The sequence below is a fragment of the Streptomyces thermoalcalitolerans genome (assembly GCF_039525155.1).
Classification (GTDB): Bacteria; Actinomycetota; Actinomycetes; order Streptomycetales; family Streptomycetaceae; genus Streptomyces; species Streptomyces thermovulgaris.
Genome location: NZ_BAAAHG010000015.1, coordinates 1 through 113,270, shown reverse-complemented (window position 1 = coordinate 113,270; position 113,270 = coordinate 1). Strand labels below are relative to the sequence as shown.

The window sequence follows — 113,270 nt, the reverse complement described above, 5'->3', positions numbered from 1 at the left end:
TCCCGTGCGACGGCGGTGAAGGCCTTCGCGCTGCATCCGCTCGTCGACTCGGTGACCATTGCCCGTCGCCTCGTCGACGGCTACATCGCCGTCCATCCCGGCCTTGCGTATCTGACGTAGGCGCAGGGCGCAGGGGGCGTGCGTAGAGGGTGTGCAGGGGTGTACGCGGGCCGGTCGGTCGCTCCCCCGTTCGGCGACCGACCGGCCCGGTTCCCCCGTGGTCCCCCCCTGGTTCCCCCGTATTGGCTCCCCCGTGGCCCCCACACTTGAGAACCACTGTTCCGGGTCCTGATACACCCTGGACGAAAAAATCTTGGAAAGAGGCCGGGACCTTCACCATGACGCCATCTCACCCGGGCCCTCACCGGGCGCCAACCACCCTGCTGAACAGGCGTGTTGATCTCACGCGGCGGCATCCGGCACGGGCCGCCCGCCATGCCCGCCCCGGCGGTCGCCGATCCTCTGCCGCGGGAGCCCGTCGCCGCGAACTCGTCGGCTGCCGACCCCCGCGGAGCCGACCCCCGCCGGACCCGGACGCCGACGGCGGAAGACGGCCCGGAACCGCCCTCCGGCCACCCGGGACTGCCCTCTTCCTTCGAGCCGGTGAAGCCCCGGACAGACCCCCGGACGAGAGCCGTAGGAAAGTTACGGACAGCGGCACAAAGGTGACACGGAGAAGAGCGGTGATCATGCGCATACTCGTCACGGGCGGGGCCGGGTTCATCGGGTCGCAGTTCGTCCGGGGACTGCTGACCCGGGGCACCGACCAGGTGACGGTGCTGGACGCACTGACCTACGCGGGCAACCCGGCCAACCTCGCGCCGGTCGCCGACCGCCCCGGCTACACCTTCGTGCACGGCGACATCCGGGACGCCGGCACCGTCGACGAGGTGATGCCGGGACACGACGCCGTGGTCCACTTCGCCGCCGAGTCGCACGTCGACCGGTCGATCACGGGCGCCGCGCCCTTCGTCTCCACCAATGTGCTCGGCACCCAGGTGCTGCTGGACGCGGCCCACCGGCACGGCGTGGCACGCTTCGTGCACATCTCGACCGACGAGGTGTACGGCTCGATCGACGAGGGCGCCTGGACGGAGTCCCAGCCGCTCGCGCCCTCCTCGCCCTACTCCGCGTCCAAGGCCGGCGCCGACCTGCTGGCCCTGGCCTACCACCGGACCCACGGCATGGACGTCGTGATCACCCGCTGCTCCAACAACTACGGCCCGTACCAGTACCCGGAGAAGCTGATCCCGCTGTTCGTCACCCGCCTCCTCGACGGCGGACGTGTCCCGCTGTACGGCGACGGCGGCCACATACGCGAGTGGCTGCACGTCGAGGACCACTGCCGGGGGGTGGAACTGGTCCTGCACAAGGGACGGCCCGGCGAGATCTACCACATCGGCGGTGGAACGGAGTTGACCAACCGCGAGCTGGTGGACCGGCTGCTCGCCGCCTGCGGGGCCGACTGGAGCAGGGTCGACCACGTCGCCGACCGCAAGGGGCACGACCGCCGGTACGCCCTGTGCAGCGACAAGATCCGGGACGAGCTGGGATTCGTACCGCAGGTCGACTTCGAGACGGGGCTGGCACAGACGGTGGCCTGGTACGCGGAGCACCGGGAGTGGTGGTCACGGCACGCCGACCGGTGACGGGGCGGGTGCACCGCTCCCTGTCCGGCACCAAGTCCCTCCGCACGCGTCGACCACCCCGGACCGCGGCCGGCACGGGTCGCCCTTGTCCTGCCGCCGCCCGATGTGCTCTTGTGGTGCCCGTCGTACGGGCGACCAAGGCGACCAGGACGGCCGGGGCGACCAAGGCGGCCGGAGGCGAGAGATGACGGGGCGAAAGGTGACGAAGTGACGGGGGAGGCCGGAGTCCGGTGATCGAGGAGCTGCTCCCGGACTCGGTGGTGGCCGTGGAGACGTACGGCGACGAGGAGACCGACCGTGCCCCGCTGTACCCCGAGGAGCGGGCACTGGTGGCGCGGGCGGTCGACAAACGCCGACGCGAGTTCACCGGCGTGCGCGCCTGCGCCCGCCGCGCCATGGAGAAGCTCGGCGTGCCGCCGCAGCCCGTCCTGCCCGGTGAGCGAGGGGCTCCGCGCTGGCCGGACGGGCTGACCGGCAGCATGACCCACTGCGACGGCTATCGTGCCGCCGCCCTGGCCCGCACCACCGACCTGGCCTCCCTCGGCATCGACGCCGAACCCCACGCCCCGCTGCCGGAGGACGTGCTGCCCACCGTCGCCCTCCCCGCCGAGCAGCGGCGTCTGGCCGACCTGGCCGTGCTGCACCCGGACGTGCACTGGGACCGGCTGCTCTTCAGCGCGAAGGAGTCCGTCTACAAGGCGTGGTTCCCGCTCACCGGCGCGTGGCTGGACTTCATGGAGGCGGACATCGAGATCCGCACCGCCGCGGGCACCGGCCGGCACGGCGGCTTCCGGGCGCGGCTCCTGGTGCCGGGCCCGCTGGTCGGCGACCGACGCCTCGACTGCTTCGAGGGACGCTGGACCGTCGGGCGGGGCCTGGTGGCCACCGCGGTGACGGCCCCGCACCCCTGACCGGGTGACGGTCCCGCACCTCCGAGCGGTTCACGCGCACGGACACCAGGGTGCCGCTCCGCACCCGCGAGGACGGAAGAGGCCGACCGGTTCACGCACGCGGGCACCAGTGGTGCAGCAGACGGAAGAAGTCCTCCTCGTTGCCCGCCAGGCCCGCGCGGGCCAGGGCCTGTTCCGCCTCGGCGAGCACGGCGGGCGGCACCACCCTGGGCCGGACGCCGTCCGGGACACCGTCGAACGCGGCGCGCACGGTGCGCAGAAGCCGTGCATACGCCTGGACGGCGGCACGTTCGTGGTCGGTCGGTACGGCGGTGGACATGCGTCGCTCTCCCCGGTCTCGGCACCACACGGTCGCGCCCCCGGTCCCCGGACGACGCATGTGCCCCCGTACGACGACGCCCTTGTGACGACGCCTTCGTACGACGGCGGCACGCACCCCAGCGTGCCACCTCCCACCGACAACCCCGCACCCGGCACCACATCCCCGCTCGGCGCAGCTGGACCCGGCGGTACTTCCGCTCCCCGGGTGCCGGCACCTTGGATGGGCGGGTGCGTCAGGGGAACCCATGCGCTTGCGCCAGGGCCCCATGCGCTCGGACTCCGGATACCGCCCGACGGCACACCCGCCCCGGCGGTCCCCGCCTACGAACGCCCCCGGCCCGGACCCTCTCCTTCCACGCGTCGCCCCAGATAGCCCAGCGACGCCTCGATCCGGCCGGCCAGATGGTTGCGCTGCACCGGGCCGCGCAGGGACGAACCCGCCAGCCACGTACGGCACTTGCTGGCGAGCAGAAGGCCGAAGCGCTCGGCTTCCTCCTCCTCGGCCAGGTCGAAGTGACTGCGTGCGGCGGCCCTGTGCACGACCGCCTGAAGGTCCGCGCCCTCCTCGAGCAGACGGGCGGCGACGCCGACACCGTCGACGTCGTGGCTGCTGTGGCCGGCCTGCATGTGCCACAGCTCATGGCCGAGGATCACCAGCTGGTGGTCGGGGGCGGTGCGCTCCTCGACCAGGATCAGGTCCTGGTCGCGCATGTCGAGCCACAGCCCGCTGGCGGTCCCTGGCGGGAAGGCGGCCGTACGGAAGCGGACGGGCCGTCCGCGGCGCCTGCTCATCGCGTCGCACAGCGCGGTGCACAGGTCGGCGGGCTGGGCCGGCGCCGGCAGCGTCAGCTCGTCGAGCAGCTCGGCGCACAGCCGGCGCATGTTCCTGCCGATGCCCATGCCTCTCCCCAGCATCACGACTCGGGCCGCTTGACGCTCTCCAGAAGCATGTCCAGCCACTCGGCGACCTTGTGCCGGTGCTGGTCGGTGGGCAGCTGCGCGGCCCGCCACGCGATCCCGCGCACTCCGTGGTTCTGCAGCAGCCGCTCCAGCGGGTCGTCGGGTTCCGTCTTCTCCGCCTCCCGCTCGCGGTCGGCGAGCCGCTGGAGCAGTTCCTGCTCGATGCGCTGCAGAGCACCCGCCAGCGCCTCGGGGTCCTCGGCCGTGAGGAACCCGGCGTGCACCCGGAAGAAGCGCTGAATGGCGTCGCAGTGCTCCATCGTCGGACGCCGGTCGCCGTTGATCAGCGCGCCCGCCTGCTGCCGCGACATGCCCGCGCCGTCGGCGATCTCCTGCTGGGTGTAGCGGCGTCCGTTGGGCTTGAGCCGGGTGCGGCGCAGCAGGTCCAGCCGCTGCAGGAACCGGGCCTGCACATCCGGCTCACCCGCGGGCCGGCCGCTCAGCAGTGCCTTGATCACCGGCTCCGGCACGCCGCAGGACACGGAGAGGCGGCCGACGTCGAAGACCTCCTCCCGGGGTACACCGAGCCGGTCGGCAAGTGCGGTGACGCGTGCGACGACGGCCGACAGCATGGCCGGCGCCGTGGCGTCCGGACCTTCGATGCCATCCGTCACCGACAGATCTCCTACGTCTCTCACGGGCTTCTCACGGATTTCCCACAAAGACGGTGTGCCGTGAACTTGACGGAGACTAGCGGTAGTTCGAACTCACATCCAGGTCTCGCCACAACTGTGGCCAATTTCAGCCGTCAAGCGGCATGAAATGCCACGATAGTTGACATGACCGCGGGTGAACACCAGGATCAAGGCGCCGCGTGAAGGCCGCAGAGGCATAAGGGGTGACCTCCCGATGGCACATCAGGCAGGAGGGCAGCGGTCGGCGCCGCGGCCCGTCCCCGTCCGTCCCGAGGCGCAGGAGTACCTGCGGGACTACGCCAGGTTCCTGGAGGCCGTCTCCTTTCCTTCTCTCGTCGTCGACCACCGCTGGGACGTGGTGCTGACCAACAGCGCCTTCACCTCGCTCTTCCGCGGCATCGGCCCGCACCCGACGGCCATGCCGGACGACAACTTCCTGCGCTTCGTCCTCTTCCACCCGGACGCGTGCACGGTCCTCGGCGAGCACGAGTCGCGCTGGTGCCTGCCGATGCTGGCCCACTTCGCCGAGGCCGTGGAACGGTACGGCCACGACCACGAACTGCAGGCCATCCGCCGGGACATCGCCGAGGACCCCATCATGGAGGCCGCCTACCGGCAGGGGCTGCCGCACTGGATCCGCGCGGTCGGCGAGACCGCCGCGGCGTCCGACGGCGCGATCCGTCCCCTGCTGCACCCCGATCCGCGCTGGGGCGCCACCGAGTGCCGCATCATCGAGGAGACCCCGGCCACCCTGCGCGACCTCGGCTACACCCGTCTCACCCTGGTGCTGCGCGAGACCCGCCGCCCCCGCCGCACCGCCGCGGCCCCGCGCAGGCCCCGCCGCTCCCGGCGCGGCTCCGGCCACCTCACCGTGGTCCCCACTCCGGAGTCCTGACCCTCACCGGTCGTCGCCGGTCATCGTTACGCAAACAGCTTGCATTTCTTGCGCTATTCTTGCGCTCATGGCGCGGCGACTTGCGGAAGTGGCGAAGAAGGTCGGGGTCAGCGAGGCCACGGTCAGCCGGGTGCTCAACGGCAGACCCGGGGTCTCCGAGGCCACCCGGCAGGCGGTGCTCTCCGCACTGGACGTCCTCGGCTACGAGCGCCCCACCCAGCTGCGCGGTGAGCGCGCCCGGCTGGTCGGGCTGGTGCTGCCCGAGCTGCAGAACCCGATCTTCCCGGCCTTCGCGGAGGTCATCGGCGGGGCCCTGGCCCAGCTCGGTCTCACCCCCGTGCTGTGCACCCAGACCAAGGGCGGCGTGTCCGAGGCGGACTACGTCAGGCTGCTGCTGCAGCAGCAGGTCTCCGGAGTCGTCTTCGCCGGGGGACTGTACGCGCAGGCGGACGCCCCGCACGACCACTACCGGCTGCTGGCCGACCGCAACATCCCGGTGGTGCTGATCAACGCGGGCATAGAAGACCTCGGTTTTCCGAGCGTGTCCTGCGACGACGCGGTCGCGGTGGAGCAGGCCTGGCGGCATCTTGCCTCCCTCGGGCACGAGCGGATCGGCCTCGTCCTCGGCCCGGAGGACCATGTGCCCTCCGCGCGCAAACTGGCCGCGGCGCGCACGGTCGCCGGCGGGCTGCCGGAGGAGTTCGTCGCGCGCGCCATCTTCTCCATCGAGGGCGGCCACGCGGCCGGCGCCCAGCTCATCGACCGGGGAGTCACCGGCTTCATCTGCGCCAGCGACCCGCTCGCCCTCGGCGTGGTCCGGGCCGCCCGCCGCCGCGGACTCGGCGTCCCCTCGCACATCTCGGTCGTGGGCTACGACGACTCCGCGCTGATGAACTGCACCGAACCGCCGCTGACCACCGTGCGGCAGCCCATCGAGTCGATGGGCAAGGCCGCGGTGGAGCTGCTCAACGCCCAGATCAGCGGAAGCGCCGTACCGGCCGACGAGCTGCTGTTCGAGCCGGAGCTGGTGGTGCGCGGATCGACCGCGCAAGCTCCCCGCCCTGAGATGCTCTGAAGATTCGATCTGCTGTCAAAAAATTTCAATCTCTGCGCGATATCTTGCGCAGAGCCGTCGTCGGTGCTTGAGTGTGCGGCGCTCACCGCTCCTGTCCCTGCCCAAAGGGGGCCACCGATGAGAAGCACCGGGTTCCGCCATGCCGTCGCCGCGATCGGCCTCTGCTCCCTGCTGTTAACCCTGACGTCCTGCGGGGCGGACGACGACACCTCCGCCGACGGCAGGACCCGAATCACGGTCAACTGCCGGCCGCCCCAGAGCGCCAAGGTCGACCGCAAGTTCTTCGACGAGGACGTCGCCGCCTTCGAGAAGCAGAATCCCGACATCGACGTCGTCGCGCACGACGCCTTCCCCTGCCAGGACCCCAAGACGTTCGACGCCAAGCTCGCCGGCGGCCAGATGGAGGACGTCTTCTACACCTACTTCACCGACGTCAAGCACGTCGTCGACACCGGCCAGGCGGCCGACATCACCCCCTACGTCAAGGAGCTGAAGAGCTACCGCACCATCCAGAAGCAGCTGCGCGACATCTACACCGTCGACGGCAGGATCTACGGCGTCCCGCGCACCAGCTACTCGATGGGCCTGATCTACAACAAGAAGCTCTTCGCCAAGGCCGGACTCGACCCCGACAAGCCGCCCCGGACCTGGGCGGAGGTCCGCACCGCCGCCAAGAGGATCGCCGCGCTGGGAGGCGGCGTCGTCGGCTACGCCGACTACAGCGCCCAGAACCAGGGCGGCTGGCACTTCACCGCCGAGCTGTACTCCCAGGGCGGCGACGTCGTCAGCCCCGACGGCAAGAAGGCCACCATCGACACCCCCGAGGGCCGCGCCGTCCTGCGGAACCTGCACGACATGCGCTGGACCGACAACTCCATGGGCAGCAAGCAGCTGCTGGTCATCAACGACGTGCAGCAGATGATGGGCTCGGGCAGGCTCGGCATGTACCTCGCCGCCCCCGACAACATCCCGATCCTGGTCAAGGAGAAGGGCGGCGACTACAAGGACCTCGCCCTGGCCCCCATGCCCGGCGGCAAGGCCACCCTCGTCGGCGGCGACGGCTACATGTTCCACAAGAAGAGCACCCCCGCCCAGATCCGCGCCGGCCTGAAGTGGCTCGACCACATGTTCCTCACCCCCGGCAAGGGCTTCCTCGGCGACTACGCCCGCGCCAAGGCGCACGACGCCCCCGTCGGCCTGCCCGAACCACGCCTGTTCACCGGCGCCGCCGACGCCGAGGACCAGCGGGTCAAGAAGGCCAACGCCAACGTTCCCGTGGAGAACTACCAGGCCTTCCTCGACGGCAACCGGACCCTCCGGATGAAGATCGAGCCGCCCCACGCCCAGCAGATCTACTCCGTGCTCGACGGAGTCGTCTCCGCCGTCCTCACCAAGAAGGACGCCGACATCGACCGGCTCCTCAAGGACGCCTCCGACAAGATCGACGGCATTCTGGCCCGGGGCTGACCGATGACGACGAAGACGGCCGAGCGGCGGCCCGCCCCGGCGACCGCCGCCCACCCGGTGCAGGCGCCGCCCCCGTCAAGGGAGCGCAGGCGGCGCCGCCTCGCCGAACAGGCCCACGCCTACGCCTTCCTCCTGGGCGGCCTGATCTGCTTCGCCCTGTTCTCCTGGTACCCGGCGATCCGCGCGGTCGTGATCGCCTTCCAGAAGTACACCCCCGGCCAGGCACCCCAGTGGGTCGGCACCGCCAACTTCACCCGCGTCCTGCACGACCCCGAGTTCGGCGCCGCCTGGCGCAACACCCTCGTCTTCACCCTGCTCGCCCTGCTGATCGGCTTCGCGATCCCGTTCGTCCTGGCCCTCGTCCTCAACGAGCTCCGCCACGCCAAGGCCTTCTTCCGGGTCGTCGTCTACCTGCCCGTGATGATCCCGCCCGTGGTCAGCGCCCTGCTGTGGAAATGGTTCTACGACCCCGGAGCCGGCCTCGCCAACGAGGTCCTGCGCGCCCTGCACCTGCCCACCTCGAACTGGACCAACGGCGCCGACACCGCCCTGGTCTCCCTGGTCGTCGTCGCCACCTGGGCCACCATGGGCGGCACCGTGCTGATCTACCTGGCCGCTCTGCAGGCCGTCCCCGGCGAGCTGTACGAGGCCGCCGAACTCGACGGCGCGAACCTGCTGCAGCGCATCCGGCACGTGACCGTTCCGCAGACCCGTTTCGTGATCCTGATGCTGATGCTCCTTCAGATCATCGCGACCATGCAGGTGTTCACCGAACCCTTCGTCATCACCGGCGGCGGCCCGGAGAACGCCACGGTCACCGTGCTCTACCTCATCTACAAGTACGCCTTCCTCTACAACGACTTCGGCGGCGCCTGCGCCCTCAGCGTCATGCTGCTCGCCCTGCTCGGACTCTTCTCGGCCGTCTATCTGCGGCTGACCCGCTCCGCTTCCGGTGAGGAGGCCGCATGAGCACCCGTACCCTCGTCTCCCCGGCCGTCCTGGCCCGCCCGCGCGGAAAGGCCGTCTACTGGACCGTCTTCACCGCGGTCGTCCTGCTCTTCGCGCTGGCCTTCCTCTTCCCCGTCTACTGGATGGTGACCGGCGCGATGAAGTCGCCCGACGAGGTGGCCCGGACACCGCCCACGCTCCTTCCGGAGCACTGGCACCTCGGCGCCTACGCCGACGCCTGGGAGCTGATGCGGCTCCCGCAGCACCTGGGGAACACGGTCGTCCAGGCCGCCGGCGCCTGGGCGTTCCAGCTGGTGTTCTGCACGGCCGCCGCCTACGCCCTGTCCAGGCTGAGACCGGTCTTCGGCAAGGTGATCCTCGGCGGCATCCTCGCCACCCTGATGGTCCCGGCGCAGGCCCTGGTCGTACCGAAGTACCTGACCGTCGCCGACCTGCCGCTGATCCACGTCAGCCTGCTCAACGACCCCCTCGCCGTCTGGCTGCCGGCCGTCGCCAACGCCTTCAACCTCTATCTGCTCAAGCGGTTCTTCGACCAGTTGCCGAGGGACGTGCTGGAGGCCGCGCAGATCGACGGCGCCGGCAAGCTGCGCATCCTGACATCGATCGTGCTGCCGATGTCACGGCCGGTGCTCGGCGTGGTGTCGATCTTCGCGCTGGTCGGCGTCTGGCAGGACTTCCTGTGGCCGCTGATGGTGTTCCCCGACACCGCCAAGCAGCCCATCAGCGTGGCCCTCGTCCAGCTGTCGCAGAACATCCAGCTGACCGTGCTCATCGCCGCCATGGTGATCGCCAGCATTCCGATGGTCGCGCTCTTCCTCGTCTTCCAGCGGCACATCATCGCCGGGATCAGCGCGGGCGGCATCAAGGGCTGACACCATCCGTCCCTTTCCCCGTCCCTTGCTCCTCACCCTCACCGCGACAGACCACCGTGACAGAAAGGCAGGCACCGTGGGACAGCCCACCCACGCCCGAAACGGCCGGGACGACACCGACTGGTGGCGCTCCGCCGTCATCTACCAGGTGTACGTGCGCAGCTTCGCCGACGGCGACGGGGACGGCACCGGCGACCTCGCGGGCGTCCGCTCCCGGCTGCCGTACCTCGCCGGACTCGGCGTGGACGCCCTGTGGTTCACCCCCTGGTACCTCTCCCCGATGAAGGACGGCGGCTACGACGTCGCCGACTACCGCACCATCCATTCCGCCTTCGGCACCCTGGCCGAGGCGGAGAAACTCATCGCCGAGGCACGGGAGCTGGGCATCCGCACGATCGTCGACATCGTGCCCAACCATGTCTCCGACCAGCACCCCTGGTTCCGCGCCGCCCTCGCCGGCGGCCCCGAGCGCGAACTGTTCCACTTCCGCCCCGGACGCGGGGCGCACGGCGAACTCCCGCCCAACGACTGGACGTCGCAGTTCGGCGGCCCGGCCTGGACCCGGGTGCCCGACGGCACCTGGTACCTGCACCTGTTCGCCCCCGAGCAGCCCGACCTCAACTGGGCCCACCCGGCCGTCCGCCAGGAGCACGAGGACGTCCTGCGGTTCTGGTTCGAACGCGGTGTCGCGGGCTTCCGCATCGACTCGGCCGCCCTGCCGGCCAAGGACCCCCGCCTGCCCGACTTCGTCGAGGGCCGCGACCCGCACCCGTACGTCGACCGCGACGAACTCCACGACATCTACCGCTCCTGGCGCCGGGTCGCCGACGAGTACGGCGGTGTCTTCGTCGGCGAGGTGTGGCTGCCCGACAGCGAGCGCTTCGCCCGCTACCTGCGCCCCGACGAACTGCACACCGCCTTCAACTTCTCCTTCCTGTCCTGCCCGTGGGACGCCGCCCGGCTGCGCACGTGCATCGACGACACCCTCGCCGAGCACGCTCCCGTGGGCGCCCCCGCCACCTGGGTGCTGTGCAACCACGACATCACGCGCACCGTCACCCGCTACGGCCGCGCCGACACCGGCTTCGACTTCGCCACCAAGGCCTTCGGCACCCCCACCGACCTCGCCCTCGGCACCCGCCGGGCCCGCGCCGCCGCCCTGCTCTCGCTCGCCCTGCCCGGCGTGGTCTACCTCTACCAGGGCGAGGAACTCGGCCTCCCCGAGGCGGACATCCCCCTCGACCGCATCGAGGACCCGATGCACTTCCGCTCCGGCGGCACCGACCCCGGCCGCGACGGCTGCCGGGTCCCGCTGCCCTGGGCGGCCGGGGAACCGTACGCCGGTTTCGGCTCCCGGCAGGAACCCTGGCTGCCGCAGCCCGCCGACTGGCCCGGCTACGCCGTCGACCGGCAGCTGTCCGACCCGTCCTCCATGCTCCGCCTCTACCGTGAGGCGATCCGTCTGCGGCCGGTCTTCGGCACCGCCCCCCTGACCTGGCTGCCCGCCCCCGACGGGGTCCTCGCCTTCACCCGGGCCGACGGCACGGCCTGCGTCGTCAACCTCTCCGCCGCCCCCGTCGACCTGCCCGGACACACACGCCTCCTGCTGAGCAGCGGCCCCCTGGACGACCAGGGCCGCCTTCCGCAGGACACGGCGGTCTGGCTGCACACCTGAAGCCCACGCAGCCGGGCCGCCGGACCGCACCGCGCTATCCCCGTACCCCACACGAAGGGATCAGCACATGCACGGCACCCGCAACGCCAGACCACTCAGGCGCATACCGGCCCTCGGCGCGACTGTCGCCCTCGCGGCCGGCATGCTCGTCGCCCTCGGAGCACCCACCGCCCACGCGGCGGCCGGGGCCACTCTCCCCTTCACCTCGGTCGAGGCCGAGTCCGCCGTCACCAACGGCACCAGGATCGGACCCGACTACACCCAGGGCACCCTCGCCTCCGAGGCCTCCGGACGCCAGGCCGTCCGGCTGAACCCGGGACAGCGCGTGGAGTTCACCGTGCCCCGCGCCGCCAACGCCCTGAACGTCTCCACCAGCGTCCCCGACGGCCAGTCCGGCACGCTCGACGTGTACGTCAACGGCACCAGGCTGTCCAGGACCCTCGCGGTCACCTCCAAGTACTCCTACGTCGACACCCCCTGGATCCCGGGCGCGAAGACCCACCACTTCTACGCCAACAGCAGACTGCTGCTCGACCGGAACCTCCAGCCGGGCGACAAGGTCGCCCTCCAGGCCACGAACGTCCAGGTCACCGTCGACGTGGCCGACTTCGAACAGGTCCCGCAGGCCGCCGGCCAGCCCGCCGGATCGGTCTCCGTCACCTCCAAGGGCGCCGACCCCACCGGCCGGAACGACTCCACCCAGGCCTTCCGGGACGCCATCGCCGCCGCCCAGGGCGGGGTGGTGTGGATCCCGCCGGGCGAGTACCGGCTGACCTCCTCCCTGAACGGCGTCCAGAACGTCACCCTCCAGGGAGCGGGCAGCTGGCACTCCGTCGTCCGCACCTCCCGCTTCATCGACCAGCAGCAGTCCTTAGGAGGCGTCCACATCAAGGACTTCGCGGTCATCGGCGAGGTCACCGAGCGCGTCGACTCCAGCCCCGACAACTTCGTCAACGGCTCCCTGGGGCCGAACTCCTCCGTCTCCGGCATGTGGCTCCAGCACCTCAAGGTCGGGCTGTGGCTGACCGGCAACAACGACAACCTCGTCGTCGAGAACAACCGCATCCTCGACACCACCGCCGACGGCCTCAACCTCAACGGCACCGCCAGGGGAGTGAAGGTCCGCAACAACTTCCTGCGCAACCAGGGCGACGACTCCCTGGCCATGTGGTCGCTGTACAGCCCCAACACCAACAGCAGCTTCGAGAACAACACCATCTCCCAGCCCAACCTCGCCAACGGCATCGCCATCTACGGCGGCACCGACCTCACGGTGAGGAACAACCTGATCCTCGACACCAACGCCCTGGGCAGCGGCATCGCGATCTCCAACCAGAAGTTCCTCGACCCGTTCTTCCCGCTGGCCGGCACGATCAGGGTCGACGGCAACACCCTGGTGCGCACCGGCGCGATGAACCCCAACTGGAACCACCCCATGGGCGCGCTGCGCGTGGACTCCTACGACAGCGCCCTCAACGCCACCGTCATCATCACCAACACCACGATCACCGACAGCCCGTACAGCGCCTTCGAGTTCGTCTCGGGCAGCGGCCAGGGACACCCGGTCAGAGGCGTCACCGTGGACGGCGCGACCGTGCGCAACACCGGTACGGTCGTGGTGCAGGCCGAGACACAGGGCACGGCCACCTTCCGGAACGTCACCGCCACCGGCGTGGGCGCGGCGGGCGTGTACAACTGCCCCTACCCGCCCGGCTCCGGCACCTTCACGCTGACCGACGGCGGCGGCAACGCGGGCTGGGACAGCCTCTGGTCGGACTGCTCGACCTGGCCGCAGCCCGGCCAGGGCAACCCCGACCCCGACCCGGACCGCAACCTCGCCCAGGGCCGCCCCGCCACCGCCACCGGCTCCCAGGACGTCTACACGCCCGGCAAGGCGGTCGACGGCGACGCCTACACCTACTGGGAGTCCACCAACCACGCCTTCCCGCAGTCCTGGACGGTCGACCTCGGCTCCCGGCAGGACGTACGCCGGCTGGTGCTGAAGCTGCCGCCGCTGCCGGTCTGGGGCGCGCGCACCCAGACCATCACCGTGCAGGGCAGCACCGACGGCTCGGCGTACTCGACCGTGGTCGGCTCCCGGGACTACCGCTTCGACCCGGCGACCGGCAACACGGTCACCGTGTCCCTGCCGAGCGGCACCAGCCTGCGCTGGCTGCGGCTGACGGTCCACGCCAACACCGGCTGGCCCGCCGGACAGTTCAGTGAGGTGGAGGTGTACCGGACTCCGTGACCGCCGGCGCCGCAGGTGCCCCGCGCTTCGCCGCCTGGATCTGCTCGTACACCCGGGTCCGCAGCTCGGCGAAGCGCGGGGCCACCCGTGTGCGCACCTGGTCCCGCTCGTCGGGCAGGTCGACCTTAAGCTGCTCCTGGACGACGGTGGGGGAGGCGGACAGGACGATCACCCGCTGGCCGAGGTAGACGGCTTCGTCGATGTCATGGGTGACGAACAGGACCGTGATGCCCCGCTCCCGCCACAGCCCCCGCACCAGGTCCTCCAGATCGGCCCGGGTCTGGGCGTCGACGGCTGCGAACGGCTCGTCCATCAGCAGCACCTCCGGCTCGTACGCCAGCGCCCGCGCGATCGCCACCCGCTGCTGCATCCCGCCCGACAGCTGCCACGGATAGGCCCCGGCCGCATCCGCGAGCCCGACCGCGGCGAGCGCGTCCGCGACCAGCTCCCTCCGCCGGGACCTGCTCAGACCCTTGTACTTGAGGGGGAGTTCGACATTGGCGCCGACCCGCATCCAGGGAAAGAGGCTGCGGCCGTACTCCTGGAAGACGAACGCCATGCCGGGCGGCGGCCCGGTCACCCGCCGCCCCGCGAGGACGACCTCGCCCGCCGTGGGCGCGAGCAGCCCGCCCACGCACTTCAGCAGGGTGGTCTTGCCGCAGCCGGACGGGCCGACCAGACAGACCAGCTCCCCGGCGCCGACGCCGAAGGTCAGCTCGCGTATCGCCTCCACCCGCCGGCCGGACCCCTCGTAGACCTTCCGCAGACCGGACACTTCGACAAGCGCGTGCGCGGACCGCATGGACCGCCCTTTCGACCGCATGGACCGCCCTTTCGGATGCGTCACGGGGACCGCCGGGAGGAGGCGCGCAGACCGTGGTACCAGCCGAGCACCCGCCGTTCGACCGCCTGGAACAGAAGCGAGAGCACAAAACCCAGCAGACCGAGGACGAGGATCCCGGTCCACATGTCCGGAAGCGCGAACCCGCGCTGGAACTGCACGATCGTGAACCCGAGCCCGCTGCTCGCGGCGAACATCTCGCTGATGACCATCAGGATGATGCCGAGGGACAGCGCCTGCCGCAGCCCGGTGAGGATCTGCGGGCTCGCCGAGGGCAGCACCACGTGCCGGAGCCGGGGCATGCCCGTGATGCCGTACGACCGGGCCGTCTCCGCCGTCACCGGGTCCACGGCCCGCACGCCCTCGGCCGTGTTGAGCAGCACGGGCCACACACAGCCGCTCGCGATGACCACGACCTTCATGGTGTCGCCGATCCCGGCGAACAGCATGACGACCGGGACGAGAACCGGCGGCGGAACGGCCCGCAGGAACTCCAGGACCGGCTCGCACACCGCCCGCACCCGCCGGTGCGTCCCGACGACCGTGCCCAGCACGACCCCCACGACGGCCGCGGCCGCGTAGCCGGCGGCCAGCCGCAGCACACTGGGCAGCAGATCGGTGCGCAGCCGCTCGCCGGTCCACACCTCGGGGAAGGTCCGCAGAATCGTCCGCAGCGGCGGCCAGTACACGTTCGTGCTGCCCTCGGAGGTCACCCACCACACGGTGACCAGGACGGCGGGCAGGGCGAGCACGAGCAGCAGCCGCGCCAGCGCCCTTCTCACCCTCCTTGCCCTCCTCACACCACCACCTCCCCGCGCACCGACTGGTGCCAGGCCAGCGCCCGCCGCTCCACCGACCGGGCGCCCGCATTGATCAGCAGCCCCAGCAGCCCGGTCACCACGATCAGCGCATACATCTCGGGCACCGCCTGCGAGGTCTGCGCCACGGCGATGCGCGCGCCCAGCCCGGGGGCCCCGATGACGAGTTCGGCGGTCACGGAGAGGATCAGCGCCACGGCCGCCGCCAGCCGCACCCCGGTCATGACGTACGGCAGCGCGGTGGGCCACAGCACATGCCGGATCCGCGCCCAGGTGCCCAGGCCGAACGAGCGGGCGGTGTCCTCCGCGACCGGGTCGACGTCCTGGACGCCGTGGATCACCTGGATGAGCACCTGCCAGAAGGCGGCGTACACGACCAGCAGCAGCACGGACCGCAGCTCCGTGCCGTACAGCAGCACGGCGAGCGGAATCAGGGCGACTGAGGGGATGGGACGCAGGAACTCGATGGTCGACGCCGTGGCCTGGCGCAGGTACGGGACGACGGAGACGACCACCCCGGCCACGACCCCAGCGCCGACCGCGAGCACCAGTCCCAGCGCCCAGCCGGTGAGCGTGTCGCCGAGCGCCGACCAGAAGGCGCCGTCGCCGAGTTCACCGGCGAGCGCGACCGCGATGCGGCTGGTGGGCGGGAAGTGCTCCTCCCTGACCAGGCCGAGCCGCGGCACCGCCTCGCCCAGGCCGAGGAAGACCGCGAGCCCGGCGGCGCCGAGAGCGGCGTTCGCACCCCTCACGGCAGCAGTGCGTCGAGGTCGGGTGCCTTCTTGAACAGGCCGTCCCGCTCGCCGAGTTCCGCCAGTTTCTCGATCGAGGCACGGTTCGGCTCGGCCGGCCACTTCGGGAAGGTCGTCCGCTCCAGCACATCCCGGGGGATCTTGGTGTACGTGGTGACGATCTGCCGGACCTCGTCGGGGTGGTCGTCCGCGTAGGCGAGGGACTGCGCGGTGGCCTTCCGGAACTTCTCGACCACGTCCGGGTGCTGCTTCTGGTACTGCGTGGAGGTGAAGTACATGGCCACGGTGAGGTCGTCGGCGACGTCCACGAGGGAGGAGGCGATCTCACGGCCGCCCTGGGCGGCGATCACGGCGCGGGCGGGCTCGACGACCATCGCGGCGTCGATCCGGCCCTGTTCGAGAGCGGCCGGCATCTGGTCGAAGGCGAGCTCGACCATCCGCACCTTGTCCGGGTCCCCGCCCGCCTTGAGCACCGACTCGCGTACGGCCGTCTCGTTGATGTTCTTCAGCGTGTTGAGGGCGACCTTCTTGCCCTCCAGCTCCTTCGCCGACCTGATCGGGCTGTCCTTCCTCACCATGAGGGCGCCGAAGTCCTTGCCCGCCACACCGGTGGAACTGGCGCCGTTGACGACCGCCTTGACCGGGACGTCATTGCTCTGGGCGATCATCAGCGAGGTCATGTTGGAGAAGCCGAACTGGAACTGTCCGCTGACCACACCGGGCACGATGGCCGCGCCGCCCTGCGCGGTGGTCATGGTCAGCTTCAGACCGTGCTGCTCGTAGAAACCCTTCTTCTGCCCCAGATAGAGAGGGGCCACATCGAGGATGGGGATGACGCCCACCTTGACCGTGGTGACTCCGTCGGACGACCCGTTCGCGTTCGAGGTGTCCAAGTCGCCGGACGAGCCACAGGCCGTCGCGGCGAGAAGGAGGACGCCGGCCGCGAGGCCGGACAGCAGACGACGCATGGCTCTCCCTGTGCAGACAGTGGTGGTGTTGCGACAGGCAGTGTGCTCAGCGGGACGGTAGAACCCGGTGAGGTACGGGGTCAATGGCCGGGCGACAAGGTTGTTGACGATGAGACAATCGGGAGTCCGGGACGTCCGGGACGGGAATCCGAAGGTCGGATCTAAAGGTCCAGGACGAGTCTTCGCCCCCGGCACCGGGACACACAGATCATCATCGTCTCACCGGCCTCCCGCTCCTCCTGTGTGAGGACCGAGTCGCGGTGGTCCGGGACGCCTTCGAGGACATCGGTCTCACAGGTGCCGCAGGTCCCCTCGGTGCAGGAGTAGAGCACCTCGACACCGGCGGCGCGCACGGCGTCGAGCACGGAGACCCCCGCGGGGACGGTGAGCGTACGCCCGCTCCGCGCGAGCACCACCTCGAACGCACCGTCACCACCGGAGGAGGCCTCACCACCGGAGAGACCGTCACTGCCGGAGAGACCGTCGTTGCCGGAGGGCGGGGCGGACGCCTGGAACCGCTCCAGACGCAGCACCCCGGCCGGGCACCGCCCCCGCACCGCGTCGAGCAGCGGCCCCGGCCCGCAGCAGTAGACGAGCGTGTCGCGGGGCAGGCCGTCGAGCACGGAACCGAGGTTGAGCAGCCCGGTCTCGTCCTGCGGGGCGAGGGTCACCCGGTCCCCGTACCGCCTCACCTCCTCGGTGAACGCCATGGAGGCGCGGGTCCGCCCGCCGTACAGCAGGGTCCACTCGGCGCTCGCCGCCTCGGCCGCGGCCAGCATCGGCAGGATGGGGGTGATGCCGATGCCGCCCGCGATGAACCGGTAGCGGGGAGAGGGCTCCAGTGGGAAACGGTTGCGCGGCCCGCGCACCCGCACCTTGTCGCCCCGCCGCAGATGCTCGTGCACATGGGCGGAACCTCCGCGTCCGTCCGGCTCGCGCAGCACCGCGATCCGCCAGGCACCGCGGTCCGCCGGGTCGCCGCAGAGCGAGTACTGCCGCTCCAGGCCGGGGCCGAGAACGAGATCGATGTGGGCGCCCGGCTCCCAGACCGGCAGCGGTTCGCCGAGCGGATGGCGCAGGGTGAGGGCGAGCACGCCGTCGGCCACGTACTCCCTGCGGTCGACGACGAGCTCGGCCTCGTACGACCTCATGGTGCGTTTCCCCGCCGCCGCTGTTCCCGCTCCCGGTGCCCTTCGGGGTGGCCGAGCATCCAGTCCCACATCTCGACCGGGTCCTGCGCGGTGTGCTCGGCGCCGCAGTGGCAGGTGCCGTGCAGAAGATCGGTGCCGGGCAGCCAGCCGATGCGGTAGACCTCCCCCGTGCGTCCGCTCACCGGACCTTCTCCTCGGGCTTCTCCCCGGGCTTCTCGCCCTCCTCGACCAGCCGGGCGAGGATACGGCGGGCGGCCAGACCGCCGGTGTCGATGTTGATGCTCAGCTCCTGGTAGCCGGCGGGCTCGGTGGACAGCGCCTTCTGCAGCAGATTGAGCGCGTCGACGTCCTGCATGACGACCGTGTGGTTGCTCTTCCGCAGGAACTCGGTGACCTCGGTGTCGTCCGTCGCCCAGTCCCGGGAGACCGCCCAGAAGTCGTACACCTTCCCGGGCGCCGACGGAGTGATGGCGTAGGTGATCTCGGTGTGGAAGCCGTGCGGATCGCTGCCGTCCGCCTCGGGCAGCACACCGACCGGGGCGACCCGGCTGTGCAGCAGGTACAGGCAGGGCGCGTGGTACTCGATGTCCTGCCACCGTGTGATGCGCCCCTGGATGCCGGTGGACTTGGCGTAGAACGGCGGGCACTCCGCGTCGTCCATGTGCCGGCTGACCCGGACGATCCCGGCCGCCTCGTCGACCTCCGTGGTGATCGGCGTCGCGGCGACCTCCGGGGTGCCGATGTAACCGCCGTGCAGATACGTCTCGTGGGACAGATCGAGGAGATTGTCGACCAGCAGCCCGTAGTCGGCGTCGATCGGCTCCATGCCCCGCACGGTGACCCAGCCGGGGGAGTCGAGGTGCCGCGCCCGCGGAATCGTCTGCGGATCGGCGAGCTCCGGGTCCCCGATCCACACCCACACCAGCGAGTCCTGCTCGACGACCGGGTAGGAGGGGACGCGCGCGGTACGCGGAATCCGCTTCTGCCCCGGCACGGACACACAGCGTCCGGTCGTGTCGTAGGTGAACCCGTGGTACCCGCAGACGATCCGGTCCCCGTCCAGCCGGCTCGCGGACAACGGGTAGCGGCGGTGCACACACCGGTCGTGCAAGGCGACCGGCGTCCCCTCCTTCTCGGTGCGGTACAGGACGAGCGGCTCCCCGAGAACGGTCCGGCCGAGTAACTCCTCCCGCCCGACCTCGTGGCTGTAGGCGACGACGTACCACTGGTTTCTGGCAAACGCGGTCATGTGCGGCATGGTTGTGTCCCCGTCATGCTCGACGTCGCATCACCACCACCATGACGACGCCGCCCATACCCGGCAATACCGCTTCCGCGACTCGGCGAACTCTCGCACGGTGCGGAACACCGGGCGAGAGCCCGTGACCGTCAGGTACTGGGCAGGCTCACACATCCGTATCGGGTAGTAAGTGAGGTTTTCTCAACGCTTTTCTTTCCATGCGTTGTTGAGGACGAGGGCGGCCTGAGCGATGGCTCCGATGCGGCTGGGGCTGAGCGTGACATGGTGGAGGGCACGCCAGCGTTGCTTGAGTTCGGCGGCGGCGCGTTCGCCCAGGGCTCGGATGCCGCGCAGGAGCCGGTTGTGGGTGCGGGTGTTTGCCGCCAGGGGTGAGGCGATGTCGGGGTGCGGGCGGAACGGGGTGTGAATGCCCGCTGGCGCCGGTGCAGCCGACATCGGCCGGCGTCGGCAGCCCGGCGCGGGCTGCGGCGTACAGGGCGGGCAGCGATGTCGCGTTCTGGCTGTGCGAGGGTGTTCCCGACGGCTGGCGGGTGGCTGTCTTCCGGCGGCAGACCCCGTACGGGAGGAATCACTGAGCCTTTTCCAACCTGCCTGGCTGCAGGGTGGGTTGCCATGAGGGCCGTCCGCAGGAAGAGGTGAAGCTCCTGGTAGATGGGTTGTCGACCAAGAGCAACCTGTCCGCCCGGAGCTTCGTGTGCTTGTCTACCCATCGGGGATCGATCTGTCCAGCCAGACCCTTCGGTTCCTGTCGGGCCTGCTGACCGCCCGGCGCCGGGAGCGCGGCACGCGCTGGCGTCGGCTTACCGCTGACCGGCAGGCGCTTTTGGTGCTGGCGTACCTGCGGTGCGGGCACACCTACGCCCAGCTCGCGGCCGGGTGCGGCGTCAAAATCGCCACGGTTTACCGGTACATCCGCGAAGGCGTCGAGGTCCTGGCGGCCCTGGCCCCGGATGTGTTTGACGCCGTCCGGCCGGCAGCGCGGAAGGCGTTCGTCATCCTCGACGGCACGCTCCTGCCGATCGACCGGATCGCCGCCGACCGGCCGTACTACTCCGGCAAGCACAAAAAGCACGGGATGAATGTGCAGGTCATCGCCGACCCGTTCGGGCGGCTGGTGCGGGCCTCGCCCGCGCTGCCCGGTGCGGTCCACGACCCCAAGGCGGCCCGCACCCACAAGATCATCAGGCTCTCGCCGAGGCCGGCCTGCCTTGCTGGGCCGACAAGGGCTACCAGGGCGCCGGCGGCACCGTCCGCGTCCCCTACCGCGGCCGCTGGGAGAACCTGTCGGCAGGCCAGCAGGCCGTCAACGCCTCCCACGCCAAGATCCGCGCACGTGGTGAACAAGCCATGGCCACCCTCAAGACCTGGCGGCTCCTGCGGAAGCTGAGGTGCAGCACCACTCGCATCACCGGCCTCGTCCAAGCCATCCTCGCCCTGCACCTCAGCACCTCAAACTGAGGTTGGAAAAGGCTCAGTGCAGCCGTGACGATCGCTGACACTGTTGACCCGTGGTACTTCGAAGCGCTGTAGCCGCTGGGCATTCGGTCGGTCCGTGTCCGAGGCTCCGGGGCGACGAACGAAGGGAGGCGCGGGCGTCATGGAGGTCGAGGCGTCGTTCCCCGCGGACAGCCGGGCGCTGAAATGGTGGATTGGGGCAAAGGTCTGCTTGACGACGTAGCGGGGTTTGCTCAGGCCCTCGATAGGGGGGACTGTCTTTGCGGGAGATCACCGACAGGATGTGGCGCCCGCGCAGCTTGCGGCGGTCGGGGTTGCCGTCGTAACTCTTGTCGTCGAGCAGAGTGTCGGACCGGCGGCATGGTCGTTTGAGCTTGCCGGTCACCGGTGGGATGCCGTCGACCAGGGCCAGGGCCTGGGGCGACATCGTTCAACAGCGGTGCCGGCTGATGTCGTTGCAGAACACGTACAGGATGTCCTGCAGGCTCAGCCGGCCGTTCGCCGGTTTCGGGCCGGGAGCCTTCTGCGGCCAGGGCGGCAGCAACGGCCCGATCGGCGCCCACATTCGTCGTCCACGATCCACGGACGATTCCCCACACCTCACGAACGGCGGAATCGTCCCACTGATCACGCCCGGCCGGCACACTTCGACAAGATCGCACCACGGACATTGGAGGTGCAGCAAGAGTCTTGCGGTCGGACCCTCAAACGTCGATATGGACCTGCTCTGGCATCTCCTTATGCGCTTCAGTTGCTCCAGCTGTGGATCGTGGTCTCACGTGGTGTCGCCGGGGGTCTGGCCGATGCAGGCCGGTGCTCGACTTCGGCACGGCTGAGGTTGGGATCGACGTGTCGCCTGGCAGGCTCTACTCGTTGTCGTCGTGCTCGAACGGCCAGCCGATGACGTCTTCCGCTCGGATGTCGCGCAGGATCGCTCCCTCGAACCGGGCCCTGGTGACGTCGGTCAGCCCGTGCGGGGGCGTACCGGTGTTTACCCATCCGAAGCTGGCGCCGGTCAGATCGGTGTCGCGCAGGTCGGCACCCCGCAGATCGCAGCCGGCCAGGCTGACTCCGCGCAGTGAGGCCCCGCGCAGGTCTGCGCCGCTGAGGTCGCAGAGCTTGAACGAGCACCTGTCCAGGGTGGCGTGGCGCAGATCCGCCCCGGTGAACAGGCAACGGGTGAACCACAGCTGTGAGGTGCGCACGGAAGCAAGGTCCTGGCCGGTGAAGTCCTCACGGTTCACCGACGCATAGCGGTGAAGCGCGGCAAGTCGTTGTCTCGCGGTCGGTGACGTGGGCATACGTGCCAGGATGTCAGCTGGGTCGGTAACCGTCTCCTGAATTTCCGACGGCTCGCCGCCCGCCAGTCGATCACACAGGTCCAGAACGTCCTCGTCGCAATTGACGAAACCTGTCCCGAATTCGGTTTCGTCCTGACCTTGTTGCCGGACGTGCCGTTCAGCGGGCAGGAGCTGGAGGCCCACCCGTACGAGCGGCGTACTGGAACCCGTCGGTTGCTCGATGGCAACCTCGCCCGCCACCCTGTCTGCGCGGGGCGGGAGCGTCGGATCGCCGGGCGGCCTGACCGACACCGACATCGCACACCGAGTGCACCCCGGGTGGAGGTTGTCCCGGTCTCGGAGTCGAAGTGATCGATTGCGTGACGGAAAACATCACCGAGTTCATGAAGGGGCGAAGTTGCGGCCCTGCAATAAATCCCTCGCCGTTGTATCACGGCCGTGATAACTTCCCCGGCGTGGGGTATGTCGACGTCAACTCTGTCACCTACAACCTGCCCGACGGCCGGGTGCTGCTGGACAAGGTCTCGTTCCGGGTCGGCGAGGGCGTCAAGACCGCGCTGATCGGGGCCAATGGGTCCGGCAAGACCACCTTGCTGCGGATGATCGCCGGTGACCTGGCCCCCCACGGCGGAGCGGTGACCCTGAACGGAAGCCTTGGCGTCATGCGGCAGTTCGTCGCCCGCAAGGGGGAGCGGGTACGGGATCTGCTCCTGTCGGTGGCGGATCCGCGCGTGCGGCGTGCCGCGAAGAAGCTGGACGCCGCGGAAGCGGCCATGCAGGCCAGTGGTGACACCGCGGCGCAGATGGCGTACGCGGACGCGCTGGCCGACTGGGGCGACGCCGGGGGCTACGACGCCGAGGTGCTGTGGGACGTGTGCTGCACGGAGGCCCTCGGCATCTCCTTCGACCAGGCCCGGGACCGTGAGGTGGACACACTGTCGGGCGGCGAGCAGAAGCGGCTGGTGCTCGAGGCGTTGCTGCGAGGCCCGGACCAGGTGCTCCTGCTCGACGAGCCGGACAACTTCCTGGACGTTCCCGGCAAGCGGTGGCTGGAGAGCCGTCTGGCCGAGACGCCGAAGACCGTCCTGTACGTCAGCCACGACCGGGAACTGCTCGCGCGCACGGCGCAGAGCATCGTCACCATCGAACTCGGTGCCGCCGGAAACACCGCCTGGGTGCACCCCGGCGGATTCGACACCTACCACCGGGCCCGCACCGAGCGGTTCGAACGCTTCGACGAGCTGCGCACCCGCTGGGACGAGGAGCGCGCCAGGCTGAAGGCGCTCGTCCAGATGTACAAGCAGAAGGCCTCCTACAACTCGGACATGGCCTCGCGGTACCGCGCCGCACAGACACGGCTCGAACGGTTCGAGAAGGCCGGGCCGCCCCCCGCGCAACCACGCGAGCAGCACCTGTCGATGCGGCTGCGCGGCGGACGCACCGGCAAGCGGGCCGTGGTCTGCGAAGGGCTGGAGCTCACCGGCCTGATGAAGCCGTTCGACCTCGAGGTGTGGTTCAACGACCGGGTCGCCGTGCTCGGTTCGAACGGCTCGGGCAAGTCGCACTTCCTGCGGCTGCTCGCCGCCGGCGGCAGCGCCCCCGAGCCCGAGCACGAGCCGGTGGGCGACCTGCCGGTCGAGTCCGTGCCGCACACGGGGGTGGCGCGCCTGGGCGCCCGGGTACGCCCGGGGTGGTTCGCGCAGACACATGGGCGGCCCGACCTCGTCGGCCGCACCTTGCTCTCCATCCTGCACCGCGGTGACGAGCGGCGACAGGGGATGCCGCGCGAGGAGGCCTCGAGGGCGCTGGCCCGGTACGAACTGGCGGGTGCGGCGGAGCAGACCTTCGACTCGCTGTCCGGAGGGCAGCAGGCGCGCTTCCAGATCCTGCTGCTCGAACTCGGCGGCACCACCCTGCTGCTGCTCGACGAACCCACCGACAACCTCGATCTCGTCTCCGCCGAGGCACTGCAGTACGCGCTGCGCGGCTTCGAGGGGACCGTGATCGCGGTCACGCACGACCGGTGGTTCGCCCGCGATTTCGACCGGTTCCTGATCTTCGGGGCCGACGGCACCGTCTACGAGTCCCCCGAGCCGGTGTGGGACGAGAAGCGCGTGGCCCGGCGCCGAGGATGAGCGCTGAGTCCCGCGTCGGTGGGAGGGCCGGGGCGGGGGAGGCCGCTCCTGTGGAGTACGACGCCGTCTGCCCGCCCCTCATTTATCACACCTGCGATACTGTGTGGCGATGCCCGCTCGGATCGACCTCGAACAACGTCGCAAGGATGTTGTCGAGGCAGCTTTTCGCCTCCTGGTCGCGGAGGGCTTCAGCGGCTTGTCGCTGCGGAAGGTCGCCGCCGAGTCCGGATTGAACATCGGCTCGGTGCGCCACTACTTCGACGACCACCGCCACCTTCTCATGGCGGTCGCGACCGAGGTCGGCCGTCGCATGGAGAAAAGGCTCACCCGGTATCCGGCCGATACACTGGCCGGACTCACCGGTGAATCCGCCGTCGACGCTCTGCAGGAGCGGCTGGAGGAGCTGCTTCCGCTCGACGAGGAACGCCGTGCCGAGGCGATCGTTCTGATCGAGTTCATCGTCGCCGCCCGGGTGAATCCGATCTTCCGCCCGGTGACCGAGCAGATGGCCGCCGACATGCGGCAGGTCATCACAGACGCCCTGCGCGTTCTCGACGTGCACGATCCGGCCGAGGAAGCCGAACGGCTCACCGCGCTGCTGGTCGGTCTGACGCTGGACGCGGTGACGCCGCACGGATCACTCGGCAGCGAGCGGCTGCGTACGACGCTGCGGGCGCACCTGCGCTCGATCCTGCCGGCCGGTTCCGGTGGTACGGAGGCCTGACCGGTCGGCGCCCGACCCGGAATCCGGACCCAGGGCCGCTCCGCAGGACCGGCAGTAGTCCGGGGCGTCGTCCCGACGTGCAGGGTGAAGCGGCGCCGCGAAGTGGCCGCCGTACCAAGCAGCCCATCTGATCGCCGCGTCGGGTACGGCCTCGAAGTACCACAGGCTGCCCTCCTCGTCAGCGTGGCGGAAGTAGTGCCGCTGGGTGGCGTTCTCGGCGGGTGCTCGGAAGTACGCCACGGTTTCTGCTCTGATGCGCTCCAGGTCACCCACGGAATCATCGTGCGGGCAAGCGCGCGCGGGTTGCTCCGTTCTGACAGCCACGAGTGACAGCAACGACGCCGGACGCCAGTGGCCCTGGGCGGCTCGACACGGTCGGCCCTCGGCGGCGTCGGCTTGTGAGCCATGAGCCGGGAGAGGACAAGAGGTGTGTTCGTCGTCGGCGAAGACAGGCGTGAGGTACGGCTGCTGCGGCCAGGGTGTCCTCATGAAGACGACACCGGACGGACGGCCGATTCCTCCCGCGCACGCCGACGAGCGGAGCATGCTGGAAGCTTGGTTGGACTTCCATCGTGCGACTCTCGCCCTGAAGTGTTCGGGCCTGAGAGACGACCAATTACGGCTTGCCGCGGCGTCACCCTCGCCGATGACGCTGCTCGGGCTCGTGCAGCACATGGCCGAGGTGGAACGCAACTGGTTCCAGCGTGTTTTCGCAGGTCAGAACGTGCCGCTGGTCTTCGGGGAGAGCAACCTCCACGGCTTTGCCCTTCAGCCTGAACGAGGGTTCGACGAGGTGGTGGCCGCGTGGCAGGCGGAGATCGCTCGCGGTCGTGAGCTGATCGCTGACGCGTCGCTGGACGACTCCGGCCGCCTGCCCGAACAGGAAGCGGGTCACGTCGGCGACCAGGAAGTCTCCCTGCGCTGGATCATGGTGCACATGATCGAGGAATACGCACGTCACAACGGTCATGCCGACCTCATCCGCGAGCAGATCGACGGCACCACCGGCGTATGAGGCGGGCTTGTGCGGTCAGAAGGTGACCAGGAATCTCTGGCCGACTCCGGGGCCATCAGGGGGAGTCGGTCGCTGACTGTGAGGATGCCGGTGGTGCCGCCCGGGACGGTCCGACCCGCCGATTGACCGACGCACAGGCTGCCATCGTTGATGGCATGTCGGCCGCTCCGGCCGCCCGGGACTGCCCCAGGGACACCCGCGCTCGCATTCCGCCGGGCCGCACGGAGCGGAGGGGGCATCTCACGACGGTCCCCGAGAACTCAGCCGTCTCACGAGCCGGCTTGTGCAGCGGTGGGGCCGCTTCTCGGGAGTGCCGGTTCGTCCGCCGGGGAGCGGTGGTCGAAGGCGGTCAGCGGATCGCCGGTCAGCGGGTGGTCCACCACGGCCGTACGGCCGTCGTAGGCGACATGCGGGTCCTCGGCGTCGATTCTCACCTTCCGCTCTCCCGGATCCTCAACCGCCGTTTCCCAGCCGCCGGTCCAGCAGATACAGCAGCGCCGGAGCGTCGATCAGCGAGGTGACGACCCCGGTCGGCAGTTCCTGCCGGCCGGGTACACGCACGTGTCCGTGTGCCCATGTATTGCAAGGCGGCACGCCGACGGACCGCCGTCCGCCGCCGATTGTTGCCGTGTCACGGCTGTGTCATGGCCGCGCCCTGAAGGGAAGACAGGCGCAACGCACGGGCTTTGGGCCTCCTCATAGTCAGCACAGAGCGGGAACCGGCGGAGAAGGCCGCCGGCTTTCCACCTCCCAGCCCAGGCTCTCAGTCCCGGAAGGAATCTCCTGTGATGAACCACCGCCTGCGCACGACCGTTGTCGCCGCTGCCGTGCTCGCCACCGGACTCCTGCTGACGGCGTGTCAGAACGGCACCGAAGACAACTCGTCCGGCAGGAGCGGAACGGAGGCGGCAGCGGTCGCGAAGAAGACGCCGGGCTCCGGGACCTCGAAAGGTGTCAGCGGTTCGTTCAAGAACGGCAAGGTCACCTATCTCGCCCCGGGCACGTACATCGTGTCCGTGCCGGGCAAGGGCGACCAGCAGTTCCTGGTCGCCGACGACACCGGGGTCTACGGCGCCGGCACGATCTGCGGCGAGGCGGGGGCCAAGGTGGACGCGCCCTGCACGCTGGACCAGTTGGAGGCGGCCGCCAAGAAGGGCGCCGTGAACGCCGACGTGGAGATGAAGGACGGTGTCGCGACCTTGGTGACCGAGCGGCGTGCCGCCCAGCAGGGTTCCGGCTCCGGGACGGGTTCCGGATCCTCCGGTCCGGGTGCGGGCTCCGGTGCGTCGTCCGGCTCGGGCTCCGGCTCCGGCTCCGGCTCGGGCTCCGGTTCCGGTGAGACCGTCGTCGAGGGCATCAACAAGGGCAAGGGTGTCAACGGAACCTGGTTCGGCAACGTCTCCTACCTGGCGCCGGGCACGTACACGGTCTCCGACCTGAAGGGCGTCGAGCAGCAGTTCTTCCTCTCCGAGGACACCAGGATCTGGGGCTACGGCGACATCTGCGGTGACGCGGACACGGGTGAGGGCGGCCAGGGCGGTACCGAGTGCACCGAGGCCGAGCTGGAGGCGGCGGCCAAGAAGGGCGTCAGCGCCGAGGTCGTGATCCGCAACGGCATCGCGACCACCATCCGGGAGGACCACTGAGCCGTCCCGCGACGAGTCGCCGAAGCCCGTGGGCGGAGGGAGCCTCCGCATGGCTTCTCAGGACGTGACGTCGACGGCGACCCGGCCCAGCTCGCCGAGGTCGGCGACCAGGCGGTCGCCGGCACCGATCGCCGTCGGGGCGCACAACGTACCGCTCAGGACGATGTCCCCGGCCTCCAGCCGCATTCCCCTGCGCCACAGGTGACCTGCCAGCCATGCGACTGCTGCGGCCGGATCGCCCATGACGGCGGTCGCACTGCCCGGCACCGTCCGGGAGCCGGTCCGCAGCGTGGCCGTGATCCTCGACAGGTCCGCCGGCGGCGTCACCCGGGGCCCCAGCACGGCGCGCGCCGCGTTGGTGTTGTCGGCGACCAGCATGGGGAGCGTCCGTGCGCCGCCCCGCCATCTGCTGTCGACGATCTCGAGGGCCGGGGCGACCGCGGCGGTGGCGCGGTGGACGTCCTGGACGGTCACGTCCGTGCCGGACAGGGCCTCGCCCAGGACGAAGGCGATCTCCACCTCCGCCATCGGTGCGAACAGACCGGCGGTGGTGAGCGGCCGGCCGTCCTCGAGCAGCCTGCCGGCGAGCAGGTGGCCGGCGGCAGGCCGGTCGGCGCCGAAGGCGTCCCGCGCGGGCTGCGAGGTGAGGCCGATCTTGTAGCCGATCACCCGGTCACCGGCCGCGAGCGCCAGGTCCCGGGTGGCGCTCTCGACCGCGTAGGCCAGGTCGAGGCCGTCGAGCCGGTCGGCCGCCGCGGGGTCGACCGGTGGGCCGCCCTGCGCGGCCTGCCACAAGTGCCGGGCCAGGTCCTGGACCGTCTGCCGGGCCTGGTCCTGGATCATCGTTTTCTCCACGTGTCTCTCCTCATGACAGGATGTCCGATACTTTGGACAGCGTCCAATACGGCGTCCAATACCAAGGCTGGGAGGAACGCATGGCGCGCCTGACCGCTCCGGCTCTTCGCCGGGGCCTGGACATCCTCGAACTGCTCGTCGACGAGGACCAGGGGCTGCGGGTCCCCGAGATCACACGACGGCTCGGCCTGCCGCGCGCCACCACGCACGAACTCGTCAACACGCTGATCGACCGCGGCTACCTCGACCAGTCGGAGGAGACCGGGCGCGTCACCCTGGGCGTCAAGGTCCTGCGGCTCGGGGCGGCGTACGAGCGCGGTCTCGACCTCGCCGCGGTGGGCCGGGAGTGCGCGGCCGAGGTGGCGAACGCCTGCGGCGAGACGGTCCAGGTCGTCGTGCGCGACGCCGGGTTCGCCGTGTTCATCGTGCGTGTCGACAGCACCCATCCGGTCCGTCTCGTGTCGCAGGTGGGCAGCCGGCTGCCGGCGTCCTGCACCGCGGGCGGGAAGGCTCTGCTGAGCACCCTGCCGGAAGCCGAGCTCGACGCGTTGTTCCCCGACGACGCCGCGTTGCAGAAGATGACGCCGAACAGCATCAGCACCCGCAAGCGGCTGCTGGCCGACCTGGAAGCGGCGCGCGAGCGCGGCTGGGCCGAGGAGAACTGCGAGTCCAACGACCATGTGGCCTGCGTCGCCGCTCCGGTGTACGACCGCCTCGGCAAGTGCGTGGCGGCCATGAGCATCTCGGTGCCCGTCCTGCGGTGGGACGACGCCCAGAAGCAGCGCTGTGTCGAGCTCATCCTGGGCGGGGCCAGGAAGATGTCGCAGCTCCTGGGGGCGCCGGCCGCCTCGTGAAGCGGTGTCCTCTCACCGCTTCTTGTGGGGGACGACCACCGCGCGGCCGGTGGCTCCCCGTGACAGCGCGGCGTACGCCTCGTTGATCGCCGGGAGTTCGTACGGCTCGCCGAGCAGCCTGTCGAGCGGCAGGCGCCCGGCCTTGAACAGGTCGAGCAGCCTCGCGATGTCGACCGGTGTGTTGGCCGAGCCGTAGAGGCTGCCGATCAACCGTTTCTCCTGCTGCACGAGGGGGTTGATCGGCACGGGGACGGTGGCGCCCGCCTTGCCGAGGCCGACGGCCACCGCGGTCCCGCCGGTGCCCACGACCTCGATCGCCTGGGCGAGGGTCTGCGGCGTCCCGACGGCGTCCATCGCCCAGGCCATCGCCTTCGGCGAGATCCTGGCGAGCTCCTCGGCTAGGTCGTGCGTGCGCGCGTTGACCGCATGGGTGGCGCCGAGTTCGAGTGCCTTGTCCAGCCTGGCGTCCACCGTGTCGACCGCGACGATCGGATCGGCGCCCACGAGCCGCAGCCCCATGACCGCGCTCAGTCCGACGCCGCCGGCGCCGATGACCACGACACCCTTCCCGGTGGCGTCCTTCATGACGTTCAGCGCCGTGCCGGCCCCGGTCACCACGGCGCATCCGGTGATCGCCGCGATCTCCGGCGGGACGTCCGGATCGATCACCACCACCGACCGCTCCGAGACGACGCAACGCTCGGCGAAGCAGGAGACCCCCATGAGGTGGTGGATCTTCTCGCCGTTCAGGGTCAGCCGCGACGTCCCGTCGAGCAGGCCGCCGGAGGCCGCCTGGACGCGGCCCAGTGCGCACAGCGCGGGGCGGCCGGTTGTGCAGAACGCGCAGTCGCCGCACCGCGGGCGCCACAACATGACGACGGTGTCGCCGGGGCGGACCCGGGTCACGCCCTCCCCGACCTGCTCGACGACGCCGGCCCCTTCGTGCCCGAGCACCGCGGGCAGACGGGCCGTGAGATCGCCGTTCATGTAGTGCAGGTCGCTGTGGCACACCCCGGCAGCGAGCACGCGGAGTGTCACCTCGCCCGGCCCGGGGGCGTCGAGATCGACGTCCTCGACGGTCAACGGCGCACCAGGCCGGTGCAGTACTGCTGCCTTCATGGAGTCACACCCCAGTATGTTCGAAACTTCAGACGTTGTCTTACCAGTCGAGTATGGGAACTCGTCTCGACCGCCGTCAAGGACGTTGACGAAGGGGGCGACGCATGCGACGGTGTCTTGAGATGAAGACTGCGTCTTAAATTTAAGACATTTGAAGAGGTGTGCTGGATGACCGATGCCTGGATGACCGATGCGACGACCCCGCAGGAGCTGGAGCACACACTCGACGCCGCCACAGGCGCGTTCGAGCAGTGGAGCCGCCGCCGGCCGGCCGACCGTGCCCCGGTCCTCCGGGCCGTTGCCTCCGCGCTCGAGGCCGCCGCGCCGAAGCTCGTGGTGATCGCGGACGAGGAGACCTCCCTCGGACAGGACCGGCTGCGCGGCGAGATGGTGCGCACCGTGTTCCAACTGCGGCTGTTCGCCCAGGTGGTGACGGAGGGGGAGTACCTCAGGGCGACCATCGACCCCGCGGACCCGTCGTGGCCGATGGGCCCGCGGCCCGACCTGCGCCGGATGCTCGAGCCTCTCGGCCCCGTCGTCGTCTTCGCCGCGAGCAACTTCCCGTTCGCGTTCAGCGTGGCCGGCGGGGACACCGCCTCGGCGCTCGCGGCGGGCTGCCCGGTCGTGGTCAAGGCCCACTCCGGTCACCCCCGGCTCTCGGCCGCCACGGCGGAGGTGGTGCACGGCGCCCTGCGGTCCGCCGGTGCGCCCGAGGGGCTCTTCGACGTCGTTTTCGGGACCGAGGCCGGCCGGGCCGCCCTGACGGACCCACGGGTGAAGGCAGGTGCGTTCACCGGTTCGACAGAGGCGGGCCGGGCCCTTTTCGACCTCGCCGCAAGCCGTCCGGAGCCCATACCGTTCTTCGGTGAACTCGGCAGCGTCAACCCGGTCTTCGTGACGAAGGCCGCCGCCGAGCGGCGCGGACCCGCGATCGTCTCGGAGTTCGTCGGCTCGTTCACGCTCGGCGCCGGGCAGTTCTGCACCAAGCCCGGCATCCTGCTGGTCCCGGCGTCGGCCGGGCTCGTGGACCTGCTTCCCGAGGCCGTCCCGAGCACACCGTTCACCCTGCTCAACGAGCGCATCCGCGCCTCCTACGCCGGTGCTGTGCGGGAGTTGCGGGACACGGCCGGGGTGCGCGTCCTGGTGAGCGGGACCCCCACCGCCGCCGATCCGTCGCCGACGGTGCTGCGCACGACCTCGGCGGAGCTGCTTCGGGATCCGGAGGCGCTCGTCCGGGAGGTGTTCGGACCGGCCACGCTGGTCGTCGAGTACGCGGAGGAGAGCGAACTGCTCGAGGTGGCGAGGGTCATCGACGGTCAGCTGACCGCCACCGTCCAGGGTGAGGACGACGACACCATTGCGGCGGAGCTGATCAGGCTTCTGGCCGCCAAGGCCGGACGTGTGCTGTGGAACCAGTGGCCCACCGGTGTCTCGGTCACCCACGCGCAGCAGCACGGCGGCCCCTACCCGGCCACCACGGCGCCGGCCACGACCTCGGTGGGGACCGAGGCCATCTCCCGGTTCCTGCGGCCGGTCGCGTATCAGAACGTGCCGCAGCACCTGCTGCCCCCGGCCCTGCGCGACGAGAACCCGCTGGGAATTCCCCAGCGCGTCTCCTGAGAGCGGTCCGCGCCCGGGAAAACGGGCCCGCCTCCCGTCCGGGAGGCGGGCCCGTTTCCGTCTGCGGGTCGTTCACGGCGTGCGTACGTGGTGCCGCGCGATCGCGGCGCTCGACTTCAGGCCCAGCAGCTGCAGGCTGCGTGCGTACTCCTCGCGCAGGATCGTCACGGCGCGTTCCACGCCCCGCTCGCCGCCGGCCATCAGGCCGTAGAGGTAGGCGCGGCCGATCATGACCGCGTCCGCTCCGAGTGCCACCGCGATGAGGATGTCCTGGCCGTGCCTAACGCCGCTGTCGAGGATCACCGTGGCGTCGGGGCCGAGTTCGTCGCGGATCTCGGGCAGCATCGCAAGGGTGGCCGGCGTGCGGTCGAGCTGCCGTCCGCCGTGGTTGGACACGATCACGCCGTCCGCGCCCGCCTTGACGACGCGGCGGGCGTCACGCGGGCTGAGGATTCCCTTGACCAGCAGCCGGTGCGGCCAGTTGGCGCGCAGCCGCGCCAGATGCTCGTAGTTCAGCGTCGGTTCGAACACGACGTCGGCGACCCGCACGGCGTCGATCGCGCCGTTGGTCATGCTGCTCAGCGACGCGAACGTGATCGGGGCCGTGGTCAGCTTGTTCAGCACCCAGGACGGGTAGCGGGCCATGCCGAGCAGCGTCCGGAGGGTGAGCGACGGCGGGATCGTGAGGCCGTTGCGGATGTCCTTGAGGTGCCGGGCCGCCACGGGGGTGTCGACGGTGAGGACCACGGTGGTGAACCCGGCCGCCTGCGCGCGGTCGAGCAGTTCCGCGTTGAGCCGCTCGTCGCGGGTCAGATAGAGCTGGAACCAGTGCTCGCCGCCGGGAGCCGCCGCGGCGACCTCCTCGACGGTCGACGTGCCCACCGTGGAAAGGGTGTAGGGCAGGCCGTGGCGGGCCGCCACGCGTGCGACCGCCGCCTCGCCCTCGTGGTGCATCATCCGCGTGTAGCCGGTCGGCGCGAAGATCAGCGGCATCGAGATCTCCCGGCCGAACAGGCGGGTGGACAAATCCGGGTGGTCGACCGGCGACAGGTACTCCGGCACGAGTGCGACCGCCTCGAACGCCTCTCTGTTCCGCCGTGCGGTCACCTCCGCGTCGGCCGCGCCGTCGACGTAGTCGAACACCGCACGCGGAGTCGTGCGCATCGCCACCTCGCGCAGTTCGTCGATGCTCAGTGCGGCTTCGAGTCGCCGCTCGACCGGGTTGAGGGTCGGCCGGCGCATCTGCAGGAGTTCCCGGAGCTCTGCCCACCGGGGACACCGGCGTGCGACGCGAGGCCGCTTGGGGGCTGCGGGTGCCGCTGGGGACTGGGTGACGGTCACTGTCGTGCCTCTCGATGTGCGGGTACCGGTGGCCGTTCAACGAACGACGAGACGGATGAGATGGACGAGATATTGGACGGCGTCCGAGAAATCGGAGTCTCATCCCGAATTCGCGCCTCGTCAAGCCTTGACGTGCGGCTGCGGCGCGGGCAGCATCTGTACCCCATTTAAGACATCGTCTTAAATTTCAGACACTGGAGGGTGCTGTGCAACTCGGGCTGGCAGGGAAAACCGCTCTCGTCTGCGCGTCCACGTCCGGACTGGGCAGGGCGACCGCCCGGGCCCTGGCGGAAGAAGGCGTCACCGTCGTGGTCACGGGCCGGTCGGGCGACCGGGCCAAGGAAGTGGCCGACACACTGCCGGGCGCGGTCGGCGTGGGCTGCGACCTGGTGGCGGACGGCGGCGCGGAGCAGCTTCTTGCGGCTGCCCGCGAGGCGGTCGGCGACCTCGACATCCTCGTCCTGAACGGACCGGGCCCCGCGCCGGGGCCGGCCCGAGCCACCGACACGGCCGGGATCGAGCAGGCCATCGCCACCCTGGTCACACCCCAGCAGATCCTGGTGCGGGGCGTTCTTCCGGCGATGCTCGAGAAGGGATGGGGCCGCATCCTGAGCATCAGCTCGACGAGCGTGCAGGCGCCCCTGCCCGACCTTTCCCTGTCCAACCTCGGCCGGGCGGCACTCGCCGGATACCTGAAGACCCTCGCCACCGAGGTCGCCGCACAGGGCGTGACGGTCAACTCCCTGCTTCCCGGGCGCATCGCCACCCCCCGGGCCCGGCAGATCGACGAGGCCACCGCCCGGCGCACCGGCCGGTCACTGAGCGAGGTCGAGGCCGCCTCCAAGGCCGCGATCCCGGCCGGACGCTACGGCGACCCCGACGAGTTCGGCGCCGTCGCCGCCTTCCTGTGCAGCACCCAAGCCGCCTACATCACCGGCACCGCCATCCGGTGCGACGGCGGACTCGTCCCGACCCTCTGACCCCGTCAGACGGTTCACCCGACTCCCGACGCGATGAGAGCGATGAACCCGCCATGAGCAGCATCCACACCACCACCGACGAAGCAAGCAGACAGCGCCACGAGGCGCTCTTTGCCGACACCCGCAGAACGGCGCTGGCCGGAATGATCGGCACCACGATCGAGTGGTACGACTTCTACATCTACGGCCTCGCCGCGGCACTGGTCTTCGGCACCCAGTTCTTTCCCGAGTTCTCCCCCGCGGCCGGCGCTCTGGCCGCGTTCGCGACGTTCGCGGTCGGCTTCGTCGCCCGCCCGCTCGGCGGAGTCGTCTTCGGCCACTTCGGGGACCGCGTGGGACGCAAGAACGCGCTCATGGTCACGCTGTTCCTGATGGGCGGGGCGACCGTCGTCGTCGGCCTGCTGCCGGGCTACCAGGTCATCGGGATCTGGGCGCCGGTCCTGCTCGTCACCCTGCGCTTCCTCCAGGGCTTCGCCGTCGGCGGCGAGTGGGGCGGTGCGGTGACCATGGTCGTGGAGTCGGCGCCGCGCGACCGGCGGGGCCTTTACGGGAGCCTGCCGCAGATGGGCGTGCCCCTGGGGCTGGTGCTGTCGTCGACCGCGTTCGCGGTGGTCTCCGAACTGCCCGACGACGACCTCCTCGCCTGGGGCTGGCGCATCCCCTTCCTGCTCAGCGTCGCGCTGATCGCCGTCGGACTGTTCCTCCGGTCGCGCATCAGCGACACCCGGACCGCCATCCGGGTGAAGGAGTCGGGGCAGGTGCGCAAGGTGCCGGCCGTGGACGCGTTCCGCCACCACTGGAAGGCGATCGCTCTCACCGTCGGCCTGTACGTCTCGGCCGGCGTCCCCTTCTACATCGTCTCGGTCTTCGTGCTGTCCTACGGCTCCTCCCAGCTCGGCCTGCCCCGGAGCGTGCTCCTGACGGGGCTGCTCATCGCGGCCGTGGTCGAGGGGGTGACGGTGCCCTGCTTCGGCGCGCTGTCGGACAAGCTGGGCCGGCGCCCCGTGTTCCTGGCCGCCGCCGGATTCGCGGCCCTGCTCGCCTTCCCGTTCTTCTGGCTGCTGGCGACCGGGCGGACGGGGCTTATCTGGCTGGCCGTTCTGCTCGCGCTCGCCGTGGCGCACGCGGGGATGTACGGACCCACCGCGGCGCTGTACGCCGAACTGTTCTCCGCGAACGTCCGGTACACCGGCACGTCGATCGGCTACCAGCTCGGCGGTGTCGTCGCGGGGTTCGTGCCGCTCGTGGCGGGTGCGTTCGTCAACGCCGCCGACGGCGCCTCCTGGCCGATCGCCTCCATCTGGGCGGGAGCGGCGCTGGCCGGGCTGGTCTGTGCGCTGATCGTCCGGGAGACCCGGGGGCGCGACCTGGACTCCGGCCACGACGCGCGCGGCTGAACACGATGCGCCCGTCCACCCTCCGCGCACATGCGGCACCCGAAAAGGTGCACGGCATGACGATCCATGAAGTTCTTCCCGCGACGTCCCTACTGTGCATTCATCGATGGCCGGCCGGGCTTCGGTCCGCGGCCGCCCTGGACCGGAGGTGAGGCTCCATGACCGCGAACAAGGTCCACGTACTGAGCTGTGGAGCGATGAGCTGCGACCTGACGTGGCTGCTGCTCAAGCCCGGCCGTACGCTGCGCGCGCACACCGAGCGCGAGCGCCCCGTCGAGTGGTACTCCTGCACGACCCACTGCGTGCTCGTGGAGACCCCCGAGGGGAATCTGCTGTGGGACACCAGCTGTCCCCGCGACTGGCAGACCCGCTGGGCCCCCACCGGACTGCAGGAGTTCTTCCCCTACGACCAGGTCAGCGAGGAGGAGTATCTCGACGCACGGCTCGGCCGGCTCGGTGTGGAGCCGCAGGACATCGACTACCTGGTCCTGTCCCATCTGCACTTCGACCACGCCGGCAACATCGGCATGTTCGCCGGCACCGGTGCGAAGCTGGTGTGCCACGACAAGGAGAAGAAGTTTGCCTTCGGCTTCGAAGGCCCCTTCACCGGTGCGCACCTCAAGGCGGACTACGCCGCGTACGACTTCGAGACGGTCAGCGGCGACACGGAGATCCTGCCCGGCGTCACCCTCATCGAGGCTCCCGGGCACACCCCCGGCACCATGGCGATGAAGGTCGACCTGCCGGAGACCGGGACGATGCTCTTCACGTCGGACGCCGTCTACATGGGCGACTCCTACGGCCCGCCCGCCGTCCCCGCCGCCGTCGTCCACGACCTGTCCGCCTGGTACGGCTCGGTGGAGAAGATCCGCGGCATCGCCGAGCAGTCGAACGCCACCGTCGTCTTCGGCCACGACGCCGAGCAGTTGCGCTCGATGCGGCTCGCCCCCGAGGGCTTCTACACCTGATCTCCCGGCCGGCCAGGGCGCTCCCCGGCACCGTCCCTCCGCGGTGTCCGCCTTGGCCGGCCCGGGACCCGGCAGCACCGATGTGCCCATCCCCCCACGCCAACGCTCCCGATCACCGATGGAAGGCACCCATGAAACAGCAGCGGCTGATGCCCACCGCCCCGCGCGGCCACCGAGGGCGACATCGCCGGCGTCTCCGGCCGCCCACCGCCGCCGGGGCGAGGTGAGACCCGATGGCCATCTACGAACTCGCCTGCACGGGCGGACACCGCTTCGAAGTGATCCAGTCGTTCACCGCCCCGCTGCCGGGCTGCCCGGAGTGCGGCGGCGAGACCCGCAAGATCCCCAGCAGCTTCGCGATCGGCGGCACCGCCACCGTGCCACCGCCGCCGGAGAGGATGCCGCAGACCTGGAAGGGGACCTACTGCGGCGACCGCGACTACATCACCACTCTGCGGCGTACGGCCGAGGCCCGGCAGAAGCTGGAGGACAGACATCCGGAACTCGCCGGCGACCGGCGGCCGGTCGTCGCACACGAGGGCAGGTACGAGGCGGCCCCGCTGCGCGTCGGCGACCCGCTGCCCGCCCCCGCCGGAACCCCCGGGCACAGCCACTGAGACGTCGTTTCTCATGGCGTGACCGGTCGTTGACCCCATGCATGACGGATCTCGTCGGGCGGCTGGTGCCGGACGAATAGTGGGTACTGTTCGGACGGGTGGTACCGCTTCCCGGACAGCAAGGTCGTGAACCAGCCCGGGAGGCTCCCACACCGCACGGACATCTGCGCGGTCGGTCAACGACACGAGTGTCAGCCATGAGAAACGATGCCCAAAGCCTGCTGGGACCTGGGTCAGGGTCTCGTTCTTGCACAGGTGCACCAGGGCCAGCCGAGAGCAGCCAGGCTTGCGCCGGCGGGAGTGTTGCTCACACCTTCGGGTATGGATGAGCCGGGAAACGTACTCCACAGCCTCGTGAGGAATATCGAGCACGGCTCGATACGAGACCAACAGGGCTCCTGTGCCGAAACGTCGGTGAGTGAGATCACCAGCCGTGACGACCAGGAGCCCTGCCGCGTTACGACCCCGGCCGCCAGCCGTCATCACCCATGAACCATGGGATGGGAAGCGTTCAGTACACGAGTTTGCCGAGGTTCCGGCGCGTCAGTCCGAAGATGCACACCAGCATCATGACAAGTGTTCCGACAGCGAATGACTCCTGCAGCCATCCGCCTTCGATCAGTATTCCGCACAGGATTTGACCGATGGGTTGCACGCTCAGCCCGGCGGCGACGAGGAGGGCCATGACCCTGCCGAGTATGTTGGAGTCAACATTTCGTTGGATGATTGACATGTACTGGACCGAGGCGATGGCATTGAGGATGCCGGCCATGGCCAGGCAGACGGTTGCGACAGGAAGATTGCTCAGTGGAAGCACACCCAGGAAGGGCGCGGCCAAAAGCTGGAGGAGATAGACTATTCGTATGGGATGGAGCGGAATCTTGGGCAGTTTGCCCGCCAGTAGTGCTCCCATGAGGCTTCCCGCGCCGAATCCGGCGATCATCAGACCGAGGCTGGATGCACCCGTCAACTGACGTGAGATCGCGGGCAGGCCTACGGAGAGTTGTCCGGCTGTCACCAGGTCGAGCGTGGCGTCGACGAGCAGAAGCGTGCGCAGCCAGCCGGTTTGCCAAACGAAGGCGAGGCCTTCACGCACGAGGCCAATCATGCTGTCGGTGGTGGCCGTGGTGTTGGTCAAGGAGGATCGGCGTTTTATCAGTGCGGCACAGAGGGCACCGATCGCGAAGCTGACGGCGTTGAAACCGACTGCGGGGATCGGCCCGATGAAAGCGACGGTCATGCCACCGGTGAGTGCTCCGACCAGCATGCTCGTGCTGTTCGAGACCTCCATCAGACTGTTCCCGCGAGGGCGGTCTTCTTCTGAGAGGAGGACCCCAGGAGCGCTCCTGAGGGCGGGCAGGAAAATGCCTCCTGCTATGCCCGATACGGAAACCAGGCCGATGATGGCAACGGTGTTGAATTCCAGAAGGAGAGCAACTGCTAGGAAGCCTGCCAGGGTGCAGCGAATGACATCACAGTGAAGAATGATGCTCAGTGCGCCGAGCCGGTCCACCAGCGGGCCTGAAAAGAGAGTACCGATCAGCTGGCTGATCGTACCGGCGGCCAGTACTGCCGCGAGCGCGCCTGCCCCTCTTCCGGTTTCCAGGATCCAAATGGAGACGGCGATCGACTGAAACGGGCTTCCGATGCTGGAGATGAGCTGCCCCAGCCATACGATCCTGAACTTTCGGAAAGAGCGGACTTCGGGAGGCGATGTTGTTTTTGATGTTTCTGTCACAGTCGTCGACCCTCGCAGCAAAAGCCGAGGGTTTCAGGTCCTCGTGAGTGTTGTTGTGGCGGGATTTTGATGGATTGAGCACAGCGGGGTCTTGACTTGACCACGAGTCACGCCCTTCGGAGTGAGGTGTACGGAGCCTTCCCTGCCCGTCGCCTTCTGATGGCCTTGGTGAGGGCGGGGAGTTCTGACGTGTGGGCACGGCCGATGCAGCGACGCCATCCAGTATGAGCTTGGGGCCACGATCGGCTATGCCAGATTCGGCCACGTACGGGGCTCGTCCGCGTCGTGCTCGGGATGCTCGAAGTGGGCTTCAGGGGCCTCTACTTGTCCGGCGCAGAGCAGGTCGAGAAGAGGCCACTTGGGATTCGGGCTCAGGAATCGGCCGCAGCAGGCAATGAGGCCCATCGTCGTCCGGCCGAAGTTGCAGCAGCCCGTTTCTCCGCACACCGTGGCTGGGCCTGTGGTCTTCGTGACGACTTGACGGCAGTCAGGGGTTGTCCTGTAATCCTTGGCGGGTGTGCGGCGTCGGCCACGGCACCTCGCTGAGTTGTCGAAACATTCGCGTGCACTCAGCATGCGAATTCCCCTCTACTTTGCGATGCACCGCGCCCGACGTCGCGTACTGAACCACCGCTGATTACGGGACAGCCCTCAGAGCTCGGTGGGGACGAGTTCCATGATGGTCCAGTCGGCGGCCGCGCGAAGAGACTCGACCGACAAGCCCACGTCTGTGGCCAGTGCGCGCACCTGTTCCATCGTCCGCTCCTTGCCTCCGTAGTACACCAGCATGCGGAGGTCGTCTTCGGAGTTGCAGCGAACACCTTCCTCGGTGGCGAATTCGTCGATGATGATGATTTTGCCCTGCGGTTCGGCGGCTTTGCGGCAATGACCCAGAATGGTCCTGACGTCGGCGTCGTTCCAGTCGCTCTGGATACGCGACAAGATGTACCCGCCGGCTCCCGGGGGCAAGGGCTTGAGGAAGCTTCCGCTGATCGCGGTCGCTCGCTCGCTCAGGCCCGCGTCCTTGAAGGTCCGGAGGGCGGGTTCGGCGTGCCGATCCAACACGGTGCCCCGCAGCCCTGGATGAGCGTGGAGCAACCCGGCGAGGAGGGTGCCGTTTCCTCCGCCCACATCGACGACGGTCCCGAGGCTGCCCCAGTCGTACGCTTTGGCGATCTCATGAATTCGGCGTTCCATGCCCCTGGCCATGACGAGGTCGAAGGCCGTGCCCGAGGACGTATCCCGAGTGAGGTCATCCCAGAAGCTCGTGCCGTACTGGGCCGAGTAGGCGACCTTGCCGGTACGCGCGACGTCCAGCAGACGTGTGAAGGTCAGTTCGGCTCGTCCGGCCACGGTGTTCAGGTCGAGCCACGGCGGGTTGGCCGCCTTCCCGCTCTCGACGAGCATGTCCTCTCCGATACGGGTGAGGCCGAACTCTCCTCTTTCGTTCCGCGTCAGGACACCGACGGTCACCAGGTGGAGGAGGATGCGTTCCAGGACATCGGCGTCGGTGCCCGTGTCCGCCGCCAGAACCTCTGCGGTCAGCCGCCCTACGTCGATCTTCTGCGCAATTCTCAGTGTGATGGCGACTCTGATGGCCATGGGGGTGACCAGATCCGAGAGTTCCCTCAGAGTCCTTCCGGATTCCAAGTTCTTCGCAGCTGTTTCGGCCGTGGCCTCGAAGGTTGCCATGATCGGTCTCCTGTGAATTCAGCGGCGGGAGGGGGTGACTGGAGTCGGTGGAGGATGCGAACGGTTCTTGCTGGGCTGAGTCGGCTGGGTCGGCCTCTGGAAGCGAGACGCGCTCCGATGGCAGAGCCTCTGCCGAAACCAGTGAAGAGCATGTCGGGGGCCATATCTCCGCCCAAATCCTGGGTGATGGTCGGCATGCCGGCGGATAGTTGGCTGGCGATGACGAAGTCCATGGCAGCGCCGATACCGATCAGGATCAGTAGCCGTCATGCGATGAGCGTCTGCTTGATGTCGGTGGGGAGGAGGTCAGCATCGGCTCCTGGACTGGTTGCGCGGGCTGCGTGCGGACCGCGTGCCGGCGCACCGTGTCGGTAAATGTTGCTGCTTCATGCCTGTCAGCTCTTCATCAGGTCGTTTTCCATCAATGTTTTCCTGACATGCCCGAAGATACGGTAGAGGGCGTCGCAGTGAACTGACTTGCGTGTAAAGCCATCTTCCTTCGAGTATCGAGAGGTGATACGGCCACCTCCGCAGATGTCAACGAATTCGCAGCTCTTGCATTCGTCGGGGATGAACTTCTGCTGGTTGATGCAGAGCTGAAAGAATTCATGGTTGTAGAGCTTGTCGATGCTGTCCTGGTAGATACTGACGCCGAGTTCGCTCATACCGTCTGCGCAGGCACGGAAGTTGTCCGTGGGCTGCAAGGATCCGTCCGTTTCAAGTACGGCGACTCGGACCGGAGCGAAGCCGAACTGATCGCTGAAGGACGGCAGACCGGCCACGGCTCGGGTGATATCGGCAAACAGGCCGATGTCCACACGCTCGTTGTCTTCGGCCACCCAGGCGTCGAAGAACTCCACGAGTACGTCTCCGTACGTGCGGCCGTCGGTGCGTGCGGCCGGCGGCAGGACGTAGTTGTTCTCGGGGAGCAGAATGTTGATCAGCTCGACACCCAGTGAACGCAGGTGCCGGTAGGTGTCTCCTCCGTGCTCGTCCGGGTTGAGGACGGTGATGGTTCCGACGTTCAGCCCTTTGTCCGCCCATTTCAAGGCAGTGCGCAGACCCCGCACGGCGCGGTCGTAGCTGCCATGGCCGGCGAGGTCGACGCGGGCCGAGTCGTGAAGTTCGCGGCTGCCATCAATACTGATGCCCAGGTGAACGTTGTATCGGGCCAGCAGTTCGGCCCACTCGTCGTTGAGGGTGACTCCGTTCGTGGTGCACTTGCGAATCGTGCGGATCCCCGCTGCATCGATCTTGTCGAACTGCTCCATCATCCAGAGGTAATCGTCCTTTTTCTGCAGCAGCGGCTCACCGCCGTGCAGCGTCAGGTGGATGGTGCCGATTTCGTGAGTCCGGCAGTGATCAATGACCTTGGGCACGAACGCATCGATGGCGCGGCGCGGGAGGTACCGCGGGCGCTTCTCGAAAGAGCTGTCCTGGCCGTGGTAGAAGTAGCAATAGGTGCAGTCCAGATTGCACCACTCAACTGTCTTGATGATGAACGTGTCGATTCCCGTGCGTGACGCCACCGTAATCTCCTGAATTGAGGCAGAAGGGGGCCGGCCGGCCCGCACTGGAGAACGGTGCAGATTTTCCAGCGTGGACCGGTCGGCCTTTAGGTCACTTCACCTTGCTCGAAAACGACCAGGCGGTGATGACCTCGGTGGTGTCCTTCAGGGCAGCACGCAGAACCGACATGATGCCTCCTCGGCTGATAGTAGGTAGGTGGCAGGTGAACCGACCAATCGGTCAGCCCTATTGGGAATCATGCATCATGAGTGGGATTCCTGAGCGGCTTAACGCTTCAGTGGCTTGGATCAATCGGAACGTGACTGAATCTCCTGCCCTCCTTCGGTGCGTTCATTGCCGGACTCGCAGTGGGTCCGCATGACAGCTGACCGCTGAATGAGTTCCCGATTTTCCGGTATTGGTCGGTATGAGGGGTTGGAATTAAGCCGACATCGATATGAAATAGCCACTTGAGGATGCGCGAGGTGTGCTAGTTGCTGGCTCTGTGCCGTGAAGTCGAGGCCATCGAGGTCTTCGACCTGGTCATGGGCGACATCTTCCGCGGTTCCACCGTCCGGATGGCCAGGCAGAGGATGCGCACCCTCAAGGACCCGGACGCCGCGATCGGACTGCGCAAAGCTTGGTCGGCCATCTGCGCCACCGCGGATTTTGGGGCGATGTGCGTGCCATGCTCGACGCCATGGGCGTTGGCCCGGTCCATGCGGCGGCCGGCCTCGTCAAGCTTCTCGTCCAGCAGCTCGACCACGGCGCCGAGCAGGTCTTCGTCGCCCGCTGCGACACCATTACCCGCTTCCTGTCTGCCCTTCTTAAGACATTTGCGTTCAAGGCGACTCCGGCCCACGGCCGATGCTGCACGTGATCGACTTCGGGAAGCTCCTCGAGGGCTGGCGTCGCCCCATCCAGGCATGGGGGTTCCTCGCCGCGGTCCTCCTTTCTCCGTCCGGCGGCGCCTGGTCTTCTCGCCCTGCCGATGCCTGTGGGCAACGTGGAGAAGCGTGTGCTGATCGTCGCGCCTGCTGGAACCCTGCGCGCGACGCTGCACCGGCACGAGGTGTTTGTGCCAGGTCTGCGCATGTGGGGCGCCTCAACGTCCGCCTGCTTGGCGATGCTGCCTGGGGGCGGCCCGCACCAGGGTGTACGACGAGCAGGTCAACCGGAGCAGGATGCTCAAGCAGCAGGTGTTCGGACTCACCGACTTCGCCCCTCTGTAAAAGTGCGTCCTGCTCTCACCGTGATCGCAATGTCAGTGGCCGGTGTGAGGATCCTGGTGCAGTTGCACGAGGAGGGGATTCGCATGGGTACCTGGGCACCGGCCCTTTCGGCAACGACACGGCCGCGGACTTCGCCCATGCCCTCGACGACGCCGAACCCGAGGAACGTGAGGCACTGATCCGTGGCGTTCTCACGCGCACTGTCGACGCCACCGGCTGGCTTGTCGAAGGAGAAGAAGCGGTGGCCGCAGCCGCGCTGACAGCGGCGCAATGCCCCGGTGGCGATCCGGTTGACACGCCTTGCGGCCCCGAAGAACCCATGCCCGTCTTCTCCGACGATCTCCGGGAGCTCGCGGACCAGGCCCTCGCCAAGGTCATGAGCGACGAGGCCGGTCCGGCCTCGAACTGGGTCGATCCGGAAGCCTGGAAGCAGTGGCAGGCCAACCTCAACCGCCTTCGCGCAGTCCTGGCTCCGCCGGAACTGTCCATCCCGCTGTTCGATGCCGAGCCATGACAGGGCATTCCTGTCACCGGGTCTGAGCCGGATGACGCCGTTCTGCTCCTCGCACCGGGTGTCGGAAGGCGGACGGGCCGGTGCGGGCAGCAACTGTCGCTGCCCGCACCGGCCCTGTGGTGCTGGAGTGCGCCGGATCAGTAGGCGGAGTTGACGTTGTCGATGGAGCCGTAGCGGTGGGCGGCGTAGTTGCAGGCGGCGGTGATGTTGGCGACCGGGTCGGTGATGTTGTGGGGGGTGCCGGGGACGTGGTAGGCCCTGAAAGTGGGGTCGATGACCTGGAGGAGCCCCTTGGAGGGGGTGCCCTTCTTGGCATTGACGTCCCAGTTGTTCTGGGCGTTGGGGTTGCCGCCGGACTCGCGCATGATGTTGCGCTTGATGCCCTCGTAGCTGCCGGGGATGCCCTTGGCCCTCATGATCTTCAGGGACTGCTTGATCCAGCCGTCGAGGTTGTTGGCGTAAACGGCCTTGCCCTGCGCGCTGCGGTTGTTCTGGGCGGAGGCGGTGACCGCGGAGGAGGACCGCACCTGGGTTGCCTCGGCGGCCTGTGCGGGTGAGGGCATCAGGGTGAGGGCAGCGGCTGCGGCGCCGGTGGTGGCGAGGCCGGTGACGGCGAGGGTGCGCAGACGGGCGAAGCGGCTGGTGCGGGTGATCGCGGTCATGCGGAAGAAACTCTCCGGTGGGGGACAGGTCGTCGGGTGCCGGCCGCGGTCGGTGGCGGTGGCGTACGGGGCGGGCCCCGTGCTGCGTGGCCTTGGCGGACGGGGCCGACGGGATCCGCCGGTCCGCCGCGTGGCCGGAGCAACGACAGCATGGTTAGCGGCGGGCGGGACGGGGCGCAAAGATGTGACGTACTACCCGACTACGGAGAAATGTCTGAAATATATTGCTATGGGGATTTTCTTTGCTGTTCGGGGTGGTCTGGCCTCTACGGCGCTCGTTAGGAAGTGATCTGGCTCCTATGGCGGGTGTCACACCGGCAGGTCCCTGTCGGGGCGTCGACCGGGGCCCACGCGATCGCCATCGGCCGGGTTCGGGACGGTCCGGACGAGGGTCCAGGCGAGGGGTATACGGGCGGAGGGCTATCCCCGGGGAAAAGAGCGGAACGCAAGCGCCCCGCATCGGGGCGACCGGTGCGGGGCGCGCTGTCGTAGGAGATCTCAGGCCCGGGCGGCGTACGAGACGAAGCGGTGCCATGCGGCGGGGGAGAGGGTGAGCCGCGGGCCGTGCCTGTCCTTGGAGTCCCGGACATGGACCGTGGCGGGAGTGAGGGCGATTTCGACGCAGGCGTCGCCGTCGGAGCCGCTGTGACTGCTCTTGAACCACGTCAGGTCGGACGTGCTGCTCATGGCGCTCCTTGTGGCAGGAGAGGTCTCAGGCCCGGGCGGCGTACGAGACGAAGCGGTGCCATGCGGCGAGGGAGAGGGTGAGCCGCGGGCCGTGCCTGTCCTTGGAGTCCCGGACATGGACCGCCTCGGCGACTGTTGGTTCCCGCCGGGCTATGGCCACCTCGACGCAGTCGCCGTCTCCGCCGCTGCTGTAACTGCTCTTGAACCAAGCCAGGTCATCGATGCTCATGGCACTCCTCGCAGCCGTCGCAACAGGCTCACGGAGTCTTCGAGGGTGAGAGCCTGTGAGCGCATCCTGGCATACCGCATTTGCAGGACGCTGACCTCCTTGGCATTGGACACGAACAGACCGCCACGCTGGCCTTCGTTGTACGCGAACCACCGGTTTTCCGGGGTCTCGAGCAGCTGCATCGGACCGTCGAGTCCGGCGTGGTTCTCCTGCACTTGAGGCATCACCTGTACCTCGACGTTCCGCAGTTCCGCCAACTCCAGTACGTGGTCGATCAGCTCCTGTGTCACGTCCACCCCGCCCGTGCGCCGCAGGAACAGGTGCTCCTCCAGGATGAAGCCGAACGTCGTGTTCGGCCGTTCCCACAGGAGTTTTTGCCGCTTCGCTCGTGCCGCCCACTGGGCCTCGATCTGTTCATCGCTCAGCGGCGGCAGTTGGTTCACGAACAGCGTGCGCGCATACGCCTCCGTCTGCAACAGGCCCGGCACGACCCGGCACTCGTAGGTGCACAGGTTGATCGCCGTCGTCTCCAGCCGCGCCCACTGCCGGAACCACGCCGCCAACCCCGGCTGCCTGGTCAGATGTTCCGCTGCCTTCCGCAGCGCGCCCGTGTTGCCCAGGGCCTGTTCCGCCCGTTCCACGAAGGCCGCGTCCGGCATACGCCGGCCCAGCTCCACGGAGGCCACCGTGTGAGGGGAGAAGCGGACCAGCTCGCCCAGTTCCGCCCGGGTCAGTCCGGCGTGCTCGCGTAACGCCTGGACGACCGCGCCGAACGTCCGCAGGCTGTCCGAGTACCCGGGCTCACCACCCGTCCCCGTCCCCACCGTGTCGTCCGCCGCCATTGGCAACCTCCCGCACCCCTGTCCCACCACACACATTGAGCACGCCCATGCTTACGGACCGTCATGTGTACCGTCCAGTCCGCAACCGCGTACGCTGTCGCGGCGTACACGGCTTCTGCCTGGTCAAAGCCCCTGTCGCGGCGCCAGATTGGGCCCATGACCGCACCATCCGCGCCTCAACGGCCGGTTACCGTACGTATGTTCACCCAGCGTTTTAGCTCCACCCCGCTCGGCGCCCGCCTCGCCCGGCACCTCGCCCTCGCCCAACTGCACACCTGGGGCATCCCGTACGGCACCCCGCTCTCCGAGGCCGCCGCCACGATCGTCGGCGAGCTGGCGGCCAACGCCGTGACCCATGGCCGCGTACCGGGCCGGGACTTCGAGCTGCGCCTGACGCACACCCCGGACGTCCTGCTGCGCATCGAGGTGTCCGACACCCGCGGCGAACGCCGGCCGCCGGGACCCGCCGATCTGGTGCTGTCACCGTCCCCCCTCGACGAGGCGGGCCGGGGGCTGTTCCTCGTCGACGCGCTCGCCGACCGGTGGGAGGTGCTGGCCCGTACGTCCCCGGGTGCGACGCTGCCCGGGAAGACGGTCCGGGCCGAGCTGGACCTGCCGTCCGCGTGACGCGCACCGCGCCGAGCCCTGGGGCGGTGGGGTGCCCGACCGGGCTCAGCGGCGGCCCGAGCGCGGCTTCCGTCCGCGGCGGGCCAGTGCCGCGCGGACCGCGGGCTCGCCGCGGGTCGCGGCGAGCAGGAGCCCCACCGCGTACAGGGCGGCGATCAGCGCGCTGCCGCCGTAGGAGAACAACGGCAGGGGGACGCCCGCGACGGGCACCAGCCCGAGAACCCCGCCGATGTTGATGCCGGCCTGGACCGCGAACCAGGTGACGATGCCGCCCGCCGTCAGGCGGACGAACGGGTCTCTGCCGCGGCCGGCGATCCGCAGGCCGCCCGCGCACAGCGCCGCGAACAGGACCAGTACGGACAGGGTGCCGACCAGCCCGAGTTCCTCCCCGGTGACGGCGAAGATGAAGTCGGTGTGCGGCTCGGGCAGCTCGCCCCACTTCTCGATGCTCGCGCCGATCCCGTTACCGAACAGGCCGCCCGTCGACAGCGCGTACAGGCCGTGCACCACCTGCCAGCACTGGTCGCCCGGGCCGGGGTCGCCCGCGCCGAGACAGGCGAACCGGGACATACGGTGCGGGCTGGTGGTGATCAGCACGGCGGCGAGCAGTCCCGCGCCCGCCAGGGCGGCCCCGAACAGCCGCAGCGGCGCACCGGCCAGCCACAGCAGGCCGAACAGCACCGCCCACAGGACGACCGCGGTTCCCATGTCGCCGCCGAGCATCATCAGCCCCGACAGCAGCAGCGCGCCGGGCACCAGCGGCACCAGCAGATGCTTCCACTGGCTCAGCAGCCTGTGCCGCTGCTTGCGGGCCAGCAGGTCCGCCCCCCACACGATGAACGCGGCCTTGGCGAACTCGCTGGGTTGCAGCACGAACGGGCCGCCCAGGGCGAGCCAGTTGGTCTGGCCGTTGACGGTCCGCCCCAGCCCCGGCACCTGCACCAGTGCCAGCAGCAGTACGGATCCGCCCAGCAGGGGATAGGCCAGCAACCGGTGCTTCTCCACCGGTATCCGGGCGGCCGACAGGGCCAGCGCCGTGCCGATCCCCGCGGCCATGAGCTGCTGCCGCAGATAGAACGTCGGCGGCAGACCCTGGCGCAGGGCCTGGATCTGCGAGGAGGAGAACACCATCACCAGCCCCAGGCCCGCGAGCAGCACCGTGCTGCCCACCACCAGGTAGTAGGCGGTCAGCGGCCGGTCCCAGGCCCGCCGCAGCCGTGCCACGGCACGGCGCGGACGGCTCTCCGCGGGCGCGGCCACCCGCTTGGTGCGCCCTGCGGGCGGCCGGACCGCCGCCGTCCCGGCCCGTCCGACGTGTTCGACCCGCCGGCGTCCCCGCGTCGCCGCGGTGCCCCGGGCACCCGGCACACGCTTCCCCGTGTGAGCACTCCGTGAATCGCGTCCGTGCGTCTTCGCGGACGGGCGTACTCGACCGTCCGGCGCACGTCGCTTCGACGCCGGTGACATCCCCATCCCGTCAGCGGTGCGGGCCCCGCCGGCGCCGGAGGCGGGCGGGGCGGCGTTCCGGATCCTCCCGGCCGTCCCGCGCGCGGCGTACGGCAAGGACGGTGTCGGCACCTTGTCCCACGCCGGCCATCCTCTCCGGTGACATCCTCAACTCGCCAATCGAGCAAGCCTGGTGGGGACCATGATCACATGTCGCGCCCGGTCCTGCGGGCGGATACGGGCCGCTCCCGGTGTCGATACGGCGACGTATCGATACACCCACGTACCAGTACACTCGCGTACCAATGGGCGTACGCCGCGAAGGAGCGGGCATCGAGGCCGTCCCCGGCGTGAGTGAGGAGCAGAGCGATGACGTCGCAGGCCGTGGACGGGCCGGGAACGGCTGTCGCCTCGCGCCGCTCTGGGCTCACGCCCGAGCGTGAGCAGGAGTTCTTCGACGCGGTGCTCGAGCGGATCCACACGCGCGGCCACGACTCACGGCCCAGGCCGCCGTCCGAGGGATGACCGGACGGTGACCTGACCGCGCCGCACCGTGGGGACGGGGGCGGCGCACCCCGGCCGGGTGGGGCGCCCCGAAGCGGAGGGACGCCTCACCCGGTCCACGCAGGGCCCACCCGGTCCACGCGGGGCCCGTCCGGCCGGCTCAGACGGCCAGGTCGTTGCCGCTGCCCGCCGCTTTGATGCCCCGGGTGATCTCGTCGATCACGGACTGCTTCTCCCCCACGTCCACGCCGAAGCGGACGACGACCATCTGCCGTGTGTCCGCCGGAGAGGGGAAGGCCAGCGACTCCACATACCCGTCGGTGCCCTTGCGGGTGATGGCCTTCCAGCGGACCAGGTAGCCCTTCTGCCCGGCCACCGTCACCTCCTTGGAGGCCAGCACCTCGTGCGAGATGATCCCGCCGTAGGAAGTGCCGCCGTAGGACTCCTCGGCGTTCGCCGCGATGTCGGCCTTGGCCACCTCCTCCGCCGTACGGCCCCGGGTGCCCAGCGCGATCGCGGGCGCCGAGTAGGCGCCGCCCTTGGTGCAGCTCTGGTCGGTGTCGCCGGGGCACGCGTAGGAGTCGCCGGAGGTGACCTGGGCGCCCATCGTGAGCCGCCGGCCGTACCAGCCGTCGGGGATGGGCAGGCTGATGCCGTTGAGCACGTCGGTCACCGAACCGCTGGTGATCTTCGGTGCCTCCCGCCGGTCGTCCGGCGCCTCCCGCCGGTCGCCGTCGGACCCGTCGGATCCGTCGGACCCGCCGGAGTCCCCGGGGCCGTCCGGGGCGTCGTCCCGGTCGCCCGGCCCCTGCTGCGACTCGGCCGCCCGGCTGTCGCCGCCGTCGCCCGCGCTCAGCGCGTATATGCCGACGCCGATGCTCGCCAGCAGTGCCGTGGCCGCCGCGACGGCGACGCCGATCCGCAGACCGTGGCGCGAACCCTGGTGCGGGGGAGCCGGCGGCGGGCCCGGGAAAGGGGGATGTCCCGGGTGCCCCGGGTATTCCGCATGGCCGGTGTGCCCCGGGTGCCCGGGGTGCCCGGGGTGCCCGGGGTGTCCGGGAGGGTGCCCCGGACGTTCCGGGTACGGTCCGGCGGCCGGCGGCTGCGCCGGGGGACCCCACGCGGCCGCTGCTCCTGCCGGACGGGTCCGGTCCGTCCACGCCTTGCCGTCCCACCAGCGCTCGGTGGCGGGGCCGTCACTTGTCTGCCCCGGGTCGGGGTACCACCCGGGAGGAGTCGCCTGCGTCATGCCCCCACCGTATGAGGCATGGGTGAGAACCCGCTGAAAGGACCCTCCGCTTCCGCTGCCGTCCCGCGGCCCGTCCCCGCCGTACGCGTGTTGACTTCTCGCGTCCGCTCGCACTGGTCGTGGGACCGCCGAGTCGTCCTCCTGTACCGCAGGTCACCCGTCACGGCAACAGGTATGAAGACCCTCTCCACTTTGACCTTTCGACGGCTACGCTCGAAGTCTGCACGCCGTCGGGCGACTTGGGAGGTAGCGGGATGACGGAGGTACGGCCGGGCACGGCCGCCTCGGCTTCCTTGTGGGAGCGCGACGAGGAAATCGCCACCGTCCAGCGTGCGGTCGACGCCCTGTGCGCCGACCGTTCGTCCTCAGGAGAGTTACTGGTCTTCCAGGGCGAGGCCGGACTGGGCAAGACCGCCCTGCTGGCCGAGACCCGGCGCATCGCCGAACAACGCGGCTGCACCGTGTGGTCGGCGCGCGGCGGCGAGACCCTCCAGTCCGTCCCCTTCAACGTCGTACGGCAGCTGTTGCAGCCGGCGCTGATCTCGCTGATGCCCGAGGAGGCCCGCGAGTACCTCGGCGACTGGTACGACATCGCCGGCCCCGCCCTCGGTATCGCGGAGCCCGGGGAGCGGCGGGCCGACCCGCAGGGCGTGTGCGACGGTCTGGTCGCCGCGGTCCGGCGGCTGGCCAGGCGCGAATGGCCGCTGGTGCTGCTGATCGACGACGCCCACTGGGCCGACGAGGAGACCCTGCGCTGGCTCGCCGCGTTCGTCGAACGCCTCGACGACCTGTCCGTGCTGATCGTCGTCACCCGCCGGCTCGGGGAGGCGCACGGGGCCGGTGCCCGGAGCCTGGAAGCAGTCGTCGCCGCCGCGGATGTCAGAGATCTGAGTGCCCTCACCCCGGAGGCCACCGCCGGACTCACCCGCGCCACCCTCGGCCCGCACGCCGACGCCCCGTTCTGCCGGGAGGTGTGGGCCGTCACCGGCGGAAACCCCTACGAGACCGTCGAACTCCTCGCCAAGGTGCGCGACAGCGAGATCGAGCCGGTCGAGGCCCATGCCGGCGAACTGCGTGCCCTGAACCGCTCCGCCCGAGGCGGCGGCCTCGTCGCCCGCCTCGAGGAACTCGGCATCGACGCCACCCGCTTCGCCTGGGCCGCCGCCATCCTGGGCACCGGCATCTCCGTGGACCTCGTCGCCCGGCTCGCCACCATGAGCCGTGAGGACGCCGTACGCTGCGCCCGGCTGCTGCGCGAGGCCCGCATCCTCACCGAACCCGACCCGGCGACGGCGCAAAGCGGCGCCGGTGAGCTGGAGTTCGTGCACCCGCTGATCGCCACCGCCGTCTACAACTCCATACCGGACGCCCTGCGCACCGCCATGCACGGCATCGCCGCCCAGGTCGTCACCGACTCCGGACTCGGCGCCGCCGCGGCCTCCCGGCACCTCCTCCAGGTCCACCCGGACGACGACGAGGAACTCGTCGAACAGCTGCGCCAGGCGGCCCGGGAACACCTCGCCGTCGGCGCTCCCGAAGCGGCCCGCCGCTGCCTGGAGCGGGCCCTGCTGGAGCCTCCGGCCCCCGAGGTGCACGCGCATGTGCTCTACGAACTGGGCTGCGCCACCCTCCTGACCGCACCCGCCACCACCGTCGAGCACCTCCAGCGGGCGATGAGCATGCCCGGCCTGGACCGTGCCACCCGCGTGGACGCCGTGTGGCGGCTGTCCCAGGCCCTGCTCCACAACAACCAGCTGGAGGAGGCCGTCCGCATGGTGGAGGCGGAGGCCGCCCGCCATGAACCCGGGCCCATCCGGCTGCGGCTGCAGGCCGTGCAGTACATGTGGGAGAGCCTGCACGCCGGTGAGCCGATCTCGCCGAACCGCTCCGAGCGGCTCGCCGAACTCGCCGCGGGCTGCACCGGACGCGACAATCCCGAGCGTGCCCTGCTGATCCTGCGCGGCTTCGACGTCATGACCCGCGGCGAGAGCGCCGAGGAGGTCGTCGAACTGTGCGACCGCGCCCTCGTCAACGGCCGCCTCGCCCCCGGGACTCGGCTGGACCGACCCCGAGTGGGGCATCGAGCTGCTGCTGATGCTCACCGCCGCCTACGCCTACACCGACCGTCTCGACCGGGCCGAGGCCCTGTGCACCGAGGCCGTGCGCACCTACGAGACCGCGGGCTGGAGCGGCGGCCACCTCGCCCTCGCGCACGCCTACATCGGCCTCGCCCACCGCAGGCGCGGCCGGCTGCGGGAGGCGGAGGAGGCCCTGCGCGAGTCCCTGCGCCTGGCCGAACGGGTCGGCCGCGGGCTGCCCATGTACTGGACCGTGAGCTGCAACCTGGTCGACACCCTGCTCGCCCGCGGCCATGTCGCGGAAGCCTGGGAGGCCGCCGAGCGGTGCGGTTTCGCCCCGCCCTACCCGTCCACCATCATCATTCCCGACCCGCGCAGTGTGCGCGGCCGGCTGCTGCTCGCCCTCGGCCGCACCAAGGAAGGCATCGGCGAACTGGAGGCGGCCGAGAAGGCGGCCGCCGTCCGCGGTCACCACAACCCGGTCACGGTGCCCTGGGCGACCGACCTGGCCCGTGCCCTCGCCACCGAGGACCCCGACCGGGCCGGCCGGCTCGCCGCCGAGGTCCGCCGCCGGGCCGAGCGGTTCGGCACCGACACCGCGATCGGGGAGGCCCTGCGCTGCGCCGCCGCCCTGGAGACCGGCCAGCGCAAGGTCCGCCTGCTCGCCCAGGCCGTCACCTATCTGGAGGCCTCTCCCTGCCAGTACGAGCACGCCGCCGCGCGCGTCGAGTACGGCATCGCCGCCCACTCGGCCGCCGAACTCGAGCGGGGCCTGGCCCTGGCCCGCTCCTGCGGTGCGGACGGTCTGGTGACCCAGGCCCGGAACGCTCTGAACGCGGAGCACGGACTGCGGCAGTCCGCATACTGAGCGGATGGTCATCTTCTGAGCAGCCGGCCGTCTTCCGGGCAGCCGGCCGTCTTCCGGGCAGCCGACCGTCTTTCGAGCAGCCGGCTGTCTTCCGAGCAGTCGGTGCAGTCGGTGCAGCCGGTCGACTGCCGGGGCGCCGGCCGTCCGCTGCGCCGCCGTCCGCCGTACGGCCCGCACAGCCCGCACGGCCGGCCACGGCTCGTACCGGGCCGCCGGGGTCCCGGGCTGCGGCTCCCGGGTCGTCGGGGTCAGTCCTCGCCGGGTTCGCCGGGCTCGCCGGGCTCCTCCGCCAGCACCCGCTGGGCCACCGCGAACGCCGAGTTGGCCGCCGGGACCCCGCAGTACACGGCGCACTGCAGCAGCACCGCGCCGATCTCCTCCACCGTGAGCCCGTTGCGGCGGGCCGCCCGCACATGCAGGGCCAGCTCGTCGTGGTGGCCGCCCGCGACGAGCGCCGTCAGGGTGATCATGCTGCGCTCGCGGCGGGTCAGCGTCGGATCGGTCCAGATCTCACCCCAGGCACAGAGGGAGACGAAGTCCTGGAAACGGGCCGTGAAGGGGGTCTGCCGGGCCTGCGCCCGGTCCACGTACGCATCGCCGAGCACCTCGCGCCGTACCTCCATGCCCCGCCGGGGAACACCGTCGAAGTGGGCGCGCAGCGCCGCCAGAACGGCCTGAGGGCACTGCGCGGGCGCCAGATGCGAGGCACCCGGAATCTCGACCAGCGTCGCGTCCGGCACCGCGTCCGCGATCTGCCGCAGATGCGCGGGCGGGGTCGCCGGGTCCTCCCGGCCCGCGACGAGCAGGGTGCGCACACCGATCTCCGGCAGACGGTCGGTCAGATCGAAGGCGGCCAGTGCGTCGCAGCAGGCGGCATACGCCTCCGGATCGGCCTCCCGGTGGGCGCGCACCAGCTCCGGCACGGTGAAGTCACCGGCGAACCACCGCGCCGGGGCGCTCTCGGCCAGCGGGCCCACCCCCTCCCGCCGGACCCGCTCGGCCCGCTCCCGCCAGGGCGCGGCACCGTTGAAGTGGGCCGAGGAGCAGATCACGGCGAGCGCGTCGAGGCGCTCGGGGTGGTGCACGGCCAGATGCAGCCCCACCGCACCGCCCAGCGACACCCCCGCGTACGCGAACCGCTCGATGCCGAGCGAGTCGGCGAGCGCCAGCACCAGACCGGCGAGGTCGCCGACGGTCGCCCCCGGACCGATCAGCCCGGCCGGCGAACCGCCGTGCCCCGGCAGGTCCCAGCGGACCACCCGGTGGGACACCGACAGCTCGGGGGCGACCTTGTCCCACAGCGCGTACGAGGTGCCCAGCGACGGCCCGAGCAGCAGCGGGGCGGCGGAAGCGGGGCCTTCGACGAGGTGATGCAGGGTCAACGTCGCTCCAGAGCACGGTCGGTGAGGGCGGCGGCAGCGCCCTCGTAACGGGCGGGATCGGTGAGCTCGTCCAGGTCGACGCCCTGCGACTCGGGCTGCTCGGCGAGGAGTTCGCCGAGGCCGCGGCCCTCGGTGAAGGAGCGCCGGGCGAGTTCGGTGAGCAGGGCCTTGGCACGGGCACGGCCGAGCACGGGCGCCAGCTCGGCCGACAGCCGCTCGGAGACGATCAGCCCCCGGGTGAGGTGGAGGTGCGCGCGCATCGCGTCCGCGTCCACCCGCAGCCCCTCGGTCAGTTCGACGGCGTCCCGGGCCGCGCCGCCGACCAGCCGCAGCAGCTCCCGCAGCGGCTCCCACTCGGCGTGCCAGGCACCGGGCGGCCGTTCGTCCTCCGCCGCCAGCGACCCGTACAGCGTGGCCGCGAGCTGCGGTGCGCGCCGGGCCGCGGCGGCGATCAGGGTGGACCGCACGGGGTTCGTCTTGTGCGGCATGGCCGACGAACCGCCGCCACCGCCCTCCGCGAGTTCGGCGATCTCCGTGCGGGACAGCACCAGCACATCCACCGCGACCTTGCCCAGCGCCCCGACGGCGAAGGCCAGGCACCCGGCGAGATCGGCGATCGGGGTGCGCAGCGTGTGCCAGGGCAGCAGCGGCTCGCACAGGCCCAGTTCCCGGGCGTACGCCGCGACCAGCGCGGTCGCGTCCTCGGCGCCGTACGCCGAGAAGGCCGCCAGCGTCCCCGCCGCACCGCCGAGCTGGACGGGCAGTGTGTCCCGCACCCGGGCGATCCGGTCCCGGGCGTCCAGCACCAGCGACCGCCACCCGGCCGCCTTCAGCCCGAAGGTCGTCGGCACCGCGTGCTGGGTCAGCGTCCGCCCCGGCATCACGGTGCCGCGATGCTCGGCGGCGGACCGGGCCAGCGCCTCCCCGACACGGTCCAGATCGGCCAGGACCAGGTCCAGGGTGCGCACGGCGACCAGCATCGTCGCCGTGTCCATGATGTCCTGGCTGGTCGCGCCCCGGTGGACATAGGGACCGTACTCCTCGCCCACCGCCCTGGTGAGGTCCTCCACCAGGGGGATGACGGGGTTCCCGCCGCCCCGGGCGCGCCGTGCGAGCGCGCTCGGACAGAAGCGGGCCGGATCCGCCGCCCGGGTCACCGCCTCGGCCGCCTGCGCCGGGGCGAGGCCGAGCGCGGCCTGGGCGCGGGTGAGGGCGGCCTCCGCGTCCAGCAGCGCCCGCAGATACGCGACGTCACTGGTCGCGGACGCGGCGGGGGAGTCCGCCCAGCCGGGGCCGAGCAGACCGGCGTCGGCCTCATCGGACAGGGGGCCGTCAGGAGGTGGTGTCACCGGAACTCCAGGAAGACCGTCTCGCCCTCGCCTTGAAGGCGGATGTCGAAACGGTATGCCCCGCTGTCCTCCCGCGCCGCGATCAGCGTGCCGCGCCGCTCCTCGTCCAGCCGGGCGAGCAGCGGGTCGGCGGCCAGCGCGTCCTCGTCGCCGGGCAGGTAGATACGGGTGAACAGGTGCACGAGCAGCCCGCGGGCGAAGACGCACACACTGAGATGGGGGGCGTTCTGCCCGCGTGCGCCGGGCCGCAGCGTCCGCACGTACCAGTGGCCGTCGGCGTCGGTCGGGACACGGCCGAAGCCGGTGAACTCCACGCCGTTGCGGCCGAGGAAGCCGCCGGAGGCCGGGTCGCGCCGCATCGAGCCGTCGACGGACGGCAGGGTGCCGTCCGGGGCCGGTCCCCACACCTCCAGCAGGGCGTCCGGCAGCGGCCGGCCCTCGCCGTCGAGGACGTACCCGTGCACGGTGATCGTGTCGGGGTGCCCCAGCGGTGCGATGTCCTCCCCGCCGGGGAAGGGGAGCGCATGGCCGTAGAAGGGGCCCACCGTCTGCGACGGGGTGGGCGGCACAGGCCCGGGGCCGCTGGTGTCGGTCCTCGTCATGGCAGATCAGCGCCCTTCCTCGATCCAGGTGGCGTGCGGGCCGTCCAGCACGATGTCCCAGCGGTAGCCCAGCGAGAACTCCGGCACCGACAGACTGTGGTCGTAGGCGGCGACCAGCCGCTGCCGGGCGGCGTCGTCCGTCACCGACTGCAGGATCGGGTCGTGCGGGAGGAGCGGGTCGTTCGGGAAGTACATCTGCGTCACGAGCCGCTGGGTGAACGCCCTGCCGAACACCGAGAAGTGGATGTGCGCCGGACGCCAGGCGTTGAGGTGGTTGCGCCACGGGTACGGGCCCGGCCGGATCGTGGTGAAGCGGTAGAAGCCGTCCGAGTCCGTCAGCGTACGGCCCACACCGGTGAAGTTGGGGTCCAGCGGGGCGTCGTGCTGCTCGCGCTGATGGGCGTAGCGGCCGGCGGCGTTGGCCTGCCAGATCTCGATGAGCTGACCGCGCACCGGCCGCCCGTCGCGGTCCAGCAGCCGCCCGGAGACGGTGATCCGCTCGCCGATCGGCTCACCGGTGTGCTGCCGGGTCAGGTCGTTGTCGGTCTCGGTGATGTCCCGTTCGCCGAAGGCGGGCGAGGACAGCTCGACCAGCTCCGGATTCCGGGTCACGTCGACGGCGACCAGCGGCTGTCGGGGGTGACGCAGCACCGAGGAGCGGTACGGCGCGTAGTCGCGGCGCGGGTGGTGCTCGACGGGGGCACCGTCGGCGCGGCGCTTCTCGTACGCGGCGCGTTCGGCCGCGATCTCCTGGTCGATGTCGTGCTGAGTGAGCGTCATGAGAGTTCCTCACGCTTCCTTGGGCGCCGGAGGACAGGAGCGAGGGCGGGGGTGAGGCCGAGGGCGGGATGGGGGACGGGGGACGGGGAGGAGGGCGGGGCGGACGCCCCTCACGTCAGGTTCTCCGCGACGGTCAGCTCGGCGTCGGTCCTGGCAACGATCTCGTCCGCGGTGACGCCGGGCGCGGTCTCGACGAGCAGCAGTCCCTCCCCGGTGACGTCGAGGACGCCGAGGTCGGTGATGATCCGGTCCACGCACGCCCTGCCGGTCAGCGGCAGCGTGCACTCCCGGCGGATCTTCGGCGTGCCGTCCTTGGCGGTGTGGGTCATCAGGACGATGACCGTGCGGGCGCCGTGGACGAGGTCCATGGCCCCGCCGATCCCGGTGATCATCCTGCCGGGAACGGCCCAGTTCGCCAGGTCGCCGCGCGCGGAGACCTCCAGGGCGCCGAGGACGGCGACGTCGACGTGGCCGCCGCGGATCATCGCGAACGACAGCGCCGAGTCGAAGAAGGAGGCGCCGGGCAGGACCGTGACGGTCTCCTTGCCGGCGTTGATCAGGTCCGGGTCGACGGCGTCCTCGGTGGGATAGGGGCCGGTGCCCAGGATGCCGTTCTCCGACTCCAGGACCACCTCCACCCCCTCGGGCAGATGGTTCGGGATCAGGGTCGGCAGGCCGATGCCGAGGTTGACGTACTGGCCGTCGCGCAGTTCGCGTGCGGCCCGGGCGGCCATCTCCTCCCGTGTCCAGGCCATCGGCCGCTCACCGTCCCTCGGGCCGGAGGCGTGGAGAGGACGGGGAGACCGTGCGCCGTTCGATCTTCTTGTCGGCCGCCTGCTCAGGGGTGAGGGCGACCACCCGCTGGACGAAGATGCCCGGCAGGTGCACCGCGTCCGGGTCGATCCCGCCGGGCTCGACCAGCTCCTCCACCTCGGCGATCGTGATGCGTCCGGCCATGGCGGCCAGCGGGTTGAAGTTCCGGGCGGACTTGCTGAAGACCAGATTGCCGTGCCGGTCGCCCTTCGCGGCGCGCACCAGGGCGAAGTCGGTGCGGATGCCGCGCTCCAGCACATACAGGGCGCCGTCGAACTCGCGGACCTCCTTCGGCGGCGAGGCGACGGCGACGCCACCGGAGCCGTCGTAGCGCCAGGGCAGCCCGCCCTCGGCGACCTGGGTGCCCACGCCGGCCGGGGTGTAGAACGCGGGGATCCCGGCGCCGCCGGCGCGCAGCCGCTCGGCCAGCGTGCCCTGGGGGATCAGCTCCACCTCCAGTTCGCCGGCCAGGTACTGCCGGGCGAACTCCTTGTTCGCGCCGATGTAGGAGCCGGTCACCCGTGCGATCCGCCCGGCCGCGAGCAGCACCGCGAGGCCGGACTCCATCGCACCGCAGTTGTTGGAGACCACCGACAGTCCGCCGACCCCGCGCTCGTACAGCGCCTGGATCAATACGTCCGGCACACCGCTGAGTCCGAAACCGCCCACCGCCAGCGACGCGCCGTGCGGCACATCGGCCACCGCCTCGCGGGCCGTGGCGACCACCTTGTCCATCGGAAGAAGCCTCGCCTCCGCCGAGTGCTCGGCATCCAGATGATCAGGGCACTGACTGTTTCATCGAGGTCTCTCACGCTGTCATTCGGACCGTGCACAGTCAAGACCTCGGTAAATCACCTGTTCAGTCGACGGTTCAGCGGCCCGAGGCTGCGGGGCGGCCATGGGTGGAGGAGATATTCTTCAGTGCACGTACGAAAAGGTCACGGGCGGAACGGCTGATCGACGCAAGGAGCGCGCATGGCCGCGGTGGACATCTCGACCCACCCCGGGCACCTGGCCCGACGGCTGCAGCAGGCGCACCACCTGCTGTGGAACACGATGGTCTCCGAGGAGATCACCTCGCCGCAGTTCGCGGTCCTGAACGCGCTCGTCGCCGAACCGGGGCTCGACCAGCGCACGGTGGGGGAGCGGGTGGGGCTGGACCGCTCCACCACCGCCGAGGTGATCGGCAGGCTCGGCCGCCGCGGTCTGCTCGACAAGATGCGTGACCCCCAGGACGGCCGCCGCTTCCTGCTGCGGCTGACCCCGGAGGGCGAACGCGTCCACCGGAAGCTCGTCGTGCGCACGGCCCGGATGAACCAGGTCTTCCTGGGGCCGCTCAGTCCGGAGGAGCAGGTCCTCTTCCTCGACCTCATCCGGCGTGTGACGGAGGCGGCCGAGGGGCTGCGCAACCCGGCGGAGCCCGTCGCCGCACGCTCCTGACGCACCGTTCACCGGCCGGTGAGGATCACCCAGACCTGACCCCGGGCGAAGTTCACGGGTGTGCCGTCGGCGGCCGTGAACTCGGTGCCGTCCGTCGCCCGTTCCCGCTTCCAGGTGACCTCGTAAATCCGTCCGTCGCGCAGCACCTGTGCCGGCCCGGAGCCCACGGTCTCGGTGTACGGGGTGGGGTTGCCCAGGGCGTCGTGCAGGTCCGACCTGCGCACCCTCACGTGCTGCACCACGACCGTCGCGGGCATCAGCGGCGTGCCGTCGGCGGTGACGGCCGGCTTGCCGTCCATCGCCACCTGCCAGCCGTGCCGTCGCGCGGACCAGGTGAAGGTGAACCGGGCCGCCGGGTAGTCGACCGTGTGCGAGGTCCTGGCACGGCCGCCGGCCGGGGCCGGGCCGTAGCGGAAGCCGGTGGGCAGCGCGTCCGCGCCCGGTGCGGCGGCCAGGAGCCGGCCCGGGCGCAGATAGAGATTGTGCGGGGCCGCCCGGCCGGCGGCCCGGAAGTAGGCGTCCGGTCTTCTCTCGGGCGTCTCGGCGGACAGCGGGGCCGTGTCGATCAGCGGCAGCAGTCTGCGCTGGGCGCCGGAGAAGGCGAGCACGGGGCGGTCGAACTGACGCAGCAGCTCCAGATCGGCCTCGCGTGCGCTGCGCACCGGCCCGATGACCGGGGGCAGCTTCGTGGCGTAGACGGCCAGCAGCCGGCTCAGTCCGCCCTCGACCTGTTCGGCGTACACGAGGTCGGCGGTGTCGAGGCCGGTCTGGGGGCGGGCCGGGGCCACATTGTCGATCTTGACGACGAGCACCGGGCCGGTGCGGTCCGGCTTCCGTGCCGGCGTGGACGGCGGGCTCTGGGTGCGGTCCCCCGCGCCGCGTCCGTCCTCGGAGGCGCCGTTGCCGCGGGCCGTGCATCCCACCGCCGGTGCCGACAGCAACAGGGCCGCCGTCACGGCATGCCGCATCAGCGACCTTCGTCCCACGTCCATCGTATGGCCCCCGTCCCTCTCCGTTTGCTCTGATTGTGAACTTAATCGTTCAAAGTTGGCCATACCCGATCGCTTTTGATCATGCGTGTCGGACTGGGCCGTTCGGCCCCCGCGGTTCGCCGGTTCGGGCTCGGGTACCCGGACGTGCGCGGGCGTGCAGGAGTGCGCAGGAGCGCGCGGAGCGCGGGACGCGCGCGGCAGAGGACGCGACGAGGAACGCGCCGGAGGACGCGCGACAAGGAACGCGGCAGAAGCACGCGGCAGGACACGCGGCAGGACACGCGGCAGAGCAGGCGGCAGAAGCACGCGGCAGAACACGCGGCAGAGAAGGAGCGCGGCGCGATGAAGGCAGTGACCTGGCAGGGCAAGCGCGAGGTGCGGGTGGAGGAGGTCCCCGACCCGAGGATCCAGGAGCCGACGGACGCCGTCATCCGGGTGACCTCGAGCGGCCTGTGCGGCTCGGACCTGCACCTGTACGAGGTGCTCACCCCGTTCATGACCCCCGGCGACATCCTCGGCCACGAGGCCATCGGCATCGTGGAGGAGGTGGGCTCACAGGTGCCGGACCTGAAGCCCGGCGACCGGGTGGTCATACCGTTCCAGATCGCCTGCGGCCACTGCTTCATGTGCTCCGCGGGCCTGCAGACCCAGTGCGAGACCACCCAGGTCACCAGCGAGGGGATGGGGGCCGCCCTGTTCGGCTACACCCGCCTGTACGGTGCGGTGCCGGGCGCCCAGGCCGAGTACCTGCGTGTGCCGCAGGCGCACTACGGCCCGATGAAGGTGCCCGAGGGACCGCCCGACGACCGGTTCGTCTACCTCTCCGACGTGCTGCCCACCGCCTGGCAGGCGGTCGCGTACGCCGATGTGCCGCGCGGCGGCACCGTGGCCGTGCTCGGCCTCGGCCCCATCGGCGACATGGCGTGCCGGATCGCCAAGGCACGCGGCGCCGAGAGGGTGTTCGGCGTGGATCTGGTCCCCGAGCGGCTCGCCCGGGCGCGCCGGTGGGGTGTGGAGACCTACGACCTGCGCGGCTTCCACCACGAGAAGGACCTGGTCGCCGCGATCCAGGACGAGACCGGCGGGCGCGGCCCCGACGCGGTGATCGACGCGGTCGGCACCGAGGCGCACGGCAGCGCGGTCGCCCGGCTCGTCCAGCAGACCGCCGCGATGATGCCGCGCGCCCTGAGCGGACCGCTCGCCGAACGCTTCAGCGTGGACCGGCTCGCCGCCCTCCACACCGCCATCGATCTGGTGCGCCGCGGCGGCACGATCTCCCTCTCCGGGATATACGGCGGCTCGGCCGACCCGTTGCCGCTGTTCACGCTCTTCGACAAGCAGATCCAGCTGCGGATGGGCCAGGCCAACGTCCGCCGCTGGAGCGACGAGATCATGCCCTGGCTGACGGACGAGGACCCGCTCGGCGTCGACGACTTCGCCACGCACCGCGTGCCGCTGTCGGACGCGCCGCACGCGTACGAGATGTTCCAGCGCAAGCAGGAGGGCGCCATCAAGGTGCTGATGAAGCCCTGAGACCGGGTGCGGCGTCGCGCGTCCGCCCGGGACGGACGCGACCACGGCCCGGCGCCCGCCCCGCCCGGCCGGGTGCCCCAAAACGCCGGACGAGGAGGAAGACGAGGAGGAAGACGAGGAGGGAAGGGAAGGACCCGGCCGCCTCCCGACGACGGCCGGGTCCTGGTGGTGTCAGCCCTGTGCTGCTCGGCCTCCTTCCTTCTCGGTCCGTGTCCTTTGGCCTTCCTCGGCTCCCGCGGCTCCCGCGGCTCCCGCGGTGCCTGCGGCTCCCGCGGCGCCTGCGGCTTCCGCGGTGCGCACGGCTTCCGTGACTCCTTTCGTGACTCCTACAGCTCCTTGATGCGGATGTCCCGGTAGGAGATCACATCCGTCGTGCTGTGCACCTGGAGTCCGATGTAGCCGGAGGCGAACCGCCGCCCGTCCGTGCCCGGGTCGTCCGAGCGGGGCGGGTAGAACTCCTGGCCGCCGACGTTCTCGAACTCGTTGATCAGCACACCGTTGCGGTAGACCGAGTAGTGCTGGCCGACCACGCGGATCTCGTAGTCGTTCCACGTGCCCTTCTCGGTGACACCGGCTCCGGCGAGCCCCACCCGGTCGAAGCCGTAGATCGAACCGGTCTTGTACATGTCCCCGTCGGGCCGGTCGAGCACCTGCACCTCGTGCCCGTACTTGATGGCGACCCACTCCGGCCGCGGCTCCTCCGGGTGGTCGTGGACCGCCGGGAACCGTACGAAGACACCGGAGTTGGCGTTGCCGTTGCCCGGGGCGTCGTCACGCCACTGGAGGCGGAGCGAGAAGTCGCCGTACTTGCGCTTGGGGAACCACAGCATGCCCATGCCGTCCCTCGTGGTGCCGCTGGTGAGGGAGCCGTCGGGGTTCAGGGTGAACGAACCGCCGCCCACGTGCTCCCACTGGGCGAAGGACTCCGCGGTGCCGTCGAAGATCGTGCGGTACCCGGTGTTCTGGCCGGGCTTGCCGATGCCGGACTGGCGGGCGGCCCGCTGAATGGCCCGGTACTCCCGCTGGTCGACGACCCCTTCCTTGAGCAGCCGGTCCAGGACCTCCTTCACATGCTTGAGGAACAGCGCCTGGGACGTCCACTCCTTCTCGTCCTCGATCAGCTCGTTGATCCGGCACCGGTTGTTGGTGACCCGGTTCGGCACACCCGAGTCGACCGTGCCGACGATCACCGTCAACCGCTCGTCGTACTCGGGGCAGTTGGGCGCGGGCACCCCGCCGCTCGCCACGACCGTGAAGCTCACGGTCCGCGGCTCGGACGTGTTGCCCGCCTTGTCGCTCGCCCGGTACGTCACGGTGTGACGGCCGGCCCGGTCGACGATCACCGGCGCGGTGTACGTCAGATAAGGACCGCCGTCGAGCGAGTACTCGATGGCCGCGACCCCGGAACCGCCCTCGTCGGTCGCGCTCACGGTCACCTTGGCGTGGCCGACGTACGCTCCGTCGGAGTTCCGCGTCCCGTCGACGGTCACCCCGGTCACCGGCGGGGTGGTGTCCTGCACGGGCGGGGCGACGACGGTGAACCGCACGCTCTTCTCCGGCGAGACGTTGCCCGCCTTGTCGGTGGCCCGGTAGCGCACGGTGTGCGTGCCGGGCTGATGCACCATCACCGGGCCGGTGTAGGGCTGCCAGGCGCCGGACCCGAGTGCGTACTCGATCGTGTTGACCCCGGAACCGGTGTCGGAGGCCGAGACGGTCACCGTCGCCATGCCGATGTAGGCACCGTCGGCGTTCCGCTCGCCGCTGACCGTCGCCGAGGTCTCCGGCGGTGTCGTGTCGTCCGACGGCGGGGCGACGACGGTGAACCGCACGCTCTTCTCCGGTGAGACGTTGCCCGCCTTGTCGGTGGCCCGGTAGTGGATCGTGTGGGTGCCCACCTGGTCCACGACGACGGGGGCGGTGTACGGCAGCCAGACGTCCGGGGCCGTGCCGAAGGCGTACTGGATGCGGTCGACCCCCGAGCCTCCGCTGTCGGTCGCCTCGATGGTCACGCTCGCCGAACCGACGTACTCGCCCTGCGCGTTGCGGATGCCCTCCACGGTCGCCGAGGTCTCCGGCGCCGTGGTGTCCGAGCCGTCTCCCTTGGTCACCACCAGCACACCCCGCATCTGTCCGTGGCCGGGAATGGTGCAGTAGTAGAGGTAGCGGCCCGGGGTGAGGACGACCTCGGCGGTGTGCCGGCCGCCCTGGGCGTCATTGGGGTTGGCGAGGATGTTGAGCTGGACGTCGCTGTTGTACTCCGGGTCGGAGGTCATGAAGGTCAGCGTGTGCGGCATCCCCGTGGTGTTGCCGGTCGCCGCGCTGTTCTCGAAGACGATCGTGGCCGGTCCCGCCACCGCGGTCTCGGGTGCCGAGAGGTACCGGTCGATGGGGTCGCCGGCGGTCCAGGTGAGCACCTGGGGGGCGGCCGTCCGCGCCGGAGCGCGGGTCTGTCCGACGGCGGACGCCGTCTGCAGGCCCAGCACCATCGCCAGGGCGGCCAGCAGGGCCGTCCACATTCTTCGTTGACGCAGTCGGTGTGTCACTGTGCGGTCCCCCTTGCCAGTTGGTCGGCGGCCGGCGTCGGCCCGCCGCCCGTGTAGGTGACGCGCCACAGCGCCGACTTGGAGTCCGAGGTGAAGAAACCGCGGCCGTAGTCGAGGACGTACAGCGCGCCGTCCGGACCGAACTTCCAGTCCATGAGGTTCTTGATGCCGTCGTTGCCGGTCGGAATGATCTTCTTCAGCGACTCCGAGTGCACCGGCAGCCCGCCCTCGTCCAGGGTCTTCGGATCCATCAGGACGGCGTTGCGCGGCTGGTCGGCGTCGTAGAAGTCGCCGACGAACCACTTCCCGTCCCAGTACGAGGGCCACTTGACCTCACTCGTGCTCGCCGCGTCGTACCGGTAGACCGGGCCGTTCATCGCGGCCTGCCCGCCGCCCTTGAGCCACGGCAGCCGGTAGGTGGCCTCCTCCTTGCGGTACGACGGGATCCCGTTGGCGTCGCGCGGGTAGTCCGGGGCGCCGCCCTGGGGCGAGTACCAGATGTTGTTGCCGGTGACCGGCGGGAGGTTGACCAGTCCGTCGTTGTTCGGGGACTCGTTCCTCGGGTGGTCGCAGTCGTACCAGCCCAGCGGCTTGGACGGGTCGGGCAGGTTGCGGTCGCGGTAGGGCTGCTTGTTGCCCATGCAGTACGGCCAGCCGTGGTTGCCCGCCTTGGTGATGGCGGCGAACGTGTCGTACTTGGCCGGACCCCAGACGGGCGAGGGCTCGCCCGCGTCCGGGCCGACCCAGCCCGCGTACAGGATGTCGGTCTTCTTGTCGACGAAGATGCGCGCCGGGTTCCTGACGCCCATCACATAGATCTCGCCGCGGGTCTTGCCGCCGCCCTCGGCGGTCTCCTTGCCGGTGAAGAGGTTGCCCTCGGGGATCGTGTAGGTGCCGTCGGGCTCCGGGTGGATGCGCAGGATCTTGCCGTTGAGGTTGTTGGTGTTGCCCGCGGTGCGGCGGGCGTCGGCGAAGGACACGCCCTTGTAGCTGGGCTGCGGGTTGTTGCCGGAGTAACCGCCGCTGAAACCGCTGGAGTTGGTGTCACCGGTGGCGATGTACAGATTGCCCTTGGAGTCCCAGGCCATCCCGCCGCCCGCGTGACAGCAGCTGTGCACCTGCACCGGCCACGTGAGCAGGACCTTCTCGCTGCTCAGATCCAGTTTCTGGGTGACGGGGTCGAGCGTGAAACGGGAGACGCGCCGCTCGGCCATGTGCGTCTCGCGGTCGACCCGGGAGTGGGGCGTGTAGTGCAGATACACCCAGCCGTTCTGCTCAAAGCGCGGGTCGAGCTCGATCCCGAGGAGACCCTCCTCGCTCTTGATGAGCTCGTCGCCGCCGCCCTTGTTGCCGAAGACCGTCAGCTCTCCGGCCAGGGTGACCTTCTTGGTCTTCGGGTCGTAGATGTGGATCTGCCCCTTGCCCTTGCCGATGTCCGGGTTGTTCCAGTCGGTGATCACCGGCTGGGAGGAGTCGGTGCCGCCGCGGCCGATGTAGAAGACGCGGCCGTCGGGGGCGGTGACCAGGCCGTGCGGCTCGCCGATCTGGTCGTTCTGCCCGGGCTTGTTGGGCGGGGTGAGACGTTCGGCCTTGTAGTGGGAGGTGATCGTCGCCTTGCAGTCGGCCTGCACCAGACGGGCGGTCCACAGCAGGGCGCCGCGCAGATGCTCGCGGAACTCCGTCTCGTCGTACGACGACACGGTGCCGCCCATGCCGGTGTAGAAGGAGCGGCCGCCGTCGTAGTCACGGCACCAGCTGATCGGATGGTCCCAGCCGTTGGCGCTCGTCCCCGGCTGGTACGTCGACTCGCGCACCCGGGCCACGGTGTGCACCGTGCCGGACGGGTTCTCGACCCAGTTGAACCACTGGTCGAAACGCTTCCACTCCAGCGGCAGGTTCTTCGTCGCCGGGTTCTGCCGGTCGCCGACCTCGACGGTGGCCCGCTGGACGGTCTTCGGGCTGGAGGCGGCCGGGCGGGCGCCGATGAGACCGGTGAACCAGTCGGAGTACGGTTCGGCACGCGCCGCGTCATGGATGCCGACGAAACCGCCGCCCGCCTCCATGTAGGCCTCCAGGCCCGCCTCCTGGGCGGGGTCGAGGACGTCGCCGCCGCCGGTCAGGAAGACGATCGCGTTGTAGCGGCCGAGTCGCTTGGCGTCGGTGAAGACCGAGGCGTCGTCGGTGGCCTCGACCTTGAAACGCTCCCGCGCCGGTCCGGACAGCCCGATCCGCTCGATCGCCTCGATGCCGGCGTTCACCACCGGCGACTCCTCGCCGGGCGCGGCGGAACCGTAGAAGATCAGCACCTTCGCGTTCGAGCCGCCCGGTGGTGAGGCGATCGACATCGTGGTGGACGGCGTCCCGGGATCCGGGCGTGCGCTCGCGGCGGGGGCCGAGAGTAATCCGGCCGCCATGACCCCCGCGGCGACCGCGGCCGGCCAGATCCGTCTCGTCCGTCTCGTCCGCCGGGGCGTGGCCGGTGCCGGTGCCGGTGTCGGTGTTCTTCCGTGTATGGGCCGTTGGTGCGATGTGGACCGCATGTGGTCACCCACCCTCCTCGGTCACGGCAAACGTCAAGGAAGCTAGACCCCTTTGCGCGGTCCGCCAATAGGCACGGCCGGATTTCAACAAACTTTGTCCTGAGTGTGGATAAACGGCCGCAGGGTGGGTAGCTTCGCGGGGTCCGGTTAACTTCCGTACGGGACTGGGGAGTTGAGGCAGCGGCATGGACAGACGCGGTTTCAACCGGCGGGTGCTGCTGGGCGGTGCGGTCATGGCGACAACGTTGTCCCTGGCTCCTGAGGCGGTGGCCGAGGCCGCCGCCGCCAGTACGGCCGCCCTGCCGCGCACCGCGCCGGCCGGGGGCGAGGTGAAGCACATCAGGATGTACGCCGAGAAGCTCCCCGACGGGCAGATGGGCTACGGCCTCGAGAAGGGCAAGGCGACGATCCCCGGCCCGCTCATCGAACTCATCGAGGGCGACACCCTGCACATCGAGTTCGAGAACACCACGGACGTGGCCGTGAGCCTGCACGTCCACGGCCTGGACTACGAGATCTCCAGCGACGGCACCAGGCAGAGCCGGAGCCATGTGGAACCCGGCGAGACCCGCACCTACACCTGGCGCACCCACGCCCCCGGCCGCCGCAAGGACGGCACCTGGCGGGAGGGCAGCGCGGGCTACTGGCACTACCACGACCACGTCGTCGGCACCGACCACGGCACCGGCGGCGTCCGCAAGGGGCTGTACGGGGCGGTGATCGTCCGCCGCAAGGGCGACATCCTGCCGGACCGCACGCACACGATCGTCTTCAACGACATGCTCATCAACAACCGCTCGCCCTACACCGGCCCGGACTTCGAGGCCACGGTGGGCGACCGCGTCGAGTTCGTGATGATCACCCACGGCGAGTACTACCACACCTTCCACATGCACGGTCACCGCTGGGCCGACAACCGCACCGGCCTGCTGACCGGCCCCGACGATCCCAGCCGGATCATCGACACCAAGATCGTCGGTCCGGGGGACTCCTTCGGCTTCCAGGTGATCGCGGGGGAGGGGGTCGGCGCGGGCGCGTGGATGTACCACTGCCATGTGCAGAGCCACTCCGACATGGGCATGGTCGGCATGTTCCTGGTGAAGAAGCCGGACGGAACGATCCCGGGCTACAACCCGCACGACCCGGGCCACAAGCCGCACGAGCACTGACGGCCCGGCCGGTGCGGACCGGCGGATCCGGCCGCTCGGAACGCTCTCACGACCCGCTCCGCCCGGGGCTATGCTGACCGCAACCGCCGGGGGAGGAGACCAGAAGTGCCGGAGACAGCGTCGCGTCCCACGTTGGAGGCCGTGGCCGCGCGGGCCGGAGTGTCGCGCGCCACCGTGTCCCGGGTGGTGAACGGCGGGAACGGAGTCCGCAAGCCCCTGGCCGAACGAGTGCGCCGGGCCGTGGAGGAACTCGGGTACGTGCCGAACCAGGCGGCCCGCAGCCTGGTGACCAAGCGGAACGACGCCGTCGCCGTGATCATCGCCGAGCCGGAGACCCGGATCTTCGCCGACCCCTACTTCGGGCTGCAGCTGCGCGGCATCAGCAAGGAGCTGACGGCCCACGACACCCAGCTCGTCCTGCTGCTGACGGAGGGGCGCGACGACTACGCCCGGGTCGGGCGCTATCTGGCCGGCGGCCACGTCGACGGCGCCCTCGTCTTCTCGCTGCACCTCGACGACCCGCTGCCCGGGATGATCCAGCGCGCCGGGGTGCCGACGGTGTTCGGCGGACGGCCCGGCTGGAGCGACGGCACGCACAAGGTCGTCTACGTCGACAGCGACAACCGGGGCGGCGCTCGGGAGGCCGTACGGCATCTGGTCGGCCTCGGCCGGACCCGGATCGGGCACATCACCGGTGCCCTCGACCAGACCTCGGCGGTGGACCGGCTCGACGGCTACCGGGACGTCATGGGCGACGCCGACCCCCGGCTGGTCGTGGAGAGCGACTTCACCCCCGCGGGCGGCGAGCGCGCCATGCGCACCCTCCTCGACCGCTGCCCCGACCTCGACGCCGTGTTCGCCGCCAACGACCTCACCGCCTCCGGCGCCCTGCGCGTACTGCGCGAACGCGGGCTGCGGGTGCCCGAGGACGTCGCCGTGGTCGGCTTCGACGACATGCTGCCGGTGGCCGAGCAGACCGAGCCGCCGCTGACGACCGTCCGGCAGAACATCGAGGAGATGGGCCGGCTGATGGCCCGCCTGCTGCTGCGCGGACTGGACCGCGACGCCTCCGGCGAGACCGTGGACGACCTGCCGCACAGCGTGGTCCTGCCGACGACACTGGTACGGCGGGCCTCTGCCTAGAGACTGTCCGGCGGACCTGCCACCGGCTCATGTGCGGTTGACCGAGCCGGGTGTGGGGCGAGGCCACGATCGGCCGGTGCCTGGGAGTGCGTGGCCGCGCCCCGGCGGAGCTTCGAATGAGGCTTGCACTGCTGTGGGGCGGGCTGGAGGCATGGGATCATGCAGTTGACTCACCTTGGCCTGCCGGTGCGCGACGAACAGACCAGCCGGCGTTTTTACTGTGAGTACTTCGGGTTCGATCCGGCCAGTGCGCAGCGTTACGACGACGGCACGGTGATCATCCGCAACTCCGCCGGCTTCGATCTCGCTCTGCACGCGGTGCCGGGCGAGATCGGCCCGCTGCCCGATTTTCTGCATTTCGGCTTCCGGCTGTCCGAGCCGGCAGAGGTGCGGTCGCTGCTCGGCCGGCTCGCCGCCGACGGCGTTGAGATCATCGAGCAGTTCGACGAGTCCGGCCTCGTCTCCTTCAAGTGCCTGGATCCGGACGGCCACCGTGTCGAGGTGTACTGGGAGACGCCGGTGTCCGGGGAGTGATCCACCGGATCACGGACGGAGCCGGAGCCGTGTCGCGGCAACGGTGACGGTGCCCTGGAAGACACAGGCCCGTTGGCCGCTCGTTGGTCGTATCGGGTGGCCACGGCCCCAAAGCCCTTGAGGACGTTGATCGTCCGCTGCTCTTGTGAGCCTGCTCCTGTGCGCCGGGCGCTGCCGGAACGCCGTCAGGTCTGCTGGACGCGGATGACGGGTGCGTGGGTGATGGGGAAGTTCACCGAGCGGGCGATGAAGCACACGGCCGGCACATCGTCGTGCAGCGAGCGGGCTTTCTCCTCCATCGACGCGTCGGCGACGGTCACCTCGGGGCGCAGAACGACCTCGGTGATCCGGCCTCCGCCGCCGCTCTCGTCCATGGTCATGACACCGTGGGCGTGATCCTGGTAGTCGGTGACGACGACCCCGCCGACGGCACAGAGGTGGAGGTACCAGAGCATGTGGCACTGGGCGACGGAAGCCACGAGCAACCCCTCGGGGTTCCATCGTGCGGGGTCGCCGCGGAAAGCGGGATCCGAGGAGGCGGCGATCCCGGCCTTGCCGTCCGCCAGTACCTCATGATCCCGGCTGTAGGACCGGTAACTGTCCGTGCCTGATCCGAGGTTGCCCGTCCACTTCACCGTGACGTCATAGGTGTGGGATGCCCTCATGATCCGAGCCTATGGGTCACTCGGGGCGGTGCTGCGGGGTATGCCATGAGCCGGTGCTGGCGGGCGGAAGTGCGCGGAGGCGTCAGGCTGGTGGGTGGCACGTCGTCGGCGTGGCCGCCTCGACCGGCGAGGTGGAGCGCGAAGCCCCAGGTGTGCAGGACTCCGGTGAAGCGCAGCCGGCACATTCGAAGACGGACCTCAGTGTCCCGGCGGGCTCACCGGGATCTTCATAGGCCTTCCAGGGCAGTGGCCGCACAAGCGTGTGTCCTGCCGCGTGGAAGCGGCAGGACACACGAGGGGTGGAGGGCACGGGGCGGGCGGCAAGGCCCGCGGACCGGCGGGGGAGTCAGACGGTGACCACGTTGTCCCTCACCCGCATCCGCTCTCCCAGGAACCCGCCCAGGGCGGTGAGCAGGGACAGCCCGATCAGCAGCAGGACCACCGGCCAGGACGCCCCGTCGAAGGCCCCCAGCAGCGCGGACGCCAGGAAGGGCAGGAAGCCGGTGAGGGCGCCCGCGAGGTTGTAGGCCAGAGCCACACCGCTGTAGCGCAGGCGTGCCGGGAACAGCTCGGCGAGCAGCGCCCCGGAGACCGCGTAGGCGACGGAGAGTGCGCCGATGCCGACTGCCATGGCCAGCACGACCACCACGGGGTTCTTGGTCTCGACCAGCCAGAAGACGGGGAAGGCGAGCAGAGCGGTGAGCAGGCCGCCCCACACCGTGACCCGGCCGGGACCGAAACGCTCGGCCATCCGTCCCATGGCGAGGATCACCGCGATCTCGGTGACCGCCGCCACCAGCGTTCCGTTGACCATGAGGGAGCGCGACAGCCCCAGGGTGTCGGCACCGTAGCTGATCATGAACGTGGTCAGCAGATAGAACCCGCCGACGCCCAGGGTCGCCGAGGCCATCGCCACCAGCAGGCGCCCCCACGCCTGGCGGAAGACGTCCAGGGCCGGGACCTTGGCCCGCTCGTCCTGCTTGAGCATCTCGTCGAACAGCGGCGACTCCTCCACCTTGCGGCGGATGTAGACGGCGATGGCCAGCAACGGGAAGGCGGCCAGGAACGGCAGGCGCCAGCCCCAGGAGTCGAAGGTGTCGGACGGAAGGAGGAGCACCAGGGCGAAGGCCCCGGAGGAGAGCAGCGTGCCGACCGGCGAACCGACCTGCGGCAGCGCGGCATAGCGGCCCCGCTTCTCCGGCGGCGCGTGCTCCACGGCCAGGGTGACGGCGCCTCCCCACTCCCCACCGACGGCTATGCCCTGCAGCAGCCGCAGGAGCACCAGCAGCAGCGGCGCCGCGACACCGATGGCGGCATAGCTCGGCAGCACACCGATCAGGCCGGTCGCCACACCGATCATCACCACGGTGATCAGCAGGGCCGGCCGTCGCCCCACGCGGTCGCCCAGCCATCCGAAGGCGAGGGCGCCGATCGGCCGGGCCGCGAATCCGACTCCGAAGGTCGCGAAGGCCGCCAGGGTGGCCGCGGCGGGATCGAGCGTGGTGAAGTACAGCCGGTTGAAGACGAGGGCGGCGGCCGTGCCGAAGAGGAAGTAGTCGTACCACTCCAGTGCCGTGCCCACGAAGGCTGCGAAAGCGACCCGGGCGGCATCCTGGCCGGTGACGACGGCTGACGTCCTCGGAGGTGTGGCCCCTGGGGCGGTCTGCTCCGTCTTGCTCATGTCGTGCTCCTTGCATACGGCCGCGAAGAGGCGGTCGTGGGAAGAGGGCCGTTCACTGCGGTGAGGTCCTCGATCGTGTCGGCGCCGTGGACGCACGCACCGGCCACGAAGGTGGCCAGGACGTCGATGGCACCGATCCGATCGCTGTCGATACCGACGGGGTCGTCGGAAAGTATGACAAAATCGGCGTATTTGCCGGGGGTGAGGCTGCCGCGCCGGTCCTCGTCGTGGGAGGCCCACGCGGCGTCGAGGGTGTAGGCGCGCAGAGCCTGTTCCGCGGTCACCCGTTCGTCAGGGCCGAGGACGACGCCCGCCTGGCTCAGCCGCTCCACCATGGACTGCATGCCGAGCAGCGGGGCACCCGGGGCGACCGGCCGGTCGGAGCTTCCGGGCACCCGGAGCCCCCGGTCCAGGAACGAGCGGTGGCGGTACAGCCACGGAAGACGCGCGGGACCGAGCGCCTCGGCCATGGTGTCGCCCACGGCGTACAGGAAGTGGGCCTGCGGCACTGGTACCACGCCCAGTTCGGCATAGCGGTCCAGCTGGTCGGGGCGGACCACCCCCGAGTGCTCGATGCGGTGCCGTGCGTCGGGGCGGGGCAGGACGTGCTGCGCCTCGGCGAAGGCGTCCAGGGCCAAGTCGACGGCGCTGTCGCCGATGGCGTGGGCGGCTACCCGCCAGCCGGCCCGGTGCGCGTCGACGACGAGCCGGTGCATCTGCTCCGGTTCACCCTGGAGGACGCTCGAGGTGTGGTCGTGTCCGCAGAACGGCTCCGAGACGGCGGCCGTCCGGCCGATCAGCGATCCGTCCAGCCAGATCTTCATCGGGCCCAGCCGCAGCCAGTCGTCGCCGAAGCCGGAACGCAGCCCCAGGTCGATCCCGGTGGTGATGCCGTCGTCGGCGTGCGCGCGCAGCACGTGCAGATTGTCGGAGGCCACCATCAGCTCGACCCGGGTGCGCAGGGTGCCGCGCTCACGGGCCAGCTGATAGGCCGCGGCCTCGACGGGGCTGCGGCCGATGAGGCCGACCCCGATCCCGGCCTCCACCACATGGGTGAGCCCTTCGGAGGCGTAGACGGCGCTCGCCCTGCCGAGGGCGTCGGCCAGCTCGCTCACCGGATACGGCATCACCAGGTCGGTCACCAGGGCCTGGGCTCTTTCCTGGAGCAGTCCGGTCGGCACACCTTCCTTGTCGCGCACGACGACTCCGCCGTCGGGCGCGTCCGCGGTGCCGTCGAGGACACCGGCCCGCCGCAGCACCTCGCTGCTGACCACGCACATGTGCCCGGAGCGGTGCTTGAGCCACACCGGACGCCCGCCGCCCGCCCGGTCCAGGTCGGTGCGGTGCGGATGCGTGCCCATGACGGTGTCGTCGTAGCCGGAACCCACGATCCAGGCGTCGGCCGGGAGGGCGGCCGCCCGGCGGGCGACGGCGTCGTGGATCTGGGCCGGCGTGGTCGCCTCGCTCAGGTCGAGCTCGTCCAGGGACTGGCCGAACCAGGCCATGTGGTTGTGGGCGTCGCCGAATCCGGGGACGACGACCGCGTCGCGGCAGTCGAGCGTGGTGCGGGCGGGCAGGTGCCGCACCGCGTCGTCGAGGCCCACGATGCGCCCGGAGAGGACACCGAGGGTGTGGGCACGGGGGTGCCGGTCGTCCACGGTGCGGATGCGGGCGTTGAGCAGTTTGAGATCGAGCATGGGGAGCTTTCGAAGGGGCGGGAGGGGAACCCGGACGGTGGTGGTCAGGCCAGGTTCTGCAGCCGGGTCAGCGGCAGGTCGGCGGCGTGGTGGACGTCGATCGGACGTCCGTCGACCAGGACCGCGTCGGGTGTCGTGGGCACCTTGACGTCGGGGACGGCGGTGTTGGCGACCATGTCGCCCCGGGTCAGCCCCCGGCTGTCGCGCAGGGCCGTGTACCGGACCCCCTTCGGCAGCGCCTCGAAGGCGGCACGGTCGTCCAGGCACGCCTGGGAGACGAAGACCGTCGACAGCCGGCGCGGAGCCCCGCCCAGACCGCCGAAGTAGGGCTTCATCACCCGCGGCTGGGTCAGCCGGGTCGAGCCGGAGCCCGACCCGGACAGTCCCCAGGCCACGAACCCGGACTTGAGCACCAGTTCCGGCTGCGCGCCGAAGGTCACCGGACGCCACAGCACGATGTCGGCGAGACGGCCGGGCCGCAGCGAGCCGACATCGGCGGCCATGCCATGGGCGATTGCCGGATTCAGCGTGATCTTGGCCAGGTAGCGCAGCACCCGTTCGTTGTTGACGGTCCCGGGTCCCGTCTCCCCCGCCAGATGGGCCTGGACATGGGCGAGCTGCCAGGTGCGGCGCGCGGTCTCGGCGATACGGCCCATGCCCATGGAGTCGGAGTTGACGATGCTGATCGCGCCGAGGTCGTGCAGGGCGTTCTCGGCGGCGATGGCGTGCTCGCGCACCCGGCTCGCCGCGATGGACAGGTCGCTGTCGACCCCGTGGTGGCCGCGGTGCACCGTCAGCGTCATGGGCAGCAGCTCGGCGACGGTTGCCGGAGTCAGCGGCAGGGTCGGCGTGGTGGAGGAGGTGAGCACATGCGGCTGGGAGACGATCTCCAGTAGGTCGGGGTGACCACCGCCCCCCTCGACGTGGTAGGCGTGCACGGTGCGCCCGCGGGTGGCCGACAGCGTGTCGGCCAGGTAGCCGGACTCGTTGAGGGTGTCCGTGTGCAGGGCGACCGGCAGATCGGCCTGCTCGGCGACGCCCAGGCAGGTGTCGACGATCCGGGGGGTCGCCCCCCAGTCCTCATGGATCTTGAACCCGCCGGCTCCGGCGAGCACGGCGCGTTCCAGCAGCTCCTGCGAGGACGAGGAGCCCCGGGCCAGGAACGCCACGTTGACGGGGGCGTCGCGCCAGCCCTCGATGAGGCTGTGCAGGTTGTGGGCGGGGTTGGCGCCGACGTCCCACACTCCGCCGATGCCCATGCCCACCACGGAGGTGACACCGGCGGCGAGTGCCGCGGGGACCACTTCGGGGCTGGAGAGATGGACATGGGAGTCCACCACACCGGGGGTCGCGAGGAGACCCTCGCCCGTGATCATCGCGGTGTGGGAGTCGACGACGAGCTCCACACCGTCGGTGGTCTCCGGGTTTCCCGCCCGTCCCACGCCGACGATGCGGCCGTCCTTGACACCGATGTTCGTCTTGCGGATCCCGATCAGCGGGTCCATGACGACCACGCCCAGGATCACCAGGTCCAGCGCGCTGTCGCGCGGGGCCCGGTCGGCCACGAGCAGACCGTCTCGTGCCGTCTTGCCGCAGCCCCCGAGCAGTTCCTCGCCCGGCTCGGTGTCGTCGCCCTCGACCCGGACCCACAGATCGGTGTCGGCCAGCCGGATCCGGTCGCCGGTGGTCGGGCCGTACAGGGACGCGTACGTGTCCCGGGACATCCGGCTCATCGGTCTCCTCCTCGGTCTCCTCCGTGACCTCCCGTCCGCTCTCCTGCTTGCTCTCCTCCGCGTGCCACCGCGGTGACGGTCAGGGTCCGCCCGGGGGCGAACCGGAGGGATGTTCCGGCCGGAATGTCCAGCCGGTGGCCCCGGGCGGCCTCCCGGTCGAAGTCCAGGGCGGCGTTCGTCTCCTCCAGCGGGAAGTGGGAGGAGACCCAGATCTCCCGGGCACCGCGGTTGGTGATGTCCAGGGTGATGCGCGGGCGTCCGGGGGCGAGCTCGGTCTCGCCGCCGGCGACCAGCACCGCGCCGGGACCGGTGGCCTCGGCCGGCCCGAACGGCTCGGGAACGTGCACCAGGCTGGAGCCGTGCGGGAAGAGGGCTTCGATCTGGATGCTGGGAACCGCCTCCGCGACGCCCGGCAGCAGCCGGTCGCGCGGGACGATGCCGCCGGCGCGTTCGACGACGGTCTCGAGCGGAGTGCCGTCCCAGGCCATCTCGAGGATTTCGTCGCACACCAGGGCGATGGCCTCCGTGGCGCCGAGCAGTGCTCCACGCGCCAGCCGCCGACGTGCGAGTTCGGCTGCCGAGAACAGCGTCAGCCTCTCTTGTTCACGTGGGGTCAGATGCACAAGTCACTTCCCTGGAGATCAAGCGCGACCCAGGGGGTACGCGCGGGGGATGCACAGCACAATGCCGGGGAAACACGGTGCAAACAATGGTGAAAAGCCCCCGGAGTGAAGGGCTCATAATGTGCACATGCACAATCCGCCGCTCCCGGACCCCCTCGCTTCCGCCTCCCCGGCCCCGCTGGAGCCGGACGGCGCCACGCCGGTCTCCGCAGAGCTGCGCACCCTTGTTCGTGACTGCCTGGACGACCTGGACAGCCTGGTCGCCCGCTATGTCGCGGAGGTCTCCGCCTTCGAGGGATACGAGTCGACGGTCACCGCCGACGACCTGCGCGACACCGCGCGTGCCTGCTTCGAACTGCTCCTCCGGCTGATCGGTGGCCTGCCGCTGTCCGAGGAACTGCGCGAAGTCCCGGCACGGCTGGGCCGCCGCCGCGCCGACCAGGGCGTGCCGCTGGAGCAGCTTCTGCGGGCGGTGCGCATGGACTTCCGGGTGCTGTGGACCGCGATGACGGAGCGCACCGAGCCGGCCGACCTGCCGGAGCTGACGCGCGGCGCGGTACGGGTGTGGGAAGCCGTCGAGTTCCACACCGTCCAGGTGCACGCCGCCTATCTGGACCAGATCGCCGTGCTGGCCCGTGAGCGGGAGCGGGAGCGGACCGCCCTCATGGGCAGGCTGCTGTCGTCGGACGGCCGTGACCAGCGGCTTGTCACCCAGGTGGCGACCCTTCTCCAGGTGAGCACGCAGTCGGACTTCACCGTGGCGGTCGCGCCTCCCGGGTTCCAGCAGGGACTGCGCAGAGCGGTCTCGGCCCTGCCGTCCGGCCAGATCAGCCACCTGCAGCAGCACAACGGCATGCTGGTGCTCGTGGCCCGGCTCCCGCCCGGGGCGCACCACCCGGTGCCCTCCTGGCTGGACGGTGTACCGTGCGCGGTCGGCCCCGTGGCACGCGGACTGGCCCGCGTCCCCGACGCGGTCCGGATGGCCGAGGCGATCGCCGCGACCCTGGACGGCGAGGCGACGGGCCCCGTCACCCTGAGCGAGGCGTGGATGCCCGTGGCCGCGGCGCGTCTGGGCACGATGGCGGACGCGCTGGCCGACTCGGTGCTGTCCGGTCTGGACCCACTGCCCCCGCACGAGCGGGAGCGGCTGCTGACGGCCGTGGCCACGTACTGCGCAACCGGCTCCATCGCGGAAACCGCCCGTGTGCTGTACTGCCACCGCAACACCGTGCTCAACCGGCTGAACCGGTTCTCGGAACTCACCGGCTACCGGGCCACCAGCCCCGAGGAGGCGGCCACCGTCCTGTTCGCTCTGCACTGCGCCCGAAGCCGGGACGGCCAGGGCCCCTCCGGCGGATCCGGCAGGCCCCAGGACCTCACGTCCACGGCGAGGCGCCCCTGATCACCGCGAAGCGGGCGGCCCCGGGGTCGACGCGCTGGGCGACGCGGCCGACGCCCATGACGTCGGTCACCGGATGCTGCGTCACCAGATGCTGCGTCCGGGCCAGGAAGGCTCGCTGCTGACGGAGATTCAGCGGGTGGGCGCGCGGGCCTGCCGTTCACGTGCCCACGGGCACAGGTTCAAGTATGTGCGTTGCCGCCGTACGTGGTCGCCTTGGGCGCAACGGCTCCGTGCCCCACCGGTCTCTTCGAGGCGTCGGGTGGTGGTCTTGCCGTGGGAGCCGAGGGCACCCGCGACGACGGGGGCGGGCGGTTCGAGGAGGTGCTGCCGGAGGGCGGCGTCGTGGACGGCGGGACCCCTGCCTCGTTCAGGAGCGCGGACACGTGGTCGGGGTGGTCGGCAGCAGCCCCGTGAGCGGCGCGTCTATGGCGCGTTGATCGAACGTTGTGCGCCGCCCGGCACGATCCCGGGCATGCACCTCGAGACGATCAGCCCGAACGACAGCAGCACCTGGCAGGACCAGGCCCTGTGCGCGCAGACCGGGGCCGACTTCTTCTTCCCCGGGCCGGGCAGCTCGGTGCGGGAGGCCAAGCGCATCTGCGCCATGTGCGAGATGCGCTCGGCCTGCCTGGAGTACGCCCTGGAGAACGACGAACGCTTCGGCATCTGGGGCGGCCTGTCCGAGCAGGAACGCCGGGCCTTGAAGCGCGCCGACGACTGACGGCCGGGATCAGGCCTCGGCCCGCGCCGCCATCCGCGCCTTGCGCGCCGCCAGTCTCTCGTCGAACTTCGCCGCCTTCGCGTTCAGGCCCTCCAGGAACAGACCCAGTTCCTCCTGCGCCTGCCGGCCCTCGGGGCCGAGACCGTCGATCCGCATGACCTTCAGAAAGCGCAGCACCGGCTGGAGCACGTCGTCGTGGTGGATGCGCAGGTTGTAGATCCCGCCGAGGGCCATCTGCGCCGCCGCCCGCTCGAAGCCCGGGATGCCGTGGCCCGGCATGCGGAAGTTCACCACGACGTCCCGTACCGCCCGCATGGTGAGGTCGGGTGCGATCTCGAAGGCCGCCTTGAGCAGGTTGCGGTAGAAGACCATGTGCAGGTTCTCGTCGGTCGCGATGCGCGCCAGCATGCGGTCGCAGACCGGATCGCCGGACTGGAACCCGGCGTTGCGGTGCGAGATGCGGGTGGCGAGCTCCTGGAAGGCGACATAGGCGACCGAGTGCAGCATCGAGTGCCGGTTGTCGGACACGAAGCCCTCGCTCATGTGCGCCATCCGGAACCGCTCCAGCTCGTCCGGGTCGACGGCGCGCGAGGTGAGCAGATAGTCGCGCATCACGATGCTGTGCCGGCCCTCCTCGGCCGTCCAGCGGTGCACCCAGGTGCCCCAGGCGCCGTCGCGGCCGAACAGCGTGGCGATCTCGTGGTGGTAGCTGGGCAGGTTGTCCTCGGTCAGCAGATTGACGACCAGGGCGATCCGGCCGATCTCCGTGACCTTGGACTGCTCCTTGTCCCAGGCCTCGCCGTCCTCGAACAGGCCCGGGAAGTTGCGGCCGTCGCTCCAGGGCACGTACTCGTGCGGCATCCAGTCCTTGGCGACCTTCAGATGCCGGTCGAGTTCCTTCTCGACCACTTCCTCCAGCGCGTACAACAGCCGCGTGTCGGTCCATGCGGAGGACGGGCTGCCGAGGTGAGGGGAGGAAAGCGTCACGGGAACTCCAGAGGGATGCGTGGGAGAGCGGCGACGGGCACGGCGACGGAACGGTCCGACGAGCGGTCCCGGAGCCAGGAACCTACGGAATCGTAGGCTACGAACCCGTAGGTTACGACTCCGTAGGTTAAGGTCGCCGTAAAGGAAGTCGATCGGGCCAGTGCCGTCCCGGGAGCCGGCGGACACGCGAACGGCCCCGGGATCCACGGATCCCGGGGCCGGACAGGTGTCGGGTCACGCCCTCAGGCGTACAGCTCCCGCAGCCGCACCGAGAGACAGGTCACACACCCTTCGAGCTTCTCGAACTCGCTGATGTCCACCACCACCGGCTCGAAGCCGAGGTCGGCCAGCAGCTCCGCCGTCTTCGGCGCGCTCGCCGCCATCAGCAGCTTCTCCCCGCCGAGCAGCACCACATGCCCGCCGGACTCCTCGGGCACCGGCAGGAAGCGCGGATACACCGACGGCATGTCCATCTTCGGGATGTGTCCGATGACCGTGCCGTCGGGCAGCGCCGTCACCGCCGACTTCAGATGCAGCACCTTGGTCACCGGCACGGTCACGATCCGCGCCCCGAGCGGCTCGAACACGGCCCGCAGCTGCCGTACACCGGCCGCGTTGGTACGCCCGCTGCGGCCGACGTAGATCGTGTCGCCGATCTTCAGCACATCGCCGCCGTCCAGCGTGCCCGGTTCCCAGATCCAGTTCACCGAGCAGCCCAGGCGCGCCACGGCCTCCTCGACCCCGGCGGTCTCCCCCCGCCGGGACTCGGCGCCGGGCCGGGTGATCAGGGCGACGTTCTTGTACATCACGACCGTGTCCTCGACGAACACCGCGTCGGGGCAGTCGTCGGCCGGCTCGACCTCGATCGTCTCCCAGCCGTGGGTGCGCAGCGCCGCCACGTACGCCTCCCACTGCCGCACCGCGAGGTCGACGTCCACCTTCTCCCGCTCGATGTGCGTCACCAGCCCTTCGGCGAGGCGCGGGCCGGGGCGACGGACGAGGGCCTTCTTGCTGGGCACGAGGGGCCTTTCGGATCGCGGGTGGTTCTCCTGGCGCGGGTGTGGTCGTTCCGGTCCGCCATGATGCGTCAATCGCCGGACGGGGCAAAAATCGAGGTCGTCTCCCTCAGTCTCCCCTCCTCCAGCCGCAGCCGGCGAGTGATGCCGATGGACTCGAGGAACGGCAGGTCGTGGCTGGCCACGATCAGCGCGCCCTGGTAGGACTCCAGGGCGGTCGTCAGCTGCCGCACGCTCGCCAGGTCCAGGTTGTTCGTGGGCTCGTCGAGCATCAGCAGTTGCGGCGCGGGCTCGGCCAGCAGCAGCGCGGCCAGTGCCGCCCGGAAGCGTTCGCCGCCGGACAGCGTCGCCGCCCGCTGGTCGGCGCGGGCGCCGCGGAACAGGAAGCGGGCCAGCCCGGCCCGGATCCGGTGGTTCGTGGTGCCCGGGGCGAGACGGGCCACGTTCTCGACGACGGTCAGCTCGTCGTCGAGGACGTCGAGGCGCTGCGGCAGGAACCGCAGGGGCACGTGCGCCACCGCCTCGCCCGACACCGGTGGCAGCTCCCCGGCGATGGTGCGCAGCAGCGTCGTCTTGCCGGCGCCGTTGCGTCCGGTCAGCGCGACGCGCTCCGGGCCGCGCAGCTGGAGGAAGCCGTCCACGCGTGCGCCGTACGCCGGCCGGAGGTCCCGCAGGGTGAGCACGTTCCGGCCCGGCGGTACGGCCGTGCGCGGCAGGTCGACGCGGATCTCGTCGTCGTCCCGTACCGCCTTCACGGCCTCGTCGAGCCGTTCTCTGGCCTCGGCGAGCCGCTGCTCGTGCAGGATGCGGTGCTTGCCCGCCGACTCCTGCGCCGACCGCTTACGGGCGGCCATGACGATCTTCGCCTCGCGTTTGTCGTCCCGCATCTTCTGGCCGTACCGCCTGCGGCGGGCCAGCTTGAGCCGGGCCTCGACCAGGTCGCGCTTCTGCCGGCGCACATCGGCCTCGGCGGCGCGCACCATGCGCTCGGCGGCCTCCTGCTCGACGGCGAGGGCCTTCTCGTACGCCGTGAAGTTGCCGCCGTACCAGGTGATCCCACCGGAGTGCAGGTCCGCGATCCGGTCGACCAGCTCCAGCAGTTCGCGGTCGTGGCTGACCACGACCAGCACGCCCTGCCAGGCGGAGACGGTCGCGTACAGCCGCCGGCGCGCGTACAGGTCGAGGTTGTTGGTCGGCTCGTCCAGCAGCAGGACGTCCGGACGGCGCAGCAGCAGCGCGGCCAGGCGCAGCAGCACCGCCTCGCCGCCGGACACCTCGCCGACGGTGCGGTCCAGGCCGGTGTGGCCGAGTCCGAGCTCATCGAGGGTGGCCAGGGCGCGCTCCTCCACGTCCCAGTCGTCGCCGACGGTCTCGAAGTGCTCCTCCGACGCATCGCCGGCCTCGAGGGCGCGCAGTGCGGCCCGCCGGGCGGCGATGCCGAGCGCCTCGTCGATGCGGAGCGCGGTGTTCAGCGTGATGTTCTGCGGGAGGTAGCCGATCTCGCCGGTGACGCGGACCGTGCCCCGGGTCGGGGTGAGCTCGCCCGCGATCAGCTTCAACAAGGTGGATTTCCCCGAGCCGTTGACCCCGACGAGCCCGGTCCGGCCGGGGCCGAAGGCGGCGTCCAGCCCGGAGAGGACGGGGCTGCCGTCGGGCCAGGTGAAGGAGAGGGAGGTGCAGGTGATGGATGAGGACGATGAGGACAGGGAAGACATGGGCGCCTTGCGGATGCGGAGTGCGGTCAGGGGCGGATACGCGGGAGACACCGCGGACGACCATGTCGAAGGCGGGAAGTCGAAGGCGGGAGCCCGCCGGGCACGGGAAAAGCCCTGGCCGGATTCCGGGAACGGCTCGGACGCCGAGGTCGCACACGACGCACACACCTGACCGGTGTGACGCGGTGTCTTACGGACCTCAGGCGTGCAACGGCCTTCTCCTCTCGGCGGCAACAGGACCGCTGCACACCGTAGGAAGGCCGGGGTGCGCTGTCAACGAATTTATGGCGTGGCCCCGGGGGGCCAGGAGGCGTGGACCCGGGGTCAGGAATTCAGGCGTGGAACCGAGTTCAAGCGTGGATCCGAGTCCGCCCGGCGCGGGCCGCTCGTCGACGAGGACGCCGCCGCATCCGCCGAGCCTGGGCGCCGGGAACGGGTCAGCCGTCGTCGCGCATCAACTGCGCCAGCTCCTGGTCCAGATCGAGCTGCAGATGCTCCAGGCCGACGGGCACCAGCTCGTCCGTGGCCTCGAGGAAGCGCCGTATCTCACCGCTGGGCACATGCACCACCGCGATGCCCTCCGGGGAGTGGAACTCCAGGGCGGTGCGGTCGTGGCCGTACGGCCGCACACGCACGTCGCCGTGCCCCTCGGACTCCTTCAGACCGGCCGTGAGCAGGTCACGGGCGAAGGTCCAGCAGACCTCCACCCCCTCGAGGGTGGCGGGGGCCGGGAAGGTCATACGGACGGCGAACGGATCGCGTCGGTCGTAGTGCAGCGTGACGGGGACGGTGCGCACCCGCGGCGCGGCGGCGACCAGACGCGCCTGTACGGTCTGCTCGATGACGGTGGACAACGCCTTGCTCCCTTGCGACGGCTGGACGGTGACGGCCGACCGGCCGTCCGGGTGGAGGGCCGGGCACTGAACCGGGCACTGGGGGAGACGGCGGAACCAGTGAATCCGTACGCATGCGGAACGAGTGACCTCCGTCACCATGTTCATGCGCACAAGCGACACGCCGATCGGGTCGCTCGACTGGATCACCCTGTATCGCCCGTTATGTCGAACAGATGAAGAATGCGGGTATCCGTTCCTTGCACAGAGAGGAAGTGAACGGCATGCCACGCGGTTCCAGCTCCAAACGCGAGCGCCAATACGAACACATCAAGCAGAGTGCGCAGGACCGGGGGGAGAGCGCCGGACGCGCCGCCGAGATCGCCGCACGCACGGTGAACAAGGAGCGTGCCCGCTCCGGTGAGTCCAGGACCGCCAGCCCTTCCTCGACCCGGGACATGTCCTCGGCCAGGCGGGGCGGACAGCGCTCGGGCCGGGGCTCGGGGGGACCCACCTACGACCAGCTCTACCAGGAGGCCAAGCGGCGCAACATCCACGGCCGCTCGGACATGAACAAGCAGCAGCTGCGGCAGGCGCTGGGCATGGGCTGACCCGTCCTGCCGTCCTCGGCACCCGGGGCGTACGCTCGTCCTCACGATGACGACGACCGTGGACATTCCCGCCGGGTGGCCCACCACCGAGGAGCAGGCCCGCGCCGTTCAGGACGAGTTGCGCGGGAAGGTGGTGCTGGACGAGCCGGGGCCGCCGCCCGGGACGGGACACGTCACGGGCGTGGATGTCGCCTACGACGATGATCGGGACGTCGTGGCGGCAGCGGCCGTCGTCCTGGACGCGGCCACCCTGCGAGTCGTCGCCGAGGCCACGGCCGTCGGGCGGATCTCCTTCCCGTACGTCCCGGGCCTGCTGGCCTTCCGCGAGATTCCCACCGTGCTGGCCGCGCTGAGCGCCCTGCCCTGCCCGCCCGGCACGGTGGTCTGCGACGGCTACGGCCTGGCCCATCCGCGCCGCTTCGGTCTGGCCAGCCATCTGGGCGTGCTGACCGGACTGCCGACGATCGGCGTCGCGAAGAACCCCTTCACCTTCACCTACGACGACCCGGACATCCCGCGTGGCAGCTCCTCCCCGCTCCTGGACGGCCAGGAGGAGGTCGGCCGGGCCCTGCGCACCCGGGACGGCGTCAAACCGGTCTTCGTCTCCGTCGGCCACCGGGTGACCCTGGCCGACGCCTGCGCCCACACCCTCGCCCTCACCCCGGCCTACCGCCTCCCCGAGACGACCCGCCGGGCGGACGCCCTGTGCCGCCGCGCCCTGCGCGAGGCGACGGCGGAAGCCCGGGACACCCGCTGAGGGCCGGGCATCCGCTTCCTTCCGGACCGTGGCCGGGGTCCGACAGCCCCGGGGATCAGTGATCGCCCCGGCAGGCCATGAGGCAGGCCACGTGACGTGGAAGACCGCATCCTTGCGGCGAGCGGCCGGCCGGTGGCGCTCCCGGCCGGCCGGACGGGCGGGGCGAGGAGGACCGTGGGGGAGAGCGATCCGCACATCCATGTCACGGCGAAGACGGGCCGTGACGACGGCGCCGTCCGCGATGTGCCGGCCTCCACGTTCGGTCTGGCGGGGCGACCTGCCGAGCCTCGTCCCCACCGGATGCGGAGTGCGCGTGCCCTGCGCGATACCTCGCCGGGCCCGGACAAGGTCACCTGCCTCGCCTGCCGGGAGCATGCCCGGCGCGAGCACCTGCGCCTCGCGGAGTGGGTCGAGCGTCCGGGCGTCATGCCGGGAGCGGCCATCAGCCCTGCCCAGGCGAAGCAGGCCGCAGTTCGGCATCGTGAGCTCGCGGGGGAGTTCGCCGAGCCGGAGGACTGAACCGGAAGACCGAGCCGGAGAGCTGAACCAGAGGGCTGAACCGGAGAGCTGGGCCGGAAGGATTGAGTCAGAAAAGCTGAACCGGAGGGGCTGGACCGGAGGGGCTGAACCAGAAGGGCTGAGCCCCCTTACCGGTCTCAGGGGCTCAGCGATCGTCCTGGTCGGCCGTGAGCCGTGACAACGCCCGCGTCCCGGAGGAACCCCGGATTCCTCCGGAGGGTCACACGGTCGCCGCCGTGCGGAAGGTGAGGCCCGCCCGGCGCAGGCGGGTGATGAGGGCGTCGCCCATGGCCACGGCGGTGGTGACCTGGCCGGCCGTCGGCGGGAGGTCGTCCAGGGCGAGGGACAGGGCCGACTCGGCGAACATCTTCGCCGTCTCGCCGTACCCGGGGTCGCCGCCCGCGACCTCGGTCAGCACCCGCCGCCCGCCGCCTTCGCCCACGAACCGCACGGAGAACCAGCTCCTGGCCCGCCGCTCGGCGCTCGGCCCCTGACCGGGTTGCAGCCTGCCGGACAACCAGCGCCTGACGGGCGGAAGTTGGGCGGCGGCCACGACCGCGCCGACGGCCGCGACGCCCCCGACGGCGACGGGCAGATGCCGGACGGCCGCGTAGTGGCGGTAGCGGAAGTCGGGGCCGTAGCGCTCCAGCATGCGTGCGGAACGCCGCACGATCTGCGGATCGACGGTCGGCAGGGGCAGCACCCAGGCGCCGATCTCCCCGGCGAAGCGGGGCGCGCCCGTCGGCGTGGACGCCCGTCTGCTCGGCATCCGCGGCTCGTGCCGCGCCCGGTCCCGCGCGGCGGCCCGCATCCGCAGCGGGCGTGCGAACTGGTTGAGGGCCGAGGCGAGCGTCCCGCCCGAAAGGGCGCCGTCCGCCCGGACGAACCCGTCCACGGTCAGCGGCACGCCCTCCGGCAGCTGCTGGACGGTGAAGTACACGCCCAGGTCGTGCGGGACGGAGTCGAACCCGCAGGCGTGCACCAGCCGCGCCCCCGTCTCACGCGCGCGCGTGTCGTGCCGGACGTACACCAGGTCGACGAACTCGGGCTCACCGCACAGGTCCAGATAGTCCGTGCCGCTGTCCGCGCAGGCGGCGACCAGCTCCTCGCCGTGGAGCACATAGGGGCCCACGGTGGTGGCCAGCACCCGCGTGCGCCGGGCGAGTTCGCGCAGGGAGGCCGGGTCGGACGCGTCCGCGCGCAGCACTCCGACGGACGAACCGCCGGGCAGTCGTTCGCGCAGCGCGTGCAGCCGCTCCTCGCCGCGGCCGGCGATCGCCCAGCGCAGCCTCTCGGGGGCGTGCGCGGCCAGGTATTCGGCGGTGAGCGTCCCCACGAAGCCGGTGGCTCCGAAGAGCACGATGTCGTACGGACGCTCCGTCTTTTTCAGCCTGCTCATGACACCACTCGCTCTCCGCAGCCCGCGCCGCTGTCGCTGGCCGAGGCTAGCGTGAGGAGTGCGGGGTCCGACGGCGAGAGGTGCCGGCGCGGCCACCGGGCAGAACATGGCCAAGCGCTTGCTCGCTCAGGGCTTGTCCCTGCTGGAGCGCGTTCTTAGCATCATTGGTGTTACATCGGTTGTGTCACAGCGAGGGGGCTGGATGACAACGGCTCGGGCGGCGGGGCGGCACGGACCCCTCACCGGCGTGCGCGTGGTCGAGCTGGCCGGCATCGGCCCCGGCCCGTTCGCCGCCATGCTGCTGGCCGACCTGGGCGCCGACGTCGTCCGGGTGGACCGCCCCGGCGGCGCCGCCCTCGGCATCGACCCCGCCCGCGACCTCACCAACCGCAACAAGCGCTCCGTGGTCGTCGACCTGAAGTCCCCGGACGGCCCCGCCCGCGTCCTCGATCTCGCCGAGCGCGCCGACATCCTCATCGAGGGCTACCGGCCCGGCGTCGCCGAGCGCCTCGGCGTCGGCCCCGAGGCGTGCCACGCCCGCAACCCCCGCCTCGTCTACGGCCGGATGACCGGCTGGGGCCAGGACGGCCCGCTCGCCCCGCGCGCGGGACACGACATCACCTACATCGCCGTCACCGGCACCCTCGGCATGATCGGCGACCCCGACGGGCCCCCGGCCGTCCCCGCCAACCTCCTCGGCGACTACGCGGGCGGCTCCCTCTACCTCGTCGTCGGCGTCCTCGCCGCCCTGCACCACGCACGCGCGACCGGCACCGGCCAGGTCGTGGACGCGGCCATCGTCGACGGCGCGGCCCATCTGTCCGCGATGATCCACGGCATGCTCGCCGCCGGCGCCTGGCAGGACCGCCGCGGCTCCAATCTCCTGGACGGCGGCTGCCCGTACTACGGCACCTACGAGACCGCCGACGGCCGGTACATGGCGGTCGGTGCCCTCGAACCGCAGTTCTACGACGAGTTCCTGACCCTGCTCGGCCTGGAGGAGCACGCCGGCACCCGAACGGACCCCGCCCGTTGGGGTGAACTCCGGGAGGCGGTCGCCGCCCGCTTCAAGTCCCGCACCCAGGCCGAGTGGACGGCCGTCTTCGAGGGCTCCGACGCGTGCGTGGCCCCCGTGCTGTCGCTGCGCGAGGCCCCGCACCACCCGCACCTGGCCGCCCGCGGCACCTTCACCGACCACGCCGGCCTCACCCAGCCGGCCCCCGCCCCCCGTTTCTCCGCCACCCCCACCGCCGTCCGCGGCGGCCCCGCCCGGCCCGGCGCCGACACGGCCTGTGTGGCCCGCGACTGGGACCTGCCCGCCCTCCTCGAGGGCGCTCAGGACGACGACCCCCACCGTCCTCAGGACGAAACCCCTCACCGAAAGGCTGGCCAGTGAGCACCGAAGCGTATGTGTACGACGCGATCCGCACCCCGCGCGGGCGCGGCAAGGCCACCGGCGCCCTGCACGGCACGAAGCCCGTCGACCTGGTGGTCGGCCTCATCCACGAGATCCGCGGCCGCTTCCCCGGCCTGGACCCGGCCGCGATCGACGACATCGTGCTCGGCGTCGTCAGCCCGATCGGCGACCAGGGCTCCGACATCGCCCGCATCGCCGCGATCGCCGCCGGACTGCCCGAGACGGTGGCCGGTGTGCAGGAGAACCGCTTCTGCGCCTCGGGCCTGGAGGCCGTCAACCTGGCCGCCGCCAAGGTGCGTTCCGGCTGGGAGGACCTGGTCCTCGCGGGCGGCGTGGAGTCGATGTCCCGGGTCCCGATGGCCTCCGACGGCGGCGCCTGGTTCAACGACCCGATGACCAACCTCGCCGTCGACTTCGTGCCCCAGGGCATCAGCGCCGACCTGATCGCCACCCTCGAGGGCTTCTCCCGGCGGGACGTCGACGAGTACGCGGCCCTGTCCCAGGAGCGCGCGGCCACCGCCTGGAAGGAGGGCCGCTTCGACCGCTCCGTCGTGCCGGTGAAGGACCGCAACGGACTGGTCGTCCTCGACCGCGACGAGCACATGCGCCCCGGCACCACCGCCGACTCCCTCGCCGCCCTCAAGCCGTCCTTCGCGGACATCGGCGAGCTCGGCGGCTTCGACGCCGTGGCCCTGCAGAAGTACCACTGGCTGGAGAAGATCGACCACGTCCATCACGCGGGCAACTCCTCCGGCATCGTGGACGGCGCCTCGCTCGTCGTCATCGGCTCCCAGGAGGCCGGCGAGCGCCACGGCCTCACCCCGCGCGCCCGGATCGTCTCCGCCGCCGTCTCCGGCTCCGAGCCCACCATCATGCTCACCGGCCCCGCCCCCGCCACCCGCAAGGCGCTCGCCAAGGCCGGCCTGACCGTCGACGACATCGACCTCGTCGAGATCAACGAGGCCTTCGCCGCGGTCGTGCTGCGCTTCGTGAAGGACATGGGCCTGTCCCTGGACAAGGTCAACGTCAACGGCGGCGCCATCGCACTCGGCCACCCGCTCGGCGCCACCGGCGCGATGCTCCTCGGCACGCTCGTCGACGAACTGGAGCGCCAGGACAAGCGCTACGGCCTCGTCACGCTGTGCGTGGGCGGCGGCATGGGCATCGCCACCGTCGTCGAGCGCGTCTGACCCGTCCCAGCGGCGCCTTTTGATCTCAGACTTCACCGGAGGCCTCTGACATGACCGAGAGCACCACCATCCGCTGGGAACAGGACGACACCGGCGTCGTCACCCTCGTCCTGGACGACCCCGGCCAGTCCGCGAACACCATGAACCAGGCGTTCCGTGACTCCTTCGCCGCCGTCGTGGACCGGCTGGAGGCCGAGAAGGACGGCATTCGCGGCGTCATCCTCACCTCCGCCAAGAAGACCTTCTTCGCCGGCGGCGACCTGCGCGACCTGATCCGGGCCACCCCCGAGACCGCCCAGGAGCTCTTCGACGGCAGCCTCGCCCTCAAGCGGAACATGCGCCGCCTGGAGACCCTGGGCAAGCCGGTCGTCGCCGCCATCAACGGCGCGGCCCTGGGCGGCGGGTACGAACTCGCCCTGGCCTGCCACCACCGCATCGCCCTCGACGCCCCCGGCACGAGGATCGGCTGCCCGGAGGTGACCCTCGGCCTGCTCCCCGGAGGGGGCGGCATCGTCCGCACCGTACGGCTGCTGGGCATCGCCGACGCCCTGCTGAAGGTGCTGCTGCAGGGGCAGCAGTACACCGCGCGCCGCGCCCAGGAGCACGGCCTGGTCCACGAGGTGGCCACCAGCCGGGACGAACTGCTGGCCAAGGCCCGCGCGTTCATCGACGCCCACCCCGAGTCGCAGCAGCCCTGGGACAGGCCTGGTCACCGCATCCCGGGCGGCACCCCGGCCGACCCCAAGTTCGCCGCCAACCTGCCCGCCTTCCCGGCCAATCTGCGCAAGCAGACGAACGGCGCCCCGTACCCGGCCCCGCGCAACATCCTCGCCGCGGCCGTCGAGGGCGCCCAGGTCGACTTCGAGACCGCCCAGGTCATCGAGACCCGCTACTTCGTGGAGCTGGCCACCGGGCAGACCGCGAAGAACATGATCCAGGCGTTCTTCTTCGACCTCCAGGCCGTCAACTCCGGCGCCAGTCGCCCCCAGGGCGTCGAGCCCCGCCAGGTCCGCAAGGTGGCGGTCCTCGGCGCCGGCATGATGGGCGCGGGCATCGCCTACGCGTGCGCCCGCGCGGGGCTGGAGGTCGTCCTGAAGGACGTGTCCCTGGAGAACGCCGTCAAGGGCAAGGGCTACTCCGAGAAGCTGTGCGCCCGGGCCGTCGCCAAGGGCCGTACCAGCCAGGAGAAGGCGGACGCACTGCTGGCCCGCATCACCCCCACCGCCGAGGTCGCCGACCTCGCCGGCTGCGACGCGGTGATCGAGGCCGTCTTCGAGGACCTGACCCTCAAGCACAAGGTGTTCCAGGAGATCGAGCAGGTCGTCGCCCCCGACGCGCTGCTGTGCTCCAACACCTCCACCCTGCCCATCACCACGCTCGCCGAGGGCGTGGAGCGCCAGGCCGACTTCCTCGGGCTGCACTTCTTCTCACCCGTCGACAAGATGCCGCTGGTCGAGATCATCAAGGGCCGGCGCACCGGCGACGAGGCACTGGCCCGCGCCTTCGACCTGGTCCGGCAGATCAACAAGACCCCGATCGTCGTCAACGACTCGCGCGGGTTCTTCACCTCCCGGGTGATCGGCCACTTCCTCAACGAGGGCGTGGCGATGGTCGGCGAGGGCATCGAGCCGGCCTCCGTCGAACAGGCGGCGGCCCAGGCCGGCTACCCGGCCAAGGTGCTGTCCCTGATGGACGAACTGACGCTCACCCTGCCCCGCAGGATCCGGGACGAGGCGAAGCGGGCCGTCGAGGAGGCGGGCGGCACCTGGTCCCCGCACCCCGCCGAGGCGGTCATCGACCGCATGGTGGACGAGTTCGGCCGCACGGGACGCAGCGGCGGCGCGGGCTTCTACGAGTACGACGAGGACGGCAGGCGGACCAGGCTGTGGCCGGGGCTGCGGGAGCACTTCACCAGGCCGGGGCACCAGATCCCGTTCCGGGACATGCAGGAGCGCATGCTCTTCTCCGAGGCGCTGGATGCGGTCAGGCTCCTGGAGGAGGGCGTGCTGACCTCCGTCGCCGACGCCAACATCGGCTCCATTCTCGGAATCGGCTTCCCGGGCTGGACCGGCGGTGTGCTGCAGTACATCAACGGCTACGAGGGCGGCCTGCCGGGCTTCGTGGCACGCGCGCGTGAACTCGCCGAGCGCTACGGCGAGCGGTTCACCCCGCCGGCCCTGCTGCTGGAGAAGGCAAAGAAGGGGGAGACGTTCACCGACGCGCGCTGAGGCACGGCCCGGCCCCCGGACGGGTACGGCCCGGCCCTCAGCCGGAGGGCGTGTCCCGGGGGCCCGCTCCCCGGGACTCCTCCGGCCGGCCGGCGCCGATCCACTCGCGCAGCTCCTGCCTGAGCGAGCGCTGGAAGGTGGTGAGCAGCGCCTGCACCACCAGAGGGTGCATATGGGCGGACAGGGACTTCACGTCCTCCGTGTCCCGTTCGGCGACCGCGTCGCGCAGCAGCTCCGACAGCTCGTGGGCCGCCGCGCGCGCGTGCTCGATCAGCACCGTGCGCGCGGCGAGGATCGTCTTCTGGGACAGCGGCACGTCGAGCAGCCGCACGCCGAGCCGCAGCAGCCCGGAGTCGACGCGGAAGGCGTCCCCGTCGGCCGTGACCACGTTCATCGCCGCCAGCCGCTCCACGTCCTCGTCGCTCAGCGCCCGCCCGGCCCGTCGCTCCAGCTCGGGCCGGGTGAGCGTCTCCACCGTCTCGGGGGCCCAGGAGGCGACCACCGCCCGCTGGACGGCCAGGTCGTGCGGGCTGAGGTCCGGCGGCAGCTGCCGCAGATGACGCTCGATCGCGGCCAGCGTCATGCCCTGCAGCTGCATCTCCTCGATCAGCGCCAGACGCGCCAGGTGCTCCGGCCCGTAGTGACCCACCCGGCGCGGACCGATCACCGGGGGCGGCAGCAGGCCCCTGCTGCTGTAGAAGCGGACCGTGCGCACCGTGACACCGGCCCGCGCGGCCAGTTCGTCGATCGTGAGGGGCGGCTCGTCGGCGTCGGTCGTCATGCGCAGCAGTATCACTGTTCCACTGCGACACGTATAGAAACCGGGCCGGAGAGGCTGTGACCAGCACGAACGTGCAACCAGGTGGTGGACGGCGTTGTGGACCGACCGTTGACCGCCGTGTCAGTGACCGGTTCGGATTCTCCCCACCGGCGGTCACCTGACGGAGAGTTGTCCGGCCGCGCTCCCGTCACCTTCCGTGCCCCCAGGATCGGGGGAGCATGCCGGTGATCGGTGTCCGATGAGTCCGACGAGGCAGTGGCCGCCGGCACGCGCAGAAGCGGCCCGACCGGGCCCGCGGCAATGCGTGCACCGGCCCGGGGGTCCGGCCGGCAGTGTCGCGTCACCGCAGTTGACGGAATGCCTGGTCGGCGTCGGCCACGGCCTCGGGGTGGACGTCGTGGGCGGTTCGGCCGTCGGCGATCTTCTGCCAGTTGGCCCGGGCGAGTACCCGCTGGACCGCGAGTACCTGGGCGGCCCGCACGCGTGCCTGGATGCCTTCGCCGAGGGCGCCCGCCAGCGCTTCCTCGTCCTCGAGCATGTACTGCGTGAGCCGTCCCGCGAGGCTCGGCGTGCTGAACACCAGCCGGTGGAACGCCACCACCTCGGGGTGGTCGTTGAGGCCGGTGACGGGGTCGCGCCGCTCGAGGCCGGCCCGGAAGTGCCGGTGCAGCGCGGTCACCGGCTCGACGCCGGGCTCGCGGTCACGCACTACGCGCGCCGCCTCGCCCAGATGGTCCGCGAACCGGTGCAGCACCAGGTCTTCCTTGGTGGGGAAGTACCGGAAGAGGGTCGGCTTGGAGACCTCGGCCGCCGCGGCGATGTCGTTGACCGAGACGCGGTCGAAGCCGCGCTCCAGGAACAGCGAGATGGCCGCGTCGGCGATGGCGTGGCGCGTCCGCGCCTTCTTGCGGGCCCGTAGCCCCGTCGGCTCGCTCACCTGACCAGAATAACATTCGTGACCGAGTTGCTTTTTTAACCGAGTAACGTTTTCATGGGCGGCGTGCATCAGACAGACATTCCTCCCGTGCTCGTCACCGGGGCCACCGGCCGGATCGGCCGCCTGGTCATCGACCGACTCCTCGACGCGGGCGTGCCGGTCCGTGCCCTCACCCGCCGCTCCGAGGCTGCGGCGACGCTGCCGGCCGATGCCGAGGTCTTCACCGGCGACCTCACCGTGCCCGAATCGCTCGCCCCGGCGCTGAACGGCGCCGGTGCGGTCTTCCTCGTCTGGACCGCCCCGCCGCAGACCGCCGCGGCAGTCGTCGAGCGGATGGCAGCCCATGTACGGCGGATCGTCTTCCTCTCCTCCCCGCACCGGACGCCGCACCCCTTCTTCCAGCAGCCCAATCCCATGGCGGCGATGCACGCCGGCATCGAGCGGCTCATCGCGGCCACCGGAGTCGAGTCGACGATCATCCGGCCGGGGATGCTCGCGTCGAACTCGCTGGCCTGGTGGGGGCCCGCGATCCGGGCCGGCGAGGTCGTCCGGTGGCCTTACGGCGCTGCCGAGACGGCGCCGGTCGACGACCGCGACGTCGCAGCCGTCGCAGCGCGCACGCTCTACAAGGACGGATACACCGAAGGCGACTACGTCCTCACAGGCCCCGAGCCGCTGACCCAGGCCGCGCAGGTGCACATCATCGGTGACGTCCTGGGGCGCCGGATCACGTTCGAGGAGATGACGCCGGACGAGTTCCGGAGCCTGTCCGAGGGCACGGCACCCGACTCGGTCATCGACATGCTGCTCGCCGCATGGAACGCGGCGGTCGGACAGCCCGCGTACGTCACCACCGCGGTGGCCGACATCCTCGGGACGGCACCGCGGACGTTTCGCCAGTGGGCCACCGATCACGCCACCGCATTCACGGAGGGTCCGGAGGGGCCGCCAACCTCGTCGACCGCGACCTGAGTACGCGCCGGCAGCCCCGGACCGCCGTCGTCCCGGCCTCCGCGGCCTGTTCGAACCGGGCTGCTCGAGCCGGGCTGCTCGACGGGCGAGGAACCGGATGTGAGCGACGGCGAGTTCCAGTTGCCCGGTCGGAACGACGACACGTCCGGCCCCTCCGTGATGGGGAGGAGAACGGCCGCCCGGAGCGCGAGCGGGTTCGGCATCACCCTCGATCGCGAGGGACAACGGCGGTGCGCCCCCCGGGCGCACAAAGCAGCAGCTCAGGGCTTGTTGTCAGAGGTGGCCCCTACGGTGGCGCCATGTCGACGATCACGTACGTCCGGGGTGACGCCACCGCGCCGTCGGGCGAGGGCACCAAGGTGATCGCCCATGTCTGCAACGACGCCGGCGGCTGGGGGAAGGGCTTTGTGTCGGCCCTCTCCCGGCGCTGGCCCGAACCGGAGGCCGACTACCGCGCCTGGTACCGCGACCGCGCGGAGAACGACTTCGGCCTGGGCGCCGTCCGGCTCGTCCGGGTCGAGCCGTCCCTGTGGGTGGCCAACATGGTCGGCCAGCACGGCATACGGCGGACCACCACCAAGAAGGCCCCCGTGCGGTACGAGGCGATCGGCACGGCCCTGGGCCGGCTCGCCGACCGGGCGGCCGATCTCGGCGCGTCCGTGCACATGCCCCGCATCGGCTGCGGCCTGGCCGGGGGCAGCTGGGAGCGGATCGAGCCGCTGATACGACGGCGGCTGGTGGAGCGGGGGATCGCGGTGACCGTGTACGACCACGACGAGTGAGGCCGGACGGCCAGGGGCGGGGCGGCCGCCCCGCCCCTGGCCGTCCGGCTGCCGCTCGAACGCCGGCCGTGCACTCCGGCCGAGAGCCGGTCATATGACCGGTGTGCCATCCCGGAGGTACAGCGGTCGTCCTGTGGCCTGGGCGTTCAGCGCGTACTCGAACCGGCGGCGGACCCGGCCCCGCAGCAGCGCGCCGGCGTCGGCATCCGTCACGAACGCGGCCTCGGACAGCTCGTCGTCGCGTGGCTGCAGTCGGTCGGCCTGGGCCTGGTCCAGGACGCCGCCGTCGAAGATGAACGCGATCTGGTCGTCCCAGGGCCCGTGCGGGGCGACCCAGTCCACCACCAGCAGGCGCAGCAGGGTGACATGAACGCCAAGTTCCTCGAGCAGCTCCCGCCGTACGGTGTCCTCCGGCGGTTCGTTGGCCTCCGCCATCCCGCCGGGCAGGTCCCACCCGGGCTTGTAGGTGGGATTGACGATGAGCACGCGCCCGGACGGGTCCCGCAGCAGCACATCGGCCGCAACCCGCTTGCGGGCCTGCTTGGCATTGCCCTCCGCCAGATAGGCGTTCCAGGCGGCGGTGTCGGTGGGGTCGGGTACCGTGCGGCTCATCTGGTGGTGCCTTCCCGGTGCGGTGGGATCACATCGGCCAGCAGGAGCATTCTGGCGCGGTGTGCATCGTCGAACCGTGTCAGGTATTCCCGGACCGGTGGGTACCCCCGGTGCGGCTCCAACAACAGGCGCAGATCGTCGAGCTGTTGCAACACCCGGACCGACCCCAGAGTCGGGCTCGTGCTCAGCAGGTCGTGCCCGACGTGCACCGCAGCGTCCAGGTCCCCGCGGCGCACGTGGATGTCCACCAGGGTGATCCGGCTCAGGGCCAGTGACCGTGCCCGCCCTGCCTCCCGCAGCGTCACAGCCTGTTCCGCGTGCGTGAGCGCCTGGTCGTACTGCCCCAGGTCGCGCAGGATCAGCGCCGCCTCACTGGCCATTGCGGCGGCATCGAACGGGCTCAGCCACGGATGATCGGCGTCGGCCGACGCCTCCAGATCACCGCGCGCGGCTTCCAGCGCACGAACGGCCGGTGTCCGCTGAGCTGCCACCGCCAGGGCTCGCGCCTGCATCGTGTGCAGCCGCGCCGTCAGCGCCGGAATCCGAGGCCCCTGTGCTGCCAGCTCCAGCCCGGTTCGTGCCCAGCCCACTGCTGTGGCGGCGTCCCCTGTCTCGCGGGCGAGATGGCTGTTGCTCGCGGCGACGTGTGCGGCCAACGACATGTCACCAGAGGCCCGGGCCAGAGTCAGCGCGCGGGCGAAGTGCCGCGCGGCGCAGTCGTTGTGGCCGGAGTCGTGGGCCATCCAGCCGGCCATCTCGGTGAGCGCGGCTGCGGCGGTGAACACCTGTGGCCCACTTCCGAGGCCGACCAGCCGGGGTGCCACCTGTTCCGACAAATGCCGTACCACAGCCCCATACAAGCGGCTCCCGCCGGTCTGCCGGTCAGCAGTGCGGAAATGATCCATCGCCACCAGGTCGTCACTGTCCGGCGGCGGATGGCCCACCCGCTGATGCTCCACGGTCGTCGGTACGGGTTCCCACGGTCGGCGTGCCAGCCCCAGCAGATGCCCGGGGACATGGAAAGCGTCGGCGATCTGCTCGAACAGGGCCAGCTTCTCCACCCTGCTCTTGCCGTTCATGTAGTCGTACACGCGTCCCTGCGTGATGTTGACGGCAGCAGCGATCCGCCGCGTACTCACGCCGCGCGCATTGAGCATCCGGAACAGTGCGCCCATGTCCCGCTCGGCGCACGCCCGCAGCAGCCGTTCATCGCCGAGGAGACCAGAGACGACCTCACGCGGGTCCGGTGACAGACCGCCCATCTGCAACTCCCCCGAGTAGCCAATGGGTCGATGCTACGGCCAACACCCCGGAGAAGACTCCGTGTTGGAGTCACCTGCTGGAGTCCCCCCGCCCGCCTTCCCGGGTGTTGACTGACTACCGGCCATCGGGGAGTGAACCGGTGAACGCCCTCGGAGACGCCCTGTCCGCAGGTGTTTCCTCGAGGTATGCGGGCGGGGCCACTACCCCCGCCCGGTCACCGGTCCCGGACGGCACCACTCCCGCGACTCATTCCCGAGAGGAGCGGAAACGGCCCTGCGCGTCACGACAGGAGCGCGCAGGGCCCGGGGCCGGCGCTGGTCATCCGCCGGTCTCCGAGGGCCGTCCGCCCACTCCTCCCGGGCGGACGGCTCCACAAGGCCCCCTGCCGGGGCCGGGCTTCACCGGACCAGCCCCGGCAGGGTCCAGGTCCACAGCCCACCAACAGCGACGGAGGTACATGTGACCACGGAAACCCCGGCGATTCCGTTCGGAGCCCGTGCCGAGCGTGAGCCCTACACCATCGATGTGGACGGCTCCACCTTCCGGTACGACCCACAGCGGCAGGTGAATGTCATGACCGACGGCTCGCTTCTCGCGCACTCCGCGCTGCGGGCGTCGTGCACCAACACCAACTGGGACAGCAAGAACGACGACACGTCCGACCCCTACATGATCCGGTGACGACGTGGTGACTCGTCTTCCAGCTCGTCTTCCCGCCGGATCCGTACTTGTCGTCACCGAGGAGATGGACCCCACCGCAGATCTCGTCGTGGACGAGCTGACGCGGCGCGGGGCGCCAGTCATGCGGTTCAACCCGGGTGACTTCCCCCAGCGGGTCACGCTCACCGCCGATCACCACGGCGGCCCCTGGTCCGGAACCCTCAGGGACGAACACCGGTCGGTACGGCTGGAGGAGGTGAGGGCCGTCTACTACAGGCGGCCCCGCCTTCCCTCCGTCGCCGACACCATCCCCGAACCGCATCGCACATGGGCCAACGACCAGGCGCTGGCCGGTCTTTTCGGCATCCTCTACGCCCTCCCCGTCTGGTGGCTGCACCGGCCCGAGGACGACGGCCCCGCATCCCACAAGCCCGGCCAACTCCCCGTCGCCGCCGCCCTCGGCCTGCGCACTCCCCGATCCCTGATCACGAACCAGCCGGACGCCGCACGGGCGTTCTGTGCATCCGTCGGCGGCCCGGTGATCTGCAAGCCCCTCATGGGCGGTCCTCTGCGTCATGCCGACGGTCGCCGCACCGGCGTACCCACTCATCTGATCGACCCGGGCGACATCGACAGCAGCGTCGCCCTGACCGCGCACCTGTTCCAGGAGTGGATCCCCAAGCAGCATGAGGTACGGCTGACCGTCGTCGGCCGCCGCATGTTCGCTGCCGAGATCCACGCGGGCAGTGACGCCGCCCGTGTCGATTGGCGCAGCGACTACGACGCACTCACGTACAAGGTGTGTGAAGTTCCGGACACCGTCCGCAGGGGTGTGCTGGGCTGGCTCGGCCACTTCCGGTTGAACTTCGGGGCGTTCGACTTCGCCGTCACTCCTTCCGGTGACTGGGTGCTGTTCGAGTGCAACCCGTCCGGGGAGTGGTCGTGGATCCAGAAGGAGACCGGCCTCCCGATCGCCGCCGCCGTCGCCGAACACCTCACAGAAGGAACCCGTACATGACTGCGACCGTGGACGACACCGCGGAAGCGCGACGCCTTCGCGTCGCCCTCGCCGATGCCCTCGCCGAGAAAGGAGACCTCACCGACCCGGCATGGCGGAAGGTGTTCGAGGCGGTACCCCGGCACCTGTTCGTTCCCGCATTCTTCACCGGCCCGGGTGAGCCGGTCACCGCGGCCGATCCCGACTGGCTCAGGACCGTCTACACGGATGATGTCCTGGTCACACAGATGACCGACGGTGTCGCCACCTCGTCCTCAACAGCCCCCGGTCTCATGCTGACCATGCTTCACGCCCTGGACGTCACCGCCGGTGCGAGTGTCCTGGAGGTCGCCACCGGCACCGGCTACAACGCCGCCCTTCTCGCCGAACGCCTTGGTCCCGCGGGCCGCCTCACCACGATCGAGGTGGACCCCGATCTCGCACGGACCGCCGAGGAGCGGCTGAGGGCCTGCGGCTACACCCCGCTCGTCCTCGCCGGAGACGGCCGTGCCGGACACCCCGATGGTGCCCCCTACGACAGGCTCATCGCCACCTGTGGCTTCCACCGCCTGCCGTATACGTGGGTGGAACAGGTCCGGCCCGGCGGGGTGATCGTCACGCCCCTGGGATCCGGCACGGTGCGCCTGGACGTCGGCGACGGCATCGCATCGGGCAGCTTCCTGCCCACCCCCTCCTGTTTCATGGGCGTCCGCTCCGCCGGCGAGACCGGGACCGCGCCGTACCCGGGCGACCCGGAAACCGCCGGCCGACGCCCGACCGGCCTGGACCCGTCCGCGGTCTCGTGGACCAATGCCTTCCCCTTCCTGGTCTCCCTCGTGCTGCCCGGTGTCGCCACGTCCACCGATCTGGACGACGACCGGCGCGTCACCGGCTGCCGCCTGTGGACTCCTGACGGATCCTGGGCACGGGTGGACGACGGCACCGTCCGCCAGTTTGGGCCCCGTCGTCTGTGGGACGCCGTGGAGGCCGCACACGGCTGGTGGGAGGAGAACGGCCGCCCGGAGCGCGAGCGGTTCGGCATCGTCCTCGACCGCGAGGGACAACGGCTGTGGCTGGATGAGCCCGGCCACCTCGTGCCGGACTTCACCTGACCCGTACGGCACGGCGCTCGCTCACAGTCCGGGAGCGGGCGCTGTGGGTGGAGCGGGGGATCGCGGTGACCGTGTACGACCACGACGGGTGAGGCCGGGCGGCCGGGGCGGGGCGACCGCCCCGGCCGCCCGGCTGCCGGTCACCCGGTGTGCACGTCGTTCGTGGCCTGGATCTTCTTCCACGACTTCGGCTGCGCGGGAGCCGGGGCCTTCGCCAGGGACGCCGCCCGTGCCGCGGGAGCCGGCGGCTTCGACGGCTGGAACAGCCAGGTGTCGAAGAGCGCGGCCAGCGGCTTGCCTGAGACCTGCTCGGCGTACTTCTGGAAGTCGGCCACGGACGCGTTGCCGTAGGCGTGCTGCCGGGGCCAGCCCTTCAGCAGGGTGAAGAACGCCTTGTCGCCGATCTCGTTGCGCAGCGCCTGGACGGCGAGCGCACCCCGGTCGTAGACCGCGACGTGGAACTGCTTGTCCGGGCCCGGGTCACCCGGCTTCACCGTCCAGAAGGGGTCGTCGGCGGGGTGCGAGGCGTACACGTAGTCCGCCAGCTGCTGTGCCGTGCCCTCGCCCTCGTGCTCGGACCACAGCCACTGGGCGTAGCGCGCGAAGCCCTCGTTGAGCCAGATGTCCTTCCAGCCCTTGACGGACACGCTGTCGCCGTACCACTGGTGGGCCAGCTCGTGCACGACGACGGAGGTGTTGGAGCCGTTCGCGAACTGCCTCGGGCTGTAGTACACCCGGGACTGCGTCTCCAGCGCGTACCCGGCCTTCGTGTTCGGGACGTAGCCCCCGGCCGTGCTGAACGGATACGGCCCGAAGTAGCCGGTCAGCCAGTCGAGGATCTCACCGGTGCGCTCCACGCTCGCCCGTGCCGCCCCGTCGTTGTCGCCGAGGTCCTTGCTGTAGGCGTTGATGACCGGGACGCCGCTCTCCGACGTACCGGTGGTGATGTCGAACCTGCCGAGCGCGAGCGTGGCCAGATAGGTCGCCTGCGGCTTGTTCTCGCGCCAGTTCCAGCGGGTCCAGCCCAGCTTGGAGCTGGTCGACTGCAAGGTGCCGTTGGAGATCGCCTGCGTGCCGTCCGGCACCGCCACCGACACGTCGTAGGTGGCCTTGTCGAGCGGGTGGTCGTTGCTCGGGAACCACCACCAGGCCGCCTCGGGTTCGTCCGCCGCGACCCCGCCGTCCGGGGTGCGCTGCCAGGCGGTGAAACCGTAGGCGCTCTTCGCCGACGGCACCCCGCTGTAGCGGACGACCACCGTCATCGGCGTGTCCTTGGCCAGCGGGGTTCTCGGGGTGACCACCAGCTCGTGCTGACGGGCGGTGGTGAACTCCGCCTTCGCGCCGTTGACCCGCACCTCGCTGACATCCAGCAGGAAGTCCAGGTTGAAACGGGAGAGATCCTGCGTGGCCCGTGCCGAGATCGTCGCCGTACCCGACAGCTCGTCCGTCTCGGGCTGGTAGGTCAGCCTGAGGTCGTAATGAGAGACGTCGTAGCCGCCGTTGCCGTAGTCGGGGTAGTAGGGGTCACCGATCCCCGGTGTGCCGGGGGAGTGGGTCGCGGCCGATGCCGGGATCGCCAGCAGCAGGGTGGCCGCCGCCAGTGCGCCCGGCGCGATGATCCTGCGGTGCACGTCAGCTCCAAGTCGTAGGGGCACGTGGTCTGTTCGGACCTTATTGAGCTTTCACCCCCTTGAGCATGTCCATGACCATCTTGTTCATGCGATCGCCATACGGCCGTCACGCACCCGGCCGGACGCGCTGCAGGCCCAGAAGTTCTCATCACCAACCGCTACGACCGTCGCATACCGGACGCAGTGTGCGTGACCCGCCACCCGGGGGCACAGCCGAAAAGGTGACAGGGCGTCAGGCATACCCCCCGCAAGAGGAACCGATACGGGCCTTACACTCGGGCACCGTTGTCCGACGGAGCGAAACCGCGGACCGGAAGGGAAGGTCATCCATGTTCCAAGACGCCCCCATCTACCACCAACTCATCGCCGAGCGCGGTGACGTACCCGCACGCGTACGTGACGCGGCGGCGGACATACGCAGGCGTCTGGAGGATGTGATGCGCACAGGGCAGCCACAGGCCGCCTTCGACCCCGGTCCGCCACCCCCGGACGCGGCCCCACGGCCGTCCGGCGCGACGCTGCCGCCCGGACAGCAGGCACCTGGACCACGGCCGTCCGGACCGCAGTCGCCTGGACAGCTGCCGTCCGGCCAGCAGCCGTCTGGACCGCTGCCGCCCGGACCGCAGGCACCTGGACCACGGCCATCCGGACCGCAGGCGCCCGGACAGCTGCCGTCCAGCCAGCAGCCGCCGCGCTGACGGACCGTCGGACACATCTCACGACACGGCCCCGGACTCGCCGGACGACAGTGCGGCGAGCCCGGGGCCGTCGGGTCGGCGGAGTTCGTTGCCGATGTGTTCGCCTCACTGCCGCGGCGGGATCAGCGGCGGTGGGGCGCATGTTGTCTGCGAGGTCTGATGCTGGACGGCCGGCGCGTGTCGGTCCAGCCGATGGCCGAACGGCTGCCGGACGAGCAGCATGCAGGCTCTGCAGCAGTTCGTGAACCAGTCGCCGTGGGATTGGCTGCCGGTGCGGCGGCGGATCGCCCAGCGGCCGGCCGAGGCGATCACGCCCGAGGCATGGGTGGTCGACGATGCCGCGGGCGAGCCCTGAGAGGCCTTTTCTGTTGGTGTGATCGTTCATTGAGCCGTGCATGACGGATCTGGTCGAGCGGTTGGTGCCGGACGAGTTGTAGGCGCCACCGACCGAAATGGTGTGTCGCTGTCGCTGGGCATCTCCGGTGCCGACCTGCACGACAGCCAGGCACTCGAGCCGCTCGTGCGCGGTATCCGCCCCGTCCGCTCCCAATGCGGCCTGCGCCACCGGTGCCCGGCCAAGCTCCACGCCGACAAGAACTACGATGCGGCCACCTGCGGAAATGACTGCGCAAGCGCGGCATCCAGCACCGCATCGCCCGCAAGGGCACCGAGTCCTCCACGCGGCTCGGCCAACACCGGTGGGTTGTCGGGAGAACGGTGTCCTGGCTCGCCGGATGCCGGAGGCTCCACCGCCGCTACGAACGCAAGGCCGAACACTTCCTCGCTTTCGTCGACAGCGCCGCAGCCCTCATCAGCTGTCGCCGACTCGCCAACTGAAACGGCGTCCAAGTCCGGAGAACCCACAGCAGCACTGGACAGTGACCCTGCTGAGCCGTCACTCCAGTCCCCAACCCGCGGTTGCGGAGAAGGAACGCCACAACTGATCGGTGGTCGGCGCATGGACTATCCGTGGACTACCAACAGTGCTCCCACCGCGAGGAGGGCTCCGACCATCACCGCTGCTCATAGCTGGAGCGGCCTCCGGAGCCGTGTGCCAGCCCACCGCCCGGTGACCGCTGACATCCACTAGTGACATCAACAGTGGCGGACGCAGACAGATCCTCCTGGTGCCGCACGGACGGCGCTCATCACCGAGGCAGGCCCGGACAACGGCAGCCCAGTCCCTTGATCGAACTCCTAAAGCGGTGGTCACATGGCAGCACCGCCAGCAGCAATGACGGCAACGCCCCTCAGTGGCCCAGCACGGTGGCGGCGTAGGGCGATCGGGCCGCCCGGCCAAGGCTTGCACGCCGCTCTTCTGAGCACCTTGGCCAAGGCCCGGACTACGGCATCAAGAAGGTGCTGAGAGTTTTCCGGCTGGCAGTGGAACTGCTCGGGGTGGTTTGGGTGTTTGGGCTGTATGAGCAGGGATTGTGTCCCTAGGCTGGTCATCCTGAGCCGCGACTGATGGGGGATCATGTGAGCGCTGAGATCGTTCAGTTGGTGCAGCAGGCGGCACCGTATCTCTCGACTGCAGTGAGTGCGTACGGGGTGGCGGTGTTCTCCCGGGCGGAGAACGCAGCCGTGGATGCCACAGCGAATCTGGGGCGGCGAATCCTGCAGGCGGTGTGGCGCCGCCGGGACGAGCGGGGGCGGGCGGAGCTGGAGGCCGCGGTCCAGGACGCGGCCGAAGCGCCGGAGGATGAGGATGCGGCGGCCGCGGTGCGCCAGCAGATCAAGCGCGCCTTGCGTGAGGATGCCGAGTTGCGGGCCGAGCTGGCCCGGCTGCTGCCCGCTTCTGGTGAGACGGTGCATGTGACGGCCTCGGGTGAGCGGTCGATTGCCGCCAAGACCATCACCACGGCCATCACCGGAGACCACACGACGATCCAGCCATGACCAACAGCAGCATGCCCAGGGACATGGGACCGCAGGCGACAGGTGTCCGATCCATGGCGGTGGGCGGCAATGTCGGTGTGGCGATCACTGGGGATGGCGCCCGGGTGGTGATGCTGCCGACCGAGGCGGTGCGCTGGGCCCGGGAGGTGGAGGCGCCGCCGGGGGCTGTGAACCTGCCTGGGTCCGCATCCGGGCAGTTCGTCGGACGCCAGGACGAGCTGGCCAAGCTGCGTCGGCTGTTGACGGATCAGGGGGAGGCCGCGGTCACCCAGGTCTCCGGGGTGCGGGCGGTCCACGGGCTGGGTGGGATCGGCAAGAGCACGCTCGCCCTGCACTACGCCCACGCCTATCGGCATACGTACATGCTGGTGTGGTGGATCAACGCCTCCAGCAGCGAGCAGATCGTCACCGGCCTGGCCGGCCTCGCCATGCGGCTGTGCCCGCAGTGGGCGGCCACGGTGGGTGTGCAGGAGCGGGCGGCGTGGGCGATCCTGTGGCTGCAGTGGCATCCCGGCTGGCTGCTCATCTTCGACAACGTCGAAGATCCTGCCGACCTGCGCCACTATCTGGGCACGCTGCCGGACGGACACCATCTGGCCACCAGCCGCATCGCCACCGGCTGGCACAAAATCGCCCCCACCATGGCTCTCGGCCTGCTCGATCCTGAGGCGGCCGTGGATCTGCTGTGCACCCTTGCCTTCGGCCCAGAACACACCCCTACATCGAAGCAGCGCAGCGATGCCGCGGCTCTGGCTGCCGATCTTGGTCATCTGCCGCTGGCGCTGGAGCAGGCGGGTGCCTACCTGTACGAAACCGGCACCTCGCTGGCCGACTACCGGCAGATGCTCGGGCAGGTCATGGACACCGCCGCGGGCGGGATCGACCCTGAGCGCACCATCGCCCGGATCTGGCGCCACACCCTGGCCGCCGTCGAACGCCGCAACCCGCGGGCCGTCACCCTGCTGAACGCCATGGCCTGGCTCGCGCCCGACGACATCCCCCGCAGCCTGCTCGCTCCGCTCTGCCCCGACCCGCTCGCTCTCGGCGAGGCCCTGGGCGCGCTGCACGCCTACAACATGATCTCGTTCAGCGCCGACCGGCAGAGCGTCAGCGTCCACCGCCTGGTGCAGACCGTCCTGCGTTACCAGCCCGCCAGCTCCGACGGCTACCCACCGGGTCGGCAGGAGGCCGAACACCTCATCCAGCACGCCACACCCGACGAGGACACCGACACCTCTCAGTGGGAACGGCTTCTGCCCCATGTGATCGCCGTCGCCGAATCCACACCGCCCCACTGTCCGGCATCGACCGCCACCGCCGACGTCTACCACGCCGCCGCAGACTACCTGGACCGCCAGGGACGCGATGCCCACACCATCCCCCTGTACGAGGCCGCCCTCGCCCAGTGCGAGCAGGTCCTGGGCGACACCCACCCCGACACCCTGACCAGCCGCAACAACCTCGCCGGCGCCTACGAGTCGGTGGGGGACCTGGAGCGGGCCATCCCGCTGTACGAGGCCACCCTCGCCCAGTGCGAGCAGGTGCTGGGCGACACCCACCCCGACACCCTGACCAGCCGCAACAACCTCGCCTACGCCTACCAGGCGGTGGGGGACCTGGAGCGGGCCATCCCGCTGTACGAGACCACCCTCGCCCAGCGCGAGCAGGTCCTCGGCGACACCCACCCCCAGACCCTGACCAGCCGCAACAACCTTGCTCGTGCCCACCGAGCCGCCCAAGCCGTACAGCAGAGAAGTACCGCAACCTCATCGCCCGCAGTTGACCCTCAGCAGTCGTCTACGACCGATTGACCAGCCCAGCCTCTTTAATGGCCGCCCAGCCGAGAGTTCGGGACGAAGAGGTCGTGCCAAAACCGTGCCAGATCGTGCGGGGAACCACGGGGAACGGCGGGGACCAGGTCGCCGGTCGATAAGTCCCCGTAGCTGCTCCATCACAGGTCAGCCCAGCAACCGCCCATAGATAACCCGAGCTTCCCAAGCTGATGTTGTCCACCGGCCTGCCGCTTCGTCCGGGCTGCGGCGCTGGGGCGCCGGTCCCAGCCGATCGGCAGGCCGGGGAACTCACCAGCGTGCGCCAGGGCAGCGAAGAACCCCTTGTGCTCGAATCGCACCCAGCCGGTGCCCGAGAAGCGATTCAGGCCGCAGGCGCTTCATGCCTGGTGGTCATGGGCGATCCAACCACCGTGCCCCGTAGCTCTGCTTCCAGTCCTGCCTTGATCAGCTTGGCCAGCAGTTCAGCTGCTTCGGGGCGTACGGTCCCGAGCTGCACCAAGCCGTCACCAAAGACGTTCACGTCGGCCGCCAGGCCGGGAAAGTCGGAGTCCAGCCCGAGTAGCACCAGCTGGTCGGCCAAAATGCCAGCGCTTCGTCGTGCTCGGTTCCAGCCGCGGACGTAGGGCGCACCGGGCAACAAGTCCTCTGCGCGTTTGGCCACCACTCCTCGCCGGTCGGTCATGCTGTCAGGTCCTTCCCTTGGGTTCATTGGCGGTGGTCGGTGCGTGCCCGAGGTCGCCACGGTCCGGGCCGAAGCCACTTGCCAGCGCCAGGCGGAGAAGTTCTGCGAGGCGTTCGGCCGTGTCGGGGGCCACCCGGCCCAGTTCGACGAGGCCATGTCCGAAGGCGTTCAAGTCCGCGCGCAGGTACGGAAAGTCCTTTTCCAAGCCTGCGCATACAAGGGCGTCCCGCAGTGCGGTGGTCGCGTTCCGGGCCGCGTACCATCCGTCGCTGTCGAGAGGCGACCACGTGGCAGCATCGCGCCCACTGGTCAGCTCATCCCGCATCGGTGGTCGTTTCCTCGGGGAGCGCAACGACCGCCGCGTACGGCGTCGGGTACTGCTCGTCGAAGCGGTCGATCCTCGCCAGAAGCTCCGCGGAGGCCACCAGCGCGGTCGCGAGGGCGACCGGCCTCAGCGAGTTGGCCGCCGGCCGTCGCATCGGCGCGCGGAGCCACTGGTAGCGGTCGCCGGACAGCGGAATGGGGCCAGGCACTACGACGGCGGAGCCTTCACCGAGGTAGCGGTACGGCGGCGGGGAGGATGTTTCGCGTTCAAGGTAGTGCGTGAAGGTCTCGCGGCTCTGCGAGCCGAGGAAGAATCCGACGCGCTGCGCCTTGCGGTCGATGAGGGAAGGCCCGAACGGCAAGCCACTGCGCAGGAGCCGGTCGAACATCTCCAGGCCGAGGCGCTGTTCCACGCTCACTACGTCGAAGAGGCGGCCCGTCGCCAGCAGGCAGGGCATCCGCGGGTCGTCCGCCCAAACCTGTAGGCACTGTGCCGGATCGTCCGCCGCCTGAGACAGCCATTCCATGCCCCGCCTGGTCATCCTCTGCACGTCGTCTCACCTTCAGTCGGACTGCGGCGGCCCCGATGCCGCCGTATGTCCAGACTCACGGTCCGGCCCCTGGCCAGGGCAGATGACGAGGGGTGACAGGGGATGACGCGTCCACGCATGGCACGTCATCCCCCGCCCTCCCCATTTCTTGCAGGCGATCTCCGGTTATTTCCTACACGGAGCGCTGACCAGCGCGTACATTCAGTGACAGAATCCCTCGAGCTGTCGCACCGGCATCGTGCAGGGAGTGAAGAGCCGCCTTGAAGCCGACCAGTGTCCGCTTACGTGAGGCTCGCATGAGCCGGGGCTGGAGTCAGCCACGACTGGTGAGGGAGCTTCGCCGGTTCGCCGCCCAGCGCGGCCACCAGCTCCCGTCGGATGCCAGCGTGAAGCGACGTATTGCCAGTTGGGAAAACGGTCACAGCACCCCGGACGATTTCTACGGCCCGCTTCTGTGTGACGCTTTCGGCACCAGCGCGGTCGAGCTTGGATTGAGGCGCGGGGAGCCCAAGGACGTCGCTCGGCTCGATGCTGCCTGTCCCGCCAGCCCGGACGATGCCATCCGGACAGTTGGCCAGCTGTGGCGTGCTGATCTGAACCGGTACGACCCGTTGCTCACGGCGGAGCCGTCCGAGCCCGCATGGAACGAGGCATCCCTTCGGTGGTTGGTTGCGCCCGAGCCGGGCATCCCGCGGCCGCGTACCGAGGGCGTCCGGGTCGGTCTCGGCGACGTGGCAGCCGTGAAGACCACGACGGACATGTTCGCTCAGCTTGACGATCAGTTCGGCGGGGATCATGCGCGTCACTCGGTGATCCAGTACCTCAACAACGATGTGGCTCCGCTCCTGCGGGGCCGGTACACCGAGCAGGTGGGCCGAGCCTTGTTCTCTGCCGTGGCAGAAGCGACCCTCCTTGCCGGCTGGATGTCCTACGACGCCTGTCACCACGGACTCGCCCAGCGGTACTTCCTCCAGGCCCTCCGGCTCGCCCAGGACGCCAACGACCGCCGACTCGCGGGCAGCATCCTGTCAGCGATGAGCCATCAGGCGACTTTTCTGGGGCGGTACCCCCAGGCAGTTACTCTCGCCCGTGCCGCTCTCATGGGCATCTCTCCGGTAGCCACGCCGACATTGCGTGCACAGTTCCACGCGATGGAGGCCCGTGCCCTTGCGCGTACCGGCGACGTCGTTGCCTGCGAGGCTGCTCTGAGCGTGGCGACCAAGGCTCTCGAAAGCCGGAACAACGAGGACGAGCCGGAGTGGATCAGCTACTTCGACGAAGTCGAGCTTGCCGCCGAGGCCGCCCACTGTTTCCGTGACGTCAACAGCGCCCGTCGAGCCGTCGCCCACGCCGAGAACGCCATGAGCGGCAGCCACGTGCGAAGCGACTTCTTCGCCACCATGGTCCTGGCCGACGCCCACTTGCGGGCCGGGGACGTCGAGGAAGCATGCCGCGTAGCACTCGACGCGCTGGATCTCGGAGAACAGCTCAAGTCGGCGCGATGCATCAGCTACCTCGCGGAGTTCCGCCGAAACCTCAGCACGGTCGGCAAAAGCAGCGCAGCGCGTGAGTTTGCAGAGCAGGCCCGCGAACACAGGTTGTGGATCGCTGCGGAGCAGTGGGGCTGACCAAGAGCTACTGACCTCAGCAGAGGACGACCGCCCCTCTTAGAAGGGACTCCACTCCTCACGTCCCTCGCCTGTCCGCAGGGAGCGGACCCGCCGGGCGAACTCGGCGGCGGAGCGCTCGCTCACGCCGACCTGGTGGCCGAGCCACGCCACCATCATCAGCTCTCGCAGGTCGGCCAGCGTCTCGTATCCGGGCCAGTTCATGAGGTCGAACCCGTATCGGTGGACGAACTCGGCGTACCCCGCTTGGGTGTGCCAGCCGTACCGGTCGTAGAAGAGCGCTGTCTGGATCAGGTCCCACTCACGCGGAGCGAGAGCGAATCCGTCGAGGTCGATAAGGACAGCATGACCGTCCCGGTGGCGGAGGATGTTTCCGATACTGGCATCTCCGTGGATCATCCCGAAGGGAAGCACGAAGTCCAGTCGGTCGTACTCCTTGGCGAGCTTGGCCGCCCGTTCCTCCAGAAAGGACCGGTCCTCCTCGGAGACGGCATTCAGACCGTCCAGTGAGGCCGAGAGCTTGGCCATGGGATTGAAGTACGGAAGGCCCAGTGACGTGGGTTCCTCCAGCCAGTGCAGCCGGCGGAGCAAGTCAGCCAGCTCACCGACCGTCGCGTACTCCTCGCGCTCCTGAACGCTCTCCCAGAAGGTCACCACCAGGCCGCGCACGACGACGGGCTGAGCAATCCCGGCCGGCACCCGAGTGGCCGGAAAGTCGACCATCTGCAGCCAACGGGCCACGCCTACGGCGCGCTCCATCTCCGGCAGCACACTGGGGTCACGAGCGATGCGGACAATGATCGGTAAGGACGCCAGCCGGTACACAGCATTGGAGCCGAGCCGCAGCAGCTCCGCCCCGTCGGCATCCAGTCCGGCTGTCTCACACGCCTTGCGCAGGACAGCTGCCACGCCCTCCGCCGTGAACTCCGTACCGCCGCCGACCGGTTCCCCGCCGCTGCCCGAGATCATGCCTCCGACGATACGGCGCAGCCACACCCCTGGACAGGGCATCCACGTAATAGGGGCGTAATGATCTTGAGAGGAGCGACACCCCTACCCCGCTTCCTCGCAGGTCAGCGTGCCCGACACCCTGTGCGTTCATCTGGTCTCCGGAGCCGTGTGCGCAGGTTCGAATCCTGCCGGGGCACCGCACATCAGGTGCCCAAAGACCCTGTCACCAGCGGAAACGCCGGGGCCGGCAGGGTCGGTGAACACTGTCGCGAAGCTGATGGCCGAGCTCTGGTCGGCCGGCCGGAGGGCAAGCGTCACCAGTCGCCGACCAGGCCGGCCGACCCGGACTTCGTCCGCCGGGACGTCACCGCGGAAGAACCGGGCCTTGTCCTGGCAGACGAGACAGGGGGACCTTACGGGCGAACGGCTGCACCGATGGTGACCGAAACCCACTGCCGAATCGCGGTCTCCTTCAGTTCCCCATTACCTGGCAGGTAATTGAGGGCCCTCAGGCTCATCGTTACGGTCGCGAGGTGAAACAGCGCTTCTCGCGAGCGGGGGTTATTCGGTTGAAAGGGTGCCGACGCATCAATGACGGGGATTTCGAGGGCGTCGATCCGTCCGGCACTGCCCGGCTGCGGTGGTACCCCGGTGGTCCTCCGCTGCCGGCGCCGCCCGCCGATTTCCTCCGCATCGTTTTCCACCCAGAAGGGCCGGTCCCCTCTCTCACCGATCCCGGACTGGTGAGGGGCCACATACTGTGGTCGCTGCGGCAGGGGCGTGCCCTCACCTCGGATCGACGGCCGCGATGGCTGGAGGCCGATCTGCGCGGCTGTTCGATGATGGCCGGTGAGGCTCCCATCCCGGCCGGTGCGGCGCCACCCCAGTGCCCGTCGGTCGGACTGTGGTGGAACGGGCACCGCCTGGACTTCCTCCGTGTGGTCACGTCCTTCGGCGGACGGCCCGGCAGTCCCTCGCCCCGCCTCGACCGTGGCTCACTCGACCGAATCGCCCTGGAGTCATTCCTGCCCGCGGACGTCACGACCGGGCCGTCCCCGACTCCCGGGGCACGTACTGGCGGGCCGCTCCCGTCTCTTCGCATCCGCTCAGCGCACGCCCTGGACAACGGCATGCGTACAACGAAAGGAAGGCACCATGACATCACCCCGGACCGCGGACACCGCACCGGTGAGGAACAGCGCCCGCCCTGACGGATTGCTGCGCCTGGCCCTGGCGGTCGACGTGGTTCTCACCGGCGTCAACGGCCTCGGCTATCTCGCACTGGCCACCGTCCTGGACTCGGTCCTGGGAGTGGAGCGTTCGGTGCAGTACCCCATCGGCGCGTTCCTCACGGTGTACGCGCTGTGGCTCCTGTCCGTCCTCAGGCGGGAGCCCATCAGCCGTGGCGCCGTCGGCGTCGTGATCACCCTGAACGCCCTGTGGGCCGTGGCCAGCATCCTGACGGCCGTCACCGACGCACTGAGCGGCACGGCTGTCGGCACGGCGTGGATCGTGCTGCAGGGTCTGGTCGTGGGCGCCATGGGGGCCGTCCAGTACGTGGGTCTGCGTCGTATTTGACGTGCTGTGCCCCGGCGGTCAGAGGCACAGCACGTCATCCCCCGCGAGGAACCGGACCACCGTCGTGCCGGGCGGTGGTCCGGTTCCTCTTCTGCGTGTGCCCGGGTGGGCCGGACGGCCGCCTGCCGCTCGGCCAGGGCGCGGCGTCCCATGGCGAAGTCCTCGGCGTCGGCGGGGTCCGCCGAGCCGCGTTCCAGTTTGCGTTCAAATGTCAGGAGCCTGAAGGCGTTGTCCAGTATGGCGGATGTCTTGACCGTATGGATGTGCATTGCAGATGCCATCTCACGGTCGGCAATGTACGAGGAGTAGTCCGGAAAACTTGGCCGGGATGCATGCGATGCTTCACAACCCGCTTACTCGGAGACCCGGGTAGGGGATTCCACGGTTCGGGTCTTCCTTCCGGGATTCAGCGTCCTTGGAAGGCGGAGAGAGGCCGCGGACACAGGCGGCGCAGCCAGGGGCGTGCGACGTGCTCGAGCTCGATTCCGGCAGCGCGGGCTGATGCCTTCCTGATACGGAACCGACCTGGTCGAAGGGCGCTGTATCGCAGCGTCGCCTCTTCGAACGGACTGGGCCCGTCAAAACCCCGAAGGCATTTCCATCCATCCTGGAATGGTGAGATCCGGATACGCGAAGCGCAGCGTTTCAGCCATGTCGCGGGCGTCTTCCCGTTCGGTTTCCGGATGCGGATCACCGGACGGCCTAGTATGAGCAAATGCGGAGGCAAATCAGATCCCAGGGCATCGGGCCGATGCTCCGGGAGTGGCGCAAGAGGCGCAACCTGAGCCAACTTGCGCTCGCACTTCAGGCGAACATATCCAGCCGCCATCTCAGCTTCGTCGAGACAGGGCGCGCGGTGCCCAGCCGGGAACTCGTGCTCCGGCTCGCCGAGCAGCTCGACGTGCCCATGCGTCAGCGCAACTCCTTACTGATGGCCGCGGGTTACGCGCCCGCCTACGAGGAGACGCCCATCAGCGAGGCGCAGATGGACCGGGCCAACGAGGCCATCAACCGCCTGTTGGCGGGGCACGACCCGTACCCCGCTGTGGTCCTCGACTCGGCCTCGAACCTGCGACGGGCCAACAGGTCCGCCATGGCGCTCCTGGACGGCGTTTCCGCGGAGTTGCTGAGGCCGCCGGTCAACGTCATGCGGCTGGCCCTGCACCCGGAGGGGCTGGCCCCCAGAATCCTCAACTTCGCCGAATGGCGCATGCATCTGCTCGGCAGGCTGCGCCGGGACGCCGCGTTCACCAACGACGAGTGCCTGCTGTCCCTTTACGACGAGGTCAGCGCCTACCGGTATCCCCAGGGCATGGCCGACCCGGAACAGAGCGTCGATCCGGAGCACGCGGACGGCCGGCAGATCGCGATTCCCCTGCGCATCAAGGCGCTGGGAAGCGAGCTCAGTTTCTTCAGCGCCCTGACCATGTTCGCGGCACCCGTCGACATCACCTTGGCCGAACTGACCATTGAGACGTTCTATCCCGCCGACACACGCACGGCGACGGTTCTGCATTCCTACTACCAGGCCGTGAACAAGGACGAGTCGGCGCCCGGTGAGCTCGTCGGGCACTGGACGGCTTCCTGACGGGAGCGCTCCGCTGACTGGCGCCGGCCTGTCCTGTCCGCCGGTTCGTGCGGGCATACGGTTACGCCACATGCTCCGGGCCTTTCCCGGGCAGCAGTTGGACGGCCAGGGCCAGTGTCACCGCGAGGGCGATCGGATGCACGAGGCCAGATGCACGAGGCCGGCGTCCACGACACACCGGGCCGGACGCGGCCTGCCGGTCGGGGGCAGCGGGGCGTTGCGGTGGGACACGAGGGCCTCCTGCGGTCGGGCGTGGATGTCGCAGTCCACACCGACCCCAGAAGGCCCTCACCCGTTCAGGCACCCGGCCCGTGTGTCACCAACGTCCCGGGACGGCACACCTAGTTCTTCGGACCCAGCAGGCCCGCGCGGCGCAGGGCGTCGGCCATCGCGCTGTTCACGGGCGCGGGGGCCTGGCGCGAGCCGCCGCGGCCCTGGCGCT

The 113,270-nt window shown here is 70.2% G+C and carries 100 protein-coding genes and 5 pseudogenes (1 of these 105 running past the window's edge); 51 read left to right on the top strand and 54 right to left on the bottom strand.

The window, feature by feature from the left end; translation table 11 throughout:
- The 3 genes from ABD224_RS12135 to ABD224_RS12125 form a co-directional block, all read left to right on the top strand.
- Nucleotides 1-120, top strand: partial view of a 6-phospho-beta-glucosidase gene (locus tag ABD224_RS12135; RefSeq protein ID WP_344049473.1) — the 3' end only. The gene continues 1,218 nt to the left of window position 1, outside the view; the window shows 120 of its 1,338 coding nt (coding positions 1,219-1,338); its start codon lies off the left edge, out of view; its stop codon occupies nucleotides 118-120.
- 569 nt (nucleotides 121-689) lie between these two features.
- Nucleotides 690-1,649: a dTDP-glucose 4,6-dehydratase gene (gene rfbB / locus ABD224_RS12130; RefSeq protein WP_344049472.1), complete on the top strand. Its 960-nt coding sequence runs from the start codon at nucleotides 690-692 to the stop codon at nucleotides 1,647-1,649.
- A gap of 230 nt (nucleotides 1,650-1,879) precedes the next feature.
- On the top strand, nucleotides 1,880-2,560 hold the full coding sequence (locus ABD224_RS12125) for a 4'-phosphopantetheinyl transferase family protein (protein ID WP_344049471.1): 681 nt from the start codon (nucleotides 1,880-1,882) through the stop codon (nucleotides 2,558-2,560).
- A 91-nt stretch (nucleotides 2,561-2,651) separates the two neighbouring features.
- Here the strand turns inward: ABD224_RS12125 and ABD224_RS12120 are convergent, their stop codons facing one another.
- The 3 genes from ABD224_RS12120 to ABD224_RS12110 form a co-directional block, all read right to left on the bottom strand.
- Nucleotides 2,652-2,879: a hypothetical protein gene (locus ABD224_RS12120; RefSeq protein WP_344049470.1), complete on the bottom strand. Its 228-nt coding sequence runs from the start codon at nucleotides 2,877-2,879 to the stop codon at nucleotides 2,652-2,654.
- A gap of 323 nt (nucleotides 2,880-3,202) precedes the next feature.
- Nucleotides 3,203-3,763, bottom strand: a complete 561-nt coding sequence (locus tag ABD224_RS12115; protein ID WP_344049479.1) for a toxin-antitoxin system, toxin component — start codon at nucleotides 3,761-3,763, stop codon at nucleotides 3,203-3,205.
- 32 nt (nucleotides 3,764-3,795) lie between these two features.
- Entirely contained in the window at nucleotides 3,796-4,455 is a 660-nt protein-coding gene (locus ABD224_RS12110; RefSeq protein WP_344049469.1) for a helix-turn-helix domain-containing protein, read from the bottom strand.
- Between the two features lie 235 nt (nucleotides 4,456-4,690).
- On the opposite strand from ABD224_RS12110, the gene ABD224_RS12105 reads away from it, so the two are divergent.
- From ABD224_RS12105 to ABD224_RS12075, 7 genes are all read left to right on the top strand, one after another.
- The gene (locus tag ABD224_RS12105; RefSeq protein WP_344049468.1) at nucleotides 4,691-5,371 is read left to right on the top strand and encodes an MmyB family transcriptional regulator; all 681 of its coding nucleotides are present in this window, start codon (nucleotides 4,691-4,693) and stop codon (nucleotides 5,369-5,371) included.
- A 67-nt stretch (nucleotides 5,372-5,438) separates the two neighbouring features.
- Nucleotides 5,439-6,446: a LacI family DNA-binding transcriptional regulator gene (locus ABD224_RS12100; protein WP_344049467.1), complete on the top strand. Its 1,008-nt coding sequence runs from the start codon at nucleotides 5,439-5,441 to the stop codon at nucleotides 6,444-6,446.
- A gap of 117 nt (nucleotides 6,447-6,563) precedes the next feature.
- Entirely contained in the window at nucleotides 6,564-7,913 is a 1,350-nt protein-coding gene (locus tag ABD224_RS12095) for an ABC transporter substrate-binding protein (protein WP_344049466.1), read from the top strand.
- Between the two features lie 3 nt (nucleotides 7,914-7,916).
- Nucleotides 7,917-8,882 (top strand): carbohydrate ABC transporter permease, encoded by a 966-nt coding sequence (locus ABD224_RS12090; RefSeq protein WP_344049465.1) that lies wholly within the window; start codon nucleotides 7,917-7,919, stop codon nucleotides 8,880-8,882.
- Nucleotides 8,879-9,754, top strand: coding sequence for a carbohydrate ABC transporter permease (locus tag ABD224_RS12085; protein ID WP_344049464.1), 876 nt, complete (start codon nucleotides 8,879-8,881; stop codon nucleotides 9,752-9,754). Before ABD224_RS12090 ends, ABD224_RS12085 begins: the two co-directional genes overlap by 4 nt.
- Before the next feature lie 76 nt (nucleotides 9,755-9,830).
- Nucleotides 9,831-11,429, top strand: coding sequence for a glycoside hydrolase family 13 protein (locus ABD224_RS12080; RefSeq protein ID WP_344049463.1), 1,599 nt, complete (start codon nucleotides 9,831-9,833; stop codon nucleotides 11,427-11,429).
- A gap of 67 nt (nucleotides 11,430-11,496) precedes the next feature.
- Complete coding sequence (locus ABD224_RS12075) at nucleotides 11,497-13,680, top strand: discoidin domain-containing protein (protein WP_344049462.1); 2,184 nt, start codon at nucleotides 11,497-11,499, stop codon at nucleotides 13,678-13,680.
- On the opposite strand, the gene ABD224_RS12070 is transcribed toward ABD224_RS12075, so the two are convergent.
- The 8 genes from ABD224_RS12070 to ABD224_RS12035 form a co-directional block, all read right to left on the bottom strand.
- Nucleotides 13,649-14,482 (bottom strand): ABC transporter ATP-binding protein, encoded by an 834-nt coding sequence (locus ABD224_RS12070; protein ID WP_344049461.1) that lies wholly within the window; start codon nucleotides 14,480-14,482, stop codon nucleotides 13,649-13,651. The genes ABD224_RS12075 and ABD224_RS12070 overlap by 32 nt on opposite strands.
- A 41-nt stretch (nucleotides 14,483-14,523) precedes the next feature.
- On the bottom strand, nucleotides 14,524-15,303 hold the full coding sequence (locus tag ABD224_RS12065; RefSeq protein ID WP_344049460.1) for an ABC transporter permease: 780 nt from the start codon (nucleotides 15,301-15,303) through the stop codon (nucleotides 14,524-14,526).
- A gap of 14 nt (nucleotides 15,304-15,317) precedes the next feature.
- Nucleotides 15,318-16,091: an ABC transporter permease gene (locus tag ABD224_RS12060; RefSeq protein WP_344049459.1), complete on the bottom strand. Its 774-nt coding sequence runs from the start codon at nucleotides 16,089-16,091 to the stop codon at nucleotides 15,318-15,320.
- Nucleotides 16,088-17,059 (bottom strand): ABC transporter substrate-binding protein, encoded by a 972-nt coding sequence (locus tag ABD224_RS12055; RefSeq protein ID WP_344049458.1) that lies wholly within the window; start codon nucleotides 17,057-17,059, stop codon nucleotides 16,088-16,090. The genes ABD224_RS12060 and ABD224_RS12055 overlap by 4 nt, the downstream gene beginning before the upstream one ends.
- 161 nt (nucleotides 17,060-17,220) lie before the next feature.
- A complete protein-coding gene (locus tag ABD224_RS12050) occupies nucleotides 17,221-18,210 on the bottom strand; it encodes a PDR/VanB family oxidoreductase (RefSeq protein WP_344049457.1) in 990 nt (329 codons plus the stop codon).
- The gene (locus ABD224_RS12045) at nucleotides 18,207-18,392 is read right to left on the bottom strand and encodes a hypothetical protein (protein WP_344049456.1); all 186 of its coding nucleotides are present in this window, start codon (nucleotides 18,390-18,392) and stop codon (nucleotides 18,207-18,209) included. The genes ABD224_RS12050 and ABD224_RS12045 overlap by 4 nt, the downstream gene beginning before the upstream one ends.
- Nucleotides 18,389-19,468: an aromatic ring-hydroxylating dioxygenase subunit alpha gene (locus tag ABD224_RS12040; RefSeq protein WP_344049455.1), complete on the bottom strand. Its 1,080-nt coding sequence runs from the start codon at nucleotides 19,466-19,468 to the stop codon at nucleotides 18,389-18,391. Before ABD224_RS12040 ends, ABD224_RS12045 begins: the two co-directional genes overlap by 4 nt.
- A gap of 183 nt (nucleotides 19,469-19,651) precedes the next feature.
- The gene (locus ABD224_RS12035) at nucleotides 19,652-19,906 is read right to left on the bottom strand and encodes a transposase family protein (RefSeq protein ID WP_344049454.1); all 255 of its coding nucleotides are present in this window, start codon (nucleotides 19,904-19,906) and stop codon (nucleotides 19,652-19,654) included.
- Nucleotides 19,907-20,165: 259 nt separating this feature from the next.
- On the opposite strand from ABD224_RS12035, the pseudogene ABD224_RS12030 reads away from it, so the two are divergent.
- Nucleotides 20,166-20,929 (top strand): annotated as a pseudogene (locus ABD224_RS12030) (IS5 family transposase).
- A gap of 427 nt (nucleotides 20,930-21,356) precedes the next feature.
- Here ABD224_RS12030 and ABD224_RS12025 read toward each other — a convergent pair.
- Complete coding sequence (locus ABD224_RS12025; protein ID WP_344049453.1) at nucleotides 21,357-21,509, bottom strand: hypothetical protein; 153 nt, start codon at nucleotides 21,507-21,509, stop codon at nucleotides 21,357-21,359.
- A gap of 283 nt (nucleotides 21,510-21,792) precedes the next feature.
- A complete protein-coding gene (locus ABD224_RS12020; RefSeq protein ID WP_344049452.1) occupies nucleotides 21,793-22,524 on the bottom strand; it encodes a pentapeptide repeat-containing protein in 732 nt (243 codons plus the stop codon).
- Nucleotides 22,525-22,682: 158 nt separating this feature from the next.
- Between ABD224_RS12020 and ABD224_RS12015 the strand changes: the two genes are divergently transcribed.
- The 3 genes from ABD224_RS12015 to ABD224_RS12005 all read left to right on the top strand — a co-directional run bounded on the left by ABD224_RS12015 (nucleotide 22,683) and on the right by ABD224_RS12005 (nucleotide 26,101).
- Nucleotides 22,683-24,362: an ABC-F family ATP-binding cassette domain-containing protein gene (locus ABD224_RS12015; protein ID WP_344049451.1), complete on the top strand. Its 1,680-nt coding sequence runs from the start codon at nucleotides 22,683-22,685 to the stop codon at nucleotides 24,360-24,362.
- 109 nt (nucleotides 24,363-24,471) lie between these two features.
- Nucleotides 24,472-25,086, top strand: coding sequence for a TetR/AcrR family transcriptional regulator (locus ABD224_RS12010; protein ID WP_344049450.1), 615 nt, complete (start codon nucleotides 24,472-24,474; stop codon nucleotides 25,084-25,086).
- Between the two features lie 487 nt (nucleotides 25,087-25,573).
- On the top strand, nucleotides 25,574-26,101 hold the full coding sequence (locus ABD224_RS12005) for a DinB family protein (RefSeq protein WP_344049448.1): 528 nt from the start codon (nucleotides 25,574-25,576) through the stop codon (nucleotides 26,099-26,101).
- 269 nt (nucleotides 26,102-26,370) lie between these two features.
- Here ABD224_RS12005 and ABD224_RS12000 read toward each other — a convergent pair whose 3' ends face one another.
- Nucleotides 26,371-26,535, bottom strand: coding sequence for a hypothetical protein (locus ABD224_RS12000; protein ID WP_344049447.1), 165 nt, complete (start codon nucleotides 26,533-26,535; stop codon nucleotides 26,371-26,373).
- 354 nt (nucleotides 26,536-26,889) lie between these two features.
- Between ABD224_RS12000 and ABD224_RS11995 the strand changes: the two genes are divergently transcribed.
- Nucleotides 26,890-27,747 carry a hypothetical protein gene (locus ABD224_RS11995; RefSeq protein ID WP_344049446.1) on the top strand — a complete coding sequence of 286 codons (858 nt, stop codon included), beginning with the start codon at nucleotides 26,890-26,892 and terminating at the stop codon, nucleotides 27,745-27,747.
- A gap of 57 nt (nucleotides 27,748-27,804) precedes the next feature.
- Here the strand turns inward: ABD224_RS11995 and ABD224_RS11990 are convergent, their stop codons facing one another.
- On the bottom strand, nucleotides 27,805-28,602 hold the full coding sequence (locus ABD224_RS11990; protein WP_344049445.1) for a 2-keto-4-pentenoate hydratase: 798 nt from the start codon (nucleotides 28,600-28,602) through the stop codon (nucleotides 27,805-27,807).
- A gap of 80 nt (nucleotides 28,603-28,682) precedes the next feature.
- On the opposite strand from ABD224_RS11990, the gene ABD224_RS11985 reads away from it, so the two are divergent.
- Entirely contained in the window at nucleotides 28,683-29,456 is a 774-nt protein-coding gene (locus ABD224_RS11985; protein ID WP_344049444.1) for an IclR family transcriptional regulator, read from the top strand.
- Nucleotides 29,457-29,468: 12 nt separating this feature from the next.
- On the opposite strand, the gene ABD224_RS11980 is transcribed toward ABD224_RS11985, so the two are convergent.
- Nucleotides 29,469-30,575, bottom strand: a complete 1,107-nt coding sequence (locus ABD224_RS11980) for a zinc-binding dehydrogenase (RefSeq protein WP_344049442.1) — start codon at nucleotides 30,573-30,575, stop codon at nucleotides 29,469-29,471.
- 168 nt (nucleotides 30,576-30,743) lie between these two features.
- Here ABD224_RS11980 and ABD224_RS11975 point away from each other — a divergent pair, with 168 nt between their 5' ends.
- Nucleotides 30,744-32,195 carry an aldehyde dehydrogenase (NADP(+)) gene (locus tag ABD224_RS11975; RefSeq protein ID WP_344049441.1) on the top strand — a complete coding sequence of 484 codons (1,452 nt, stop codon included), beginning with the start codon at nucleotides 30,744-30,746 and terminating at the stop codon, nucleotides 32,193-32,195.
- Between the two features lie 72 nt (nucleotides 32,196-32,267).
- On the opposite strand, the gene ABD224_RS11970 is transcribed toward ABD224_RS11975, so the two are convergent.
- On the bottom strand, nucleotides 32,268-33,437 hold the full coding sequence (locus tag ABD224_RS11970) for an alpha-hydroxy acid oxidase (protein ID WP_344049439.1): 1,170 nt from the start codon (nucleotides 33,435-33,437) through the stop codon (nucleotides 32,268-32,270).
- A 305-nt stretch (nucleotides 33,438-33,742) separates the two neighbouring features.
- Here ABD224_RS11970 and ABD224_RS11965 point away from each other — a divergent pair, with 305 nt between their 5' ends.
- From ABD224_RS11965 to ABD224_RS11950, 4 genes are all read left to right on the top strand, one after another.
- A complete protein-coding gene (locus tag ABD224_RS11965; RefSeq protein WP_344049438.1) occupies nucleotides 33,743-34,516 on the top strand; it encodes an SDR family oxidoreductase in 774 nt (257 codons plus the stop codon).
- A gap of 53 nt (nucleotides 34,517-34,569) precedes the next feature.
- Complete coding sequence (locus ABD224_RS11960; RefSeq protein WP_344049437.1) at nucleotides 34,570-35,913, top strand: MFS transporter; 1,344 nt, start codon at nucleotides 34,570-34,572, stop codon at nucleotides 35,911-35,913.
- A 158-nt stretch (nucleotides 35,914-36,071) separates the two neighbouring features.
- Nucleotides 36,072-36,881, top strand: a complete 810-nt coding sequence (locus ABD224_RS11955; RefSeq protein WP_344049436.1) for an N-acyl homoserine lactonase family protein — start codon at nucleotides 36,072-36,074, stop codon at nucleotides 36,879-36,881.
- A gap of 233 nt (nucleotides 36,882-37,114) precedes the next feature.
- The gene (locus ABD224_RS11950) at nucleotides 37,115-37,498 is read left to right on the top strand and encodes an FmdB family zinc ribbon protein (RefSeq protein ID WP_344049434.1); all 384 of its coding nucleotides are present in this window, start codon (nucleotides 37,115-37,117) and stop codon (nucleotides 37,496-37,498) included.
- A 511-nt stretch (nucleotides 37,499-38,009) separates the two neighbouring features.
- On the opposite strand, the gene ABD224_RS11945 is transcribed toward ABD224_RS11950, so the two are convergent.
- The 3 genes from ABD224_RS11945 to ABD224_RS11935 form a co-directional block, all read right to left on the bottom strand.
- A complete protein-coding gene (locus ABD224_RS11945) occupies nucleotides 38,010-39,236 on the bottom strand; it encodes an MFS transporter (protein WP_344049433.1) in 1,227 nt (408 codons plus the stop codon).
- A gap of 651 nt (nucleotides 39,237-39,887) precedes the next feature.
- Complete coding sequence (locus ABD224_RS11940) at nucleotides 39,888-40,928, bottom strand: methyltransferase (protein WP_344049432.1); 1,041 nt, start codon at nucleotides 40,926-40,928, stop codon at nucleotides 39,888-39,890.
- 395 nt (nucleotides 40,929-41,323) lie between these two features.
- Nucleotides 41,324-42,457, bottom strand: a complete 1,134-nt coding sequence (locus tag ABD224_RS11935) for a radical SAM protein (RefSeq protein WP_344049431.1) — start codon at nucleotides 42,455-42,457, stop codon at nucleotides 41,324-41,326.
- A gap of 668 nt (nucleotides 42,458-43,125) precedes the next feature.
- Here ABD224_RS11935 and ABD224_RS11930 point away from each other — a divergent pair.
- Entirely contained in the window at nucleotides 43,126-43,317 is a 192-nt protein-coding gene (locus ABD224_RS11930) for a hypothetical protein (RefSeq protein WP_344049430.1), read from the top strand.
- Entirely contained in the window at nucleotides 43,305-44,183 is an 879-nt protein-coding gene (locus ABD224_RS11925; RefSeq protein WP_344049429.1) for a DUF4259 domain-containing protein, read from the top strand. Before ABD224_RS11930 ends, ABD224_RS11925 begins: the two co-directional genes overlap by 13 nt.
- A 137-nt stretch (nucleotides 44,184-44,320) precedes the next feature.
- Here ABD224_RS11925 and ABD224_RS11920 read toward each other — a convergent pair whose 3' ends face one another.
- The 4 genes from ABD224_RS11920 to ABD224_RS11905 all read right to left on the bottom strand — a co-directional run bounded on the left by ABD224_RS11920 (nucleotide 44,321) and on the right by ABD224_RS11905 (nucleotide 46,603).
- Nucleotides 44,321-44,845, bottom strand: a complete 525-nt coding sequence (locus tag ABD224_RS11920; protein ID WP_344049427.1) for a transglycosylase SLT domain-containing protein — start codon at nucleotides 44,843-44,845, stop codon at nucleotides 44,321-44,323.
- Between the two features lie 498 nt (nucleotides 44,846-45,343).
- Nucleotides 45,344-45,532 carry a DUF397 domain-containing protein gene (locus ABD224_RS11915; protein ID WP_344049425.1) on the bottom strand — a complete coding sequence of 63 codons (189 nt, stop codon included), beginning with the start codon at nucleotides 45,530-45,532 and terminating at the stop codon, nucleotides 45,344-45,346.
- Nucleotides 45,533-45,557: 25 nt separating this feature from the next.
- Entirely contained in the window at nucleotides 45,558-45,761 is a 204-nt protein-coding gene (locus ABD224_RS11910) for a DUF397 domain-containing protein (RefSeq protein WP_344049424.1), read from the bottom strand.
- Nucleotides 45,758-46,603 carry a helix-turn-helix domain-containing protein gene (locus ABD224_RS11905; RefSeq protein WP_344049423.1) on the bottom strand — a complete coding sequence of 282 codons (846 nt, stop codon included), beginning with the start codon at nucleotides 46,601-46,603 and terminating at the stop codon, nucleotides 45,758-45,760. Before ABD224_RS11905 ends, ABD224_RS11910 begins: the two co-directional genes overlap by 4 nt.
- A gap of 156 nt (nucleotides 46,604-46,759) precedes the next feature.
- Here ABD224_RS11905 and ABD224_RS11900 point away from each other — a divergent pair, with 156 nt between their 5' ends.
- Nucleotides 46,760-47,230 (top strand): ATP-binding protein, encoded by a 471-nt coding sequence (locus ABD224_RS11900; protein WP_344049422.1) that lies wholly within the window; start codon nucleotides 46,760-46,762, stop codon nucleotides 47,228-47,230.
- A 45-nt stretch (nucleotides 47,231-47,275) separates the two neighbouring features.
- On the opposite strand, the gene ftsW is transcribed toward ABD224_RS11900, so the two are convergent.
- Nucleotides 47,276-48,490, bottom strand: a complete 1,215-nt coding sequence (ftsW, locus tag ABD224_RS11895; RefSeq protein ID WP_344049421.1) for a putative lipid II flippase FtsW — start codon at nucleotides 48,488-48,490, stop codon at nucleotides 47,276-47,278.
- A 555-nt stretch (nucleotides 48,491-49,045) separates the two neighbouring features.
- On the opposite strand from ftsW, the pseudogene ABD224_RS11890 reads away from it, so the two are divergent.
- Nucleotides 49,046-49,174: pseudogene (locus tag ABD224_RS11890) on the top strand (TetR family transcriptional regulator); the annotation flags it as partial.
- Nucleotides 49,175-49,340: 166 nt separating this feature from the next.
- On the opposite strand, the gene ABD224_RS11885 reads toward ABD224_RS11890, so the two are convergent.
- Nucleotides 49,341-50,429 carry a DUF2510 domain-containing protein gene (locus tag ABD224_RS11885; protein ID WP_344049420.1) on the bottom strand — a complete coding sequence of 363 codons (1,089 nt, stop codon included), beginning with the start codon at nucleotides 50,427-50,429 and terminating at the stop codon, nucleotides 49,341-49,343.
- Between the two features lie 254 nt (nucleotides 50,430-50,683).
- On the opposite strand from ABD224_RS11885, the pseudogene ABD224_RS11880 reads away from it, so the two are divergent.
- Nucleotides 50,684-53,375, top strand: a pseudogene (locus tag ABD224_RS11880) (ATP-binding protein).
- Nucleotides 53,376-53,623: 248 nt separating this feature from the next.
- Here the strand turns inward: ABD224_RS11880 and pcaDC are convergent.
- The 6 genes from pcaDC to ABD224_RS11850 form a co-directional block, all read right to left on the bottom strand.
- Nucleotides 53,624-54,757, bottom strand: coding sequence for a bifunctional 3-oxoadipate enol-lactonase/4-carboxymuconolactone decarboxylase PcaDC (gene pcaDC, locus ABD224_RS11875; protein ID WP_344049419.1), 1,134 nt, complete (start codon nucleotides 54,755-54,757; stop codon nucleotides 53,624-53,626).
- Nucleotides 54,754-56,106, bottom strand: a complete 1,353-nt coding sequence (gene pcaB / locus ABD224_RS11870; protein WP_344049418.1) for a 3-carboxy-cis,cis-muconate cycloisomerase — start codon at nucleotides 56,104-56,106, stop codon at nucleotides 54,754-54,756. Before pcaB ends, pcaDC begins: the two co-directional genes overlap by 4 nt.
- Nucleotides 56,103-56,708: a protocatechuate 3,4-dioxygenase subunit alpha gene (pcaG, locus tag ABD224_RS11865; protein WP_344049417.1), complete on the bottom strand. Its 606-nt coding sequence runs from the start codon at nucleotides 56,706-56,708 to the stop codon at nucleotides 56,103-56,105. Before pcaG ends, pcaB begins: the two co-directional genes overlap by 4 nt.
- A 6-nt stretch (nucleotides 56,709-56,714) precedes the next feature.
- Complete coding sequence (gene pcaH, locus ABD224_RS11860; protein WP_344049416.1) at nucleotides 56,715-57,488, bottom strand: protocatechuate 3,4-dioxygenase subunit beta; 774 nt, start codon at nucleotides 57,486-57,488, stop codon at nucleotides 56,715-56,717.
- Nucleotides 57,489-57,598: 110 nt separating this feature from the next.
- A complete protein-coding gene (locus ABD224_RS11855) occupies nucleotides 57,599-58,243 on the bottom strand; it encodes a CoA transferase subunit B (RefSeq protein WP_344049415.1) in 645 nt (214 codons plus the stop codon).
- A gap of 7 nt (nucleotides 58,244-58,250) precedes the next feature.
- Complete coding sequence (locus ABD224_RS11850) at nucleotides 58,251-59,036, bottom strand: CoA transferase subunit A (RefSeq protein ID WP_344049414.1); 786 nt, start codon at nucleotides 59,034-59,036, stop codon at nucleotides 58,251-58,253.
- A 240-nt stretch (nucleotides 59,037-59,276) separates the two neighbouring features.
- On the opposite strand from ABD224_RS11850, the gene ABD224_RS11845 reads away from it, so the two are divergent.
- Complete coding sequence (locus ABD224_RS11845; protein WP_344049412.1) at nucleotides 59,277-59,741, top strand: MarR family winged helix-turn-helix transcriptional regulator; 465 nt, start codon at nucleotides 59,277-59,279, stop codon at nucleotides 59,739-59,741.
- A gap of 8 nt (nucleotides 59,742-59,749) precedes the next feature.
- Here the strand turns inward: ABD224_RS11845 and ABD224_RS11840 are convergent, their stop codons facing one another.
- Nucleotides 59,750-60,733 carry a DUF3048 domain-containing protein gene (locus ABD224_RS11840; protein WP_344049411.1) on the bottom strand — a complete coding sequence of 328 codons (984 nt, stop codon included), beginning with the start codon at nucleotides 60,731-60,733 and terminating at the stop codon, nucleotides 59,750-59,752.
- A gap of 342 nt (nucleotides 60,734-61,075) precedes the next feature.
- Here ABD224_RS11840 and ABD224_RS11835 point away from each other — a divergent pair, with 342 nt between their 5' ends.
- Complete coding sequence (locus ABD224_RS11835; protein ID WP_344049410.1) at nucleotides 61,076-62,266, top strand: zinc-dependent alcohol dehydrogenase; 1,191 nt, start codon at nucleotides 61,076-61,078, stop codon at nucleotides 62,264-62,266.
- A 326-nt stretch (nucleotides 62,267-62,592) separates the two neighbouring features.
- On the opposite strand, the gene ABD224_RS11830 is transcribed toward ABD224_RS11835, so the two are convergent.
- Both ABD224_RS11830 and ABD224_RS11825 read right to left on the bottom strand, forming a co-directional pair.
- A complete protein-coding gene (locus ABD224_RS11830; protein WP_344049478.1) occupies nucleotides 62,593-64,782 on the bottom strand; it encodes an OmpL47-type beta-barrel domain-containing protein in 2,190 nt (729 codons plus the stop codon).
- A gap of 23 nt (nucleotides 64,783-64,805) precedes the next feature.
- Nucleotides 64,806-67,223: a ThuA domain-containing protein gene (locus ABD224_RS11825; protein WP_344049409.1), complete on the bottom strand. Its 2,418-nt coding sequence runs from the start codon at nucleotides 67,221-67,223 to the stop codon at nucleotides 64,806-64,808.
- A gap of 311 nt (nucleotides 67,224-67,534) precedes the next feature.
- On the opposite strand from ABD224_RS11825, the gene ABD224_RS11820 reads away from it, so the two are divergent.
- The 3 genes from ABD224_RS11820 to ABD224_RS11810 all read left to right on the top strand — a co-directional run bounded on the left by ABD224_RS11820 (nucleotide 67,535) and on the right by ABD224_RS11810 (nucleotide 70,195).
- Nucleotides 67,535-68,518 carry a multicopper oxidase domain-containing protein gene (locus ABD224_RS11820; RefSeq protein ID WP_344049408.1) on the top strand — a complete coding sequence of 328 codons (984 nt, stop codon included), beginning with the start codon at nucleotides 67,535-67,537 and terminating at the stop codon, nucleotides 68,516-68,518.
- Nucleotides 68,519-68,623: 105 nt separating this feature from the next.
- Nucleotides 68,624-69,661 carry a LacI family DNA-binding transcriptional regulator gene (locus tag ABD224_RS11815; protein ID WP_344049407.1) on the top strand — a complete coding sequence of 346 codons (1,038 nt, stop codon included), beginning with the start codon at nucleotides 68,624-68,626 and terminating at the stop codon, nucleotides 69,659-69,661.
- Nucleotides 69,662-69,820: 159 nt separating this feature from the next.
- The gene (locus ABD224_RS11810; RefSeq protein WP_344049406.1) at nucleotides 69,821-70,195 is read left to right on the top strand and encodes a VOC family protein; all 375 of its coding nucleotides are present in this window, start codon (nucleotides 69,821-69,823) and stop codon (nucleotides 70,193-70,195) included.
- A gap of 185 nt (nucleotides 70,196-70,380) precedes the next feature.
- On the opposite strand, the gene ABD224_RS11805 is transcribed toward ABD224_RS11810, so the two are convergent.
- The 5 genes from ABD224_RS11805 to ABD224_RS11785 all read right to left on the bottom strand — a co-directional run bounded on the left by ABD224_RS11805 (nucleotide 70,381) and on the right by ABD224_RS11785 (nucleotide 76,594).
- On the bottom strand, nucleotides 70,381-70,860 hold the full coding sequence (locus tag ABD224_RS11805) for an OsmC family protein (RefSeq protein WP_344049405.1): 480 nt from the start codon (nucleotides 70,858-70,860) through the stop codon (nucleotides 70,381-70,383).
- 346 nt (nucleotides 70,861-71,206) lie between these two features.
- Complete coding sequence (locus ABD224_RS11800; protein ID WP_344049404.1) at nucleotides 71,207-72,541, bottom strand: MFS transporter; 1,335 nt, start codon at nucleotides 72,539-72,541, stop codon at nucleotides 71,207-71,209.
- A complete protein-coding gene (locus tag ABD224_RS11795) occupies nucleotides 72,538-74,238 on the bottom strand; it encodes an amidohydrolase (RefSeq protein WP_344049403.1) in 1,701 nt (566 codons plus the stop codon). The genes ABD224_RS11800 and ABD224_RS11795 overlap by 4 nt, the downstream gene beginning before the upstream one ends.
- Before the next feature lie 44 nt (nucleotides 74,239-74,282).
- Entirely contained in the window at nucleotides 74,283-75,971 is a 1,689-nt protein-coding gene (locus ABD224_RS11790; protein WP_344049402.1) for an urease subunit alpha, read from the bottom strand.
- Nucleotides 75,968-76,594, bottom strand: a complete 627-nt coding sequence (locus ABD224_RS11785) for an urease subunit gamma (RefSeq protein ID WP_344049401.1) — start codon at nucleotides 76,592-76,594, stop codon at nucleotides 75,968-75,970. The genes ABD224_RS11790 and ABD224_RS11785 overlap by 4 nt, the downstream gene beginning before the upstream one ends.
- A gap of 127 nt (nucleotides 76,595-76,721) precedes the next feature.
- On the opposite strand from ABD224_RS11785, the gene ABD224_RS11780 reads away from it, so the two are divergent.
- A complete protein-coding gene (locus ABD224_RS11780; RefSeq protein ID WP_344049400.1) occupies nucleotides 76,722-77,996 on the top strand; it encodes a PucR family transcriptional regulator in 1,275 nt (424 codons plus the stop codon).
- A gap of 472 nt (nucleotides 77,997-78,468) precedes the next feature.
- Nucleotides 78,469-78,717, top strand: coding sequence for a WhiB family transcriptional regulator (locus ABD224_RS11775; protein ID WP_344049399.1), 249 nt, complete (start codon nucleotides 78,469-78,471; stop codon nucleotides 78,715-78,717).
- Nucleotides 78,718-78,726: 9 nt separating this feature from the next.
- Here ABD224_RS11775 and ABD224_RS11770 read toward each other — a convergent pair whose 3' ends face one another.
- The 4 genes from ABD224_RS11770 to ssgD all read right to left on the bottom strand — a co-directional run bounded on the left by ABD224_RS11770 (nucleotide 78,727) and on the right by ssgD (nucleotide 83,289).
- The gene (locus tag ABD224_RS11770; RefSeq protein ID WP_344049398.1) at nucleotides 78,727-79,704 is read right to left on the bottom strand and encodes an acyl-ACP desaturase; all 978 of its coding nucleotides are present in this window, start codon (nucleotides 79,702-79,704) and stop codon (nucleotides 78,727-78,729) included.
- Between the two features lie 242 nt (nucleotides 79,705-79,946).
- The gene (gene ddaH / locus ABD224_RS11765; protein WP_344049397.1) at nucleotides 79,947-80,723 is read right to left on the bottom strand and encodes a dimethylargininase; all 777 of its coding nucleotides are present in this window, start codon (nucleotides 80,721-80,723) and stop codon (nucleotides 79,947-79,949) included.
- A 68-nt stretch (nucleotides 80,724-80,791) separates the two neighbouring features.
- Nucleotides 80,792-82,435 carry an ABC-F family ATP-binding cassette domain-containing protein gene (locus ABD224_RS11760; protein ID WP_344049396.1) on the bottom strand — a complete coding sequence of 548 codons (1,644 nt, stop codon included), beginning with the start codon at nucleotides 82,433-82,435 and terminating at the stop codon, nucleotides 80,792-80,794.
- Nucleotides 82,436-82,872: 437 nt separating this feature from the next.
- Nucleotides 82,873-83,289, bottom strand: a complete 417-nt coding sequence (gene ssgD / locus ABD224_RS11755; RefSeq protein ID WP_344049395.1) for a spore wall synthesis regulator SsgD — start codon at nucleotides 83,287-83,289, stop codon at nucleotides 82,873-82,875.
- A gap of 263 nt (nucleotides 83,290-83,552) precedes the next feature.
- Here ssgD and ABD224_RS11750 point away from each other — a divergent pair, with 263 nt between their 5' ends.
- From ABD224_RS11750 to ABD224_RS11740, 3 genes are all read left to right on the top strand, one after another.
- Nucleotides 83,553-83,879, top strand: a complete 327-nt coding sequence (locus tag ABD224_RS11750; RefSeq protein ID WP_344049394.1) for a plasmid stabilization protein — start codon at nucleotides 83,553-83,555, stop codon at nucleotides 83,877-83,879.
- Nucleotides 83,880-83,925: 46 nt separating this feature from the next.
- On the top strand, nucleotides 83,926-84,636 hold the full coding sequence (locus ABD224_RS11745; protein ID WP_344049393.1) for an endonuclease V: 711 nt from the start codon (nucleotides 83,926-83,928) through the stop codon (nucleotides 84,634-84,636).
- A 174-nt stretch (nucleotides 84,637-84,810) separates the two neighbouring features.
- Nucleotides 84,811-85,155, top strand: coding sequence for a hypothetical protein (locus tag ABD224_RS11740; protein ID WP_344049392.1), 345 nt, complete (start codon nucleotides 84,811-84,813; stop codon nucleotides 85,153-85,155).
- A gap of 220 nt (nucleotides 85,156-85,375) precedes the next feature.
- On the opposite strand, the gene ABD224_RS11735 is transcribed toward ABD224_RS11740, so the two are convergent.
- Nucleotides 85,376-86,554: a saccharopine dehydrogenase family protein gene (locus ABD224_RS11735; protein WP_344049391.1), complete on the bottom strand. Its 1,179-nt coding sequence runs from the start codon at nucleotides 86,552-86,554 to the stop codon at nucleotides 85,376-85,378.
- Between the two features lie 202 nt (nucleotides 86,555-86,756).
- Between ABD224_RS11735 and ABD224_RS11730 the strand changes: the two genes are divergently transcribed.
- The 3 genes from ABD224_RS11730 to ABD224_RS11720 are packed head-to-tail and all read left to right on the top strand — an operon-like array spanning nucleotide 86,757 to nucleotide 91,389.
- Nucleotides 86,757-87,950, top strand: coding sequence for a CaiB/BaiF CoA transferase family protein (locus ABD224_RS11730; protein ID WP_344049390.1), 1,194 nt, complete (start codon nucleotides 86,757-86,759; stop codon nucleotides 87,948-87,950).
- Nucleotides 87,947-89,161 carry an acetyl-CoA C-acetyltransferase gene (locus ABD224_RS11725; protein WP_344049389.1) on the top strand — a complete coding sequence of 405 codons (1,215 nt, stop codon included), beginning with the start codon at nucleotides 87,947-87,949 and terminating at the stop codon, nucleotides 89,159-89,161. Before ABD224_RS11730 ends, ABD224_RS11725 begins: the two co-directional genes overlap by 4 nt.
- A 50-nt stretch (nucleotides 89,162-89,211) precedes the next feature.
- The gene (locus tag ABD224_RS11720) at nucleotides 89,212-91,389 is read left to right on the top strand and encodes a 3-hydroxyacyl-CoA dehydrogenase NAD-binding domain-containing protein (protein ID WP_344049388.1); all 2,178 of its coding nucleotides are present in this window, start codon (nucleotides 89,212-89,214) and stop codon (nucleotides 91,387-91,389) included.
- Nucleotides 91,390-91,426: 37 nt separating this feature from the next.
- On the opposite strand, the gene ABD224_RS11715 is transcribed toward ABD224_RS11720, so the two are convergent.
- Both ABD224_RS11715 and ABD224_RS11710 read right to left on the bottom strand, forming a co-directional pair.
- Entirely contained in the window at nucleotides 91,427-92,170 is a 744-nt protein-coding gene (locus ABD224_RS11715) for a MerR family transcriptional regulator (RefSeq protein ID WP_344049387.1), read from the bottom strand.
- A gap of 340 nt (nucleotides 92,171-92,510) precedes the next feature.
- Nucleotides 92,511-93,107, bottom strand: coding sequence for a TetR/AcrR family transcriptional regulator (locus tag ABD224_RS11710; RefSeq protein WP_344049386.1), 597 nt, complete (start codon nucleotides 93,105-93,107; stop codon nucleotides 92,511-92,513).
- A gap of 54 nt (nucleotides 93,108-93,161) precedes the next feature.
- Between ABD224_RS11710 and ABD224_RS11705 the strand changes: the two genes are divergently transcribed.
- Nucleotides 93,162-94,079 (top strand): NAD(P)H-binding protein, encoded by a 918-nt coding sequence (locus tag ABD224_RS11705; protein WP_344049384.1) that lies wholly within the window; start codon nucleotides 93,162-93,164, stop codon nucleotides 94,077-94,079.
- Between the two features lie 299 nt (nucleotides 94,080-94,378).
- Nucleotides 94,379-94,861 carry a macro domain-containing protein gene (locus ABD224_RS11700; RefSeq protein WP_344049383.1) on the top strand — a complete coding sequence of 161 codons (483 nt, stop codon included), beginning with the start codon at nucleotides 94,379-94,381 and terminating at the stop codon, nucleotides 94,859-94,861.
- A 90-nt stretch (nucleotides 94,862-94,951) separates the two neighbouring features.
- On the opposite strand, the gene ABD224_RS11695 is transcribed toward ABD224_RS11700, so the two are convergent.
- Nucleotides 94,952-95,473, bottom strand: a complete 522-nt coding sequence (locus ABD224_RS11695; protein WP_344049382.1) for an NUDIX domain-containing protein — start codon at nucleotides 95,471-95,473, stop codon at nucleotides 94,952-94,954.
- A complete protein-coding gene (locus ABD224_RS11690) occupies nucleotides 95,470-96,735 on the bottom strand; it encodes a helix-turn-helix domain-containing protein (protein WP_344049381.1) in 1,266 nt (421 codons plus the stop codon). Before ABD224_RS11690 ends, ABD224_RS11695 begins: the two co-directional genes overlap by 4 nt.
- 460 nt (nucleotides 96,736-97,195) lie before the next feature.
- Here ABD224_RS11690 and tgmA point away from each other — a divergent pair, with 460 nt between their 5' ends.
- Genes tgmA through ABD224_RS11675 form a run of 3 tightly spaced genes read left to right on the top strand, consistent with a single transcriptional unit; the run spans nucleotide 97,196 to nucleotide 99,505 of the window.
- Entirely contained in the window at nucleotides 97,196-97,417 is a 222-nt protein-coding gene (gene tgmA / locus ABD224_RS11685; protein ID WP_344049380.1) for a putative ATP-grasp-modified RiPP, read from the top strand.
- Nucleotides 97,418-97,421: 4 nt separating this feature from the next.
- Entirely contained in the window at nucleotides 97,422-98,414 is a 993-nt protein-coding gene (gene tgmB / locus ABD224_RS11680) for an ATP-grasp ribosomal peptide maturase (RefSeq protein ID WP_344049379.1), read from the top strand.
- Complete coding sequence (locus tag ABD224_RS11675) at nucleotides 98,411-99,505, top strand: methyltransferase domain-containing protein (protein WP_344049378.1); 1,095 nt, start codon at nucleotides 98,411-98,413, stop codon at nucleotides 99,503-99,505. The genes tgmB and ABD224_RS11675 overlap by 4 nt, the downstream gene beginning before the upstream one ends.
- A gap of 140 nt (nucleotides 99,506-99,645) precedes the next feature.
- Here ABD224_RS11675 and ABD224_RS11670 read toward each other — a convergent pair whose 3' ends face one another.
- Entirely contained in the window at nucleotides 99,646-101,136 is a 1,491-nt protein-coding gene (locus ABD224_RS11670; RefSeq protein WP_344049377.1) for a M1 family metallopeptidase, read from the bottom strand.
- 794 nt (nucleotides 101,137-101,930) lie between these two features.
- On the opposite strand from ABD224_RS11670, the pseudogene ABD224_RS11665 reads away from it, so the two are divergent.
- From ABD224_RS11665 to ABD224_RS11650, 4 genes and pseudogenes are all read left to right on the top strand, one after another.
- Nucleotides 101,931-102,177 (top strand): annotated as a pseudogene (locus tag ABD224_RS11665) (transposase); the annotation flags it as partial.
- Nucleotides 102,178-102,279: 102 nt separating this feature from the next.
- Nucleotides 102,280-102,671 (top strand): annotated as a pseudogene (locus tag ABD224_RS11660) (transposase); the annotation flags it as partial.
- Between the two features lie 642 nt (nucleotides 102,672-103,313).
- Entirely contained in the window at nucleotides 103,314-103,733 is a 420-nt protein-coding gene (locus ABD224_RS11655) for a hypothetical protein (RefSeq protein WP_344049376.1), read from the top strand.
- Nucleotides 103,730-105,544: a tetratricopeptide repeat protein gene (locus tag ABD224_RS11650; protein WP_344049375.1), complete on the top strand. Its 1,815-nt coding sequence runs from the start codon at nucleotides 103,730-103,732 to the stop codon at nucleotides 105,542-105,544. Before ABD224_RS11655 ends, ABD224_RS11650 begins: the two co-directional genes overlap by 4 nt.
- 343 nt (nucleotides 105,545-105,887) lie before the next feature.
- On the opposite strand, the gene ABD224_RS11645 is transcribed toward ABD224_RS11650, so the two are convergent.
- The 3 genes from ABD224_RS11645 to ABD224_RS11635 are packed head-to-tail and all read right to left on the bottom strand — an operon-like array spanning nucleotide 105,888 to nucleotide 107,083.
- Entirely contained in the window at nucleotides 105,888-106,208 is a 321-nt protein-coding gene (locus tag ABD224_RS11645) for a hypothetical protein (RefSeq protein WP_344049374.1), read from the bottom strand.
- A gap of 4 nt (nucleotides 106,209-106,212) precedes the next feature.
- On the bottom strand, nucleotides 106,213-106,533 hold the full coding sequence (locus tag ABD224_RS11640) for a hypothetical protein (protein WP_344049373.1): 321 nt from the start codon (nucleotides 106,531-106,533) through the stop codon (nucleotides 106,213-106,215).
- Nucleotides 106,523-107,083: a bifunctional DNA primase/polymerase gene (locus ABD224_RS11635; protein ID WP_344049372.1), complete on the bottom strand. Its 561-nt coding sequence runs from the start codon at nucleotides 107,081-107,083 to the stop codon at nucleotides 106,523-106,525. Before ABD224_RS11635 ends, ABD224_RS11640 begins: the two co-directional genes overlap by 11 nt.
- Before the next feature lie 260 nt (nucleotides 107,084-107,343).
- Between ABD224_RS11635 and ABD224_RS11630 the strand changes: the two genes are divergently transcribed.
- On the top strand, nucleotides 107,344-108,711 hold the full coding sequence (locus ABD224_RS11630) for a helix-turn-helix domain-containing protein (RefSeq protein WP_486388846.1): 1,368 nt from the start codon (nucleotides 107,344-107,346) through the stop codon (nucleotides 108,709-108,711).
- Between the two features lie 39 nt (nucleotides 108,712-108,750).
- Here the strand turns inward: ABD224_RS11630 and ABD224_RS11625 are convergent, their stop codons facing one another.
- Entirely contained in the window at nucleotides 108,751-109,680 is a 930-nt protein-coding gene (locus ABD224_RS11625) for a phosphotransferase (RefSeq protein ID WP_344049370.1), read from the bottom strand.
- Between the two features lie 1,137 nt (nucleotides 109,681-110,817).
- On the opposite strand from ABD224_RS11625, the gene ABD224_RS11620 reads away from it, so the two are divergent.
- Nucleotides 110,818-111,240, top strand: coding sequence for a hypothetical protein (locus ABD224_RS11620; protein ID WP_344049369.1), 423 nt, complete (start codon nucleotides 110,818-110,820; stop codon nucleotides 111,238-111,240).
- Nucleotides 111,241-111,955: 715 nt separating this feature from the next.
- The gene (locus tag ABD224_RS11615; protein ID WP_344049368.1) at nucleotides 111,956-112,828 is read left to right on the top strand and encodes a helix-turn-helix domain-containing protein; all 873 of its coding nucleotides are present in this window, start codon (nucleotides 111,956-111,958) and stop codon (nucleotides 112,826-112,828) included.
- Nucleotides 112,829-113,270 lie beyond the last annotated feature (442 nt).

Excerpts from the sequence above, each read along its gene's own strand:
- ABD224_RS11975 (WP_344049441.1), top strand. The coding sequence starts at position 30,744 with ATGACCGATGCCTGGATGACCGATGCGACGACCCCGCAGGAGCTGGAG.
- ABD224_RS12070 (WP_344049461.1), bottom strand. The coding sequence starts at position 14,482 with ATGCGGTCCGCGCACGCGCTTGTCGAAGTGTCCGGTCTGCGGAAGGTC.
- ABD224_RS12035 (WP_344049454.1), bottom strand. The coding sequence starts at position 19,906 with ATGTCGGCTGCACCGGCGCCAGCGGGCATTCACACCCCGTTCCGCCCG.
- ABD224_RS11940 (WP_344049432.1), bottom strand. The coding sequence starts at position 40,928 with ATGGCAACCTTCGAGGCCACGGCCGAAACAGCTGCGAAGAACTTGGAA.
- ABD224_RS11970 (WP_344049439.1), bottom strand. The coding sequence starts at position 33,437 with ATGCGCCGGCCGACCCTCAACCCGGTCGAGCGGCGACTCGAAGCCGCA.
- ABD224_RS12010 (WP_344049450.1), top strand. The coding sequence starts at position 24,472 with ATGCCCGCTCGGATCGACCTCGAACAACGTCGCAAGGATGTTGTCGAG.
- ABD224_RS11930 (WP_344049430.1), top strand. The coding sequence starts at position 43,126 with ATGCTCGACGCCATGGGCGTTGGCCCGGTCCATGCGGCGGCCGGCCTC.
- ABD224_RS11775 (WP_344049399.1), top strand. The coding sequence starts at position 78,469 with ATGCACCTCGAGACGATCAGCCCGAACGACAGCAGCACCTGGCAGGAC.
- pcaH (WP_344049416.1), bottom strand. The coding sequence starts at position 57,488 with ATGACGCTCACTCAGCACGACATCGACCAGGAGATCGCGGCCGAACGC.
- ABD224_RS11800 (WP_344049404.1), bottom strand. The coding sequence starts at position 72,541 with ATGAGCAAGACGGAGCAGACCGCCCCAGGGGCCACACCTCCGAGGACG.
- ABD224_RS11985 (WP_344049444.1), top strand. The coding sequence starts at position 28,683 with ATGGCGCGCCTGACCGCTCCGGCTCTTCGCCGGGGCCTGGACATCCTC.
- ABD224_RS11910 (WP_344049424.1), bottom strand. The coding sequence starts at position 45,761 with ATGAGCATCGATGACCTGGCTTGGTTCAAGAGCAGTTACAGCAGCGGC.
- ABD224_RS11900 (WP_344049422.1), top strand. The coding sequence starts at position 46,760 with ATGACCGCACCATCCGCGCCTCAACGGCCGGTTACCGTACGTATGTTC.
- ABD224_RS11820 (WP_344049408.1), top strand. The coding sequence starts at position 67,535 with ATGGACAGACGCGGTTTCAACCGGCGGGTGCTGCTGGGCGGTGCGGTC.
- ABD224_RS11830 (WP_344049478.1), bottom strand. The coding sequence starts at position 64,782 with ATGTGGACGGCCCTGCTGGCCGCCCTGGCGATGGTGCTGGGCCTGCAG.
- ABD224_RS11695 (WP_344049382.1), bottom strand. The coding sequence starts at position 95,473 with ATGAGCCGCACGGTACCCGACCCCACCGACACCGCCGCCTGGAACGCC.
- ABD224_RS12085 (WP_344049464.1), top strand. The coding sequence starts at position 8,879 with ATGAGCACCCGTACCCTCGTCTCCCCGGCCGTCCTGGCCCGCCCGCGC.
- ABD224_RS11615 (WP_344049368.1), top strand. The coding sequence starts at position 111,956 with ATGCGGAGGCAAATCAGATCCCAGGGCATCGGGCCGATGCTCCGGGAG.
- ABD224_RS11620 (WP_344049369.1), top strand. The coding sequence starts at position 110,818 with ATGACATCACCCCGGACCGCGGACACCGCACCGGTGAGGAACAGCGCC.
- pcaG (WP_344049417.1), bottom strand. The coding sequence starts at position 56,708 with ATGACGAGGACCGACACCAGCGGCCCCGGGCCTGTGCCGCCCACCCCG.
- ABD224_RS12105 (WP_344049468.1), top strand. The coding sequence starts at position 4,691 with ATGGCACATCAGGCAGGAGGGCAGCGGTCGGCGCCGCGGCCCGTCCCC.
- ABD224_RS11805 (WP_344049405.1), bottom strand. The coding sequence starts at position 70,860 with ATGAGGGCATCCCACACCTATGACGTCACGGTGAAGTGGACGGGCAAC.
- ABD224_RS11640 (WP_344049373.1), bottom strand. The coding sequence starts at position 106,533 with ATGCGGGATGAGCTGACCAGTGGGCGCGATGCTGCCACGTGGTCGCCT.
- ABD224_RS11835 (WP_344049410.1), top strand. The coding sequence starts at position 61,076 with ATGAAGGCAGTGACCTGGCAGGGCAAGCGCGAGGTGCGGGTGGAGGAG.
- ABD224_RS11950 (WP_344049434.1), top strand. The coding sequence starts at position 37,115 with ATGGCCATCTACGAACTCGCCTGCACGGGCGGACACCGCTTCGAAGTG.
- ABD224_RS11955 (WP_344049436.1), top strand. The coding sequence starts at position 36,072 with ATGACCGCGAACAAGGTCCACGTACTGAGCTGTGGAGCGATGAGCTGC.
- ABD224_RS11925 (WP_344049429.1), top strand. The coding sequence starts at position 43,305 with ATGCTGCACGTGATCGACTTCGGGAAGCTCCTCGAGGGCTGGCGTCGC.
- ABD224_RS12100 (WP_344049467.1), top strand. The coding sequence starts at position 5,439 with ATGGCGCGGCGACTTGCGGAAGTGGCGAAGAAGGTCGGGGTCAGCGAG.
- ABD224_RS11855 (WP_344049415.1), bottom strand. The coding sequence starts at position 58,243 with ATGGCCTGGACACGGGAGGAGATGGCCGCCCGGGCCGCACGCGAACTG.
- ABD224_RS12120 (WP_344049470.1), bottom strand. The coding sequence starts at position 2,879 with ATGTCCACCGCCGTACCGACCGACCACGAACGTGCCGCCGTCCAGGCG.
- ABD224_RS11795 (WP_344049403.1), bottom strand. The coding sequence starts at position 74,238 with ATGCTCGATCTCAAACTGCTCAACGCCCGCATCCGCACCGTGGACGAC.
- ABD224_RS11885 (WP_344049420.1), bottom strand. The coding sequence starts at position 50,429 with ATGACGCAGGCGACTCCTCCCGGGTGGTACCCCGACCCGGGGCAGACA.
- ABD224_RS11745 (WP_344049393.1), top strand. The coding sequence starts at position 83,926 with ATGACGACGACCGTGGACATTCCCGCCGGGTGGCCCACCACCGAGGAG.
- ABD224_RS11645 (WP_344049374.1), bottom strand. The coding sequence starts at position 106,208 with ATGACCGACCGGCGAGGAGTGGTGGCCAAACGCGCAGAGGACTTGTTG.
- ABD224_RS11720 (WP_344049388.1), top strand. The coding sequence starts at position 89,212 with ATGACCGAGAGCACCACCATCCGCTGGGAACAGGACGACACCGGCGTC.
- ABD224_RS11650 (WP_344049375.1), top strand. The coding sequence starts at position 103,730 with ATGACCAACAGCAGCATGCCCAGGGACATGGGACCGCAGGCGACAGGT.
- ABD224_RS11700 (WP_344049383.1), top strand. The coding sequence starts at position 94,379 with ATGTCGACGATCACGTACGTCCGGGGTGACGCCACCGCGCCGTCGGGC.
- ABD224_RS11625 (WP_344049370.1), bottom strand. The coding sequence starts at position 109,680 with ATGATCTCGGGCAGCGGCGGGGAACCGGTCGGCGGCGGTACGGAGTTC.
- ABD224_RS11845 (WP_344049412.1), top strand. The coding sequence starts at position 59,277 with ATGGCCGCGGTGGACATCTCGACCCACCCCGGGCACCTGGCCCGACGG.
- ABD224_RS12055 (WP_344049458.1), bottom strand. The coding sequence starts at position 17,059 with ATGCGTCGTCTGCTGTCCGGCCTCGCGGCCGGCGTCCTCCTTCTCGCC.
- ABD224_RS12115 (WP_344049479.1), bottom strand. The coding sequence starts at position 3,763 with ATGCGCCGGCTGTGCGCCGAGCTGCTCGACGAGCTGACGCTGCCGGCG.
- rfbB (WP_344049472.1), top strand. The coding sequence starts at position 690 with ATGCGCATACTCGTCACGGGCGGGGCCGGGTTCATCGGGTCGCAGTTC.
- ABD224_RS11715 (WP_344049387.1), bottom strand. The coding sequence starts at position 92,170 with ATGACGACCGACGCCGACGAGCCGCCCCTCACGATCGACGAACTGGCC.
- ABD224_RS12005 (WP_344049448.1), top strand. The coding sequence starts at position 25,574 with ATGAAGACGACACCGGACGGACGGCCGATTCCTCCCGCGCACGCCGAC.
- ABD224_RS12095 (WP_344049466.1), top strand. The coding sequence starts at position 6,564 with ATGAGAAGCACCGGGTTCCGCCATGCCGTCGCCGCGATCGGCCTCTGC.
- ABD224_RS11780 (WP_344049400.1), top strand. The coding sequence starts at position 76,722 with ATGCACAATCCGCCGCTCCCGGACCCCCTCGCTTCCGCCTCCCCGGCC.
- ABD224_RS11705 (WP_344049384.1), top strand. The coding sequence starts at position 93,162 with ATGGGCGGCGTGCATCAGACAGACATTCCTCCCGTGCTCGTCACCGGG.
- ABD224_RS11825 (WP_344049409.1), bottom strand. The coding sequence starts at position 67,223 with ATGGCGGCCGGATTACTCTCGGCCCCCGCCGCGAGCGCACGCCCGGAT.
- ABD224_RS11735 (WP_344049391.1), bottom strand. The coding sequence starts at position 86,554 with ATGAGCAGGCTGAAAAAGACGGAGCGTCCGTACGACATCGTGCTCTTC.
- ABD224_RS11995 (WP_344049446.1), top strand. The coding sequence starts at position 26,890 with ATGAACCACCGCCTGCGCACGACCGTTGTCGCCGCTGCCGTGCTCGCC.
- ABD224_RS11915 (WP_344049425.1), bottom strand. The coding sequence starts at position 45,532 with ATGAGCAGCACGTCCGACCTGACGTGGTTCAAGAGCAGTCACAGCGGC.
- ABD224_RS11690 (WP_344049381.1), bottom strand. The coding sequence starts at position 96,735 with ATGGGCGGTCTGTCACCGGACCCGCGTGAGGTCGTCTCTGGTCTCCTC.
- ABD224_RS11980 (WP_344049442.1), bottom strand. The coding sequence starts at position 30,575 with ATGAAGGCAGCAGTACTGCACCGGCCTGGTGCGCCGTTGACCGTCGAG.
- ABD224_RS12075 (WP_344049462.1), top strand. The coding sequence starts at position 11,497 with ATGCACGGCACCCGCAACGCCAGACCACTCAGGCGCATACCGGCCCTC.
- ABD224_RS11750 (WP_344049394.1), top strand. The coding sequence starts at position 83,553 with ATGCCACGCGGTTCCAGCTCCAAACGCGAGCGCCAATACGAACACATC.
- ABD224_RS11760 (WP_344049396.1), bottom strand. The coding sequence starts at position 82,435 with ATGTCTTCCCTGTCCTCATCGTCCTCATCCATCACCTGCACCTCCCTC.
- ABD224_RS11960 (WP_344049437.1), top strand. The coding sequence starts at position 34,570 with ATGAGCAGCATCCACACCACCACCGACGAAGCAAGCAGACAGCGCCAC.
- ABD224_RS11840 (WP_344049411.1), bottom strand. The coding sequence starts at position 60,733 with ATGGACGTGGGACGAAGGTCGCTGATGCGGCATGCCGTGACGGCGGCC.
- ABD224_RS11810 (WP_344049406.1), top strand. The coding sequence starts at position 69,821 with ATGCAGTTGACTCACCTTGGCCTGCCGGTGCGCGACGAACAGACCAGC.
- ABD224_RS11730 (WP_344049390.1), top strand. The coding sequence starts at position 86,757 with ATGACAACGGCTCGGGCGGCGGGGCGGCACGGACCCCTCACCGGCGTG.
- ABD224_RS12090 (WP_344049465.1), top strand. The coding sequence starts at position 7,917 with ATGACGACGAAGACGGCCGAGCGGCGGCCCGCCCCGGCGACCGCCGCC.
- ABD224_RS11675 (WP_344049378.1), top strand. The coding sequence starts at position 98,411 with ATGACTGCGACCGTGGACGACACCGCGGAAGCGCGACGCCTTCGCGTC.
- ABD224_RS11920 (WP_344049427.1), bottom strand. The coding sequence starts at position 44,845 with ATGACCGCGATCACCCGCACCAGCCGCTTCGCCCGTCTGCGCACCCTC.
- ABD224_RS11790 (WP_344049402.1), bottom strand. The coding sequence starts at position 75,971 with ATGAGCCGGATGTCCCGGGACACGTACGCGTCCCTGTACGGCCCGACC.
- ABD224_RS12040 (WP_344049455.1), bottom strand. The coding sequence starts at position 19,468 with ATGCCGCACATGACCGCGTTTGCCAGAAACCAGTGGTACGTCGTCGCC.
- ABD224_RS12050 (WP_344049457.1), bottom strand. The coding sequence starts at position 18,210 with ATGAGGTCGTACGAGGCCGAGCTCGTCGTCGACCGCAGGGAGTACGTG.
- ABD224_RS11905 (WP_344049423.1), bottom strand. The coding sequence starts at position 46,603 with ATGGCGGCGGACGACACGGTGGGGACGGGGACGGGTGGTGAGCCCGGG.
- ABD224_RS11850 (WP_344049414.1), bottom strand. The coding sequence starts at position 59,036 with ATGGACAAGGTGGTCGCCACGGCCCGCGAGGCGGTGGCCGATGTGCCG.
- ABD224_RS12020 (WP_344049452.1), bottom strand. The coding sequence starts at position 22,524 with ATGTCGGTGTCGGTCAGGCCGCCCGGCGATCCGACGCTCCCGCCCCGC.